The sequence below is a fragment of the Actinomadura mexicana genome (assembly GCF_900188105.1).
GTDB lineage: Bacteria > Actinomycetota > Actinomycetes > Streptosporangiales > Streptosporangiaceae > Spirillospora > Spirillospora mexicana.
This window is the reverse complement of sequence record NZ_FZNP01000001.1, coordinates 1-115,343: the sequence shown is the minus strand read 5'-3', so window position 1 is coordinate 115,343 and position 115,343 is coordinate 1. Positions and strand designations below refer to the sequence as shown.

At 71.7% G+C, this 115,343-nt stretch carries 96 protein-coding genes, 4 tRNA genes and 3 pseudogenes (1 of these 103 running past the window's edge); 60 read left to right on the top strand and 43 right to left on the bottom strand.

Features of this window, described 5'->3' with window-relative positions; all coding sequences use genetic code 11:
• The 4 genes from CHC11_RS00515 to CHC11_RS00500 all read right to left on the bottom strand — a co-directional run.
• Positions 1-763: the 5' portion of a sensor histidine kinase gene (locus CHC11_RS00515; RefSeq protein ID WP_245918636.1), read on the bottom strand. The gene continues 890 nt to the left of window position 1, outside the view; 763 of the gene's 1,653 nt are visible here — the first part of the coding sequence; the start codon lies at positions 761-763; its stop codon lies beyond the left edge, outside the window.
• A gap of 241 nt (positions 764-1,004) precedes the next feature.
• A complete protein-coding gene (locus tag CHC11_RS00510; protein WP_089309554.1) occupies positions 1,005-2,228 on the bottom strand; it encodes a cytochrome P450 family protein in 1,224 nt (407 codons plus the stop codon).
• A 321-nt stretch (positions 2,229-2,549) separates the two neighbouring features.
• On the bottom strand, positions 2,550-3,287 hold the full coding sequence (locus CHC11_RS00505; RefSeq protein WP_089309553.1) for a glucose 1-dehydrogenase: 738 nt from the start codon (positions 3,285-3,287) through the stop codon (positions 2,550-2,552).
• Between the two features lie 27 nt (positions 3,288-3,314).
• Complete coding sequence (locus CHC11_RS00500; RefSeq protein ID WP_089309552.1) at positions 3,315-4,400, bottom strand: NAD(P)H-dependent amine dehydrogenase family protein; 1,086 nt, start codon at positions 4,398-4,400, stop codon at positions 3,315-3,317.
• Between the two features lie 455 nt (positions 4,401-4,855).
• On the opposite strand from CHC11_RS00500, the gene CHC11_RS00495 reads away from it, so the two are divergent.
• Positions 4,856-6,118: a hypothetical protein gene (locus tag CHC11_RS00495; RefSeq protein ID WP_089309551.1), complete on the top strand. Its 1,263-nt coding sequence runs from the start codon at positions 4,856-4,858 to the stop codon at positions 6,116-6,118.
• On the opposite strand, the gene CHC11_RS00490 is transcribed toward CHC11_RS00495, so the two are convergent.
• From CHC11_RS00490 to CHC11_RS00480, 3 genes are read right to left on the bottom strand one after another with little or no spacing between them, the layout of a single operon-like run.
• Positions 6,105-6,719, bottom strand: coding sequence for a TetR/AcrR family transcriptional regulator (locus CHC11_RS00490; protein WP_089309550.1), 615 nt, complete (start codon positions 6,717-6,719; stop codon positions 6,105-6,107). The two genes, CHC11_RS00495 and CHC11_RS00490, sit on opposite strands and share 14 nt — an antisense overlap.
• A 4-nt stretch (positions 6,720-6,723) precedes the next feature.
• Positions 6,724-7,848: a hypothetical protein gene (locus CHC11_RS00485; protein WP_089309549.1), complete on the bottom strand. Its 1,125-nt coding sequence runs from the start codon at positions 7,846-7,848 to the stop codon at positions 6,724-6,726.
• A gap of 16 nt (positions 7,849-7,864) precedes the next feature.
• Complete coding sequence (locus CHC11_RS00480; RefSeq protein WP_089309548.1) at positions 7,865-9,352, bottom strand: FAD-dependent oxidoreductase; 1,488 nt, start codon at positions 9,350-9,352, stop codon at positions 7,865-7,867.
• Positions 9,353-9,555: 203 nt separating this feature from the next.
• On the opposite strand from CHC11_RS00480, the gene CHC11_RS00475 reads away from it, so the two are divergent.
• The 10 genes from CHC11_RS00475 to CHC11_RS00430 all read left to right on the top strand — a co-directional run bounded on the left by CHC11_RS00475 (position 9,556) and on the right by CHC11_RS00430 (position 19,595).
• Positions 9,556-10,149 (top strand): TetR/AcrR family transcriptional regulator, encoded by a 594-nt coding sequence (locus CHC11_RS00475; protein WP_245918709.1) that lies wholly within the window; start codon positions 9,556-9,558, stop codon positions 10,147-10,149.
• Between the two features lie 397 nt (positions 10,150-10,546).
• On the top strand, positions 10,547-11,161 hold the full coding sequence (locus CHC11_RS00470; protein ID WP_089309546.1) for an NADPH-dependent FMN reductase: 615 nt from the start codon (positions 10,547-10,549) through the stop codon (positions 11,159-11,161).
• The gene (locus CHC11_RS00465) at positions 11,154-12,638 is read left to right on the top strand and encodes an APC family permease (RefSeq protein ID WP_179278617.1); all 1,485 of its coding nucleotides are present in this window, start codon (positions 11,154-11,156) and stop codon (positions 12,636-12,638) included. The genes CHC11_RS00470 and CHC11_RS00465 overlap by 8 nt, the downstream gene beginning before the upstream one ends.
• An 82-nt stretch (positions 12,639-12,720) precedes the next feature.
• Positions 12,721-13,518, top strand: coding sequence for a 2-amino-5-chloromuconate deaminase CnbZ (gene cnbZ / locus CHC11_RS00460; RefSeq protein WP_089309544.1), 798 nt, complete (start codon positions 12,721-12,723; stop codon positions 13,516-13,518).
• A 65-nt stretch (positions 13,519-13,583) separates the two neighbouring features.
• Positions 13,584-14,432, top strand: coding sequence for a fumarylacetoacetate hydrolase family protein (locus CHC11_RS00455; RefSeq protein WP_089309543.1), 849 nt, complete (start codon positions 13,584-13,586; stop codon positions 14,430-14,432).
• Positions 14,433-14,477: 45 nt separating this feature from the next.
• Positions 14,478-14,873, top strand: a complete 396-nt coding sequence (locus CHC11_RS00450) for a RidA family protein (protein WP_089309542.1) — start codon at positions 14,478-14,480, stop codon at positions 14,871-14,873.
• A complete protein-coding gene (locus CHC11_RS00445) occupies positions 14,870-16,294 on the top strand; it encodes an amidase (protein WP_089309541.1) in 1,425 nt (474 codons plus the stop codon). Before CHC11_RS00450 ends, CHC11_RS00445 begins: the two co-directional genes overlap by 4 nt.
• Positions 16,295-16,342: 48 nt before the next feature.
• Positions 16,343-16,825: a cupin domain-containing protein gene (locus tag CHC11_RS00440; protein WP_089309540.1), complete on the top strand. Its 483-nt coding sequence runs from the start codon at positions 16,343-16,345 to the stop codon at positions 16,823-16,825.
• Between the two features lie 45 nt (positions 16,826-16,870).
• Complete coding sequence (locus CHC11_RS00435) at positions 16,871-18,061, top strand: CaiB/BaiF CoA transferase family protein (protein ID WP_089309539.1); 1,191 nt, start codon at positions 16,871-16,873, stop codon at positions 18,059-18,061.
• Positions 18,051-19,595: a carboxyl transferase domain-containing protein gene (locus CHC11_RS00430; RefSeq protein WP_089309538.1), complete on the top strand. Its 1,545-nt coding sequence runs from the start codon at positions 18,051-18,053 to the stop codon at positions 19,593-19,595. The genes CHC11_RS00435 and CHC11_RS00430 overlap by 11 nt, the downstream gene beginning before the upstream one ends.
• Here CHC11_RS00430 and CHC11_RS43230 read toward each other — a convergent pair.
• Positions 19,592-22,534: a helix-turn-helix transcriptional regulator gene (locus CHC11_RS43230; protein ID WP_089309537.1), complete on the bottom strand. Its 2,943-nt coding sequence runs from the start codon at positions 22,532-22,534 to the stop codon at positions 19,592-19,594. The two genes, CHC11_RS00430 and CHC11_RS43230, sit on opposite strands and share 4 nt — an antisense overlap.
• A 337-nt stretch (positions 22,535-22,871) precedes the next feature.
• Between CHC11_RS43230 and CHC11_RS00420 the strand changes: the two genes are divergently transcribed.
• A complete protein-coding gene (locus tag CHC11_RS00420) occupies positions 22,872-24,803 on the top strand; it encodes an amino acid transporter (protein ID WP_089309536.1) in 1,932 nt (643 codons plus the stop codon).
• A 51-nt stretch (positions 24,804-24,854) separates the two neighbouring features.
• Here CHC11_RS00420 and CHC11_RS00415 read toward each other — a convergent pair whose 3' ends face one another.
• Positions 24,855-25,844 (bottom strand): quinone oxidoreductase family protein, encoded by a 990-nt coding sequence (locus CHC11_RS00415; protein WP_089309535.1) that lies wholly within the window; start codon positions 25,842-25,844, stop codon positions 24,855-24,857.
• Positions 25,845-25,923: 79 nt separating this feature from the next.
• On the opposite strand from CHC11_RS00415, the gene CHC11_RS00410 reads away from it, so the two are divergent.
• Positions 25,924-26,277 (top strand): ArsR/SmtB family transcription factor, encoded by a 354-nt coding sequence (locus CHC11_RS00410; RefSeq protein ID WP_089309534.1) that lies wholly within the window; start codon positions 25,924-25,926, stop codon positions 26,275-26,277.
• A gap of 20 nt (positions 26,278-26,297) precedes the next feature.
• Here CHC11_RS00410 and CHC11_RS40975 read toward each other — a convergent pair whose 3' ends face one another.
• The 4 genes from CHC11_RS40975 to CHC11_RS00395 form a co-directional block, all read right to left on the bottom strand.
• The gene (locus tag CHC11_RS40975) at positions 26,298-26,438 is read right to left on the bottom strand and encodes a hypothetical protein (protein WP_179278616.1); all 141 of its coding nucleotides are present in this window, start codon (positions 26,436-26,438) and stop codon (positions 26,298-26,300) included.
• 72 nt (positions 26,439-26,510) lie between these two features.
• Positions 26,511-27,602, bottom strand: a complete 1,092-nt coding sequence (locus CHC11_RS00405) for a hypothetical protein (protein WP_179278615.1) — start codon at positions 27,600-27,602, stop codon at positions 26,511-26,513.
• A 240-nt stretch (positions 27,603-27,842) separates the two neighbouring features.
• Entirely contained in the window at positions 27,843-30,011 is a 2,169-nt protein-coding gene (locus tag CHC11_RS00400; protein WP_143226867.1) for a protein kinase domain-containing protein, read from the bottom strand.
• Positions 30,008-32,104, bottom strand: a complete 2,097-nt coding sequence (locus tag CHC11_RS00395) for a protein kinase domain-containing protein (protein WP_089309532.1) — start codon at positions 32,102-32,104, stop codon at positions 30,008-30,010. The genes CHC11_RS00400 and CHC11_RS00395 overlap by 4 nt, the downstream gene beginning before the upstream one ends.
• A 640-nt stretch (positions 32,105-32,744) precedes the next feature.
• On the opposite strand from CHC11_RS00395, the pseudogene CHC11_RS43740 reads away from it, so the two are divergent.
• The 5 genes and pseudogenes from CHC11_RS43740 to CHC11_RS00365 form a co-directional block, all read left to right on the top strand.
• Positions 32,745-32,837 (top strand): annotated as a pseudogene (locus CHC11_RS43740) (hypothetical protein); the annotation flags it as partial.
• A gap of 473 nt (positions 32,838-33,310) precedes the next feature.
• Positions 33,311-33,496, top strand: coding sequence for an excisionase family DNA-binding protein (locus CHC11_RS00385; protein ID WP_245918634.1), 186 nt, complete (start codon positions 33,311-33,313; stop codon positions 33,494-33,496).
• A 324-nt stretch (positions 33,497-33,820) separates the two neighbouring features.
• Entirely contained in the window at positions 33,821-34,129 is a 309-nt protein-coding gene (locus tag CHC11_RS00380; protein ID WP_143226866.1) for a hypothetical protein, read from the top strand.
• A complete protein-coding gene (locus CHC11_RS00375; protein WP_179278614.1) occupies positions 34,126-34,602 on the top strand; it encodes a PIN domain-containing protein in 477 nt (158 codons plus the stop codon). The genes CHC11_RS00380 and CHC11_RS00375 overlap by 4 nt, the downstream gene beginning before the upstream one ends.
• A 1,057-nt stretch (positions 34,603-35,659) precedes the next feature.
• Positions 35,660-36,250 carry a hypothetical protein gene (locus CHC11_RS00365; protein WP_089309527.1) on the top strand — a complete coding sequence of 197 codons (591 nt, stop codon included), beginning with the start codon at positions 35,660-35,662 and terminating at the stop codon, positions 36,248-36,250.
• A gap of 108 nt (positions 36,251-36,358) precedes the next feature.
• On the opposite strand, the gene CHC11_RS00360 is transcribed toward CHC11_RS00365, so the two are convergent.
• Genes CHC11_RS00360 through CHC11_RS00350 form a run of 3 tightly spaced genes read right to left on the bottom strand, consistent with a single transcriptional unit; the run spans position 36,359 to position 41,710 of the window.
• Complete coding sequence (locus tag CHC11_RS00360; protein WP_245918633.1) at positions 36,359-38,116, bottom strand: (2,3-dihydroxybenzoyl)adenylate synthase; 1,758 nt, start codon at positions 38,114-38,116, stop codon at positions 36,359-36,361.
• Positions 38,109-40,145, bottom strand: coding sequence for an acetate--CoA ligase family protein (locus tag CHC11_RS00355; protein ID WP_089309525.1), 2,037 nt, complete (start codon positions 40,143-40,145; stop codon positions 38,109-38,111). Before CHC11_RS00355 ends, CHC11_RS00360 begins: the two co-directional genes overlap by 8 nt.
• On the bottom strand, positions 40,142-41,710 hold the full coding sequence (locus CHC11_RS00350) for an FAD-dependent monooxygenase (RefSeq protein ID WP_245918632.1): 1,569 nt from the start codon (positions 41,708-41,710) through the stop codon (positions 40,142-40,144). The genes CHC11_RS00355 and CHC11_RS00350 overlap by 4 nt, the downstream gene beginning before the upstream one ends.
• 437 nt (positions 41,711-42,147) lie before the next feature.
• Between CHC11_RS00350 and CHC11_RS00345 the strand changes: the two genes are divergently transcribed.
• From CHC11_RS00345 to CHC11_RS00330, 4 genes are all read left to right on the top strand, one after another.
• Positions 42,148-42,993: a PaaX family transcriptional regulator gene (locus tag CHC11_RS00345; RefSeq protein WP_245918631.1), complete on the top strand. Its 846-nt coding sequence runs from the start codon at positions 42,148-42,150 to the stop codon at positions 42,991-42,993.
• Between the two features lie 153 nt (positions 42,994-43,146).
• Positions 43,147-44,274: a cupin domain-containing protein gene (locus CHC11_RS00340; RefSeq protein WP_089309522.1), complete on the top strand. Its 1,128-nt coding sequence runs from the start codon at positions 43,147-43,149 to the stop codon at positions 44,272-44,274.
• Positions 44,271-45,101, top strand: a complete 831-nt coding sequence (locus CHC11_RS00335; protein ID WP_089309521.1) for a fumarylacetoacetate hydrolase family protein — start codon at positions 44,271-44,273, stop codon at positions 45,099-45,101. The genes CHC11_RS00340 and CHC11_RS00335 overlap by 4 nt, the downstream gene beginning before the upstream one ends.
• Positions 45,098-45,685, top strand: coding sequence for a maleylpyruvate isomerase family mycothiol-dependent enzyme (locus CHC11_RS00330; protein WP_089309520.1), 588 nt, complete (start codon positions 45,098-45,100; stop codon positions 45,683-45,685). Before CHC11_RS00335 ends, CHC11_RS00330 begins: the two co-directional genes overlap by 4 nt.
• Positions 45,686-45,917: 232 nt before the next feature.
• Here the strand turns inward: CHC11_RS00330 and CHC11_RS00325 are convergent, their stop codons facing one another.
• The 9 genes from CHC11_RS00325 to CHC11_RS00285 all read right to left on the bottom strand — a co-directional run bounded on the left by CHC11_RS00325 (position 45,918) and on the right by CHC11_RS00285 (position 53,699).
• Positions 45,918-46,316: a cupin domain-containing protein gene (locus tag CHC11_RS00325; RefSeq protein WP_089309519.1), complete on the bottom strand. Its 399-nt coding sequence runs from the start codon at positions 46,314-46,316 to the stop codon at positions 45,918-45,920.
• A gap of 55 nt (positions 46,317-46,371) precedes the next feature.
• Positions 46,372-47,820, bottom strand: a complete 1,449-nt coding sequence (gene pdxR / locus CHC11_RS00320; protein ID WP_089309518.1) for a MocR-like pyridoxine biosynthesis transcription factor PdxR — start codon at positions 47,818-47,820, stop codon at positions 46,372-46,374.
• A 44-nt stretch (positions 47,821-47,864) separates the two neighbouring features.
• Entirely contained in the window at positions 47,865-48,707 is an 843-nt protein-coding gene (locus CHC11_RS00315) for an NAD-dependent epimerase/dehydratase family protein (protein ID WP_089309517.1), read from the bottom strand.
• Positions 48,708-48,759: 52 nt separating this feature from the next.
• A complete protein-coding gene (locus CHC11_RS00310; RefSeq protein WP_089309516.1) occupies positions 48,760-49,497 on the bottom strand; it encodes an ABC transporter ATP-binding protein in 738 nt (245 codons plus the stop codon).
• Positions 49,484-50,248, bottom strand: a complete 765-nt coding sequence (locus CHC11_RS00305; protein ID WP_245918707.1) for an ABC transporter ATP-binding protein — start codon at positions 50,246-50,248, stop codon at positions 49,484-49,486. The genes CHC11_RS00310 and CHC11_RS00305 overlap by 14 nt, the downstream gene beginning before the upstream one ends.
• Positions 50,249-50,250: 2 nt before the next feature.
• The gene (locus CHC11_RS00300; protein ID WP_089309514.1) at positions 50,251-51,237 is read right to left on the bottom strand and encodes a branched-chain amino acid ABC transporter permease; all 987 of its coding nucleotides are present in this window, start codon (positions 51,235-51,237) and stop codon (positions 50,251-50,253) included.
• A complete protein-coding gene (locus CHC11_RS00295; protein WP_089309513.1) occupies positions 51,237-52,106 on the bottom strand; it encodes a branched-chain amino acid ABC transporter permease in 870 nt (289 codons plus the stop codon). The genes CHC11_RS00300 and CHC11_RS00295 overlap by 1 nt, the downstream gene beginning before the upstream one ends.
• A gap of 3 nt (positions 52,107-52,109) precedes the next feature.
• The gene (locus CHC11_RS00290; RefSeq protein ID WP_089309512.1) at positions 52,110-53,369 is read right to left on the bottom strand and encodes an ABC transporter substrate-binding protein; all 1,260 of its coding nucleotides are present in this window, start codon (positions 53,367-53,369) and stop codon (positions 52,110-52,112) included.
• A gap of 126 nt (positions 53,370-53,495) precedes the next feature.
• The gene (locus tag CHC11_RS00285) at positions 53,496-53,699 is read right to left on the bottom strand and encodes a PaaX family transcriptional regulator C-terminal domain-containing protein (RefSeq protein WP_425427260.1); all 204 of its coding nucleotides are present in this window, start codon (positions 53,697-53,699) and stop codon (positions 53,496-53,498) included.
• Between the two features lie 122 nt (positions 53,700-53,821).
• On the opposite strand from CHC11_RS00285, the pseudogene CHC11_RS42300 reads away from it, so the two are divergent.
• A pseudogene (locus tag CHC11_RS42300) lies at positions 53,822-54,013 on the top strand (transposase); the annotation flags it as partial.
• A 45-nt stretch (positions 54,014-54,058) separates the two neighbouring features.
• Here the strand turns inward: CHC11_RS42300 and CHC11_RS00275 are convergent.
• Positions 54,059-54,452 (bottom strand): annotated as a pseudogene (locus CHC11_RS00275) (transposase); the annotation flags it as partial.
• Positions 54,453-54,737: 285 nt separating this feature from the next.
• Positions 54,738-54,808 (bottom strand) — tRNA-Gly (locus tag CHC11_RS00270).
• 146 nt (positions 54,809-54,954) lie between these two features.
• On the opposite strand from CHC11_RS00270, the gene CHC11_RS00265 reads away from it, so the two are divergent.
• Positions 54,955-55,028, top strand: a tRNA-Pro gene (locus CHC11_RS00265).
• 495 nt (positions 55,029-55,523) lie between these two features.
• Positions 55,524-55,937: an MDR/zinc-dependent alcohol dehydrogenase-like family protein gene (locus CHC11_RS41915; protein ID WP_218825880.1), complete on the top strand. Its 414-nt coding sequence runs from the start codon at positions 55,524-55,526 to the stop codon at positions 55,935-55,937.
• Positions 55,938-55,983: 46 nt separating this feature from the next.
• Here the strand turns inward: CHC11_RS41915 and alaS are convergent, their stop codons facing one another.
• Entirely contained in the window at positions 55,984-58,605 is a 2,622-nt protein-coding gene (gene alaS, locus CHC11_RS00255; protein ID WP_089309510.1) for an alanine--tRNA ligase, read from the bottom strand.
• 129 nt (positions 58,606-58,734) lie between these two features.
• On the bottom strand, positions 58,735-59,115 hold the full coding sequence (locus tag CHC11_RS00250) for a winged helix-turn-helix transcriptional regulator (RefSeq protein ID WP_089309509.1): 381 nt from the start codon (positions 59,113-59,115) through the stop codon (positions 58,735-58,737).
• A 123-nt stretch (positions 59,116-59,238) separates the two neighbouring features.
• Between CHC11_RS00250 and CHC11_RS00245 the strand changes: the two genes are divergently transcribed.
• Positions 59,239-59,817 carry a YceI family protein gene (locus tag CHC11_RS00245; RefSeq protein WP_089309508.1) on the top strand — a complete coding sequence of 193 codons (579 nt, stop codon included), beginning with the start codon at positions 59,239-59,241 and terminating at the stop codon, positions 59,815-59,817.
• Between the two features lie 60 nt (positions 59,818-59,877).
• Here CHC11_RS00245 and CHC11_RS00240 read toward each other — a convergent pair whose 3' ends face one another.
• From CHC11_RS00240 to CHC11_RS00225, 4 genes are all read right to left on the bottom strand, one after another.
• Positions 59,878-60,561: an HAD family hydrolase gene (locus tag CHC11_RS00240; RefSeq protein ID WP_089309507.1), complete on the bottom strand. Its 684-nt coding sequence runs from the start codon at positions 60,559-60,561 to the stop codon at positions 59,878-59,880.
• On the bottom strand, positions 60,558-61,382 hold the full coding sequence (locus CHC11_RS00235) for an alpha/beta fold hydrolase (protein WP_089309506.1): 825 nt from the start codon (positions 61,380-61,382) through the stop codon (positions 60,558-60,560). The genes CHC11_RS00240 and CHC11_RS00235 overlap by 4 nt, the downstream gene beginning before the upstream one ends.
• A gap of 213 nt (positions 61,383-61,595) precedes the next feature.
• Positions 61,596-63,425, bottom strand: coding sequence for a glycosyl hydrolase family 18 protein (locus CHC11_RS00230; protein ID WP_089309505.1), 1,830 nt, complete (start codon positions 63,423-63,425; stop codon positions 61,596-61,598).
• Positions 63,426-63,618: 193 nt separating this feature from the next.
• Entirely contained in the window at positions 63,619-64,104 is a 486-nt protein-coding gene (locus CHC11_RS00225; RefSeq protein ID WP_089309504.1) for a MarR family winged helix-turn-helix transcriptional regulator, read from the bottom strand.
• Positions 64,105-64,165: 61 nt separating this feature from the next.
• Between CHC11_RS00225 and CHC11_RS00220 the strand changes: the two genes are divergently transcribed.
• Positions 64,166-64,582 carry a cupin domain-containing protein gene (locus CHC11_RS00220; protein WP_089309503.1) on the top strand — a complete coding sequence of 139 codons (417 nt, stop codon included), beginning with the start codon at positions 64,166-64,168 and terminating at the stop codon, positions 64,580-64,582.
• Between the two features lie 16 nt (positions 64,583-64,598).
• Here CHC11_RS00220 and CHC11_RS00215 read toward each other — a convergent pair whose 3' ends face one another.
• Together CHC11_RS00215 and CHC11_RS00210 are read right to left on the bottom strand one after the other, a co-directional pair.
• On the bottom strand, positions 64,599-65,243 hold the full coding sequence (locus tag CHC11_RS00215) for a response regulator (RefSeq protein ID WP_089309502.1): 645 nt from the start codon (positions 65,241-65,243) through the stop codon (positions 64,599-64,601).
• Entirely contained in the window at positions 65,195-66,481 is a 1,287-nt protein-coding gene (locus CHC11_RS00210) for a sensor histidine kinase (protein ID WP_245918630.1), read from the bottom strand. The genes CHC11_RS00215 and CHC11_RS00210 overlap by 49 nt, the downstream gene beginning before the upstream one ends.
• A 198-nt stretch (positions 66,482-66,679) precedes the next feature.
• Between CHC11_RS00210 and CHC11_RS00205 the strand changes: the two genes are divergently transcribed.
• Positions 66,680-69,253 carry a Tex family protein gene (locus CHC11_RS00205; RefSeq protein ID WP_089309500.1) on the top strand — a complete coding sequence of 858 codons (2,574 nt, stop codon included), beginning with the start codon at positions 66,680-66,682 and terminating at the stop codon, positions 69,251-69,253.
• A gap of 51 nt (positions 69,254-69,304) precedes the next feature.
• Here the strand turns inward: CHC11_RS00205 and CHC11_RS00200 are convergent, their stop codons facing one another.
• The gene (locus CHC11_RS00200; RefSeq protein WP_089309499.1) at positions 69,305-70,462 is read right to left on the bottom strand and encodes a DMT family transporter; all 1,158 of its coding nucleotides are present in this window, start codon (positions 70,460-70,462) and stop codon (positions 69,305-69,307) included.
• Positions 70,463-70,756: 294 nt separating this feature from the next.
• On the opposite strand from CHC11_RS00200, the gene tig reads away from it, so the two are divergent.
• From tig to clpX, 4 genes are all read left to right on the top strand, one after another.
• Positions 70,757-72,244, top strand: a complete 1,488-nt coding sequence (gene tig, locus CHC11_RS00195) for a trigger factor (RefSeq protein WP_089309498.1) — start codon at positions 70,757-70,759, stop codon at positions 72,242-72,244.
• A 249-nt stretch (positions 72,245-72,493) separates the two neighbouring features.
• Positions 72,494-73,126 carry a ClpP family protease gene (locus CHC11_RS00190; protein WP_089309497.1) on the top strand — a complete coding sequence of 211 codons (633 nt, stop codon included), beginning with the start codon at positions 72,494-72,496 and terminating at the stop codon, positions 73,124-73,126.
• Positions 73,127-73,187: 61 nt separating this feature from the next.
• Complete coding sequence (locus tag CHC11_RS00185; protein WP_179278671.1) at positions 73,188-73,850, top strand: ATP-dependent Clp protease proteolytic subunit; 663 nt, start codon at positions 73,188-73,190, stop codon at positions 73,848-73,850.
• Positions 73,851-74,022: 172 nt separating this feature from the next.
• A complete protein-coding gene (gene clpX, locus CHC11_RS00180) occupies positions 74,023-75,297 on the top strand; it encodes an ATP-dependent Clp protease ATP-binding subunit ClpX (protein WP_089309496.1) in 1,275 nt (424 codons plus the stop codon).
• 183 nt (positions 75,298-75,480) lie between these two features.
• Here clpX and CHC11_RS00175 read toward each other — a convergent pair whose 3' ends face one another.
• Entirely contained in the window at positions 75,481-76,077 is a 597-nt protein-coding gene (locus CHC11_RS00175) for a TetR/AcrR family transcriptional regulator (protein ID WP_089309495.1), read from the bottom strand.
• A gap of 63 nt (positions 76,078-76,140) precedes the next feature.
• Here CHC11_RS00175 and CHC11_RS00170 point away from each other — a divergent pair, with 63 nt between their 5' ends.
• A complete protein-coding gene (locus tag CHC11_RS00170; protein ID WP_089309494.1) occupies positions 76,141-77,325 on the top strand; it encodes a GDSL-type esterase/lipase family protein in 1,185 nt (394 codons plus the stop codon).
• Positions 77,326-77,419: 94 nt separating this feature from the next.
• Here the strand turns inward: CHC11_RS00170 and CHC11_RS00165 are convergent, their stop codons facing one another.
• Both CHC11_RS00165 and CHC11_RS00160 read right to left on the bottom strand, forming a co-directional pair.
• The gene (locus CHC11_RS00165) at positions 77,420-78,073 is read right to left on the bottom strand and encodes a response regulator transcription factor (protein WP_089309493.1); all 654 of its coding nucleotides are present in this window, start codon (positions 78,071-78,073) and stop codon (positions 77,420-77,422) included.
• A complete protein-coding gene (locus tag CHC11_RS00160) occupies positions 78,070-78,870 on the bottom strand; it encodes a sensor histidine kinase (protein ID WP_089309492.1) in 801 nt (266 codons plus the stop codon). Before CHC11_RS00160 ends, CHC11_RS00165 begins: the two co-directional genes overlap by 4 nt.
• Positions 78,871-79,255: 385 nt before the next feature.
• On the opposite strand from CHC11_RS00160, the gene CHC11_RS00155 reads away from it, so the two are divergent.
• Together CHC11_RS00155 and CHC11_RS00150 are read left to right on the top strand one after the other, a co-directional pair.
• The gene (locus tag CHC11_RS00155) at positions 79,256-81,877 is read left to right on the top strand and encodes a valine--tRNA ligase (protein ID WP_089310236.1); all 2,622 of its coding nucleotides are present in this window, start codon (positions 79,256-79,258) and stop codon (positions 81,875-81,877) included.
• 136 nt (positions 81,878-82,013) lie between these two features.
• A complete protein-coding gene (locus tag CHC11_RS00150) occupies positions 82,014-82,994 on the top strand; it encodes a hypothetical protein (RefSeq protein WP_089309491.1) in 981 nt (326 codons plus the stop codon).
• Here CHC11_RS00150 and CHC11_RS00145 read toward each other — a convergent pair.
• Complete coding sequence (locus CHC11_RS00145) at positions 82,966-84,168, bottom strand: folylpolyglutamate synthase/dihydrofolate synthase family protein (protein WP_089309490.1); 1,203 nt, start codon at positions 84,166-84,168, stop codon at positions 82,966-82,968. The two genes, CHC11_RS00150 and CHC11_RS00145, sit on opposite strands and share 29 nt — an antisense overlap.
• A gap of 107 nt (positions 84,169-84,275) precedes the next feature.
• Between CHC11_RS00145 and CHC11_RS00140 the strand changes: the two genes are divergently transcribed.
• The 18 genes from CHC11_RS00140 (at position 84,276) to CHC11_RS00055 (ending at position 107,995) form a co-directional block, all read left to right on the top strand.
• Positions 84,276-85,646, top strand: a complete 1,371-nt coding sequence (locus CHC11_RS00140) for a bifunctional folylpolyglutamate synthase/dihydrofolate synthase (protein WP_089310235.1) — start codon at positions 84,276-84,278, stop codon at positions 85,644-85,646.
• Between the two features lie 5 nt (positions 85,647-85,651).
• The gene (locus tag CHC11_RS00135; protein ID WP_089310234.1) at positions 85,652-85,996 is read left to right on the top strand and encodes a DUF4233 domain-containing protein; all 345 of its coding nucleotides are present in this window, start codon (positions 85,652-85,654) and stop codon (positions 85,994-85,996) included.
• A 124-nt stretch (positions 85,997-86,120) separates the two neighbouring features.
• Positions 86,121-87,623 carry a hypothetical protein gene (locus CHC11_RS00130; protein ID WP_089309489.1) on the top strand — a complete coding sequence of 501 codons (1,503 nt, stop codon included), beginning with the start codon at positions 86,121-86,123 and terminating at the stop codon, positions 87,621-87,623.
• Between the two features lie 45 nt (positions 87,624-87,668).
• Positions 87,669-88,076, top strand: a complete 408-nt coding sequence (ndk, locus tag CHC11_RS00125) for a nucleoside-diphosphate kinase (RefSeq protein ID WP_089309488.1) — start codon at positions 87,669-87,671, stop codon at positions 88,074-88,076.
• 852 nt (positions 88,077-88,928) lie between these two features.
• On the top strand, positions 88,929-89,963 hold the full coding sequence (locus CHC11_RS00120; RefSeq protein ID WP_089309487.1) for a rod shape-determining protein: 1,035 nt from the start codon (positions 88,929-88,931) through the stop codon (positions 89,961-89,963).
• 142 nt (positions 89,964-90,105) lie between these two features.
• Complete coding sequence (gene mreC / locus CHC11_RS00115) at positions 90,106-91,095, top strand: rod shape-determining protein MreC (RefSeq protein ID WP_089309486.1); 990 nt, start codon at positions 90,106-90,108, stop codon at positions 91,093-91,095.
• 1 nt (position 91,096) lies between these two features.
• Positions 91,097-91,696 carry a rod shape-determining protein MreD gene (gene mreD, locus CHC11_RS00110; RefSeq protein ID WP_089309485.1) on the top strand — a complete coding sequence of 200 codons (600 nt, stop codon included), beginning with the start codon at positions 91,097-91,099 and terminating at the stop codon, positions 91,694-91,696.
• Complete coding sequence (gene mrdA / locus CHC11_RS00105) at positions 91,693-93,765, top strand: penicillin-binding protein 2 (protein WP_089309484.1); 2,073 nt, start codon at positions 91,693-91,695, stop codon at positions 93,763-93,765. Before mreD ends, mrdA begins: the two co-directional genes overlap by 4 nt.
• A gap of 37 nt (positions 93,766-93,802) precedes the next feature.
• Positions 93,803-94,987 carry a rod shape-determining protein RodA gene (gene rodA / locus CHC11_RS00100; protein WP_089309483.1) on the top strand — a complete coding sequence of 395 codons (1,185 nt, stop codon included), beginning with the start codon at positions 93,803-93,805 and terminating at the stop codon, positions 94,985-94,987.
• Between the two features lie 60 nt (positions 94,988-95,047).
• Positions 95,048-96,970 carry a TIGR03960 family B12-binding radical SAM protein gene (locus CHC11_RS00095; protein ID WP_089309482.1) on the top strand — a complete coding sequence of 641 codons (1,923 nt, stop codon included), beginning with the start codon at positions 95,048-95,050 and terminating at the stop codon, positions 96,968-96,970.
• 149 nt (positions 96,971-97,119) lie between these two features.
• On the top strand, positions 97,120-97,977 hold the full coding sequence (locus CHC11_RS00090) for a TIGR03936 family radical SAM-associated protein (protein WP_089309481.1): 858 nt from the start codon (positions 97,120-97,122) through the stop codon (positions 97,975-97,977).
• A gap of 203 nt (positions 97,978-98,180) precedes the next feature.
• On the top strand, positions 98,181-101,285 hold the full coding sequence (locus CHC11_RS00085; protein ID WP_089309480.1) for a ribonuclease E/G: 3,105 nt from the start codon (positions 98,181-98,183) through the stop codon (positions 101,283-101,285).
• A 287-nt stretch (positions 101,286-101,572) separates the two neighbouring features.
• Positions 101,573-101,890 carry a 50S ribosomal protein L21 gene (gene rplU, locus CHC11_RS00080; RefSeq protein WP_089309479.1) on the top strand — a complete coding sequence of 106 codons (318 nt, stop codon included), beginning with the start codon at positions 101,573-101,575 and terminating at the stop codon, positions 101,888-101,890.
• 14 nt (positions 101,891-101,904) lie between these two features.
• Positions 101,905-102,162, top strand: a complete 258-nt coding sequence (rpmA, locus tag CHC11_RS00075) for a 50S ribosomal protein L27 (RefSeq protein ID WP_089309478.1) — start codon at positions 101,905-101,907, stop codon at positions 102,160-102,162.
• A gap of 94 nt (positions 102,163-102,256) precedes the next feature.
• Positions 102,257-103,654 carry a GTPase ObgE gene (gene obgE / locus CHC11_RS00070; protein ID WP_089309477.1) on the top strand — a complete coding sequence of 466 codons (1,398 nt, stop codon included), beginning with the start codon at positions 102,257-102,259 and terminating at the stop codon, positions 103,652-103,654.
• Between the two features lie 140 nt (positions 103,655-103,794).
• Complete coding sequence (gene proB, locus CHC11_RS00065; protein ID WP_089309476.1) at positions 103,795-104,901, top strand: glutamate 5-kinase; 1,107 nt, start codon at positions 103,795-103,797, stop codon at positions 104,899-104,901.
• 13 nt (positions 104,902-104,914) lie between these two features.
• A complete protein-coding gene (locus tag CHC11_RS00060) occupies positions 104,915-106,174 on the top strand; it encodes a glutamate-5-semialdehyde dehydrogenase (RefSeq protein ID WP_089309475.1) in 1,260 nt (419 codons plus the stop codon).
• Between the two features lie 63 nt (positions 106,175-106,237).
• Positions 106,238-107,995, top strand: coding sequence for a TIGR03767 family metallophosphoesterase (locus CHC11_RS00055; protein WP_089309474.1), 1,758 nt, complete (start codon positions 106,238-106,240; stop codon positions 107,993-107,995).
• 54 nt (positions 107,996-108,049) lie between these two features.
• On the opposite strand, the gene CHC11_RS00050 is transcribed toward CHC11_RS00055, so the two are convergent.
• A complete protein-coding gene (locus CHC11_RS00050; RefSeq protein ID WP_089309473.1) occupies positions 108,050-109,084 on the bottom strand; it encodes a M48 family metallopeptidase in 1,035 nt (344 codons plus the stop codon).
• A gap of 91 nt (positions 109,085-109,175) precedes the next feature.
• Between CHC11_RS00050 and CHC11_RS00045 the strand changes: the two genes are divergently transcribed.
• The 7 genes from CHC11_RS00045 (at position 109,176) to CHC11_RS00015 (ending at position 113,446) form a co-directional block, all read left to right on the top strand.
• On the top strand, positions 109,176-110,462 hold the full coding sequence (locus CHC11_RS00045; protein ID WP_218825878.1) for a phenylacetate--CoA ligase family protein: 1,287 nt from the start codon (positions 109,176-109,178) through the stop codon (positions 110,460-110,462).
• A gap of 53 nt (positions 110,463-110,515) precedes the next feature.
• Positions 110,516-111,115 (top strand): nicotinate-nucleotide adenylyltransferase, encoded by a 600-nt coding sequence (gene nadD, locus CHC11_RS00040; protein WP_089309472.1) that lies wholly within the window; start codon positions 110,516-110,518, stop codon positions 111,113-111,115.
• A gap of 144 nt (positions 111,116-111,259) precedes the next feature.
• Positions 111,260-111,673 carry a ribosome silencing factor gene (gene rsfS, locus CHC11_RS00035; protein ID WP_089309471.1) on the top strand — a complete coding sequence of 138 codons (414 nt, stop codon included), beginning with the start codon at positions 111,260-111,262 and terminating at the stop codon, positions 111,671-111,673.
• Positions 111,666-112,328: a histidine phosphatase family protein gene (locus tag CHC11_RS00030; RefSeq protein WP_089309470.1), complete on the top strand. Its 663-nt coding sequence runs from the start codon at positions 111,666-111,668 to the stop codon at positions 112,326-112,328. Before rsfS ends, CHC11_RS00030 begins: the two co-directional genes overlap by 8 nt.
• 77 nt (positions 112,329-112,405) lie before the next feature.
• Positions 112,406-112,478, top strand: a tRNA-Ala gene (locus tag CHC11_RS00025).
• 417 nt (positions 112,479-112,895) lie between these two features.
• Positions 112,896-113,291, top strand: a complete 396-nt coding sequence (locus CHC11_RS00020) for a hypothetical protein (protein ID WP_089309469.1) — start codon at positions 112,896-112,898, stop codon at positions 113,289-113,291.
• A gap of 82 nt (positions 113,292-113,373) precedes the next feature.
• Positions 113,374-113,446 (top strand) — tRNA-Ala (locus tag CHC11_RS00015).
• A gap of 47 nt (positions 113,447-113,493) precedes the next feature.
• Here CHC11_RS00015 and CHC11_RS00010 read toward each other — a convergent pair.
• Positions 113,494-114,540, bottom strand: coding sequence for a baeRF2 domain-containing protein (locus tag CHC11_RS00010; RefSeq protein ID WP_089309468.1), 1,047 nt, complete (start codon positions 114,538-114,540; stop codon positions 113,494-113,496).
• 102 nt (positions 114,541-114,642) lie between these two features.
• Positions 114,643-115,152, bottom strand: a complete 510-nt coding sequence (locus tag CHC11_RS00005) for a DUF1360 domain-containing protein (protein ID WP_089309467.1) — start codon at positions 115,150-115,152, stop codon at positions 114,643-114,645.
• Between the last annotated feature and the right edge of the window lie 191 nt (positions 115,153-115,343).

The window sequence follows — 115,343 nt, the reverse complement described above, 5'->3', positions numbered from 1 at the left end:
AGACCTCGTCCTCGCTGTAGCGGTCCTCCAGCTCCCGGAGCTGGGCGAGCATGCGGGTCGTCTGCGCCTGGATCCGCGCCGCCGCGGCCGCGGAGGCCGCCATGGCCGCCGCCCGGGTGCGCTCCCCGGCGGCCACGTCGTCGGCGAGCGCGCGAAGGAGCCGGTCGAGCGCCGCGTGCTCGGGTGCCGGGAACTCGGCCAGCACGGACGCGGCCGAGGCGCGGTCGCCGCGGATCCGCTCGATCAGGACGGGCAGCGTCGAGTCGGCGAGCCGGTCGACCTCCTCCTCCAGGGCGGCCAGCTCGGTCTCGGCGCGGGACGCGTGCCGCTCGCCCGCGGCGACGCCCTCCGCCACCATGCGCACCAGGCGGCCCAGCAGGTGGTTCGGGACTGCCTGCAGCTCGGCCAGGGTCTCGTCCGGCGCGGCTCCGGCGTGCAGCCGTTCGATCAGCGCCGGGAGCGGTCCGTCGACCAGCTCCTGGAGCCTGCGCTCCAGGAGGTCGCTCTCGCCCTCGACCCGGGCCAGCCGCTCGCGGGCGGCCCGCGCGCACTCGGCGTGGTAGGCCGCGGCCCCGGCGGCGAGGCTCACCAGGAGCGCCGCCGCGCCGCCGCCCAGGGCGACGATGGCCCGCGACCCGTCGTCCACGGCCAGGAGCGCCCCCAGCCAGGCGCCGCCGGCGACGATCGCCGCGATCAGCCAGACCCAGAAGGCGCGTTCCAGCGCGGCGCGCTCGGTGCGTGCTCGATCCGCTCCTGTTGCCATCCCTCGTGTCCCTGTGAGCGTCGGTGACTGGCGCGCAGGACTATTTCACCTGTTGCACGGCGGTCATATCGGTATAAGGCGTGACAAGGATGCACCAAAACGCTCGGGCGCACAGGTGATCACAAGAAATGGTGGATCTTTCCAGCCGCGGGGCTGGTGAGCGGGATGAGCGCGGGTCCCCGCAGGCATCCCGGTCCGGCGGCCCCGTCGGCGGCCGGCCGCCGGACCGGGACGGGGGGCGTCAGGGCCGGACGGGGCCGAGGGCGACCGGCAGGCTGAGCGGGCCGACCGTGAAGAACGAGGGCGAGTAGGGGATGTCGTCCGGGTCGACGGCGAGGGCGAGGTCCGGCAGCCGCCGGTACAGCGCGGCGAGCGCCAGCCGGCCCTCCAGGCGGGCCAGTGACGCGCCGATGCAGTACCGGGGGCCGTGGCCGAAGCCGATGCGCCCGTTCCGCTCCCGGGTGATGTCGAAGCGGTCCGCGTCCTCGCCGTGCTCGGCCGGGTCGAGGCCGCTCGCCTGGTAGGCCACGCCGACGGCCCGGCCCTCGGGGATGCGCACCCCGGCGACGGTCACCTCCTCCGCGGTGAAGCGCCAGCTCGTCATCATCACCGAGTGGCGGTAGCGCAGGGTCTCCTCGACCACGTCGGCCCACCGGTCCTCGGCCTTGGCCAGTTCGAGCTGGCCGGGGTTCTGGGACAGCGCCACCACGGCGTGCCCGAGCAGGTGGACGGTGGTCTCGTGGCCGGCGACGAGCATCAGCCACAGCACGCCGACCAGTTCGTCGGTGGTGAGCCGGTCGCCCTCGTCGCGGGCCTCGACCAGACCGGAGGTGAGGTCGTCGCCGGGTGCCCTCTGCTTGCTCTCCGCCAGTTCGTGCAGGTAGGCCTGCAGCGCGTTCTGCGTCGCGAACGCCGCCTCGGGCGGAGTGGTGTGCGCGAGCAGCGTCGCGGTCCACTCGCGCATCAGGGGGCGGTCCTCGGCGGGGACGCCGAACAGCTCGCAGATCACCCACATCGGCAGCGCCTCGGTGAAGGCGGGGACCAGGTCGACGACCTCTCCGGCGGACACGACGTCGTCAAGCAGGCCCTCCACGATGCTGCGGACGCGCGGCTCCAGCGCCTGCACCCGCGCGGGCGTGAACGCCTTGCCGATCAGGCCGCGCAGCCGGCGGTGGTCGGCGCCGTCCTTGGTGGACAGGTGGCCGCCCTCGACGATGGCGCGCAGCGGCCAGTCCTCGGCGATCGACCCGTCGTGCAGGGCGGGCCAGTGCCGCGGGTCGCGCAGGAAGGTCCGGTTGTCGCCGGCGAGGATCTCCCGGACGGCGTCGTGGGTCAGCGCCAGGTAGGCGGGGACTCCGCCGGGGAACTCCACCTCGACCACGGGGGCGATCTCCCGCAGCCGCCGGCAGGTGTCGAGCGGGTTCTCGTTCGCGGCGGGGAAGGGGGGCAGGGGGCTCGTCGTCATTCTGTCCCATTCGGAGATGAGGTAAGTGACAGATGGTCCATCCTTTCCTCTGTGATCACCTCGCGGCAAGATATTCACGAATTAGGCCATATGTCGTTTCGTGTGGTATTTGCTGTAAACAAAGACCCGGAAGGCCCGGCACCACCGCGTCCTCGCCGACGCCGTCGCCAGGCTCTGCGCCGCCCTCTCGCCGGGACGGCACGTGTGCGAGGTGGCCATGCTGTTCCCGACCGCGCTGTTCCCGACCGCGACCGCGCAGGTGTGCCACGGTCGCCAAGGGACGGCAGGACGTCGCGGACGAGGCGGCCGGCCCGCCGCGGGTCAGCTCTTGTGGGGGATCTGCTGGACGGTGCCTCCGTCGATGACGAACTCGGATCCGGTGGCGAAGGACGACTCGTCGCTGGCGAGGAAGACGACGAAGGAGGCGACGTCCTCGGGCAGGCCGGGACGTCCGAGGGGTATCGGGACCATGTCGTCGGGGATGCCTTCGGTGAGCGGCGTCCGGATGAGGCCGGGGTGCAGCGAGTTGACCCGGACGCCGTGCGGGGCGAGCTCCACGGCGACCGACTTGGTCAGGCCCCGCAGCCCCCACTTCGAGGCCACGTAGCCGTGCGCCCAGGAGGTGCCGCGAAGGCCCTCGATGGAGGAGTTGTTGATGATCGAACCGCCCCCGGCGGCGATCAGCGCGTCGGTGGCCGCGCGGATGCCGAGGAACGGGCCGGTGAGGTTGACGTCCAGGATCTGCCGCCACTTCTCCGGCTTGAAACGGTTGATGGACGCGCCGTTGGCGATCCCCGCGTTGTTGAACAGCACGTTCAGCGCGCCGAACTCGGCGACGGTGGTCTGGACGGCGGCCGCCCAGTCGTCCTCGCTGGTCACGTCGAGGTGCACGTAGCGTCCGGAGTCGCCGAGCTCGTCCGCCACGGCCTTGCCCTCGTCGTCGAGGATGTCGCCGATGACGATCCTGGCGCCCTCGGCGGCCAGGGCCCGGGCACTGGCCGCGCCGATGCCGCGGGCCCCGCCGCTGATCAGAGCGATCTTCCCGTCCACACGTCCCATGGTCGCCGTCCCTTCTGTCGGGGTGCCCTAGTCGGTCAGCGCCGCCGCGAAGACGCCGCGGGCGGTGGTGAAAGGCAGGTCGAGCGGAGTCCGCAGTCCCGGCGGCGCCGCGATGACGTCGGGGATCGCGTTGACGACGCGCCCGGCGCCCGCGGCGATGGCGGCGTAGTTGTGGTCCCCCTTGGCGCTGGTCGGGCAGACGTCGACGCGGTAGGACGGCTCACCGACGATCTCGACCCGGTAGGAGCCGCCGTCCTGCGCCGGCTGCGGCCAGTCCGGGCGCAGGTCGCCGCGCAGCCGGGTCGTGTGGTCGATGACGAGGACCTCCCTGCCGCCGACGACGCCGCTGATCTGGAACCGGACGGCCGCCATCCCGCCCGCGGGGATGTGCCCGGCGGCCACGTCGAACGCCTCCGGCGCCGGCTCCTGCTCGAACCACTCGGTGATCTCGTCGAGCTCGAAACCGAACCCCCGGGCCAGCATCCGGAGGCTGACGCCCCACGACGCGGCCAGCATCCCCGGTCGCAGGATCTTCGGCAGGTCCCCCACGGGACGTCCGAAGCCCATGAAGTCGAACATGACCGGGCCGCCGTCGTAGCTCGCGTAGTCGGCGATCTCCGAGCAGCGCACCTGCTCCACCCGCTGGCAGGTGCTCGCGATCGCGAAGGGCAGCAGGTCGTTCACCCAGCCGGGGTCCACTCCGGTGACGAAGATGCTCGTGCCGCCCGCCCGGCAGGCGTCCTCGACGGGACGGATCATGCGGTCCGGCAGCAGGCCCCAGGGGTAGATCAGCGGCACCGGCGAGGAGGCGACGACGTTGCTGCCCGCGGCGAGGATCCTCCCGATGTCGGCGAGGGCGTCGAGCAGCCGGGTCTCGCCGATCGCGCAGTAGACGGTGCACTCCGGCCGCGCGGCGAGGGCCGCCTCCAGATCGGCGGTGGCCGCGACCCCCGTGACCACGTCGAGCCCGGCGAGCTCGCCGGCGTCGCGCCCGACCTTCCCGGGACTCGACACGACCAGCCCGGCCAGTTCGAAGCGGGGATCCTCGATCAGCTGTGCCAGGGCGATGCGGCCGACGTTGCCGGTGGCCACGTGCAGGACGCGGATGGCCATGATGCTCCTCGACGGGTGAGAACGGTGCCGGTCGTTCACGGGGACCGGGGCGGCCGGGCGGCGGGACCGTTTCGGCGGACGCCCGGCGCACCGCCCGAGCCGGGCGCGTCGACCGATCGGGCGCTGGGGGAGTGCGAGCCGGGGGCCCGATCGGCGTGCACCTGCGGTCCTCCCAGGGTGCGGCGAACGGCTCGACCTTCTCCGCCGGCATAGGTGGTAGAACGCGTTATCGAGCGGTGTGCTGGTGACCGTTCTCGGTGCTCACCGCGTCGCACCGGTCAGTTGGCTGGACACATGTCCAGCATAAGGCGCCCCTCGGCGTCACCGCAATGGCGGCTGCCGGTCGGCCGACTACCCGGACACCTGTCCGGACACTCTTCCAGTTTGGCTGGAACGCGTTCTACTATGACGCCATCCGCATCCTTGCCCGCCCGTGAGACCAAGGAGAGCCGCAGATGGCCCACCCGCCGGTGACACCTCCGGGCCGGTACGCCGGCCTGACCCGCGGGGAGCTCGCGGTCGCCGTACCCGAGCTGCTCCTGATCGGGCAGCTCATCGACCGCTCCGGGATGGCGTGGTGCATCTCCGCGTTCGGAAGGGAGGAGATGGCGCGGATCGCGATCGAGGAGTGGGCGGCATCGAGCCCGATCTACACCAGGCGGATGCAGCGGGCGCTCGGCTACGCCCCGGGCGAGCCCGGGAAGGGCGACGTCCCGACCATCTTCAAGGGCCTCCAGCTCGACATCGGCGCCCCACCGCAGTTCATGGACTTCCGCTACACCGTCCACGACCGGTGGCACGGCGAGTTCCACCTCGACCACTGCGGCGCCCTGATGGACGTGGAGCCGATGGGCGACGACTACGTCCGGTCCATGTGCCACGACATCGAGGACCCCACCTTCGACGCCACCGCGGTCGCGACCAACCCCAAGGCCCAGGTGCGGCCGATCCACCGGCCGCCGCGCAGGCCCGCCGACCGGCACCCCCACTGCGCGTGGACCGTGATCATCGATGAGTCGCACCCGGACGCGGAGGGCATCCCCCTCCTCGCCGACAACGAGCGTTCCCGCGCGGCGACCCTCGAACTCGCACCGATCGACTCGTCCGACGACGGGCTCGCCGACTACTCCGGGCCCCTGCTCCGCGACCTCGACTTCGCCGCCTTCTCCCGTTCCGCGCTGTCCCGGATCGCCGACGAGGTCTGCCTCCAGATGCACCTGCTCAACCGGGCCTTCACGCTCTCGGTGGCCCGCCGGGCCGCCGGCGCCGAAGAACTGCTCCGCATCCGCCGCAAGCAACTCGTCGGCATCGCCGGTGTCGCCGCCGAGCGGCTCGTCCGCGCCCTGGACCTGCCGCGCGACCCGGAGGGAGCGGCCCGCCTCCTCGCGGTGCACCCCCTCCTCAACCCCGCCGCCTACGTCGACGCCGACATCAGCGGCGCGAACGTCGTCGTCCGTCCGTCCCCCGCGCATGAGGACAGCGCCTGGATCTCCCTCTGCGGCCCCGGATGGACGACCGCGCTCCAGGCCGCCGTCCGCGCCGCGGACGTCCACCTCGACGTCGAGGTGGACGGTCCCGGCGACGACGAATGGCAACTGACCGTCGTCCGCCGCGACCACCCGACCCCGGAGCCCGACGAGGTGGCCGTCGTCCGCTTCAGCACCGGCACCGCCTTCACCTTCCAGCCGCGCCGCCCCCTGCCCATCACCCCCGTCTGACGCCGCCGGCGCGCAGGCCGGGGGCCAGCCAGCGGTTCAGTACCGCGCGGAGCCGGGCTTCGTCCTTCGGCGGCTCGCTCGGGTGCTGCAGCAGTGAGGTCAGCAGGCGCATGACGATCTCGGCTAGGCCGTCGAGGTCCTCCTCGCCGACACCGGCGGCCGCCCAGTCGACGGGGAAGCGCTGGAGCATCTTCGCGCCGTAGGCGATGGCATCCGCGGTGGTGGCCCCGCGGCCGAAGGCGGCGGAGTCCTCGAGCTGCAGCAGCAGGCTCAGCTGCGGCTCGCTCGGGATGGTCCGCACACAGAAGATCATGCCCTCGACCACGGCATCGGCGGGGTCGCCGATGCCCTGGAGGTGGGCGATCAGCCGGTCGACGAACGACTCGGCGCCCTGGGCCGCGACCTCGCCGATGATGTCGCTGATGCGGCCGAAGTGGCGGTAGACGGTCTGGCGGGTGACGCCGAGCTCGCCCGCGACGTCGGACAGGGTCGTCTTCGCGACGCCGTGCCTGTCGATGCAGCGGATGGTCGCGTCGACGATGCGCTGCCGGGCCTCGGCCTCCGATGCGGGAGGCCGGCCTCCCCAGCCGTGGTGCCCCATGGGCTCAGGATCGCACAGGCTCCGCCGTCCCCCGTGACATGATCGCGCGGAGCGCGGCCACGATGGTTCCGGTGGCCGCGACGGAGCACAGCGCGGCGTACCACAGGCTGCCGGTCGGCGTGCCCTGCTCGGTGACGCCGCCGGTCGAGGCGAAGTACGCCGGCAGCGCGATGAGCCAGAAGACGGCGTGGACGCCGAGGTACAGCGCCGGATAGATCCGCGCGAACCACGGCGACACCACCGGGACGGCCCTGCCGGGGCGTCCGGCGCGCCAGGCGTCGGCGAGCAGGACGAGGCCGGCGATCCAGACCGCGGCGAGCTCGGCGGTGAGGATGGCCCGCTGGACCCCGAGGCGGCCTTCGAAGGCGCCGCTGGGGGCGCTGACGACGATCATCGCCAGGGGCGTCACGGCGCCGGCGACGAGGGTGCGCAGACCGATCTGCCCGCCGGTGAGCGCTCCCCGGCCGTCCCTGTCACCGACCAGGCGGACGACGAGGTAGGTCATCGCGCCGAAGGAGACCGAGGCGAAGAGGAGCATGCTGTTCATCGGCACCGAGGCGAGCGCCGGCTGGTTGATCTTCTCGTTGGCGGTGTTCCACGCCCACCACCTCAGCTGGGGGCCGAGCTGATCGAAGATCTCGTAGAAGACCTGGCAGGCGAACGCGACCGCCACCGAGCCGGCCAGCGGCCCGCGCCGTGCGAAGACCCCCAGCGCCCGGACGAGCTCGTAGGCGAGCTGCGAGATCGCGGGATAGAAGGCCACGATGTAGAGCGGCAGCCGGTCGTACATGAACTGCACGGTGAACACGTTGTGGGAGAAGATGAACCCGACGTGGTCCTGCAGCCCGAACCAGCCGGGGAAGTACAGCGGCGGTTCGATCACGGCCAGGTAGGCGACCGAGGCGAACCACAGCGAGAGGTTGACCGGGTCGCCGTCGCGCCGCCACCGCCGCCAGGCGTGGACCAGGGCGAACACCGCGCCGCCGATGACGAGCAGTTCGAGGACCGCCATGGTGCCGTCGGCGAGGTCGAACGGGTTGCGGAAGCTCACCACGGGAGGGGCGTCGTGGCAGGAGAAACCGAGTTTCCCGGCGACGCGTTCGGCCGCCGAGCCGCAGGTGTGATCCATGAACCGCTCCCTGGCGTCAGGTGCCGACGAGGTCGTCACCGCGGGCCGGTGAGGCGCCGCGGGGGCCGGTGTATCCGGTGAAGTCGATGCCGGGCGGGTCCCGCCGGTCGTCGAACCCGTGGGGGACGATGGTGCGGCCGAGCCGTTGCCGGAGCTTGTAGCGCGCGACGCCGAACCAGAACCGCGGATCGGCGGCCATCTGCCCGAGTGACCTGTCGAGGTTGAACACCTGGGCGAACGTCCGTTCGACGTAGGCGTCCTCGCGGCTCGCGGCGGTGATGGCGTTGAAGACCGGCCAGCTCATGCGCGCGGTGAGCCTGCGGCGCCAGGCGGCCGCGACTTCGGTCCCGGTCGCGAAGTCGTAGGCCTGGTCGCGGGCCATCGCCAGCATCCAGGGCACCTGCAGGGACTTCTTCTGCATGCGGAGGAACTCGCGCATGAACGCGAGGTCGATGGCCTCGCGCCTGCGCAGCACTTCGTCGAGGATGAGCGCGGAACGGGCGGCGGAGCTCATCCCCTGGGCGTAGAAGGGGTTGAAGGCGCAGATCGAGTCACCGACGCACACCAGCCCGACCGGGGGCGCCTCGAGCAGGTCGAAGCGGCGCCACTTGTTACCGGTCGAGCGGGTCAGGTGCACCGCGGAGGTCGGGGTGCAGGCGCGGGCCGCCTGCGCGAACACCGGTGTCCGCACGCGGTCCAGCGCGTTCTCGAACGCCTCGGCCTTGCGCGGCATCTCGATACCCCACGACCCCATGCAAACGATGGCGCGGTCTCCTTCGATGGGGAAGAAGTTGCTGAGGAACTCGTGCTCGGCAGGATGGTCGCCGTCGTCCTGCGTCGGGGTGATGACCAGGTGCTTCCACCACCAGGTCTCCGGGCGCCGCCCGGCCGGGGGCAGGTCGTACCAGCGCGAGGTGTAGGTGACCTTGGCGTCGAGCGTCTTCTCCGGCGGCGCGGCCCACCCGGCGGCGCCGAGCCAGTCGATGACCGAAGATCCGCGCCCCAGAGCGTCGACGACCAGACCGGCGGCCAGGTGACCCTCGCCGTCGTACTCGACCCCCTCGACGCGGCCGCTCGCCGTGCGAAGCCCGGTGACGGTCACGCCCTCGCGGATCTCGATCGCCGGCAGCTCGCGAACCTTGTCGCGCAGGACCCGCTCGATCAGGACCCGGGAGCTGTACACCATCGTCATCGATCCGGACTTGCGCGGGGCCCAGCCGTCGTTCTCGCAGTAGGCCGCGTCCATCGACGGCATCAGGTGCATCCCGCCCGCGGCGATCAGCGCCTCCTCGAACCCGGGGAAGATCTCGCCGATGGCACGCCGGCCGGAGTTGAGAAGGAAGTGCGGGTGCTTGCTCTGCGGCACACCCCGCCGATGCTCGGCACCCGGCGGAAGCCGGTCCCGCTCCAGCACGACCACCTTCTCGAAGTGCCGGGCGAGCACTCCCGCGGCGCACAACCCCGCCACGCTCCCGCCGAGCACCACAGCCGTCCGTTCCGGCATCTCCCCACCCCATCCATTCATACATTTAACGAGTGAATGTATGATGAGTTTCCGGCGCGGTCAACAGCCCGCTGCCCGGGGCCGCCGCCGGCCGCGCGGGCGACACCTGGTGGCGCACGAAACCCCGGCACTGCCCGAGTAGGTCGTCCACCTGCGGAAACACTGACAGGGACGGAGTCGAGTCCAGGAGGCCGGTGAGCGAGATGTCCCGTCCCGACGAGGTGTCGGAGGAGGAGCGGCTGCTGAGTGTGGCAGGAAGGCTGCTCAGCGAACTGGGATACGACGCGGTCACCAACGAGATGATCGCTGAGGCGGCGGGGGTCGACCTCGCGACGCTGGTCGAAGATTACGGGGGCAAACGCGACGTCTTCGTGACGGTACTGAGGCGAGCCCACAGGCGGCGCATCGAGCGGTTGCGAGCGGTGGAGGCCGTCTACACCCCGGATCTCGACGGCCTGCAGCGGCTTCTGGACGAGTACCTGGACCTCTGCCTGGAGACCCCGGAACTGGGCGCCTTCTGGATGCAGCGCTGGCTGTCGGACGCGAGTGACATCCCGCGGCTGGACGCCCTGTTCGGCGGACCCGAACTCGGCCGGGTGATCGCGATGGTGCGCGGGGCCGTCGCCGACGACCTGGACGCCGGCATGGTCATGCGCACGCTCACCTGGTCCATCCTCGCCTTCTCCCAGAAGGGCATCGTGGACACCGACGGAGTACGGCAGGAACCTCACGACCCGGAAACGCGGCGGAGGTTCCGCACGCACCTCCACCAGCTCGCCCGCCACCTCGTCGCCTGACCGACGGCACCGGCACAGGCAGGGCGCGCCGCGCCGCCTCCAGCCCACCGGTCACCCGGCCCGGCCGCAACCGGGCGGCCCACTCGGCGAAGCGAACCTCGATAAGTCGGCGACTTGTGGCCTAACCTGCGGGAACAACTCATCGCAGGCCGACCGGACACGCCCTGCCGGGTGGGCCCTGCCGGCATCCGCCCGCCCCGTCACCGGGTCAGAGGTAGCCGCCGCCACCGCCGTAAGGCATCCAGTCGCGAAAGATAAGGCACCTTCCGTACGACAGGCACGGCCCTCGGCGCGCATTTTTGTTGCGTAGCCCCGGTCCGTCTGCGCGGATGCCAGGCGCGGCCGGGGCGCCGACCATCCGAGGGTCCGAGCGACCTGATCCGCGGGGAGCCAAGCAATGATCAAGATCGCGATGTTGTCCGGGAGCCTCCGGGAGGGCTCCGCCAACAGTGCCGCGATCCGCGCGGCGGCCCGCTTCGCTTCCGAAAGCCTGGGAGCCGCGGTCGAGGTGGAGACCGGCCGGCTCGGCGAGATCCCTCCCTACAGCGAGGACACCGAGGAGCGCGGCTGGCCCGAGCCGGTCCGTGCCCAGCGGGACCGGCTGGCCGGCGCCGACGCGCTCCTGATCTCGACGCCGGAGTACAACGGAAGCGTGCCGGGGGTGTTGAAGAACGCGCTGGACTGGCATTCCAGACCCGACGGGCAGGGCGTGCTCGAAGGCAAACCCGTGGCCACCATGAGCGCGTCCTCCTCCAGTTTCGGGGCGGCCTGGGCGCAGGAGGACCTTCGGTTCGTCCTGACACAGTGCGGAGCGACGCTCATCAACGACGACCCGGTCGTCCTGCCCAACGCGCTCGACGCGCTCGACGAGGCGGGGGAGCTCACGGAGCCCGCCGCCCTCAGGGCGGTCGAGGCCCTCACCGCGATGACCGTCGACCACTGCGCCGCGATCGTCCGCGTTCTGACCCACGAAGACGGCCCGAGGAGAAGGTATGTCAAGTCATATGAGTGAGGGCCGGGACCCGACGATCTCCGACGAGGGGCATCACGAGGCGGCGGGGCTCGCCACGCGAACCCTCGGGGCATGGCAGATCGTCGCGCTGGCGCTCGCGTCGCAGACGCCCGCCGTCGCCCTGGTGACGGTGCCCTTCCTGCTGGTCGTGACGGCCGGGAACGGGAGTTGGCTCGGCGCCCTGATGGCCGCGGCCGCGACGGGCTGCGTGGGGATCGCCGTCATCACGTTCGCCAGGCGGTACGTCGTCACCGGCTCGCTCTACTCCTATGTGTCCTACGTCTTCGGTCCCTGGGCGCGGCTGCTGGTAGGAGCCAGCCTCCTGCTCGGCTACGTCGCCCTCATCGCGGGAGTCCTCCTCCTCACCGGCATCTTCGCCGCGAGTTTCGTGGCGGCGATCGGCGTGCATCTGGCGCTGGGCGACGGGGGTATCACGCTCTTCGCGGTCCTGGCGATGGTGATATCCGCGGCGCTCGCCTACCGCGGTCTGGACGCGAGCGTGCGAACGGCGGTCGTTCTCACGGTGGCCACCCTCCCCATCGTGCTGCTGATCACGATTGCCACCGCGCTGCACACCGGGCTGGCCCTCGGTGACCAGTTCTCGCTCCACGACGTGACGTGGGGCGGTGTCTTCCAGGGCGCCGCCGCCGGCGGCGTCTTCCTCGTGGCGTTCGAGAGTTCGGCGGCCCTGGCGGTCGAGACGCGCCATCCGAAGCGCAGTGTCCCGCTCGCCGTCATGTGCATTCCCATCGTGCTCGGTTCCGCCTACATGCTCGCCGCGGTGATGCAGGTCCCCGGCCTGAAGGCCGCCTCGGACGCGCTGAACGAAGGCGGATCGCCCGCCGCGGTGCTGGCCGAGCAGGCCGGTCTCGGCACCGGGCTCGCGACGGCGACCGACCTGGTCCTGGCCGTCGCCAACATCGCCTCACTGATCGCGTTCGTGAACTACGGCTCGCGCTTCGTCGCGACGCTCGCCACGGACGGTCTGCTGCCGGCGGCGATGGCGAAGGTCCATCCGCGCCACCGGAGTCCGCACGTCGCGATCATCGGGCTCTCGGCGCTCGCGTCGGTGTTGCTGCTGGTGCTCGTCCGGCTCTTCCCCGACGATCTGCTGACCCACGTCTTCCCCGCGATCTCCACCCTGACCGTCTACATGTGGATCATCCCCTGGGCCCTCGTGTGCATCGGATGCGTCGTGCTGGTGGTGCGGGAGCGGCGCGCTCGTCCGGCGCTCATCGCGGCGGTGGTGGTCGGCGCCGCGGGGATGCTCTGGATCTACGTCAACGGGCTGGTGAACGAGCCCGCTCCGCCGGTGAACGCCATGTCCTACGTCTGCCTCATCGCAGCGGGCGCGGTGTTCGGCCTGTTCTTCGTGCTCGACCTGCGCCGCCGCAGGCGAAGCGCCGCAGGAGAACAGACCGCCTCTTCGAGTGCCGGAACGGCCGGCGCCCGAGCGCACTCGTCCGACGGCCTGTGACACCACGGCGGGTCCGGGTGCCCGGCTCCGACCGGTGATCCGGCGCCCCGGCACCGACGCAACGCGAAGGACGGAGACGACCATGTCCAGCAGCACGGAATCCAGCACGGCATCCAGCACGGAATCCAGCACGGCCGAAGTGACCGAGTTCGCCGAGGGCGGCTACCGGTATCTCGCGGCGGTCTTCCAGTACTCGGGCGGCGTGGCCGCGTCGCCTGGATTCGCGATCGAGCGCGTCCGCTTCCGGCGGCCCCTTCCCCTCGCGCAGGGACTCGCGGTGGTCGAGACCTATCTGGAGGCGATCGGCCGCCCCACGACGGCGTTCTGCGCGTGCCAACTGCGGTCGCCGTCCCAGTTCAGTGACCAGCAGTTCGCCGACTTCAACCGGAACTACGTCCAGACGCTGGAGCGCTGGGGCGTCTACCGCGACGGAGCCAACCCGGTCGCCCGCACGAACGTCTGCCCCACCACGGAGAGGCCGGCCACGCCCTCGCTCCATTCGTTCTCCTACACGGTGCCGACGGACGGCGAGAGCCGGACGTTCGTGATCGCGGGTGGCGCCGAGGCCCCGGAAAAGGGCGAGGACTACCGCGACGCCATCGTCCGGCTGGGGGACACCTCCCTCGACGGACTGCGCGAAAAGATGCGCTACGTCAGGGAAGAGCAGGAGCGGCGCCTCGAAGCCCTCGGGTTCTCGTGGCAGGACGCGCATGTTGTACAGGCGTACTCCCGCCACGATGTCGGCTCGTTGGCATACGCCGAACTGCTCGGTCGCGGAGTGGGCGTACACGGCCTGACCCTGTACTCGGCCAGCCCACCCGTCGCGGACTGCGAATACGAGATGGACGCGAGCACGGTGCTTCGCGAAGTGCTGCTGTAACCGGCATCCCGGACTGACGCCACCACCACCCGCAATCGATGCGGCAGAAACCAAGGAACTGCGTTATGCGGCTCGCCACGTTCAGGAATCCGTCCGGCCACGACTGCTACGGCGCCGTCACCCCGGCCGGGATCATCGACCTCAGGCGCCGGCTGGGCGGCCGGTATCCCGATCTCAAGTCGTTGATCGCCAAGAACGGCCTCGACCAGGTGCGGCGGCACCTCGACGATCTGCCCGACTACACCGAGTCGGAGGTGACCTGGCTTCCGGTGATCCCGGAGCCGGACAAGATCATCTGCGTCGGGCTCAACTACGAGGACCACCGCATCGAAGCCGGTCTGGAGAGCACGGACCACCCCGCTCTCTTCCTGCGCTCCGCGGGGTCCCAGACGGGCCACCGAGGGCCGATCGTGCGTCCGCGGGAGTCCGACACCCTCGACTACGAGGCGGAGATCGCAGTGATCATCGGAGAGCCGGGCCGCCGGATCCCGCAGGCGGCGGCCTGGAACCACGTCGCCGGATACAGCTGCTACAACGACGGTTCGATCCGTGAGTGGCAGAGGCATACGCGGCAGTACACGGCGGGCAAGAACTTCTCGCAGACCGGCGGATTCGGCCCGTGGATGGTGACCTCGGACGAGATACCGCCGGGCGCCGTTCTGGGCCTCTCGTGCCGGCTCAACGGCGAGGTGGTGCAGCGGTCCGGCACCGATCAAATGATCTTCTCGATCCCCCGGCTCATCGAATACATCTCGACCATGCTCACCCTGGTGCCCGGCGATGTGATCGTCACGGGCACCCCTGCCGGGGTGGGGTCGCGGCGGACCCCGCCGGTCTGGATGAAACCCGGCGACAGGGTCGAGGTCGAGGTCGAGAAGGTCGGCGTCCTGGAAAACGTGATCGTCGGTGACTGACCGCCGGCCCTCCTGGTCACCGATCCACATCAAAGGGGAGTTGAAATGACACGCCAGCAGGTGCGAACCGCCGATCTGAGCCGTCCGAGCGGCCACTTCTCCCAGGCGATCGTGAGCGAGGCTCGGGGGAGGCTCGTCTTCGTCTCGGGCATGACGGCACGCGGTACCGACGGGTCGGTCGTCGGCCCCGGTGACATCGAGGCGCAGACGCGGCAGGTCTGCGACAACCTGGTCCGGGCGATGGAAGCGGCGGGCGGGAGTCTGGACGACATCGTCCGGGTCGACGTCTACGTGCGGAACATGGAGCACTTCGAGCAGATCCACAAGGTGCGCCGCGAGTACTTCAACAGCCCGCCACCGGCGTCCACCCTCGTGGAGGTCACCAAGATGGTGTCGCCGGAGATGCTCATCGAGATCAACGCGATCGCCGTCGTGGAATGAACGAGACAGAAGAGATGTGCTCCGCGCCGGCCGGTCTCGATCCGAGCTACTTCGAGATCTCGGAACTCGGGCCGCTCCTGGCGGAGGGCAGCGTCTCACCGACGGAACTCTGCCGGACGCTGCTCGCGCGATGCGACCGCCTCGAGCCCCGGCTCAACGCCTTCATCTCGCTCCCGGCCGACCGGATCATGTCCGACGCCCACGCCGCGGAGCGGGAACTGGCCGAGGGGCGGAACCGCGGACCGTTGCACGGCATCCCTGTCGCGGTGAAGGACTCGTGCTGGACGCGAGGTGAGCGGACGACCTCGGGTGCGATGGCCATGAAGGACTTCGTACCCGACCACGACGCGACGGCCGTGGCCCGTCTCCGGGCCGCGGGCGCGATCATCTTCGGTAAGACGAACCTGCCGGAACTCGGCTACGGCCCCGTCGACGAGTACCACTTCGGCTCGACCCGCAACCCGTGGGATCCGCGCAGATTCTCGGGCGGTTCCAGTATGGGCTCGGGGGCCGCGGTGGCGGCGGGCATGGTGCCCGGCGCGCTCGGCACGGACACGACCGGCTCGATCCGCAACCCCGCGGCCTGGTCCGGTGTCGTCGGTCTCAAGCCGACGTACGGCCTGGTGCCGTTGCGGGGAGTGACACCGCTGGCCGCGTCGCTCGACCATGTCGGCCCGATCGCCCGCTCCGCCAAGGACTGCGCCCTGCTCCTCGACGCCATCGCGTGCCACGACCCCGAGGATCCGGCATCCGAGGTCGGGGGACGTCCCCCCGGTTATGCGAGCGCGCTGGACCGTCCGGTGCGCGACCTCCGGATGGGCGTTCTGCGGGACCTCTGGGCGCCGCTGCCCCCTGACATGGCGCGAGCCCTGGACAGCGCTCTGCTGGTCCTGATGACGTTCTGTGACCGCCTCGGCGACGTCGCCGTGGCGACATGGGACTCGGCGGCCGAGGCCGGTCCCGTGCTGGTGCGCTGTGAGGCCGCGACTCACCACAGGGCGTTGCTCGAAGAGCACGGCCCTGAACTTCTCCCTCAGGTACGTGAACGGCTGCTGGCCGGCCTTGACACCTCGGCGCCCGATCACGTCGAGGCCCAGCGGACCGCGAAGGAAGTCCGACGCGAACTCAGCCTGCTGTTCGAGGACATCGACGTTCTGGTGCTGCCGTCCCGTGAGAGCACCGCGCCGCGCATGGACGCCGCCGGCCGCCGCCTGGACCCCGACAAGGGACCCAGGTACGCGGTGCCCGCCAACATCGCCGGACTGCCGGCCATCACGATCCCGTGCGGGTTCGATGACGACGGTCTGCCCGTCGGACTCCAGTTGGTCGGACGTGCCTGGGGAGAACGGGCCCTTCTGGCACTGGCCCATCGCTTCCAGCAGGCCACCCACTGGCATCGCAGCCATCCAGTACTTCCCTGATTCGACCATCCCTCGATTACGAGGCACCGCAGCGAAAAGGAGCGACCCATGTCGCAGGAGCAGGTGAACAAGCCGCTCGTCGTCCTTCGAGAGGACGGGGTGCGTTACAAGCAGGGACCGTCGCTGTTCAAGGCCACCGGTGCGCAGACCGGTGGGCGGTTCGACTTCTTCGAAATGGAGATCGAATACCTGACCGGCCCGGGGCTGCACAGGCACGCGAACCAGGAGGACACCTTCTACGTCCTGGAAGGCGTGCTGACCGTCCAGACCGGCGAAGAGCTCCATGAACTCGGCCCTGGAGACTTCATCAGCATCCCGCCCGGGGTGCCGCACACCTTCGACAACACGCGCAAGGGCCAGCGCGCGGTCAAGGTGATCAACCTGATGACGCCCGGCGGGTACGACGGGCTCTTCGCCGAGAACGAGCATCTTCCCGAGGACGCCGATCCCGCCGAGATCGACCGCATCAACGCCAGGTACGAGGTCACCTACGTCGGCCCGAGCCTGGGGGAGAGTCTCGGCCTGACCTGACGACAGCGAATCATCGGCCTTTGATCGGGGACTGTTGTGAGTGACATGCTTTCCGGCATCACCGTGATCGACGTGAGCCGTGCCCTCGCCGGACCGCACGCCGCGATGATGCTCGCGGATCTGGGCGCTCGGGTGATCAAGGTCGAGTCGCCGGGCGGTGACGACAGCAGAAGCTGGGGGCCGCCGTTCATCCTCGACGGCGACCAACGTGAATCGACCTATTTCCTGTCCTGCAACCGCAACAAGGAGTCCGTCACCGCGGACCTCAAGACCGCGGAGGGCAGACTGCTCCTGGAGCGCCTGGTGAGGCACGCGGACGTCCTGTGCGAGAACTTCCGGCCGGGCGTGCTCGCCAGGCTGGGGTTCTCGGCCGAGCGCCTGCGGGAGCTGAACCCCGGTCTCATCACTCTGTCGATCACCGGGTTCGGCCACGACGGCCCGGAAGGCGGGCGCGCCGGTTACGACCAGATCGCGCAGGGCGAGGCGGGGCTCATGAGCGTGACCGGCCCCGAAGCCGCCGTGCCGACGAAGGCCGGCGTCCCCATCGCCGACGTTCTCGCCGGTATGTACGGCGCCTTCGGCGTCCTGGCGGCGCTGCACGAACGCGGCGCCACGGGCCGGGGGCGCGTCGTGCGCACCAGCCTGCTCGCGGCGATCGTCGGAGTCCTGGCCTTCCAGGGAACCCGCCACACGGTGGCGGGGGAGGTGCCGACCGCCACAGGCAACCACCATCCGGCGATCGCCCCGTACGGGCTTTTCGGCACCGCCGACGAACCGATCCAGGTGGCCGTCGGCAGCGAGCCCTTGTGGCGGCGGTTCGCGCCGATCGTAGGGCTCGACCCGGCTCATCCCCACTTCGCCGCCAATCCGGACCGGGTGGCCAATCGTCAGCAGCTCGTGGCTGAGATCGAGCGCGTGTTCTCGTCCGCGTCCGCGGATCACTGGCTGGCACTGCTGGACGGCGCCGGAGTCCCCGCCGGCAGGGTCCGCACCCTCAAGGAGGTGTTCGCCTGGGAGCAGACGCTCTCCCAGGGACTGCTCATCGACGTCCACCATCCGTCGGCCGGGCCTCTCCGGTTGCCGGGACCACCGCTGCGGTTCGACGACCAGGCCTACGCCGGTGCGCGTGAACACCACCTGCCCCCACCGCGACTCGGCCAGCACAACGACAGCGTCCGCGCATGGCTGGACGGCCTCGAACGCGCCGCCGGGCAGGAGGACCTCCATGGCCGCTGATCCGGAGCGGCCCGGCGCCAGGCACCTGATCGATCTCATCGTGGACGAGGGGTCGTTCCAGTCCTGGGACGTGCCGGCGCGCGCACCGCGCCACCTCCCGGAGTCCTACGCCGCCCAGCTCGCCGCCGCCCAGAGTCGCACGGGCATGGACGAATCGGTGCTGACCGGCGCCGGACGGGTGCGCGGCCACCGGGTCGCCCTCCTCGCCTGCGAGTTCTCCTTCCTGGCCGGTTCCATCGGCGTGTCGTCCGCCGAACGCCTGGTGGCCGCCATCGAACGGGCGACGGCCGCGCGGCTGCCGCTGGTGGCCGCACCGGTGTCCGGCGGGACGCGGATGCAGGAGGGCACACTGGCCTTCGTCCAGATGGTGAAGATCGCGGCCGCGGTCGCCGAGCACAAGGCCGCCGGGTTGCCTTACCTGGTCTATCTGCGCCACCCGACCACCGGCGGTGTCTTCGCATCCTGGGGATCGCAGGGCCATGTCACCCTCGCCGAACCGGGCGCCCTGCTGGGCTTTCTGGGTCCGCGCGTGTACCAGGGCCTGTACGACCGGCCGTTCCCTGCGGGCGTGCAGGTGGCGGAGAACCTGTTCGAGCACGGCCTCGTGGACGCCGTGGTCGAGCCGGCAGAGCTGGCCGATGTTCTGGGACGCGCCCTGGCGGTGCTCTGCGGTGATCGCGGCCGTCCGGAACTCCCGGAACCCGCGGGGGACACCGTCCGTCCCCACGACGCGACGGTCTGGGACTCCGTCGTGAGGTCGCGCAGGGCCGCGCGTCCCGGCGTCCTGGACCTGCTGCGACACGCGGCCGGCGAGCTGCTGCCGCTCAACGGCACGGGCCGTGGTGAGGCCGATCCCGGGATGCTCCTGGCGCTCGCCCGATTCGGGCGGACGCCCTGCGTCCTGCTGGGACAGGACCGGCACCGGCAGATCGGGCGTCCCCTCGGGCCGGGGGCGTTGCGGACCGCACGCCGCGGGATGAGGTTGGCCGGCGATCTCGACCTGCCCCTGGTGGCGGTCATCGACACCCCGGGCGCGGAACTGTCGGCGCGGGCGGAGGAGGGCGGCCTCGCCCAGGAGATCGCCGGCTGCCTCACGGACATGGTCACCCTGCGCTCCCCGTCGCTGGCCCTGCTGCTGGGACAGGGCGCGGGCGGCGGCGCGCTCGCGCTCCTGGCGGCCGACCGCGTCGTCGCGGCCCAGCACGCCTGGCTGGCGCCGCTGCCGCCGGAGGGGGCCAGCGTCCTCGTGCACCGCACACCCCGGCGCGCACCGGAGATGGCGGGATCCCAGGGCGTCGGCGCCGCCGCCCTCCTCGCGGACGGGATCGTCGACCGCGTCGTGGCGGAACTGCCGGACGCGACCGACGAGCCCGAGGAGTTCTGCCGGCGGACCGGAGCCGTGATCCGCGAAGAGCTGGCTCTGCTCCTGGCGAAGACACGGCCGGCGCGCCTCCGGGAGCGCCGTGCCCGCTACCGGAACCTCGGCGTCGCCGGCACGCCCGCGCCGGCGCCCGGTGGACGCCGGCAGGCCTAGGCCGACTCCTCGAAGATCCGGAGCCGGTGCGCCATGGCCGCGGCCTCGCCCCTGTTCGCGGCGTCCATCTTCGTCAGGATCCTGGAGACGTGCACGCTCGCCGTCTTGGCGGAGATGAACAGCTCGTTGGCGATCTGCCGGTTGGTCCGTCCCAGCGTGACGAGCCGGAGCACCTCGCCCTCCCGGGCGGTCAGGCCGAGCTTGGAGCCGACCGTCTCCGACTCCTCGTCGCCGGCGGGCTCGGCCAGCGACAGCTGCGCCCGGCTCGCCAGGGAGTCCACCGCCCCCCGGAGGCGCTGGGAGCCCAGGTTCTCGGCGATGCCGGCCGCGCGCCGCAACCGCTCTGCGGCGGCCGCCCGGCTGCCCCTGGCGAGCAGGCCCTCGGACGAGTGGAGCAGAGCCCACGCCAGCGGATACGGCTGGAGGGCGCGCTCCCACGCCATGAGTTCCGCTTCCCTGGCCCGCCATCTTTCTGACGTCGGCGCCAACGAAGCGGTGACCGAGGCGCACCATGCGCGGTCGGCGTCGCTTCTGATGGACGTATCCGCAGCCGTCCCCTGCAGGGTCTTCAGGGCGCCGTCGTGGGGTTGCGGGTGCAGCCGGGCGGGCAGCAGCCGTGCCCGGGCCCCGGCATCGACGAGCGCCCGCGCTCCGACGGCGAGCATCGGCCACGCGCGGCCAGGCGCCAGGTGGGCGGGGTACGCCTCCAGCGCGTCGAGGACCGTGTTGAGAGCGGCGCCGGCATCCCCCTGCTGCAGCAGAACGGTGGCTTCGAAGGTCGCCTGGCGGAACTGGTTCGCCGCGGTGTCGAACTTCCCGCCGAACAGACCGCGGATCTCGTCGAGCAGGTGGGCGGCCGACTCGGTGTCCCCGCGGGTGGCCAGGATCTGCCCCTGGACGGCCAGGATCGTGGCGCGGTACGCCCGCGGAGGCTCGAGGTCGATGGCATGGGAGAGGACTTCGAGCGCCTCGTCCCACATGCCGGACGAGAACAGCGCTTCGGACAGGCACGCCGCGACACGGACCCCGAGCGTCCGAGCCAGCCCGACCTCGGCCGCTCGCCGCACGCCGACCCGGGCCGTGGCGGCCGCCTCCGCGTGATGCCCGAGATCTTCGAGGACCGAGGTCTCGTTCATGTAGGACGTGATGACGAGCGTGGGCGCCGTGATCCGATCGGCCAGGTCGCGTGCGGCGGCGAAGTCGGCCCTCGACGTCTCGATGTCGTCTTCGGCGACCAGCCCCGCGAGCGTGATGACCGCGTTCGCCTCGCTGTAGGGGTCGGGGATCTCGCCGGCCAGCTTCAGCGCGTCCTCGGCGAGACGGCGTGCTTCGCCGGCCTCGCCTTCGACCCAGAGGCGCTGTGCGAGATGACTGAGGAGGCGGGTCCGCAGGGGGCTCGGAGATGACTCGGGCAGAAGGCGCAGCGCCTCTCGCAGCTCGCTCGTCACACCGGCGATGCCGAGCCGGGACCGGATACGTGCTCGCCGTTCGAGAATCTGTGCCGCCAGCCGGGGGTCGCCCTCCGCCCTGGCGGCGTCGAGCGCGTCCGCCGCGAGCGACATGCCGAGGTCGATGTAACCGCTGTCGTCCGCGGCCTCGACGATGTCGCGGAGCACGTCCCCCCGGCCGACGCCGATGATCTTCGAAGGATCGTCGACCAGTCGCCAGAGTTCGAGGACGCGCTGGAGCATCCGGAGGCGTTCGGGGTGCGCGAGCAGGTCCCTGCCGTCCCGCGCGGCCTGCCAGGTCGCGGCCAAGGCCGGCACCGGCTCGCCGGCGGCCGCCCAGTGGCGGGCGACCTCCCCCGGGGCATGGCACAGCACCGGCGGTGCCAGCGACGGATCCCGGTCGATCGCCTCGGCGAAGCGGCGATGGAGACGCTTGCGTTCCCCAGGGAGGAGGAGCCCGTCGTAGACGGCTTCGACGATGAGCGTGTGCCGGAAGCGGTATCCGTCGTGATCCGTGGCCAGAATCCGCTGGTGCACCGCCGGCCGGAGGGCCTCCTCAAGATCCTCTTCCGAAAGCCCCGACACCGCGCCCAGGACGGTGTGTCCGACCTCCGCGCCGCCGACGGCGGCGACACGGAGGACGCGCTGGGTGGACGCGGGAAGCCGCTCGACCGGAGCGATGAGCAGGTCGCGGATCTGCCCTCCGGGAAGCTCCCCTGGCGAGCACTGCAGCAGGGCCTCCACGAACAACGGATTCCCGCTGCTGCGGTTCATGATGTCGTCGAGCAGCGTCTCTTCGGGTGGGCGTCCCAGCAAGGCCGCGGCCTGCAGGGCGACGGCCGCACGCGGCAGTCCCTCCAGTTCGATCTGGAGGACGTGGTCGCGCTGCCGCAGTTCGGCCAGCGGCCCCCGCAGGGCGTGACCATGGGGAAGATCCCGATAAGTGATGATCGTGAGGAGAGACGACTCGTGCGCGTGGCCGACGACATAGGACAGCAGATCCCAAGTGGACTGGTCGGCCCAGTGCACGTCCTCGATCACCAGCACCACCGGCTTCTCCCGCGCCAACTTCTCCAGGAGGGTGAGGAACGCGTCGAACATCCGTGCCCGGGTGCCCTCGTACGGCGGCGGCGGCTCGGCGAAATCGGGCAGCAACCAGGCCAGCGCGTTGACGACGGCCGTGGAGAGACCGGACCGCAGCGCGTCCAGACCGACCTGCCGGACCAACGACCGGAGCAGGCCGACGAAGGGCGCGTATGACGGTGCGTCGCCGAGATTGAGGCATCCGCCGATCAGGAAGGTCGCGTTCGCGGCCGACTGCTGGAACCGGCGGATCAGGGCCGACTTTCCGATCCCGGACTCGCCCGTGACGAACACCGCTCGGGGCAGCCCCCGGCGGGCCTCCGCATGCGCCTCTTCCAGGACCTCGACCGCCTCGCGACGCCCGACGAACGGGGGCGGGCATCCCTGGTCGGTTGTGCTGGCCTTCATCGCGGCTCACTTCTGGTCAGGCGCAGAGCATGTGGTGCCACCCAACGTTGCTCCCGGCCGCCTTCAGACCCCTCGCGGCGTTTCGATCTGTTTCCGTCGCACTGCTCAAAGCCTGCCGATCGCCTCGATCGCTACGCGACTCATGCTATACCGCTGTTTTCGCCCTGACCATGTTGACCAGGCGTTCGTCACCCGAAGCCATGCCGAGGCAGGCAGGGCCCGGGTCGGCCGCGACGCCGGTCGGACGTCGAGATGTCGGGAGATCGTGGGCTCTGGGGCGCGGTCGTCCGCGGTCACCAGTATTGTGTGCGGGCTCGCGAGTCGACCTGGGGGCCGGATGGGAACGTCGCTTAAGCCGGACGCGGACTCAGGGATGCGGCGGTGGCTGCTTCAGGGGCTGCATCGCCCGGGGCACAAGCCGGGGCCGCACAAGAAGAACCCCCATCACGAGGACGCGCCGCACAAGCAGCACGCCTGGTGGCAAGTCATGTGCCTGACCGGTGTCGACTACTTCTCCACTCTGGGCTACCAGCCGGGCATCGCCGCCCTGGCCGCCGGGGCGCTGAGCCCGATCGCCACCCTGCTGCTCGTGGGGCTGACCCTGTTCGGCGCTCTTCCGGTCTACCGTTCGGTGGCGGGGCAGAGTCCGCACGGGCTGGGGTCGCTGTCGATGCTGGAACGGCTGCTGCCCGGCTGGCGCGGCAAGCTCCTGGTGCTGTTCCTGCTCGGCTTCGTCGCCACCGCGTTCATCGTGACGATCACGCTGTCGGCCGCCGACGCCACCGCGCACCTGCTGCACAACCCGTTCGCCCCGGACGCGATCGCGGGCTGGCAGATCCCGGTCACGCTGGTGCTGATCGCGGCACTGGGCGCGGTCTTCATGGTGGGGTTCAGCGAGGCGATCTCGATCGCGGTCGTCCTGGTCGCGGTGTACCTGGTGCTGAACGTCGTGGTGGTGGGGACGGCCCTGGCCAAGGTGGCGTCCGACCCGGGGCTGGTCACCGACTGGAGGCACGCGCTGACCGCCGACCACTCCAACCCGCTGGTGATGGTCGCCGTCTCGCTGTTCGTGATGCCCAAGCTCGCCCTCGGACTGTCCGGGTTCGAGACCGGGGTGGCCGTGATGCCGCTGGTCAAGGGCGACCTGAACCGGCGGATCCAGGGCGCGCGCAAGCTGCTGACGACGGCCGCGGTCATCATGAGCGTCTTCCTGATCGCCTCCAGCTTCGCCACCAGCGTGCTGATCCCCGAAAAGGAGTTCGAGGAGGGCGGGAAGGCCAACGGCCGCGCGCTGGCCTATCTCGCGCACGAGAACCTCGGGGAGTGGTTCGGCAGCGCCTACGACCTCAGCACGGTCGCGATCCTGTGGTTCGCCGGCGCCTCCGCCATGGCCGGGCTGATCAACATCGTCCCCCGGTACCTGCCGCGCTACGGGATGGCGCCCGACTGGACCCGCGCGACCCGCCCGATGGTCCTGATCTTCACTCTGGTCTCGTTCGCGCTCACGCTGCTGTTCGGAGCCGAGGTCGAGGCGCAGGGCGGCGCCTACGCCACCGGCGTCCTCGCGCTGATCCTCTCCGCCGCAGTCGCCGCGACGCTGGCGTCCTGGAAACGGGGCCGCCGCCGCGCCGCCGCCGCCTTCGGCGTCGTCACCCTGATCTTCACCTACGCCACGATCGCCAACATCGTCGAACGCCCCGACGGCCTGGTGATCGCCGTCGTGTTCTGCGTCGCGATCGTCGTCACGTCGCTGATCTCCCGCGCCACCCGTTCGACCGAACTGCGCATCACCGACGTCGAGTTCGACCAGAAGGCCCGCGAGCTCCTCGACCGGGCCGGCGAGTTGCGGATCATCGCCAACGAGCCCGACGAACGCGACCGCCAGGAGTACCTGGACAAGGCGCAGGAAGCCTGGGAGCTGCACCGCCTCCGCGCCGAGGAGGGGCTGCTGTTCCTCGAACTCACCGTCTCGGACGCATCGGAGTTCGAGTCCACCCTGAGCGTCACCGGTGAGGAGCGGCACGGATACCGCGTCCTGCGCACCGAGACCCCGAGCATCCCCAACGCGATCGCGGCGATCCTGCTCCACATCCAGCACGAGACGGGCAAGCAGCCGCACGTCTACTTCCACTGGGCCGAGGGCAACCCGATCGGCGCCCTGCTGCGCTACCTGGTCTTCGGCGGCGGCGACGTCCCGCCTCTGACCCGCGAGATCCTCCGCCAGGCCGAACCCGACATCGAACGACGCCCCGTCGTCCACGTCGGCTGACACTCCCGGACACCGGCCGCGTTCCTTGCCGGTACCGGGTCCGGACCGGCTTCACCCCTGGAGGCGCACGACGTACTTCCCCTCGCCGCGGCCCTCGGCGAGCGACTGGTGGACGGCGGGGACGTCCGCGAGGGAGCCGACCTCGTTGAGCGCGAGGTCCAGCCGGTCCTCGGCGAGCAGGTCGAGGGCGCGGCGCAGCCCGGCGGCCGCGCGGCCCGGCGCCGCGCTCCACAGGCCCCTGATGCTGAACCCGCCGACCGAGAGGTTCCCGCCGATCAGCCGTCCCGCCGGTGGGAGCGGCTCCAACCGCCCGCCCTCCGCGTTGCCGAACAGCACGACCCGGCCGCCGGGCGCGGTGACCGCCAGATCAGTCTCCAGCATGGCCGTGCCCAGCGGGTCGAGGACGAAGTCCACCCCCGCGCCGTCGGTGGCCTCCCGGATCGCCTGGACGAGATCGTCTCCGCGGGCGACGACCGCGTCGTATCCGCTTCTGAGGGCCGATGCGGCCTTCTCCGGACGGCCCACCGTGCCGATGAGCCGTCCTCCGCCGAGCAGGGGCACCAGCTGTGCGAAGGCGTTGCCCATGCCGCCGCTCGCCGAGTGCACCAGCACCGTCCTGCCCGGCTGGAAGCCCGCGGCGTCCTCCAGCAGGAGCAGCGCGGCGGTGAGCATGAGGGGGGCCGCCGCCGCGAGCCGGGCCGGGACCCCGTCCGGCACCGGCACCACGTACTCGGCACCCACCAGGGCCACGTCGGCAAGGCCGCCGGTTCCGGTGAACGCGGCCACCCGCTGTCCGGCGGTCAGCCCCGAGACGCCGGGACCGGTCTCCCGGACCGTGCCGGAAGCCTCCATGCCCGGGGCGTACGGCCAGGAGGAGGCATAGCCGGTGTCGCCGCGCCGGGCCATGACGTCGAGGAAGTTGATCCCGGCGTAGGCGACGTCGATGGTCACCTGACCTGGGCCCGGTCGTGGCGTCTGGACCTCGCGCACCTCGGTGCGGTCCGTTCCCCGCGAGGGCCCGGTCATGATCAGGGCTTCCATGGCAACTCCTCCGATGTTCGTAGTACGTCGAACATCGTACATATCTTGTACGATGTTCGTCGAACGAGAGAGGTGGGAAATGCCGAGATCGCAGCGGCGCCGCCCGGCGCTCATCCATCCTGACCCGGCCGAGTTCGACGTGCTGGACGTCCTGCACGCGCTGTCGGACCCCACCCGGATGACGATCGTCCGGACACTGCGCGCCTCGCCGGAGCGAGCCTGCGGAACCTTCCCGGTGGATGTCGCACCCTCCACGCTCACCCACCACTTCCGGGTGCTGCGCGAGGCCGGCGTCATCCGCCAGCGCGAGGACGGAACGCGTCGCTGGACCACCCTGCGGGAGGGCGACCTCCAAGAACGCTTCCCCGGCCTTCTGGACGCGGTCATGTCCGCCTACGAGGAGCAGTCGGGCCGCTCCCGGCAAGCACCGTGATGTTCGTCTGGCCGGACCGGTCAGCCGGCGGATGCGAGCACGACCGGCTGGATGATGCGGAACGCCCACCCTGCGGGGTCTCCGCGGTCGATGATGAGCTCGGCTTCGGCTCTCTGCCCATGGAACTCCAGCCGGCCCCGGATGTGGACCCATGCGCCCATGCGGCCATGATGCCGGAGACCGGAGCCGCGGCGGCCTCGGTCCTTCAACAAGCAGATCGGGATGCCAGCCGGTCAGGTCAGGCGATCCGAGTTCTCGTTGGCCTCGGCGCGAACGGCATCGGCGAAGGAGCCGTCGGCTCCCTCATCCGTTTCCGTGCTCTCCTGGTAGATGAGCCAGCATCCGCGGATGCCGTCGAGAAGGTCTTCGAGAAGGTCGTGCGCGGGCCGCATGGGGTCGAGCGGGGTGGTGCGGAGCGTCTGGAGGAGGGCGTCCCGCAGCCGGGGATCATGGTGTTCATCGGCGAGTTCGTCCGCCTGGCTGATGCAGTCGCGGATGGCGTCGATATCGGGGACCCTGCCTTCGGCGGCTGTCATGGCATCGCGGATCATCCCGGTGATCGCGTCATAAGGGGAAAGGCCGACTTCCAGGCTCTCCAGCACTGCGGTGGGCGTGGCATGCGCGAGGGCTTCGATGTTGTCGGCCTCCTCGACGATCTGGGTCGGGGCCAGCCCGGACGTCTCGGCCGCGACATCGGCGGCCGCCTGCAGCCAGTGTGCGGTCGCGATGGAGGCGGCGACGGGATCGACGTCGGTGAACAGAGCGAGGCTGCCGAGCGGGTGGTCAGAAAGGATCCTGTCGGCGGCCTGGACCTGCGCCGGCGAGGCGCCGGCCCGGGTGAGCGCCACGGCCTGCCGAGCGCGGCCGGTGAGGTCGCCGAGTTCCGCCTGTTCGACCGCGTTCATTTCACTCTGGATCTCCGCCACGATCCGCGCGGTCAATTCCGCGTCGCCCGCAGCGTGCAGTGCCCGGCCGGCCTGATGTGCCGTCTCCTCGACGAGATTGTAGGACTGGAGGAGCATGCCGTCGGTCGGGAGATTGGGCTTGGCCAGAGCATCGGCGACCGTGGTGAAAGCCTCCCGATGGTGTTCGCGGCGCCGCCCCTCACTGTTCTCGCTCTGGTCCTCGGCCGCGGATGCCGGGTGCGTGTAAGTGCGCCAGGCTTGTTTCGAGAGGAGCGTCAGAGCATGAGCGAGATGCTGAGCCTTATCGCCGGTGACCTTCTCTGAGAGCTCCGCGACGGTGAAAGCGGCGTTTCCCATCCCGGTGTCCCAGAAGACCGACAACGCATGGCGATCCCCGTCGTAGGCGTACGTGCTCAACATCCCTCCCTGACCTCGACGCCTCCAACCCTCCCATTCCCAGCTACGAGGAGTGAAGCGAACACCCCCCCGCAGGACCGCACCGTCCGAGCGCCAGATGGCGGAGCGGCTCCAACCCGCCCGGCCCCGCCTCTCGGCCGAGCGCACGGCCTTGCCGGGCCGTCGAGCCGGGCGTCCGGGCCATCGGAAAGGGGCGCCGCCCGGCCTGGCGGCGGCCGTCGTCACGGCCGCGGCACACTCGCCTCAGGAGAGACGGAAGGCGAAGAGGGTTTTGTCCTGGGTGGCCACGAGGGTGCGGTCGCGGGTGGTGAGCGCCCATCGCTTGGTCGGCGCGGAGGCGGGGGCGGGGTGGTTCCAGACGAGCTCGCCCGTTTCGGCGTCCCAGCCGTAGAGTCCCGCGCCGGTGGCGCCGGTCACGCCAAGGCAGATCATTCCGCCGGCGGCGATCAGCCGGGCGGGGCGGGTCGCGGGCGTGTTGACCGACCAGACCCGGCGGCCGGTGCGGGCGTCGAGCGCGATGAGCTGCGGATTGTCGAGGATGTAGGCGTACTTCCCGCTGACCAGGAAACTCCGCTCCTGCCCGCCGGGCGAGGCCGGTGTGTAGGTCCACCGCTCCCGGCCGGTGGACGCGTCCAGGGCGTACAGGGTCGGGCTGCCGGTGTAGACCGTCCCGCCGGCCACGGTGAAGCCCGGCGAGAGCTGCTTCTCGCGGGCGGGCTCCGCCGCGGCCTTGGGAAGCAGGGCGGTCCAGAGCCTGCGGCCCGAATCGGCGGCCAGCGCGTCGAGCCTGACGCCCGACGGGTTGCGGAAGATCAGGTTCCCGCCGCCCTCGGGGACGACGGTCAGGCTCCCGTCCGGATCGGCCCAGCGGAGCGCGCCCGTCGCGGTGTCGAGCCCGATGAGCAGGCTGTTCGTCCCCTGGACGCCGATCGCGACGAGGGTGCGGTTCGTGATGCCGTAGAGGAAGTCGATGGACGTCTTGGAGGACCACTCGTGGGCCCAGAGCCGCGTGCCGGTGGCGGCGTCCACGCCGATGATGGTGCGGTTGTGCCCGGCGAGGACGAGCGTCCCGCCGTCCGGCCCCATCAGCTCGGGGTTGGCGATCACGTCGCCCACGTCGCTGGTCCACCTGACCTTGTGGGACTCGTCAATGGCGATCAGCCGGTCGCCGCCTTCCGGGACCCCGTAGATCAGGTTCGGTCCGGTGGCCGCGACGGAGAACTCGCCGGACCACAGCCGCCGCCCGGTTTCGAGCGAATGGCAGCGGTAGAACTGCCTCTCGTCGTGGGAGACGACCGTCCGGGAGAGGGCCTCGCCGGAGAAGGCCCGGTCGCCGAGGTCGTCGATCGTCGTCCGCCACAGCAGCTTCGGCGGAGCGGGCCTCCGTCCGGCCCCGCCGCCGGCCGCGGCCAGTGCCGCGGCCGTCCCGCCGCCGATGACGGCGAGTCCCGCGGCGGCGGCACCGCCGAGCAGCAGCCGCCGGCGGGTGCGGGCCTTGGCGATCTCCCGCAGATCCAGGAGGAGCGTGTCCTCCCGCTGCCGCAGCTCCTCGCCGAGGGTGCCCGGAAGCCAGCCGGGGGCCACCGGCTCGGCCGCCAGCAGTGACGGCAGCAGGCCGGTGGGCGGGCGTTCACCGGGGTCGCGGCTCAGGCACGCGGCCACCATCCGCTCCAGGGAGGCCGGTACGCCGTTCAGATCGGGCGCCTCGTGCAGGGTCCGGTGAATGACCGCGGGCAGCTCGTCCCTGCCGAACGGGGGACGACCGGTGGCGGCGAAGGCCAGCACGGCCCCGAAGGCGAACACGTCGGCGGACGCGGTGAGCGTCCCGCCGCGGATCTGCTCCGGGGACATGTAGCCGGGGGAGCCGATGATCTGCCCCTCGGAGGTGAGCGCCCGGGTGGGCCCGTGGGCGGACGCGTCACGGTCGGCGGCCCTGCTGATGCCGAAGTCGATGACCCGGGGCCCGTCCTTGGCCAGCAGGATGTTGGCCGGTTTGAGGTCGCGGTGCAGCAGCCCCGCCGCGTGGATCGCGATCAGCGCCTCGCCCAGCCCGGCGCCGAGCGTGCGCAGCAGCGGCTCGGGCATCGGCCCGTACCGTTCGACCGTCTCCTTCAGGCTGAGGCCGTTGACGTACGCGGTCGCCAGCCACGGGACGGCCCCGTCCGGTTCGGCATCGACCACCGGGCTGGTGAACGCGCCGCCGACCCGCTGGGCCGCCGCGACCTCGGCCCGGAACCTGGCCCGGAACTCCGGGTCCCCGGCGAGCTCCGGCCGCACCACCTTGATCGCCACCGCCCGCCCGGCCGGGGACGCGCCCAGGTAGACCCGTCCCATGCCGCCCTCGCCCAGCCGCCGCAGCACCCGGTACCTGCCGATGCGGTCGGGGTCCTCGGGCACTGGCGGGGCCGTCACGAGTCCGCCCGGAAGCAGAGCAGCCGCTGATGATCGGTCGCGAAGATCGACGAGCCGGACACGACGACGTCCCAGTCCTCGGCGCGGGGGACGTCGCCCCAGTGCGCCCACAGCCCCCGGCCGGAGGCCGTGGCGGCGAAGAAGCCGTTGGTCGAGCCGTCGCTGAACGCGGCCGCGAGGACGTCGTCCGACGCCGCGTCGTGCCCCGGCTCGTCGACGAACTTCGCCGGGCCGGCCAGCGTCCACGCGGGGGCGCCGGTCGCGCGGTCGTGGGCGTGCAGGTCGTCCCCCCTGAAGATCACCTTGCCGGCCGCGAGCAGGACGGAGGGCGAGTCCGCGCCGGTGGCCCGCGACCACACCGTCTTCCCGCCGGCCGTGTCGACCGCCTGGAGCGTGTCGGCGAAGTTCCCGAAGACCCTGCCGCCGGCGACCGCGATGGCCTGGGTCGGCCAGTCCTGCCCGGATCTGGACCAGTCGACGCTCCGGCGCCTGCGACCGGTGGCGAGGTCGACGGCGCTGAGCGTGTGCTCGACATTGAGGTACAGGCCGTTCCGGTCGACCGCGCCCTCGACGACCGAGTCGGCGAGGGGAAGCCGCCACCGGGCCTTGCCGCCGGCGAGCTCCACGGCCCACACGGCCGGGGAGTCCTCGTCCGAGTACGTCCCCGATTCCAGCAGGACCGCGCCGCCGGCCACGCCGAAGACGGAACCGGGAAACGCGCCGTCGGGCATCGGCAGATGCGTCGGCTCACCGGACGCCGCGTCGACCAGGGTGATCGTCGTCTTCTCGTCGTCGGTTCCGCCGCCGTTCGGGAGGATCAACGTCGACCCGTGGACGGCGCAGCCCGCGAACATCCTGACGTCCGCCGTCCACAGCCGCCGCCCTGACGCGGCGTCGACCCCGTACGTCGCGTCGTCGCCGCCCCACAGCACGACACCGTCCGCGACCAGCAGGTGCGAGTCGTCGGACGAGACGGACGCGGGCGGGACGAAGGTCCACGCCGGCGCGGGCGCCGCGGCGAGGGCGGTCCCGCGGGGCGCGGGCCTGGCGGGCTTGGACTTCCCGCCCGCCAGGGCCCAGCCCGCCGTCCCGGCCCCCATGCCGGTCACGGCGACCGCCGCCCCGGCGGCCAGCCCCAGGACGCGTCGCCGCCGCAGGCCGCCGGGGACCGCCTCCTCGATCCTCGGCAGCGGCGGCGGCAGCGTCACGGGCCCGGACGAGATCCGGTTCGCCTCGGCCTCCCTGGCCGCCAGGGCCCGGCGCAGGGCGGGGGAGATGAGCGCCGAAGGGTCGGCGGGGGTCAGCGCCGCGAGCACGTCCGCGAGTGGAGGCCGCCGGGCCGGTTCCTTGTCCAGGCAGGCGGCCAGAATGCTCCGCAGCGACGCGGGCAGCCCGTCCAGACCGGGCTCGCCGTACATGATCTCGTAGAGCAGCGCGCCCGGGTCGCCCTCGCCGAACGGCCGGGCTCCCGTGGCCGCGTAGACCAGCACGCCCCCCAGCGCGAACACGTCCGCCCCGGGCCCCGCGTCCTTGGCACCGGCGATCTGCTCGGGCGCCAGGTACGCCAGCGTGCCGATCATGCCGCCGGTGCGGGTGATCTGCGTGGCGTCGACGACCTTGGCGATCCCGAAGTCGATGATCTTGGGGCCGTCCTCGGCCAGCAGGACGTTGCCGGGCTTGAGATCGCGGTGTACCAGCCCCGCCCCGTGGACGGCCTGCAGCGCCTCCGCGAGCCCCGCGCCCAGAGCGCGGACGGCGGGTTCGGGCAGCGCCCCGCCGTCCTCGACGGCCTCTTTCAGCGTCAGCGCGGGAACGAAGGCGGCGGCGAACCAGGGCTGCGGCGCGTCGGCGTCGGCGTCCAGCACGGGAGCCGTGTACAGGCCGCTGACCTTGCCCGCGGCGGCGATCTCGCGGCGGAACCGCTCCCGGAAGCCCGGGTCGCCGGCGGAGTCCGACCGGATGAGCTTGAGGGCCGCCAGCCGACCGCCCGGCGACCGGGCGAGGTAGACGACACCCATCCCGCCCGCGCCGAGCCGGGCGAGGACCCGGTACCCGCCGACACCGACGGGATCCCCCGGCTGAAGTGGCCCCATCCCGCTCCCACCTCGACAGAACAACTATGTCTGTAAGACTATCGAATCCTGACCACCAAACCCGGCGGGCATGTGCGGCCGGGGCACCGGTGCGCGGCCGGGCGCCCACCACCGGTGACCGGCACCCACGCCGCACGCGGCGCGGCGCGGCGCCCGGCCGCGCAAGCGGCGCGAGCGCCTTGGAGTCGGTAGCCTGATTCGTCCGAGGGTAAGTAAAGTGCTGGCTCGCGTCCCGGCAGAGGTTTTGATCCACTCGCGATCGACTCATACGGCCTCACCCACACCCGAGGCGATCACATGTTCGGAAAGTACACCGCAGTCGGACTAAGTACTGGCCTCCTGGTCGGTGCTGTAGGCACTTACCTACAAGATGTCGACCATCCAAACAGCGACTCCGTCATCGGAACCGGGGTGCTGGGGGCGCTCGCTGGGTTTCTTGTCGGTTTCGTAACTGCGGTCATCACTCTGGCGCTCCGACGCCTGCAGGATCGACGGGCCAGTCGAAGCGATTAGGGCCGCGAGAAGAAGCGGCTGGCCGGGCTCCGCCCGGGGGCGGCCTCACCACCACCGCTTGCCGCAGATCGGGCAGGGCGGGGACGAGGCGATCGCCGGATGGCTCGACCGCAACCGCGACGCGCGCATGGTCGTCATCGACGTGTTCGCCAAGATCCGAGGCGTCGCCCCGGTCGGCGCCTCGGCCTACGAAGCCGACTACGCCGCCGTCGGCGCCATCAAGCGACTGGCCGACGCCTACGCCGTGCCGTTCGTGCTCGTACACCATGTTCGCAAGATGGCCTCGGACGACTTCCTCGCCGACGTGTCCGGCACCAACGGCATTGCCGGAGCCGCTGACGCAACACTCGTCCGCAAACGCGCCCGTGGCCAGGCCGACGGCGTGCTCTACGTCACCGGCCGCGACGTGGACGAGGCCGAATACGCCCTGTCGTTCGACCCGGCGTCCGGCGCGTGGTCGCTCCTGGACGGTCCGGCCGACGAGCACCAGACCACCGACACACGCGCGGTGATCCTGCGCTACCAGCGCGCCAACCCTGGCAGCGGCCCGCGGGCCATCGCTCAAGGGGCCGCCCTCGGCGAATCCAACGTCAAGAAGACCCGTCGGCGCATGGCCGAAGAAAAGCTCCTGACCACGGACAGCGCAAGCCGCTACAGCCTGCCGGACACGTGGCTGAGAGGTGTCTGTCGGTTGTGGAAGTCGCCGAGCGGCTCGGCACCACCGAGCGATTCCCCCGGCGACGGATCGAAGAACGCCGCATCGAGTTCCAGCGCTTCGGCCGACACGTCCGCATCGCCGAGAGCGTGCTCAACACCTACATCGCCACCTGCACCATCGCCCCGATCACACGTCCGACCAGGAAGCGGAGGGCCGCCTAAGCGGGAGGCAACAAGCCGAAGCCCAAGCAAAGATCACCCAACTACAGGCCGTCCTAGCCGACCAACTGATCTCCCAGCACACCGAAACAAGACCGAACCTGCGCTCTGTGTAGCGCGCCCCTCGAGGTGGCCTCGGACACACAGGAGTCGATCACTCATGGTGCCCACTTCCTCGGACGACCAAGAGGGCTCCGGGAAATGTCACGCGGGCCGATCTGGCGTCCCGCCGCGAAGAGATCCGTCAGGCCATGCTCGACAAACTCCCATGCGAGGTCCAACCTCTCGCCGGGGACAGTCGGCTCCTACCGTTGGTAGGATTAAGTGGTGGACACCAAGCGAACTTCCGTCAACCAGCCTCTCCGTGTCGCGAAGCGCCGCAAGGCCGCGAGTGGGCACAGCGCGACCGAGAAGTTGTCGGCCACCATCCGCCGCGGCCGCAAGGCCGAGATCCGCGAACAGGCCCGCAAGCTAGGCTTGTCCGATTCCGCCTACGTTGATGAGGCGATCGCGGCCAAGCTCCAACTCGACGCCCTTGCCGAGTTCGTTGACGAGCTGGAAGAACGGCACGGGCCGTTCAGCGAGGACGAGATCCAGGCCGCCCTCGCCGCCTGGCCGTCTGCGCAAGATCAGTGAGCGCCGCTCGAGGCCGTCGGGCTGCCCGACTTGGCGGGATCCTGGTACTCGACAACGACGCCATCAACAAGGCCGCCACCGACCGCAACGTTGCGATCTTCTTCGCCGCTGCGCTGCGCAAGCAGGCACGCTTGGTCACGTCCAGTGTCGTACTGACGGAGATCCTGCGCGGCTCCGACCGGGACACGGAACTGAACCATGCGCTGTCCAGCACCAGGACCGTCGTTGAGCCTGTCACCGAGGACCTTGCCCGCACCGCCGGGAAGCTGATCGGTGACGCGGGGTTCGACTCAACGGAGGTTGTAGACGCCTTGGTCGCCGCGACTGCTCACATGTACGCCGACCGTGCGGAGGCGGCAGGGCAACAGCCTGATGTGCTGATCTTGACCGCCGACGCCACCCATCTGCCGGGGCTGACAGGTGACCGAAAAGGAGTAAGAGTGCAGAACGTAAAGGACATTCGCTCTTCCTGAAATCCGATTGGCACGGCCCCACTGGACGCTGGGGGATGGCCGTGTCGGCGGCCCGCGGTTGCAGGTGCGGCCAGAAGAGTGGGCTTCACCCCCCCATGTCGGCCGCAGACCTGTCCCGGGCGCTTGCAGCATTCGACTCCCCCGAGGTTCGGAACATCCGTGAACGTGTCGATCGTCTGGCGCAACACGACCAGTAGCGTGACGGTTGAGCCGCGTGACCGACCAAGGGAGTTCGTCTGCGCGCTGGACCGAGAGAGGTAGCACGAGCCCCGGCTACCGGCGGTGTCGTACAGCATCCGCCACGGCACCCGCTCGCGCAGCCCATGGCCGTCACCGGTGAACAGCCTGTCCAGCCCGGCGCAAGGGATGGCGCGGTCGCCGCGGCGGGCGGGCCTGCGGCGGGTCAGCCGCCGGTCCGGGTTGGTCTCCCAAAGCTCCTGGCGCTGCGCCCAGGTCGTGAACGAGGTGAGCGCGGACAGGTGCCGGTTCCGGGTGGCGGCCGCCGCAGTGTTCCAGCGGTTCATCACCGCGGCGAAGTCCTCGGGCAACAGGCCGACGACCGGGGCCGTACCGCCGGCGACGTCGATCAGCCGCGCGAGGGAGTCGTCGTAGCTGGCGCGGGTGGTCGCGGTCGATGGGTCCGAGTACCGGTCGACGGCGGCAGGGACCGTGCAGGCGCCGGCCGGGCCGGATCGGCTGGGGAATGCGACGACGGACACGGCGGGGACCTCCGCAGGGCGGATGTGACACATAACGTTGCCGAGTCGCCTCCGGGGCGGCGGACGGCGAGCTGGGCGGACGCGAGCCGAGGCGGATCAGTGTGACAAGTGATCCCAACTCGTGTCACAGCCACGGCAGCACCCAAAACCGCACCGTCGGGACGCGCCCCCGACCCGGCGGACTGAAGGTCGGCGCGGACCGGCCCCTTGAAACTCGGTGCCGTCTTCGCCGGTCAGCTATATCCGCCCGATCTTTCGCGAGTACTACGGCGACCCCTACAGGCTCCACCCCGAGGAACTGCCCACCCTGAACGGCCTGCTTTATCTGGGAAGAGCCGGTGGCTTCGGTGACCGCGCGGGAGTTCTATCTCCTGAAAGACACCCCCGTGTACAAGGCCGGGACCAGCATCGGGATCGAACTGGAGGGGGCCGGGCGCGTGTTGAGCGCGGATGAGGCCCTGGCGGCGCTGGCGATGCGCCACCACCTGGCCCACCGGCTCGCCGCGACGGAGGCCGCTCTGATCGGGGCCGCCCGCGAGGCGGGAGCCACCTGGGAGGAGCTCGCGCCGGCGCTGCGGGTGTGCGACCGCCGCGCCGCGCACCGCCACTTCATGCGGCTGAGCGAACCGCGGGAGGGTGGGCATCCCGAGCGGCTCGCGGCAGATGTCACCGGCCGGGCAGCGCAGCACTGTGGTCGCGGGCACGGTCACGGGCTGGACCTGCGAGGGCGCCGGCGCGTGGGACGTTCCGGCGGCGTGGACCGAGCAGCTACACCCACCTCGAAATCCTCCGCCGCGCACTCCTCCTCGACACCTGACCCCGGTCAGATCGGGTTCTTTCTGGGGTGGACCGGTGGGGCGCCTCAGCGGGCTAGCGTTGGAGATGGTGAGGGACAGGCTGCGGAACGTGCGATGCACCCGGCCGGATGACGATGGGAGCCTGCGAGTGCCACAGCCGGCGGGAGTGCCCTTACGGGCGGTCGACCTGCACCGCCCCCTCCGCTCCGGAGGTCCGCGTCCAACTCAAGGTGCTCGCCGTCACCTCGTCGCCTGACGCCCGGGCGCCGACCGGCCCGCGGCCAGGCGTTCCGCGTCCAACCGCCGGGCGATGTCGGCCCGTAGTGCCTTCTTGTCGAGCTTTCCGAGCTTAGTGGTGGGCAGCGCGTCGACCAGCACCACCCGGTCGGGGAACTTGAACCGGGCAACTCCCGCCCGTTCCATGACGTCGCGCACGTCCTCCACCGCGACGCCGCGGCCCGGTTCGACGACGGCATACAGGCAGACGCGTTCGCCCAACTCGGGGTCGGGCATCGCGACGGCGGCGGCCAGGCTGACGCCGGGCACCTGGTAGGCGAAGTTCTCGATCTCCTCCGCCGAGATGTTCTCGCCCGCCCGGTTGATCATGTCCTTGTCGCGGCCCTCGACGACGAGGTTGCCGTCCGGGCGCAGCCGGACAATGTCGCCGGTGCGGTACCAGCCGTCCGGGGTGAACGCGCGGGCGTTGTGCTCCTCGGCCCGGTAGTAGCCCCGCGGAGTGTAGGGGCCGCGGGTGAGCAGAAGACCCGGAGAGCCGGTGGGCACTGGGCGGCCAGTGTCGTCGACCACGAGGATTTCGTCGCCAGCGCTCATCGGGCGTCCCTGGGTGGTGCAGAGGACGTCGTCGGGGTCGTCGAGCCGGGTGTAGTTCAGCAGTCCCTCCGCCATGCCGAATACCTGCTGGAGGGTGCAGCCGAGCATCGGTCGGATGCGGCGGGCCACCTCGTCGGCCAGGCGCGCGCCCCCGACCTGCAGCACCCGGAGCGAACCGAGGTCGCGGTCCGGGTCAGCGAGACGGTGGTCGAGCCAGCGCTGGGCGATGGCGGGGACGACGGCCGTGGCGGTGACTCGCTCGCGCTCGATGGCGGCGAACGCCTCCTCGGGACGGTGCGCCCCCATCACGACCCGGCCGCCGCTCAGCAGCGCGCCGAGCAGCCCCGGGCAGGCCAGCGGAAAGTTGTGGGCGAGCGGAAGTGCCGCGTAGTAGACCGTGTCCGGTCCGAAGCCCGAGACCGCGGCGCTGCGCCTGGCGTTGTAGAGGTAGTCGTCGTGGGTGCGCGCGATGAGCTTGGGCAGGCCCGTGGTGCCGCCCGACAGCAGGAACAGCGCCACCGACCGGCTGTCCGGGCGGTAGGCGTCCACGGCCGCCCGCGGCGCAGGCCCGTCCGGCGGGGCGCATAGCGCGTGCAGGTCCACCGCGCCTGGAGCCGCCGGCCTGCCCAGCACCAGCAGATGCCTCAGGAACTGGTTGTCCTGCTGTATCCCGGCGGCCATCGCTTGATGGTCGAAGTCCCTGAGCACGGCCGGGACCGCGATCGCCACGGCTTCGGCGTGCTCGGCGAGGTAGGCGATCTCGTGCCTGCGATGGCCGGGCAGCGCCATCACGGGGATCACCCCGAGGCGCAGGCAGGCGAGGGTCAGGACGGCGAACTCGATGGTGTTGGGCAATTGCAGGACGACCCGGTCGTCCGGCCTCAGCCCGAGCTTTGCCAGCCGTATGGCGGCGGCATCGGCGCGGTCGGCCAGTTCCCGGTACGTCAGTGTGCGGCCGATTTCGACGAGAGCGACCGAGTCGGGACGGGCGTCGGCGACCGCGAGCAGCTCGTCGCCGAGGGTCCGGCCCCTCCAGTAGCCCTCCTCGACGTACCGCCGGGCCGCGTCCTCCGGCCACTGGACGGCATGGTCGCGGGTCGCTCCAGGCCGTGCCGGTCCAGATTCTTCCGAAGCGGGCTGCATTTCGGGCCGTGTCGATTCAGGCATGGTCCTCCTCCCGGCGGACGACGACGGCGTCCAGTGCGACGAGGCCGTCACTGGTGAGCCGCAGCGGGTTGATCTCGATTTCGGTGACGTCGGGGTTCGCGGACAGCACGGCCGACAGGGCCGACACCAGCACGCCGAACTCCCGCCGGTCAAGGACGGGGCCGCCGCGCCAGCCGTGCAGCAGCGCGCCCGCCGCTAGCTCGTCCGGCATGGCCGCCGCTCTCACCGGGGACACCGGCGCGAGCCTGATCGCCACGTCGGCGAGCGCCTCGGCAGCGGTGCCGCCGAGCCCGGCGAGCACCACGGGGCCGAACACCGGGTCCCGCCGAGCGCCCACCACGAGATCGACGCCGGTGGACGCCATGGCCTCGACGAGGACGCGGTCGGCGCCGATCGCGTCCAGGGCGGAGTCGAGGTCGGCCGGGGTCCGGACGTTGAGCCGCACCCCGCCCGTCTCGGTCTTGTGCAGGATCCGCGCGTCGAGCACCTTGACCGCCACCGCTCCGCCGAGGTCGGCGAGCGCTTGGTGCGCCTCCTGGCGCGAAGCGCACGCGCGGCGTGGTGGGGTGCGCACGCCGAGCGTCTCCAGGAAGGTCTTGGCGGCGTGCTCGTCGAGCGGGCCTTTTGGGACGGGATTTCCGGACGCCGGCTCCGCGGTGTCACGCTCGGCGCGCAGCCGGGCGTCCGTCACCAGTGCCCGGACGGCGTTCGCCGCGGCCACCGGGGTCGTGACCGCGGGCACGCCGAGCTTGTGCAGTCGCGCCCGTTGCTCCCGCACCTCCTCGGCCGGGCCGCCGATGGCGACCACCGCCGGTGTCACCGACGGCAGGCCCGCCGCCTCCGCGGCCGCGGCCAGGTCCACGCTGCCCGGCTCCGTCAGCGCGTAGACCGCCAGCAGGTCGACCTCCGGGTCCGCGGCGACCGTCCCCAGCAGTTCTGGGAACGTCTCGCTGGGACGGCCGGTGTCCACGGGGTTGCGCTGGAACGTCAGCGGCGGCAGCAGGTCGCCCAGGCGGGCTCGTGTCCCGGGCGAGAGTTCCGGGACGCGTATGCCGTCGGCTCCGACCCGGTCGGCCAGCAGCAGCCCGGGCCCGGCCTGGGCGGTGACGATGCCGATGCCGGGGTCGGTGGCGGGGCGCAATCGCACCCTGGACAGTGCCGTGAGCGCGTCGACGAGTTCCCGCTCGTCGTCGACCACGACGGCACCGGCGTCGCGGACGGCGGCCCGGGTGGTGCGCCACGACGTGGCGAGGGCGCCGGTGTGGGAGCGGGCGAAGTCGCCGACATCGGTCCGGCCGACCACCAGGGCCGCGACCGGTTTCACCGCCGTCAGCCGGCCCAGGGCGGCCAACAGGCGTGGTCCGTCCGGGACGGTCTCCAGGTGCAGCGCGACCGCGGTGGTCTCGGGGTCGCCCGCGAGATGGTCGAGCACGTCGGCGGCGGTGACGCCCATCCCCGCACCGATGCCCACGCCGAGGCTGATCCCGTTGCCCGCGCCTGCGAGTTCGAAGGCCAGGGCGTGGTTGACCCCGCCGCTGGCCGCGACGACGGCGAGGCCGCCCGGCGGCACCAGGCCCGCCCCGGGCACGAAGCTCGCGGTCAGGCCCCGGTGGGGGGCGAGGAAGCCGGAGGTGTTGGGGCCGAGCAGCCGGATGCCGGTCTCCTCGGCGACCCGGCGCAGCGCGCGCTCGGGTTCCTCCCCGGTCGGGCCGATCTCGCCGAAGCCGCCCGCGCAGACGAGTGCGGCGCGGCAGCCGGCCGCTGCGGCCTCGGCGAGCGCCCCCGCGCAGGCCGCGGCCGGAATGCAGAGCACGGCCAGATCCAGGTCGGCGCCGGTGTGTGCGCGGGCCTCCGCCACGGACGCGAAGACGCCCGCGGCCGGGTCGGGGTTCCGGGAGTTGACCAGCGCGCGGGCGCCGGGGAAGGCCGCGAGCGAGCGCGCCATGGCCGCGCCGAGCTTGTTGCCCTGGCGGGAGGCGCCGACCACGACGACACCGGACGGGGCGAACAAGGGGGTCAGGTCGTTCACGCGGGCCGCCCTCCGGTCTGCGAGCCGACGAGGTCGGCCCGCCCGGACAGCAGCAGCGTCTCGGCTCGGTCGTCGTCCAGGGGATCCTCCACGATCATGGCCGGGACGTGGTGTCCCAGCCGGGCCTGCTCGGCGAGCAGCACGCGGGTGAGTGGTGTCCCGCCGTGTACGGCCGCCAATGGCGGGGGTCCGGTCCGCACCGCTGCGGCGAGGCGCGCGAACGCGTGGGGCAGGTCGGACTCGTCTTCCGGCGCCGCGAGCCAGAGGCCCTGGCCGGCTTCGGTCGCCGCGCCGTCGCGCAGCGGCACCCGCGCACCGCCCGGCAGGACGGCGACGGCGCCGTCCCGGGCGACCTCGACCGTCGCCCGGCGCCCGGTGGAGGTGTGTGGGCCGACCCTCAGTGGCGAGTCCAGCGGAGCCGCGCCGTGCCGCTTGCGCCAGTCCGCCTCGACGTCGGCGACGAGGCCCCAGTCCCGGCGGGCCAGCTTGGACTTGCCGATGCTGCGGGACAGGAAGTGGAAAGTGAACTGGAGCGGGTCGAAGGCGTCGTGGTAGCGACCGAAATGCTCCCACCAGGCCAGGCTCGGCCGGGCGGAGTTCTGGATCTTCTCCACCGGCGGTCTGCGCTCCGCCTCGTAGGCCGCCAGCGCCGATTCGAGGTCGCCGCAACGCGTTTCGAGGGCGGCGGCCAGCGCGACGGCGTCCTCCATCGCCATCTTCGTGCCCGAGCCAACCGAGAAGTGGGCGGTGTGCATGGCGTCGCCGAGCAGCACGACGTTGCCCGCGTGCCAGCGGCGTGCCCGCCGGGTGTGGAAGTTGGCCCATCGCGAGTTGTTCACCAGCAGCCGGTGCCCGCCGATCTGCTCGGCGAAAAGCTCCTCCAGGTAGCGCGCCGTCTTCTCGTCGCTCGGCCCCGGCGGGCTCGCGACGTCGAACTCGTCCAGTTCCGCCGCGCGCCAGGTCTCCTCGTCGGTCTCCACGATGAAGGTGCTGATGTCCTCGCTGATCGGGTACCCGTGGACGGCGAACACCCCGTGTGGGCCGCGCTGGTGGACGAAGGTCAGGCCGTCGAACATGTAGTCGGTGCCGAACCAGATGAACTTTGCGGTCGCGTTGTCGACACGCGGGCGCAGTTCGGCGGCCAGTCTTTCGCGGAAACGCGAGTTGGCTCCGTCCGCCGCCACGATCAGGTCGTAGTCCGCCAACTCCTCCGGGCCGGAGACCTCGGCGCCGAAGCGCATGTCGACGCCCACCTCGGTGGCCCGGGCGCGCATCACGGCGAGCAGTGTCCTGCGGTGGATCGCCGCCATGCCGTTGCCGCCGCAGCGGATCCGCTCGCCCTTCAGGCGCACCTCGATGGCGTCCCAGTGCCGCCCCCGTGTGGCCAGGGCCTCCCGCAACACCGGGTCGGCCCGGTGGATGCCGGCGAGGGTCGCGTCCGAGAACACCACGCCGAACCCGAAGACGTCGTCCGGCCGGTTGCGCTCGAAGAGCGTGACCTCCGCTGAGGGGTCGGCCTGCTTGATCAGCGTTGCGAAGAACAGCCCGCCCGGGCCGCCTCCCACGCACGCGATCCTGGAAACCATGGGGTACCTGCCTCCTGTCGAAGATCCCCGTACCGTCATGCCGCCAACCTGGCGCGTTGCCGGACTTTGCCTGTTCTGGACGGGCGCCGCGCAGCGGCGCCCGTCATCGCGTCAGGTGGGCGGTTCGACGCCCGCCGCCGGCGCGTGGCCGCCGGACGTCGGCTCCAGGACGGCGCCGAGGCGGCCGACCCGGAGCGTCCAGCCGACTCCATGACGGTCGGCTCGGTGTGCCGGTGGTTCGCGCAGGTGGTGGGCTCATTGCCACATCCGTCTTCCAGGGAGGGGAAGGATGTTCAGGAGTATGTGTCATTTGGAAGTTGCTCGTCAATAAGACGAAACTAGAATTCTGAACACGCCACCATGTCCGGATCCGTCACCGATCACTCTGGCGACGGCCGCCGTGCATGGGATAGTGCATGAGTACGCCTGTCGACGGGAGGAGTCCCCCGGTGAAGCCCCGGTCCATCGTTTTCGATCTCTTCGGTGACTATGTGCGGTACCGCGGAGGTGCCGCCCGGATGCGCACGCTCAACACGCTGATGGGGTGCTTCGACATCGGCGAGAGCACCATCCGGGTGGTGCTGTCCCGGCTGCGCAAGGAGGGCTGGTTCGACGCGCGACGGGAAGGGCGGGAGAGCGTCTACGTGCTGAACCCGCGCAGCCTGCGCCTGCTGGACGAGGGCCGCTCGCGGATCTTCGACCGGGTGCGGGACGAATGGGACCGCACCTGGCACATGGTGATCTACTCGGTGCCCGAGACCGACCGCGCGACCCGCGACCGGATCCGCAAGGAGTTGGCATGGCTCGGGTTCGGCCCCCTGGCGCCCTCGACGTACATCTGCCCGCACGACCGCGTCCAGCAGGTACTGGAGAACTTCGCGGACGAGCCGGTGGTGCGTCTGGACGCGCTGCACTGCCAGTCCCGCAGCCTCCCGGTCGACCGGGAGATGGCCTCGCGCTGCTGGGACCTGGACACGCTCAACGAGGACTACCGCGAGCTGCTGCGGACCTACCGCGGCCGGTTGCCGTCCTACCGTGCCGGCCACCTGAGCCCCAAGGAGGCTCTGGTGGAACGGATGCGGTTGACCTACGACTACCGGAAGTTCCCCTTCCGCGATCCGGACCTGCCGATCGAGCTGCTCCCTGCGGGGTGGGCTGGCCGTGAGGCCCACGAGATGTTCCTTGAGGCGCACTCCCTGCTCGGGCCTCCCGCCCAGCGCTTCTATGACGAGGTCGCGGGCCTGACCCCACCGGCGACCTAAGATCACCGACATTGATGTGTGTGAAAATATCGACGGACGACGTAGAGTTGACGCGCATGGGGCCCCTGCTCGTGTCGTGCACCTGGCCGCCGGGCCCCGGGCCGTCCGAAGACGCGCCCCTACGAGCCCGACCGCCAAGGGAGCCTGAGATCCATGACGCCCACCCATCCCAGCCCGGTGAGGATCACCTCGACCGACGGCGCCGACCAGCCGGCGCGGACGCCGGAACTGGAGGAGCTTTACGGCGGGTTCGAGTCCGAGCTGCTCGTCCCCCTGTGGACCGAGATCGGCGGCCTGATGCCGCCGCATCCTCACTCGAAGGCGCTGCCGCATCTGTGGCGGTGGGACCGGCTGCTGCCGATGGCCGAACGCGCCGGCGCGCTGGTTCCGGTCGGACGGGGCGGGGAGCGGCGGGCGATCGCGCTCGCGAACCCCGGCCTCGGCGGACGACCGTTCGCGACCCCGACGCTGTGGGCCGCGATCCAGTACCTCAACCCCGGTGAGGACGCGCCGGTTCACCGGCACACCCAGAACGCCTTCCGGTTCGTGGTCGAAGGCGAGGGCGTGTGGACGGTCGTGGACGGCGACCCGGTCGCCATGCGGCGCGGAGACTTCCTGCCACAGGCCGGCTGGCACTGGCACGGCCACCACAACATCACCGACAGGCCGATGGCCTGGATCGACGGCCTGGACATCCCCTACCAGTACTTCGTCGACTCCACCTTCTTCGAGTACGGGCCGGATGAGGTCGACACGCGGGAGACGCCCGACCGCTCCCGGGCCGAGCGGCTGTGGGGCCACCCCGGCCTGCGCCCGCTCACCCACCTGGCGCCGACGCCGGCCACCCCGCTGCTCGCCTACCGGTGGGAGCACACCGACCGAGCCCTGGCGGAGCAACTGGCCCTGGAGTCCGAAGGGCACAGGGTCACGGTCGAGCCCGGACACGCCGCCGTCCGCTACACCAACCCGACGACCGGAGGCGACGTCATGCCGACCCTCCGGACGGAGTTCCACCGCCTCGCCCCCGGCACGCGCACCACCGCGACCCGTGAGGTCGGATCCTCGGTCTTCCAGGTCTTCGAAGGCGACGGCGAGGTGACCGTGGGCGACAGCACCTGGACCGCCGTGCGCGGCGACCTGTTCGTGGTGCCCTCCTGGCAGCCGCTGATGCTGGAAACCGAGAACGGTCTCGACCTGTTCCGCTTCAGCGATACCCCCATCTTCGAGCGGCTGCACCAGCACCGCGTCCAGACCGTCACGGCCCCGGAGCACACCCAATGAAGATCGCGACTGTTCGCACCGCCGGGGGGACCCGCGCCGCCCGCCTCGACGACGGCGGGTACGTCCTGCTGGCCGCCCCCGACGTGGGCGCGCTGCTCGAACACCCGGACTGGGCGGACGAGGCGGCGTCCGCGATCGGCGAAGTTCTGAGCCCAGCCGGCAACGCCCTCTCCCCGGTCGTGCCACGGCCCGGCAAGATACTCTGCGTCGGGCTCAACTACCGCACCCACATCCTGGAGATGGGCCGCGACCTGCCTGAGCACCCCACCCTGTTCGCCAAGTTCGCCGAGGCGCTGATCGGCCCGGGGGACGATATCCGGCTCCCACCCGAATCCTCGGCCGCGGACTGGGAGGCCGAGCTCACCGTGGTCATCGGCCGGACCGTCCGCCGCGCCACCGAGCGGGAGGCCGCGGACGCCATCGCCGGCTTCACCGTGATGAACGACGTCACCATGCGCGACTGGCAGTTCCGCACCAAGGAATGGCTTCAGGGCAAGACCTTCGAGGGCACCACGCCGCTCGGCCCCGTCCTGGTCACCCCCGACGAGCTGCCCGGCGGCGTTCGCCCCACACTCGCCCTCGGTTGCCGGGTCAACGGCGGGGAGACGCAGAGGGCCGACACCTCGGATCTGGTCTTCGACCCCGTCGACCTCGTCCGTTACGCCTCCACCATCGTCACCCTCCGGCCCGGAGACGTGATCGCCACCGGCACGCCGGGAGGCGTCGGCCATGCGCGCAAGCCGCCGCGTTACCTCGCCGACGGCGACGCCGTGGTCACCGAGATCGAGGGCATCGGCCGCCTGGAGAACACCGTGAGGACGTCATGAACCCTCGTATCTGGACGGACCGCGGAACGGCGCGCTTCCTCGCCACGTTGGACCGCCTCACCGACGACGAGTTGTCGGCGTCCACCCGTCTGGACGGGTGGACGCGCCGGCACGTCGTCGCTCACGTCCACGGCAACGCCGAGGCGTTGCGTCGCCTACTGAGCTGGGCCGCCACCGGCGTCGAGAACCGGATGTACGCGGGACCGGAGCAGCGTTCGGCGGAGATCGAGGAGCTGTCGGCGCTGCCCGCCGGTGAGCTGCGCGCCCTCGTCCACCGTTCCGCGAGCAGGCTGGGCGCGGACATGGACGCACTGCCGGAAGACGCCTGGGACATCCCGGTGGTCACCGCGCAGGGGCGTACCGTCCCGGCCGCGGAGATCTCCTGGATGCGGGCAAGGGAGGTCTGGGTCCACACCGTCGACCTCGACGCGGGCGTCACCTTCGCCGACCTGCCCGACGATCTCAACGCGGCCCTCGTCGTCGACGCCGCATCAAAGCAGGCGAACAAGGGCAACGCTGCCCGGCTCGCCGAATGGCTGACCGGCCGCACCGCCAACGCCCCCGAACTGACACCGTGGCTCTGAACGCCGCAGCGGCCGGTGCTCGAGATCGTCGAGGACGGGTGCGGCGACCGGGCCGGTGAACCTGCCGGGCGAGTGGCGGCCCCGCCACTCGCCCGGCTCGGCGCACCGCCGACCGCGTGATCGGTAGCACCCGTTGCCGCCTGCACCCGTTGCCGCCTGCACCCGTTGCCGCCTGCACCCGTTGCCGCCTGCACCCGTTGCCGCCTGCACCGTCGCCACCTGATGCGGCGGCTCAGGGGCGAGGGGCCCGGCGGTCCTGCCGCCGCCGCAGCTCCTCGTCGTCGACGAGTGTGAGCATCGGCTGCCCCGGGAGGCACATCATGACGACGACGAAGCGGCTCGGCTCGTCCTTGAGGTTGTTGGCCGCCTGGTAGTGGATGACGTCGCCGCCCGGCTCCCAGAACGCCTCGCCGGCACGGATCACCCGCTCCGGCTCGCCCTCCAGCTCGAAGAGCATCTCCCCTTCGAGCATGTAACCGAAGACGGGGCCGCTGTGGCGGTGCGGCGGTGTCCCCGGTGCACCGGGGGCCAGCTCGATGTGGACCGTCATGGCACAGGCCCCGTCAGGGATCGACGGATGCTGTTCCTGCAGGACGGTGAGGACGGTGCTCGACTGCGGAGTGCTTTGCATGGACGGTACGTTAGGGCGGATTCGGCCCGATGAGATGAGCCATTACGGGTGCGAATCATTGGGCCGTTCGAGAGGCCGGGGCTTCGTCCAACCGCCGCAGCACGCTGACGAGCGAATCGACTGCGGCCTGGTAGAGGTGCGCGGGCGGCGTCCCGTACCCGACCACCAGCGACGTTCGGCGGGGGTCGTCATCGAGCGGGGGGCGCAGGTAGTCGCCTAAGCCGTGCGCACCGACCGACGCGGCACGCAGGGCCGCGGTCACCGTCGCCTCGTCCGGCGAACCGGCGGGGAGTTCGATGATGGCGTGCAGGCCCGCCTCGATGCCGAGGACGCGCGCTCGCGGCAGCCGCTCGCGCACCGCGCCGGCCAGGAGGTCGCGGCGACGTCGGTAGGCCGGCCGGACGCCGCGCAGATGGCGGTCGTAGTCGCCGCTGTCGATCAGGCGGGCGAGCGCGAGCTGTTCGAGCGGGCTGGTGGGGCGGGCTCGGCGCTTGGCCTCGGCGAGCGGTTCGAGCAGGCTCGGCGGACAGGCGATCCAGCCGAGCCGCACCGCCGGTCCGAGGCTCTTGCTGGCCGATCCCACATAGATCACCCGGGACGGCAGGCGGGACTGGAGCGCGCCGATGGGACGCCGGTCGTAGCGGAACTCCCCGTCGTAGTCGTCCTCGACGATCCAGCCGAGGTTCTCCTCCGCCCAGGACAGCAGTTCGGTCCGGCGCGCGGGGGACATGCTCATCCCGAGTGGAAACTGATGGGCCGGTGTGCACACGGCGACCCGTGCGCCAGAGGCGGCCAGTTCCGCACCGGACATGCCCTCGGCGTCCACGGCGATGTCCGCGACGGCCAGCCGGGACGCGACGATGGACACGTGGTCGCCGATGGCGGGATTCTCCATCCCCGCCGTGCCCGCCCCGAGCTCGGCGAAGACCCCGGCGAGCAGGTCGAGCGCCTGCGTGAAGCCGGAGCACACGACCAGATGCGACGGGTCGGCGCGGACGCCGCGCACCCGGCCGAGATAGGCGGCCAGCGTGCTGCGCAGCTCCGGCCGGCCCCTGGGATCGCCGGGGTCGAACGCGTCGGCGGGCGCCTCCCTCAGCGCGTACCGCATGGCGCGGGCCCAGGCGGCGCGCGGGAAGGCGCCGGTGTCCGGGCGGCCGGGACGTAGGTCATGGCGGGCCGCGGACGGCTGGACGGCGCTCGCCCGGCCCGCCGGAGCCGGCGTACCGGCTTCGGCCGCAACGCGCGTCCCCGAGCCGGACCGGGCGGTGAGCCAGCCTTCGGCGACCAGCTGCTCGTAGGCGGCGGCCACGGTACCGCGCGCCACCCCGAGCTGGGCGGCGAGATCCCGGGTCGACGGCAGGCGCGCCCCGGCCACCAGCCGGCCATCACCGATGGCGGCCCGCAACGACTCCTCGACCGCCCGGCGCCGCCCGCCCCTGGGCGGCACGTCCAGGAACAGCTCGGGGCCCGCACCGGACGGAAGGCCGTCCACTCTCTCGTTCATTGAGTGGGCCACTCTAGTGGACCGTACCGTGTCTACAGCCCAGGTCAGGAGGCCGCCAGGCTGCGCGGGAGTCCCTCGCGCCACGAGGCCCGACTCGGTCGCCAGCCCAACGCTCTCGCCGCGGCGTTGGAGACGGGCCGTCCGCTCACCTCGTCCCCGGGCGGCAACGGCGGAACCGGTGCCCCGAGGGCCTCGCAGAAGACGGGCGCCCAGTCACCAGGGGCGGCCGGCTCGTCGTCGACGATGTTGTAGACGCCCGACGGCCAGCCGAGTGCCGCCACCGCCGCGGCCGCGGCGTCGTCCACGTGCACGAACGACGTCCACGCGCCGCCGGGCGACCATTCGCCGCGCCGGGCGCTGCTGCTGTGGGCTCCGTCCGGGGCGTACCAGGTGCCGGGCCCGTAGAGCGCGCCATAGCGCAGGACCACCGAGTGTGGCAGCTTGGCCGCGCCCTGCTCTAGTGCTGCGACGCCGGGGTATGCCGACGCCCTGCTGTCGAGCTTGTCGGTCTCCACCGCGGGCGTGTGGCCGTGGCGGTAGAGCCACGCGATGCTCTGGGCGACGATGTGTTCGACTCCCGCGTCGGTCGCGGCCGAAACGAGGTTCGAGGTGCCCTCGATGCGCAGCCTGGCGTTGGCCGCGTAGTCGAGGTCCGCCAGGTCCGTCAGCTGGTGCATCACGACGTCCGGAGCGGCCTCGGCCAACCGCTCGCGCAAGGCGGCCGCGTCGTACACGTCCGCGATCATCGGCTCTGCGCCGAGGGCTGCCAGTGCCTTCGCCGCCTCAGGGCGACGGGTCAGGCCGACCACCCGGTGGCCGGCATCCAGCAGCTGGGGAACGAGCCGACGCCCGATGGCGCCGGTTGCTCCCGCGACGAACACCTTCATGTTCTCTCCTATGTCTGAACAGTCTGGAAAATGCGGTGCCCCCACCGAGGGGTCAACCGGTGCTCGCTTCGCCGCGCCCCACTCCGAGGAAGGCATCGGCGATGGCGCCCTCATCGGCGAGCCGCGTCCTGTCGAACTCATCGACGACCTGCCCGGCATGCAGCACGTAGGCGCGGTCGAGATGAGGCACGATCTGCTTGGCGCTCTCGCCGATGACCCACAGGATCGCGACCCCGTCGTTGTCGCGTGCCCGGACGATGCGTTCGACGAGGTCGGCGATGACCATGGGGGCCATGCCGCTGGTCGGCTCGTCCAGGATCAGCAGGCGCGGGCGCAGGGCCATCGCGCCGGCCACGGCGAGCATCTGGCGTTCTCCACCGGACAGCGTCCGAGCACGCGCCTGCCGCCGCTCGACCAGACGGGGGAACAGGTCGTACAGGTGGTCCCGGGTCTGGGCCCGCAGTGCCCGAGGAAGCGCCATCGTCGAGATCTTCAGGTTGTCCTCGATCGTCAGGTCGCCGAAGACGTTGGCCTCCTGGGGCACGCACGCCACGCCTTCGCGCGCGACATGGTTGGGAGCCGACCGGGTGACGTCGCGACCGTCGACGCGGATCGTTCCGCCCTGCAACGGAAGGAGGCGCGCGATCGTCCGCACCAGCGTCGACTTGCCGGCCGCGTTCGGGCCGACGACGGCAACGATCTCGCGAGCGCCGACACGCAGGTCCACACCGTGCAGTACCGGCATGCCTCCGTATCCGGCGCGGACGTCCACCAGCTCAAGCAGCGTCATGTGACTCACCCAGGTAGACGTCCCGCACGCGCTGGTCGCCCATGACCTCTCCAGGAGACCCCGAGGCGATGACCTTGCCGAGGGCGAGAACGTGCACGTCGTCGGCCACCCCGAAGACGAATGACAGGTTGTGGTCGATGAGCAGCATCGTCATGCCCTGGTCGTGAAGGTCGTGAAGGCGCGCTATCAGGGTGCCGACCTGGGAGGGGTCGACGCCCGCCGCGGGCTCGTCCAGCAGGAGGATCCTCGGTTCACGAACGAGCTGGCGTGCTATTTCCACGAGCTTCGCGTCTCCGATCGATATGTCCGCTACTCGGGAGTTCGCAAGGTGCTCTATCCCCAGGCGTTCCAGAGAATGGTCGACTTTGTCCCGCGCGGCGGCTTCCCCACGGTTCACGTGCCTGCCTGGCCGGAAGCACCAGGACAGCCGCTCCTGGTGCGTCCTTGCCGCGGCGACCATCAGGTTCTCTCTGACGGTCAGGCTCGGAAATCCGGTGGGGGTCTGAAAGCTCCTGCCGAGGCCGAGCCGGGCGATGCGCCAGGGGGGCAGACCATCGATCTTCCTGTCCTCGAGGAAGATGTGGCCGCGGTCGATCGACTCGAAGCCGGTCAGGGTGTTGAACAGCGTCGTCTTGCCTGCGCCGTTGGGTCCGATCAGGGCGGTGATTCGGCCTGCCCGCGCGGTGACGTCGACCTCGTTGAGAGCCCGTACTCCTCCGAACGTCTTGCAGACCCCTGTTGTTCTGAGCATGGTCACTTCGCGGCACTCCTTGACAGTGGTCCGGCGACGGGGGAACTGGATCCCGGTGACCCCCGTCGCGCCCGATCGAGGTCGGCCCGTTCCGTGATGAGGCCTTGCGGTCGGAACCGAAGGATCAGGATGAGAGCCACGCCGATGATCAGCGGCTGCAACGACGACAGCGTCGCGGCCTGTTCCGGGGACACCTGCAGGAACTGCGTGGCCGATGTCAGGACGGTGAGCAGGAAGGCGCCCACGAGAGGGCCGCGCAGGCTGCCGATCCCTCCGATGACGAGCGCGGTCCACGCCGTAAACGTGATCTCGGCGGTGAACAGGCCCGGCTGGAGGCTGCTGAGGTACCACACGTACACCGGTGCGGTGATCCCGATCAGGAAGCCGGCCAGCACGAACAGGCGCCGGCGCGCGGCGGCCACATCCTTGCCGAGGGCCAGCGCGGCCACCTCGTTGTCCCGGACGGCGCGCAGTGCGCGTCCCGCCGGGGACCGGCCGATGCGGCGCGTGACGGCGTACGTGCCCGCGACGGCTACCAGGGCGATCCCGAGAAGGACGTAGGGGTAGTTCGAGACGTCGACCAGACCCTCGAAAGGCCGAGAAATCTGCGTGAAGCCGAAGGCGCCGCGCGTGATACCTGTTTCGTTCGTGATGATCTGCCGCGTGACCTCCGCGAAGGCGAAGGTCGTGATGAGGAAGTACTCCCCTCGCAGGCGTAGCGCGGGCAGCCCGATGACGAAGGCCACGAAGCCGGTGAAGATCCCGGCACCGAGGATTCCGAGCCACATCGGCCAGCCGGGAGAGAAGGCGATGTCCGCCGAGTCGGAGGTGACGATGACGTAGAAATAGGCACCAACGGCTATCAGTCCGGCCAGTCCCAGGTCCCAGAGTCCTCCCCAGCCCGCTTCGAGATTCAAGATCATCGCGAAGGTCGCGTAGATACCGGCCAGGCAGAGGACGCCCGCGAAGAAGAGCAACCAGGCGGACATCACGCCACCTCACGTCGGGACGAGACGGCGAAAAGTCCCTGGGGGCGCACCAGCAGGGTGACGACGATGGCGAGGAACGCCACCGAGGACCGGTAGTCGCTGGAGATCACCAGAGCGCTGAGCTCCGTGACGAGCCCGAGCAGCAGACCCGCGGCGATCACGCCGTAGATGCTCCCCACGCCTCCGAGAACGGCCACCGCGAGGATCGCCAGGATGTGCGCCCAACCGATCTCGGAATGCACGGAGCCGACCACGCCGAGCAGCACACCCGCCAGGCCCGCCAGGGCGCTCGAGACGAACCAGATGCTGCTGACGACGACACGCTCGGAGACACCGCGGAGGCTGGCCAGGCTCGGGTTGCTGGCGACCGCCCGGATCGCCTGTCCCAGCCGGGTGTAGGTCAGGAACAGATGCAGGGCCACCACGCTGAAGGCCGCGACGCCGAGCACCACCAGTTCACCGGCGGCGATGGAGGCGGATCCGATCGAGAGCGACGCGCCGAAGTCCACCGAGTACAGCTGCACGCTCGGGTCGAAGACGATCCTCATCAGAGCGTACAAGGCGTAGGCGAGACCCACTGACGTGAACAGTGAGACGAGACCCGTCTGCTTGCGCACTGGAAGGAAGACGACCCACGCCAGCAGCAGGCCGACAAGACCGACGATCAGCAGCGCGAGGACACCTGACACCCAGATGTTGAGATTCCACGCTGTGGTAAACTCAAGTCCGAGGTAAGCGCCAAGGGCCAAGAACTGTCCGTGAGCGATGTTAAGAAAGCCTTGGGTCTGGCGGACCATGGCGAAGCCGACGGTACCCAGCGCCAGGATGGTGCCGGACAGGACGCCAAAAACGATCATCTGAAGGACCATGGCTCACTCGTCTCGCAGCGCGGGGTTCAGCTCGATGAATTGCCCCTGCTTCCAGCCTCCTGGGCTGGCGACCAGTTCCGAGAAGATGCTGACCACGCCTCCGTGGTCGTTGAAGTCGACGGGACCGGAGGCGCCCACGTAGTCGACGTCCTTCCCCGCCTTGAGAGCGGCGAGGCCTTCCATGAAGCCGTGTACGGCGACGCCCGGAGCGTTGGCCACCTGGGCGAGGTGGTTGCGGATCTCCTGTCCGGTCACCTCGCTCCCGGCCCGGTCCGCCGCGACGGCGGCGAGTGCCGTGATGATCAGCTGGTCGTAGTAGTTTGGCTCGTAGAGCGCGGGTGACGGCTCCTTGTCGACACGGGCCTTGTACTTCTTGGCGAACGTTTGGTAGGCCGGGCTGTCCGACTTGTAAGCCGGACTCACGCCGAACGCGTGCCCCTGCAGCTTGCCGCCGCCGATCTTCAGCGTCTTGTCCGTGATGAGTTCGGGAATCATGAACAGCGTGCCTTCATGACCACGCCGCTCCCACTCCCTCAGCAGCCGCGTGCCGGGCTCCAGCCCTGAGGAGACCAACACCGTGTCCGAGTCCGCGAAGGCGGTCTCGAGGTCCCCTGAGAACGAGTTCGCATCGCCGAGGAACCGGGTGTCGGAGATCACGTCCCCGCCCCCGCGCTCGAACGCCTTGATGAACACGTTGGAGATCGACTCGGTGGCCTCCAGACCCCGTTGGGTCAGCGCGGCGATCCGGTCGGTCTTCTTGAGGGCCACCTGCGCCAACGCCACTCCCAGATCGGAGTCGCCGCTGGTGAGCCGCCACACGTAGTCGCCGCCCTTGGTATCGAGTGTCGGAGTGCCGCAGGCGGGACACATGACGGGAACCCGGGATGCCGCCGACTCATCGAGCAGAGCGACCGCGCCGTCGCTCTCCATGCCCAGGACGGCGACCACCTTGTCGAGTTCGACGAGCTTCTTCCAGCCCGAGACGGAGCCCTCGACCGAGGAGCCGTTGTCGGCCACGACGAGGGAGACCTTGCGGCCCGCGATGCCGCCGGCTTCGTTGATCTCGTCGGCCGCGATCCGGGTCGCCTCCAGGCCCGCTTCGCCCCAGGGGCCGTAGTCACCGGTCAGGCCCGTCAGGACCCCGATCTTGATGGTGTTCCCATCCTGGCCGGACCCCGGAGGCTGCGCTCCGCACCCGGCGACGAGGGCTGCTCCCAGAGCCAGCGACAGTCCCAGCGTCCAGCGTCTTCTTCGCGCCTCCATGGGCACGCCTCCTCGAGGATTCGTGACTCATATTCACCACGTTCGTGAGGCAGTTGTATCAAATCCCCCATGGAAGCGGAAGAGTGCCGTCTAGAGTTCCTCGGCCTCGGCAAACAACCTGGACGGTCAGCTGCCCACCTCTTCCCAGAGGCGCTCGAACTGCTCCTCCGCACGCTGCTTCAGCAGGTGGTACGGCTCCAGGAACAGCTCGTGCGCGTCGTCGCGCCCGAGCCAGCCGGCCGGTAGCAGCTCGGTCGGCAGGTCGGGGTCGCGGAACGGGAAGTGGCGGTAGTCGTGGATCAGCCGCATGCGTTCGACGAAGGCATCCAAGGGTGGTTGCGTCCACGCAAGTGGTGTATGAGTTTGACCTGGTCAGAGGGCGTGGCGTCGTGACGTGAGACGGCCATCGCGTGATCCTTCGAATCGACCAAGATCAGAAGGAGAGGAACGCGATGGCCGTGGACAACGGTGTGGACCCTGCGGGCTGGCTGGCCGGGCAGATCGGGGCGTGTGAGCCCGATGTGTTGCGGTCGATGGTCAAGACGATGGCCGAGGCGCTCATGAGCGCGGAGGCCGACGCGGTCTCCGGCGCCGACTACCGGCAGCGCTCGGACGAGCGGGTCAACCGCCGCAACGGCTACCGGTCCCAGGTGTGTCAAGTTAACGGCTGATCGTGGTTGTTGAGGTGTTCAGTTGGCGGTCGGGGTGAGTCGGCCTTCGGACTCGATCTGGAAGGCGTTGAGAGGCGCCTTCCAGCGCATGGTCCATCGCTTGCGGCCCTTGCCGGTGGGGTCCAGGGACATCAGCGCCAGTAGATACACTTCATCGCTTGGCCTCGTTCGGGAAGTGCCCACGAGCGCGGGCGGCCTTGCGTATCCGTGCGTTCACGCTCTCGATCGCGTTCGTGCTGGAGACGACCTTGCGGATCTCCACGTCGAAGCGGAGGAAGGGCACGAACTCGGCCCAGGCGTCCGACCAGAGCTTGATGATCGCCGGATACTTCCCGCCCCATGCCTCCTGGAACTCCAGGAACCGTTCCTCGGCCACTTCCTGGTTCGAGGCCGTGTAGATCGGCTTGAGACTCGTTCGTCCCATGTCTCACAGGAGTCTGGCAGAGAGGGTCCGAGGTGGACCGGGCTCCGAGGGCGTCTTCTGCCGTGGCCCTCCCACCGCGGGTGAGGGGCGTGAAGGTGGTTGGCCGGAGGTTGCACAGTTCAAGTGCGGGAGGCGGAAGTGGCTCCAGGTGCCGCTCGGTCGCCTGAGATCCATCATGATCACGTACCGGCCCAGTGATAGAACCAGTGATAGAAAATCTTGGAGTCGCTCCAAGATTATTTAAACATGCCGCCTGGCCTGAGGAAATGAGAGAGCGGGCGACGGGAATCGAACCCGCGTAGCCAGTTTGGAAGACTGGGGCTCTACCATTGAGCTACGCCCGCGGGGTGAGGGGGCGGCCCTGGAGGGCCGTCGATCACCATCCGTAGGGTACAGGGTTTCGCGGGTGCTCGTGCTCTCGGCGTAATGGACGGGGCGGGCGGCCCTGATCGGCATTAGACTGCTCGCGTCGCCGCCGGTGGGCGGCGGACGGGCTGTGGCGCAGTTTGGTAGCGCACCGGCTTTGGGTGCCGGGGGCCGTGGGTTCAAATCCCGCCAGCCCGACTTGATCGAGCCCCGCTTCCTCCTGGGAAGCGGGGCTTTGTCATGCCATCGGGTGTCGACCCTCTGAGACGTTGCCAGGGGGAGGCAGGAAGGCATTGCAGTACCGGGAGATCGCGAAGGCGCCGGAGTCCGAGCCGGGGCCCGGGCAGGTTCTGCTCGTGGGGGTGCGGGATGTGCTCCATGTGCGCCCAGGGCGAGGAGAACTATTGCACGCGAGCGGGGGAGCTGCGGACCAAGCCGCCGGGGCTGGGGCTCCCGGCGCGATCGCCGAGTATCTGCTGGTGGACGGTCCGCGCCATCTGGTGCCGCTCGGGGGGCTCGATCCGGTCGCGAGCGTCCCCCTGACGGACGCGGGCTGACGCCGTACCACGCGATCAAGGGGGCGCTGCCCCGGTTGGTGCCGGGAAGCGCGGCCGTGGTGATCGGGACGGGCGGGCTCGGGCATGTGGCGGTGCAGCTGCTGCGGGCGCTGAGCGCGGCGATGGTGATCGCGCGGTGAAGCTGGAGCTGGCCCGGCGGGTCGGGGCGCAGGTCACGCTGGTCTCGGACGGGCGCGCGGCGGCCCGGGTGCGGGAGCTGACCGGGGGCGCGGGCGGTGTTCGTGGGCGTGGTGCAGGCCGTGGAGCTGGCGACGGCCGTTGCGGGACGGAGGCGGAGGCGGAGGTGGTGCTGGTGGGCATCGGCGCGGGGGGTGCGAAGGTCGGCTTCGGGATGATCGCCTGCGACGCGGCGGTGCGGGCGCCGTACTGGGGGAGCCGCTCGGAGCTGGGCGATGTGCTGGAGCTGGCGCGGACGGGCGCGGTCGAGGTCCATGTGGAGACGTGCGGGATCGGCGAGGCGCCGCGGGCGTACGAGCGGCTGCACGCGGGCGAGGTCGACGGGCGTGCGGTGATCCTGCCGAACGGGTGACCGAGGTGTCCCCTCCCTGCGACGGGGAGGGAGGGGACGCGGCGGGTCAGGCCGGAAGGTCGCGGACGGTGCGCGCCGCCACCGCGACCGCCCGCTCCAGGTTCTCGGGCCGGCGGCCGCCCGCGCTCGCGACCGGGCCCTTGCCGCCGGCGCCGCCGCCCACCTCGCGTGCCGCGCCGGTGAGCAGGTCGCGGGCCTGGACGCCGGCGCCCGCCGGACGCGGGCCGACCGCCGACACCAGCATCGCCTTGCCGTCCGCGGCCGTGCCGAGGACGACCACGTCCGCGCCGCGGGACAGGACCTTCGAGGCCAGCGCCCGCAGGTCCGCGCCGGTCACGTCGTCGACCACCCGCGCGACCAGCCGTCCGCCCGGAGTCGGTTCGGCGAGGGAGCCGAGGCGGTCGGCCTCCGCGTCCAGGCGCGCCAGGCGGAGCGACGCCAGTTGCCGCTGGGTCTCCGCGAGTGTTTCGAGGCGTTGCCGGAGGCGGTCCGGGGCCTGGTCGGGACGGACGTTCAGCACCGCGAGCTCCTCCAGCAGCGACGCGGCGCGGTCGTGGTGGCGGAGGGCGTCGGCGCCGGTGAGGGCCTCGATCCGGCGCAGGCCGGTGCCGATGGACGACTCGCCGACGATGTGGACGGGGCCCGCCTGCGAGCCGTGGCCGACGTGGGTGCCGCCGCAGAGTTCGCGGGAGGCGTCCCCGATGTCCACGATGCGGACGTCGGCGCCGTACCGCTCGCCGAACAGCGCGGTCGCGCCCGCGCGCTCCGCCTCCGTCCGGGTCGCCTCCCAGACGCGCACCTCGGGGTCGTCGAGGAGGTAGTCGTTGACGAGGGTCTGGACGAGGCCCGTGTCGACGGGGGAGAAGTGCGCGAAGTCGAAGCGCAGCCGTCCGGGCTCCACGCGGGAGCCCTGCTGCGCCGCGTGGTCGCCGAGGGTGCGGCGCAGCATCGCGTGCAGGACGTGGGTGGCGCTGTGCGAGCGGGCGGTGGCCGCGCGGCGGTCCGCGTCCACGATCGCCTCGGCCTCGTCGCCGGGACGGACCTCCCCGTCCACGATGCGGACGGTGTGGACGTGCAGGCCGTCCAGTCCGGGCCGGGTGTCGACGACGTCGAGGGTCGCGCCGGACGTGCGGATCGTGCCCGTGTCGCCGACCTGGCCGCCTGACTCCGCGTAGAACGGGCTGCGGGTCAGGGTCACCTCCAGTTCGTCGCCCTCGGTCGCGGCGGGCACCTGGCCGTCCGGGCCGAGGAGGGCCCCGATCCGTGTTTCGGCTGTTTCGCAGGAGTAGCCGACGAAGTCGGTGAGGCCGTGCGCCGCGGCGACGCGGCGGTAGAGGTCCTGCCGCGCGACCGCGCTGCCCTTGCGGCCCCGGCCGGCATGGTGCGCCTGTCGGCGCTGCTCTTCGAGGAGATCGGCGAACGCGTCCTCGTCGACGGTGAGGCCGGCCGACCGCGCCGCGTCGACGGTCAGGTCGATCGGGAAGCCGTAGGTGTCGTGCAGCTCGAACGCCGTCCGCCCGGAGATGGCGGTCGTGGCGCGGCCGATCGCCGCGTCGAGGATCTGGGAGCCGTGGCGCAGCGTCCGCTCGAACGCCTCTTCCTCGGCCGTGACGACCTGCTCGATGAGCTCGGAGCGCCGGGACAGCTCCGGCCAGGTCTCGCCGAGGGTTCCGACGACGCTGGAGGCCAGCGCGGGCAGGGCCGGGCCGTCGATGCCGAGCCTGCGCGCGTGCCGGATCGCGCGGCGCATCAGGCGGCGCAGGACGTAGCCGCGGCCGTCGCGGGCGGGCATGACGCCGTCCGCGATGAGGAACGCGACCGAGCGGGAGTGCTCAGCGACGACGCGGAAGGACGTGGAGTCCTCGCTGCCGTCGCGTCCCGGGTAGATGCGGCCCGCCATCTCCTGGACGAGGCGGAACGTCGGCGCGAGCAGGTCCGTCTCGCACACCGTGTCCACGCCCTGCAGCACCGCCGCGAGACGGTCGAGACCGAGCCCCGTGTCGATGTTCCGTGCGGGGAGTTCGCCGAGGATCGGGTATCCGTCCTTGCCGGAGCCCTCCCCACGGAGGTTCTGCATGAAGACCAGGTTCCACAGTTCCTGGTACCGCTCGCCGTCCACTGCGGGCCCGCCTTCACGTCCGAAGGACGGCCCCCTGTCGTAGTGCAGCTCGGAGGACGGTCCGCAGGGGCCGGGGATGCCCATCGACCAGTAGTTGTCCTCCATGCCGAGCCGCTGGATCCGCTCAGAGGGGACACCCACGCGCCGCCACAGCCGGACGGCCTCGTCGTCGTCCAGGTACACGGTGACCCAGAGGCGGCGCGGGTCGAGGTCGTAGTGGCGGGTGAGGAGCTCCCACGCCCAGGAGATCGCCTCCGCCTTGAAGTAGTCGCCGAAGGAGAAGTTGCCGAGCATCTCGAAGAACGTGGTGTGCCGCGTGGTGCGGCCCACGTTCTCTATGTCGGACGTACGCGCGCACTTCTGCACCGACACCGCGCGGGGGTGGTCGGGCGTGGTCTCGCCGAGGAAGTACGGCTTGAACTGGTTCATGCCCGCGTTCGCCAGCAGCAGCGTGGGATCGGACGGGATCAGCGGGCTGGACGGCACGACGCGGTGGTCGCGCTCCTGGAAGAAGCCCAGGAAGGTCGAACGGATGTCAGTCGAGCGCATGGGACGGCCTCACGAGGTCGATGGGATGAAGGCGCACGCCGCCGAGCCGGGCCGGGCACGTCTGCACGTTCCCCGGCTCGACGCGGCTAGCTCGCCGTCCCACCTCGTGAATGACCATCGCCGTCCACGTTACCGGCGCGCGTCGTCGGCCCGCACGTCGATTTGGCGGGCGTCGTAGTCGTCGCGGGCGGCGTCGATCTGGGCGAGGTGGTCCTCGGCCCAGGCGACGAGGGTGCCGGCCGCGTCCATCAGCGTCGCGCCCATCGGGGTGAGCGAGTACTCCACGCGGGGAGGCACCACGGGGTAGACGGTCCGGGTGACGATGCCGTCGCGCTCCAGGCCGCGCAGCGTGACGGTGAGCATCCGCTGGCTGATTCCGTCGATCTCGCGCCTCAGCTCGGTGAACCGCTTGGTGCGCTCGCCGAGCAGCGCGATGACCTGCAGCGACCACTTGTCGCCGACCCGGTCGAGGATCTCGCGGGCGCGGCAGCCCGCGACGGTGTGCTCCATCGGTTATCTCCAGGTGACCAGGGCAGAAAAAAGTGCCTTCTTGTGCCGGTTGGTGAGATGTCCTCACCATGGAAGCGGTTCCTGATGGGAACTGCCTTACCTTCCATAACCGTAGGAGACACCATGACGGCCCAGCTTGTCGAGATCCCCGGCTACGTCGCCGGGACCTGGACCATCGACCCCCTCCACTCCGGGGTCGGCTTCACCGTCCGGCACCTGATGGTCAGCCGGGTCCGCGGCCGCTTCGGGACGTTCGAGGGGACGGTCGTGACCGGCGCCGACCCGCTCGCGTCGTCGGTGACCGCGACGGTCGACCTGGCGTCGGTCGACACCGGCAACGCCCAGCGCGACGAGCACGTCAGGTCCGGCGACTTCCTGGACGTCGCGAAGTACCCGTCCATGAGCTACCGCTCCACCGGCGTGCGCCCGGACGGCGAGGACTTCGTGCTGGACGGCGAGCTGTCGCTGCGCGGCCTGACCAGGCAGGTCCCGCTCCGGCTGGAGATCGGCGGCTTCGGCCCCGACCCGTTCCGGCAGGACGACCCGTCCAGGGGCGCCCGCGCCGGGTTCACCGCGACGGGCGAGCTCAGCCGCCTGGAGTTCGGCGTGGGCGCGGCGACGACCGTGGCGGGCGGCGGGCTCGCGCTGAGCGACAAGATCCAGATCGTCCTGGAGATCCAGGCGGTCCTCCAGGACGGCTGACCCCCGCGTCGCCGGGCCGGACGGTGCGCGACGTCGCAGCGGAGGCGGCGCCGCACCGCGTCAGCCCCGGAGCAGGGCGGGGAGCGCGTCCAGCGTCGTGATGCGCGCGACGTCCAGGGCGCCGGGGGCGGGGTCGCCGGAGCGGTCGAGCCACACGCCGGTGAGGCCCGCGGCGGCGGCGCCCCGCGCGTCGGTGGTGAGCCGGTCCCCGACGTAGGCGGCCGCGTGCGGCTCGGCTCCGAGGGCCGCGCAGGCCGCGAGGAAGATCCCGGCGGCGGGCTTGGCGGCGCCCGCCTCGCTGGAGGCCACGACGACGGGGAGCCGGCCGGCGAACCCGAGCCGTTCGACCTTCAGGCGCTGCTGCGCGGCGTTCCCGTTGGTGATCACCCCGAGCCGCAGGCCGTGCGCCGCGAGGGCGTCGAGCGCCGGTGCCGCGTCCGGGAACGGGCGCCAGGCGTCCTCGTAGCGGGCCACGTACCCGGCGAGCCACGCGTCGGCGCGGGCGTCGTCCCAGTCGCCGAGGCCGAGGTCCCGGGCGAGCGTGACGATCCGGAGGCGGCGCTGCCCGGCGAAGGTCAGCTCGCCCGCCAGGTACCGGTCGACCGCCTCCTCGGTCAGGTCCGCCCAGCGTGCGGCGAGCCACGCCGGGTCGACGTCCGGGAACATCCCGAGGACGGCCCGGCGCGCGGCCTCCTCGTGGTCGAGGAGCGTTCCGTCCAGGTCGAACAGCACCGCCGTGATCATGAGAGGAACGCGGTGAGCGCGGCGGTCAGCTCGGCCGGGGCGTCCTCCTGCACCAGGTGCCCCGCCCCCTGGACCGTCTGGAGGCGTGAGCCGGGGACGAGCCCGGCCAGCTCGCGGCCCTTGGCCGGGGGGATCCAGGTGTCCTCGGCGCCCCAGCAGATCAGGACCGGGAGGGCCAGCTCGCCGTAGCGGCCCTGGACGTCGTCGGTGTGGCGCTGGTCGGCCTGCGCGATCTGCCGGTAGAACGCGGGCTGCCCGGGGTCACCCAGCCAGGGGGCGACGAGCGCGTCGAGAGTGGCCGGATGCAGCCCCCTGCAACTCGCGGACGTCACGTACTCGCGGACGAGCGCGCCGTGCAGCGCGGGCGGGAGCTGCTCGAACACCTCCGCGTTGGCTCCCACCAGACGGAAGAACGGCGACCCCCACGGCGCCAGTGCCACCGGGTCGATGAGGGCGAGGCGGCGGTAGGGGGCGCCGTGCAGGAGGTGTGCGCGCAGTGCCACGGCGCCGCCGAAGTCGTGCGCCACGACGGCCGGCCCGTCGAGGCCCCAATGCGCCAGCAGTTCGACGAAGACCCTGCCCTGCGCCGCCAGCGAGACGTCCTGGCCCTCACTCATTTCGGACGTCCCGTAGCCGGGCATGTCCCAGACGTACACGCGATGGGTCATTGCCAGAGCGCGTGCGACACCACGCCACACATACGACGAGAACGGAGTGCCATGCAGGAGGACGACTGGGGGTGCTCCCTCTTCGCCGAGTACCTCCCAGCGAACCTTTCCGGCATGGCTCCGGTACGTCCTGCCCAGCGTCCAGTCGTGCAAGAGGGCTCCTCGTGTCGTGCGTCCGCGCAGCCGAACCGGTGCGGTTCGGTGGGGCGCCCTGACCGTTCCCATGATGGACGCCCGCACGCCGTGGCAGAGAAGTCCGCCTGGTCCGGGTTCGCAAAGGGGCGGGCCCCTGACCGGCGTCCGGTTGGTCAGGGGCCCGAAGTCTCGGCCGTCTGAGGGGCTGGGAGTACCCCTTCTGCGAACAGCTCAGCCGAGACCGCTCTTGATCGCGGTGATCAGCTCACCGCCCGCCGTGTCGCCGCTGAGTTCCCAGAAGAAGGCGCCGCCGAGACCCTGGTCGCCGGCGAAGCCCATCTTCCCGCGGATGGTGGACGGGGTGTCGTAGCTCCACCACTCGCCGCCGCACTTGCCGTAGGCGGTTCCGGCGACCGTGCTCGTCGCGGGGCACCTGCCCTTGAGGACCTTGTAGTCCTCGATGCCGGCCTCGTAGGTGCCCGGCGCGGCGCCGGTCGCGGTGCCGCCCGGTTCGGACTGGGTGACGCCCGTCCAGCCGCGGCCGTAGAAGCCGATGCCGAGCAGCAGCTTGTCCGCCGGCACGCCCTTGGCCCTGAGCTTGGAGATGGTGTCGGCGGTGTTGAAGCCCTGCTGCGGGACGCCCGGGTAGGACGTGAGCGGCGAGTGCGGTGCCGTCGGTCCCTTGGCGTCCCAGGCGCCGAAGTAGTCGTAGGTCATCGGGTTGTACCAGTCGACGTAACGGGCGGCGCCTCCGTAGTCGGTGACGTCCATCTTGCCGCCGGCGCTCGCGTCCGCGGTGATCGCGGCGGTGACGAGGTTGCCGGACCCGAACCTGGCGCGCACCGCGGCCATCAGTTTCCCGAAGGCGTCCGGACCGCTGGTGTCGCAGGTCAGGCCGCAGGCGTTCGGGTACTCCCAGTCGATGTCGATGCCGTCGAACACGTCGGCCCAGCGCGGGTCCTCGACCAGGGCGTAGCAGGACTCGGCGAAGGCGGCCGGGTTCTGGGCGGCCTGGCCGAAGCCGCCGGACCAGGTCCAGCCGCCGAACGACCACAGCACCTTCAGGTTCGGGTGCAGCTTCTTCAGCTTGCGCAGCTGGTTGAAGTTGCCGCGCAGCGGCTGGTCCCAGTTGTCGGCGACGCCGTCGACGCTCTGGTCGGCGGTGTAGGCCTTGTCGTAGTCGGCGTAGGAGTCGCCGATGGCGCACCGGCCGCCCGTCACGTTGCCGAACGCGTAGTTGATGTGCGTCAGCTTGGCGGCCGAGCCGCTGGTCTCGACGTTCTTGACGTGGTAGTTGCGCTGGTAGACGCCCCAGTCGGTGAAGTAGCCGACGACCTTGCCGCCGCCTCCGGGGTTGCCGCCGCCCTCGTCGGTGGTGACCGACACCGGGGCCGACGCTGGGGAGGTGTTCCCTGCGGCGTCCCTGGCCCTGACGGTGAAGGCGTAGGCGGTCTTGGCCGACAGCCCGCCGACGGTGGTGCTGGTCCCGGTCACCGACGCGGCCCTGGTGGAGCCGTTGTAGACGTCGTAGCCGGTGACGCCGACGTTGTCGGTCGACGCGTTCCACGCCAGCGACACGCTGGTGGCGGTCCTGCCGGTGGAACGGAGGCCGGACGGGGCCGAGGGGGCCTCGGTGTCCTCCTCGGGGGGCGTGGAGCCGTCGCAGGCCGCGCCGTTGACCGTGCAGCCGGTGAACCAGCCGGAGCCGGTACCGCCGAACCCGAAGCTGGTGGTCGCGCCCGCGGCGATCGTGCCGTTCCAGCCGGCGTTGGCGAAGGTGTAGTGGTTTCCCGAGACGGTCTTGGTCGCGTTCCAGACGCTGCCGACGGACGTCCCGGACGGCAGGTCCGCCTCCAGCCTCCAACTGCTGATCGCCGAGCCGGTGCCGTTGGTGATGGTGCAGCCGCCGTCGAAGCCGGTGCCCCAGTCGGAGGTCTTCTTGCAGGTGGCGGTGACGGCCTGCGCCGACGACGCCGGGGGCGCCGTGAGCAGGGCGGTGACCGCCGCCAGTGTCGCTGCGCCGGCGAGCGCGATGGCTCGCCGTCCGCCCGGTCGTGACATGGTTCTCCGTTCGGTTCGGCCCCCGAAGCAAACAGGAATACCCGCCATCTCTTAGGAAAGTTTCCTAAGAATTGCGCCGATCGTAACCGCGCCGAACGGCGCCGACAAGGGCCTCGGAAAGGCCGCCGGACGCCGGTGCGAGTGGTCTAAGCGACTGCCTGGACTCATCCGGTCACCGGCCGCCGAGAAAATGTCAGGGCGCGCCGAACCATCCCGGCATGTCGAGCCGCCACAGGTCCGCGGGCGTCATCCGGCGGAGATCGTCCTCCAGGGCCCGCATGCGCTCGGCGCCGAGCGCCCGGACCCAGTCGTCCCGGATCCGCTCGAAGATGCGCTCGGACCGGACGAGGAAGTCCACGGCCCCCGGGGTCAGCCGGACGATCTTCCGGCGGGCGTCGCGCGGGTCGGCCCCGCGCTCCAGGTAGCCGGCCCGCTCCAGCGACTCCACCATCTTGCCCGCGGCCTGCTTGGACACCCCGAGCCGCCGGCCGAGCTCCACCGCCGTCGTGCCGTCCGGGCCGATGGCCTGGAAGACGAAGCCGTGCATCGGCCGCAGATCCGCATGCCCGTCCCGGGCCAGCTCGGCGTGCAGCTCGTCGATGATCGTGCGGAACGCCAGGAAGAGCCGCAGCGGCAGCTCGAATCCGGGCGCGTCCCGCGGCCCGCCGTCACTTGACATGAAAGACAACCTCGTTGACTATATGGACAACCACGTTGTCTAACTTAGGGGACAGGGAGCCATGACGCTCATCCGCAACGCCGAGAGCCGCCGGACCGAGACGCCGAACGGGGTGATGACCACCGCCGCCACGCCGACCCAGGGCGGCACCGAGGGGATCGCCGTCTGGCGCCAGGAGGTGCCGCCCGGCAGGACCGGGCCGCTGCACGCCTTCGACACCGAGCAGGTGTGGACGATCCTCGACGGCACCGCCACCGTCGACCTCGACGGCCGCAGGCTGGAGGCGGGCGCCGGCGACACCGTCGTCCTGCCCGCCGACGCGCCCCGCCGGTTCACGGCCGGGGACACCGGGTTCACCGCCGTCGTCGCCGCCCATGCGGGCTGCCTCGCCTACGACCCGGACGCCCTGGTGGACGAGACCCGGTGCGCGATCGCGCCCCAGGGGGACGAGCGGATCGTCCCGCCCTGGGCCAGGTGATCGGAGGGCCGGGGGATCAGGCGCCCAGGTAGGCCAGGACGGCGAGGACGCGGCGGTTGTCGTCCTCGGACTGCGGGAGCCCGAGCTTGCCGAAGATGCTGTTGGTGTGCTTGCTGATCGCCTTCTCGGTGACGAACAGCTTCGCGGCGACCGCGGCGTTCGACCGGCCCTCCGCCATCAGCCCGAGCACCTCCCGCTCGCGAGGGGTGAGCTGCTGCAGCGGCTCCTCGCGGGCGTGCCGGGTGAGCAGCTGGGCCACCACGTCCGGGTCGAGGGCGGTGCCGCCGCCGGCGACCCGGCGCACCGCCTCCACGAAGACCTTGACGTCCGAGATGCGGTCCTTCAGCAGGTAGCCGATGCCGCCCGTGCTGTCCGACAGCAGTTCCCGCGCGTACAGCTGCTCCACGTGCTGCGACAGCACGAGCACCGGCAGGCCGGGGATCTCCCTGCGCGCCTCAAGCGCCGCCCTGAGGCCCTCGTCGGTGAACGTCGGCGGGAGCCGGACGTCCACGACCGCCACGTCCGGGCGGTGGGTGGTCAGCGCCCGGAGCAGGGAGGGCCCGTTGTCGACCGCCTCGACGACCTCGAAGCCGAACGCGCCCAGCAGGCGGATCAGGCCGTCCCGGAGGAGGGCGAGGTCCTCGGCGATGACAACGCGCACGGCAGCTCCATGGTCACGACGGTCGGCCCGCCGACCGGGCTCGTCACCGCCATCGTCCCATCGAACGCCGACAGTCTGCGCTCGATACCGCGCATTCCGCTCCCGGCCGCCGGGTCTGCGCCGCCCGTCCCGTCGTCTCCGACGATCATGAGCAGCCGGTCCCCGGGGTGCTCGATCTGCACCCAGGCGCGCCGCGCGGCCGAGTGCTTGACCACGTTGGCGAGCATCTCCGCGACCGCGAAGTACGCCGCCGACTCCACCGGGGCGTCGCTGCGTCCCGGCAGGTCGATCTGGACGTCGACGGGCAGCGGCAGCGTGAGCGCGAGGGCGCGCACCGCGCCGTCCAGGCCCCGCTCGGCCAGCACCGGCGGGTGGATGCCCCGGACCAGGTCGCGCAGCTCCGTCAGCGCCGTCCCGCTCGCCGCGCGGGCCTCGGCCAGGAGTTTCTGCGCCGTCTCGGGGTCGTGCTTCATCATCTCCTCGGCGAGGCCGATGTTCATGCTCAGCGCGACCAGCCGGGCCTGCGCGCCGTCGTGCAGGTCGCGCTCGATGCGGCGCAGCTCGGCCGCCGACGCGTCCACCGCGTCCGACCGCGTCTCGGTGAGCCGCTCGACGCGCTCGGCCAGCGCCTCCCGCGTCGGCGCGAGCAGGGACTGGCAGAACCTGGCGTGCGCCTTCAAAAGCACCGGTCCCAGCGGGACGGACACCGCCGTCAGCGCCGCGCCCAGCACGACCGTGCCGACGAAGCCGGCGGCGCCCCAGTCCTCCAGCGGCCAGAAGGGGCCCCACCCGTAGTCGGTCAGCTGCGCCACCCACGGCGCCACGAGCACGCCCTCCAGCCCGTACAGCGTCATGCCGCCCGCGAGGACGCCGAGGACGAGCGCGACCGGCACGTTCACGAGCGTCCACAGCAGGTCGCGCCACGAGGCCGGATCGGTGAGGATCCACTTCAGCCGGCCGAACACGCCCGCCCCGGCCGGCTCCGCCCGGTACGGAACGGGGATCCGCACCCCCGACCACTCGGCCGCCCACGCGCGCTGCTGGTTGGCGACCGTCCGGATCGCCTGGAACATCATCGGCGCCAGGACGACCCCGAACCCCAGCGGGATGAACGCGATCGACAGCACGGTCACGATGAACAGCGGCAGGTTCACCGCGTAGGCGAGCACGATCTGGGCGACGGCCCGGACGAATGAGGCGAGGGCGCGCCGCCCGTACCCGCGCATTAGCTCGCTCACCGTTCCTCCAAAGGGGTTCGCCGTGTGACCTCCACCCATTGTCATCGTTCGCGCCTCGGGGCTCGGTGGTGCTAGACCCCCTCTTCGTGACCGAGGCGGTGGGGTTAGGCCTACCGTCATTCGAGCGTGACAAGACAACAGGCCCCGTTCCCTGGACAATGCACAGGCGACACTCAGGGGAGAAAGCGAATCCAAGCTGTGACAGCGACCACAAGCCAGACGTCCGACGGCCAGGGCCCCGGGCCCGCCCTGCGGCCCATCACCGAGCGCATCGCCGAGGAGATCGGCGTCCGCGAGGGGCAGGTGCGGGTCGCGGTGGACCTGCTCGACGGCGGGGCGACCGTCCCGTTCATCGCCCGCTACCGCAAGGAGGCGACCGGCGCGCTCGACGACGCCCAGCTCCGCGCGCTGGAGGAGCGGCTGCGCTACCTGCGCGAGCTGGACGAGCGCCGCGCCGCGATCCTGGAATCGGTCGAGTCGCAGGGCAGGCTCACCGACGGGCTGCGGGCGCAGATCATGGCGGCCGACTCCAAGGCGCGGCTGGAGGACATCTACCTCCCGTACAAGCCGAAGCGGCGCACGAAGGCGCAGATCGCCCGCGAGGCGGGGCTCGAACCGCTCGCCGAGATGCTGTTCGGCGACCCGTCCCGCGACCCGCGGGCCGAGGCCGCGGCCTTCGTGGACGAGGAGAAGGGCGTCGCCGACGAGGCCGCCGCGCTGGAGGGCGCCCGCGCCATCCTGGTCGAGCGCTTCGCCGAGGACGCCGACCTCATCGGCGCGCTGCGCGAGCGCATGTGGAACCGGGGGCGCATGCTCTCGCGCGTGCGGGACGGCAAGCAGGAGTCGGGCGCCAAGTTCTCCGACTACTTCGACTTCGCCGAGCCCTTCGCGAAGCTGCCCTCCCACCGCGTCCTCGCGCTGTTCCGCGGGGAGAAGGAGGAGGTCCTCGACCTCGACCTGGAGCCCGAGGAGGCGGGGGAGGACCCCGCCGCGCGCAGCTCCTACGAGGGGGAGATCGCCCGCCGGTTCCAGATCACCGACCGGGGGCGTCCCGCCGACAAGTGGCTGTCGGACGCCGTCCGGTGGGCCTGGCGCACCCGGATCCTCGTCCACCTCGGCATCGACCTGCGCACCCGGCTGCGCCAGGAGGCCGAGGACGAGGCGGTCCGCGTGTTCGCGGCCAACCTGCGCGACCTCCTGCTCGCGGCGCCCGCGGGCACCCGCACGACCATGGGCCTGGACCCGGGCCTGCGCACCGGCGTCAAGGTCGCGATCGTCGACGCGACCGGCAAGGTCGTCGCGACCGACACCATCTACCCGCACGAGCCCCGCCGCAGGTGGGACGAGTCGATCGAGACGCTCGCCCGGCTGGCCCGCGAGCACCGGGTCGACCTGGTGTCGATCGGCAACGGCACCGCCTCGCGCGAGACCGACAAGCTCGCCGCCGACCTGATCGCCCGGCATCCCGACCTCGGGCTGACCAAGGTCATGGTGTCGGAGGCGGGCGCGTCGGTGTACTCGGCGTCGGAGTATGCGAGCCGCGAGCTGCCCGGCATGGACGTCTCGCTGCGCGGCGCCGTCTCCATCGCCCGCCGCCTGCAGGACCCGCTCGCCGAGCTGGTCAAGATCGACCCCAAGTCGATCGGCGTCGGCCAGTACCAGCACGACGTTTCCGAGGTGAAGCTGTCGCGCTCCCTCGACGCCGTCGTCGAGGACTGCGTGAACGGCGTCGGCGTCGACGTCAACACCGCGTCCGCGCCGCTGCTCACCCGCGTGTCGGGCATCGGCGAGGGCCTCGCGGAGAACATCGTCGCGCACCGCGACGCCAACGGCCCCTTCCGCAGCCGCGCCGGGCTGAAGGGCGTCCCGCGGCTCGGCCCGAAGGCGTTCGAGCAGTGCGCCGGCTTCCTGCGCATCCCCGGCGGGGACGACCCGCTCGACGCCTCCAGCGTCCACCCCGAGTCCTACCCGGTCGTCCACCGGATCCTGGAGAGCGCGGGCACGGACATCAAGGCGCTCGTCGGCAACACCGCCGTGCTGCGCTCGCTCAGGCCGGCGGAGTTCGTCGACGACACCTTCGGGCTGCCGACCGTCACCGACATCCTCGCCGAACTGGAGAAGCCGGGCCGCGACCCGCGCCCGGCGTTCCGGACCGCCACGTTCAAGGAGGGCGTCGACAAGCTCGCCGACCTCGAACCCGGCATGCTCCTGGAAGGCGTCGTCACCAACGTCGCCGCGTTCGGCGCGTTCGTGGACGTCGGCGTCCACCAGGACGGGCTCGTGCACATCTCCGCGATGTCGGACAAGTTCGTCTCCGACCCGCGCGAGGTCGCCAAGCCCGGCGACATCGTCCGGGTGAAGGTCCTGGACGTCGACCTGCAGCGCAAGCGCATCTCGCTGACCCTGCGCCTGGACGACGAGCCGGGCCGCGACCAGCAGGGCGGCGGCAGGCGCGGCGACCAGCGGGAGCAGCGCGAGCAGCGCGAGGGGGGCGCACGTCCGGGGCGCGGCGGGCAGGACCGGCGCGGCGGCCAGAACCGGCCCGGCCAGAACCGGCGCGGCCAGGACCAGCCGGGCCAGGACCAGCCGGGCCAGGACAAGCGGAGCCAGGACCAGCGCGGCCGGAACCAGCGCGGCGGGCCGCGCCGCGGCGGCCAGGGAGGCGGCGACTCCTCCGGCGGCGGCGCCATGGCCGACGCGCTCCGGCGCGCCGGCCTGGACAAGGGCCTTCCCGGCAAGGACAAGGGCCGTTCCGGCGGCAAGGGCCGCTGAGGCCCGGCCACGCGGACAGAGCGGCGTCCCGGCTTCGCGCCGGGGCGCCGTTCAGCCGTCGCCGAAGCCGCGCCACCGCCCGTCCGAGTCCGTCTCGGTCGGGCGCTGCGGGCGGCCGGGAGGGCGCGGCTGCGGCGCCGCCGCCTCGGAGGGAGATGCCCCGGGCCGGTCGTAGGGTCCCTGGCCGAGCGGATCCCGCGCGTACGGGGAACGCTGCGGCGGCACCTGCGGAGCAGGCTGGTGCGCCTGGCCGAGCCTCGGACCGCCCAGTACCGGCCCGCCGACCGCCGTGCCGCCGAACGGGTCCAATGCGTCCGGTTCCTCCGCGGAGGAACCGTCGGGCCCGTCCGGAATCGGCCGGTGCCGGGGGAACTGCAGAACGGCTATCGCGCCCAGCGCCAGCGCGCCCAGCCGCACGGCCGAGTGCCCCGCGTCCTGCGGCCACGGCTCGGCGTAGAGGAAGGTGCCCATCGTCAGCAGATAGGTCTTGGCGCTCACCGTCATCACGGTGGCCACGATCGACGCCCGGCAGCGCTGGAACGCCATGACCATGATCCCGAACCCGATGGCCGCCGCCACCACCGTCAGGTACGGCCACGGCGTCGCGGCGATCCGCAGGCTCGTGGCGTGCGCGTCGTCGCTCCACCCCTTGATCGCCAGCTCGGCGGTGCCGACCGGGAACCCCGAGCTCAGCCCGTAGGCGATGCCGGTCACCGGGCGCGCGTGCCGGCCGTCGGGCCGGTGGTCGCCGAGGACCAGGATCAGCACCGGCACCAGCACCGCGGGGGCGACCACCGCGGCGATCCTCCACAGCGGCGCGTCCGCCGAGCCGATCGGCTCGTCTCCCCGCAGCGACGCGGTGAGCAGCAGGATCGCCGCGCCGATCAGCACCAGGCTGAGCCACTCGCGCGGGGTCAGCCGCTCGCCGAAGAAGACCAGCGCGATCAGCAGCAGCGGCACGATCCCGGACATGAAGATCGGTACCGCGGTGGACAGCGGCAGGTTGCGCAGCGCGAGGATCTGCAGGCCGAGCCCGCCGAGCACGATCCCGAGCGCGATCAGGAAGACCCAGTTGCTCACGATCGTCCACACCATGTGCGGGATGCGGTTGCCCCGTACAGCGGGCATCCGGTCCGCCGCCAGCTTGAACACGGCGAACCCGAGGTAGTAGAGACCGGTCGCACTGAAGGCCGCGGCTATCCCGTTCATCCCGGACGAGTATGGGGGTCCCGGTGCCCCATGTCACTGCCCGTGCGGCAGCGTTGACGCGGATTCGCCGGGGTTGTGGGCCTCCGATGTCCGCAGCCGGCGCCGTGACCCCATAGACTTGGCCGCGCGAAGGCGCGGAGCCGTATTTCGGCGTGCCCGCGCCGCCGAGAGACTGACCGGCCGAGCACCACGGCGCAGCCCGCTGCGTGGAGGCCGAGGACTCGCACGTAAAGAGGAAGAGAACGCGTCGAACGCCGCGGCCGAGACAGCGCCCGATCAAGGAGACCGACCCCAGTGAAGACCGATGTCGAGGAGCTGACCCCCACGCGGGTCAAGCTCACCGTCGAGGTTCCGTTCGACGAGCTCAAGCCGAACCTCGACAAGGCGTACAAGGAGATCTCGCAGCAGGTGCGGATCAAGGGCTTCCGGCCCGGCAAGGTTCCCGCCCCGCTGATCGACAAGTACGTCGGCCGGGGCGCGGTCCTCCAGGAGGCGGTCAACGACGCGCTTCCCGAGCTGTACGGCCGCGCCGTCGAGGAGTCCGAGATCTTCGTGCTCGGGCAGCCCGACGTCGAGGTGACCGAGCTGGAGGACGGCACCCAGTTCGCCTTCACCGCCGAGGTCGACATCCGGCCGAAGTTCGAGGTGCCCGACTACGACGGCCTGGAGGTCGTCGTCGAGGACGCCGAGGTCACCGACGAGCAGGTCGGCGAGACCATCGACAACCTCCGCGAGCGCTTCGCCTCCCTCACCGGCGCCGAGCGCGCGGCCGAGGACGGCGACTTCGCCACCATCGACCTCGTCGCGCGGATCGACGGCGAGGAGATCGAGGACGCCTCCACCACCGGTTACTCCTACGAGGTCGGCAGCAACTCCGCGATCGAGGGCCTGGACGAGGCCATCGTCGGCCTCGCCGCGGGCGAGGACAAGACCTTCACCGGCACCCTGGTCGGCGGCGAGCACGCCGGCGAGGAGGCCGAGATCACCGTCACCGTGCAGAGCGTCAAGGTGAAGAACCTGCCCGACCTGGACGACGAGTTCGCCCAGCTCGCGAGCGAGTTCGACACCATCGAGGAGCTGCGCGAGGACGTGCGCGTCCGGCTCGGCCGGCAGGTGAAGCTGCAGCAGCTGTCCGAGGCGCGCGACAAGGCCCTTGAGGCGCTCCTGGAGAAGGTCGACATCCCGCTTCCCGAGAAGGTCGTGGAAGAGGAGGTCGACCGCCGCAACCAGCAGCTGGAGCAGCAGCTCCAGATGGCGGGCATGACCAGGGACGACTACCTCAAGGAAGAGGAGAAGACCGCCGAGGAGTTCGACACCGAGGTCGCCGACGCGGCCCGGCTCGCGGTCAAGGGCGGCTTCGTGCTCGACCAGCTCGCCGTCCAGGAGGAGCTGAACGTCGAGAACGAGGAGCTCAGCGAGTACGTCGTCACGCAGGCGATGCAGATGGGCGTGCAGCCGCAGCAGCTCGCCGAGTACCTGACGCAGAACAACCAGCTCCCGGCGATCGTCTCGGAGGTGCTGCGCAGCAAGGCGCTGAACCTCGTGGTCGAGCACGTCACGGTCAAGGACGAGTCGGGCAACGAGATCGACGTCGACGCCGTGCAGCGCGAGCTGAACGGCGAGACCGTCCAGGCCGAGGACGCCGCCGCGGACGCCGCGGACGCGGACGCCGAGGACGGCGCGCAGGAGGGGACCCCCGAGGAGACGGCTGAGACCGCCGCTGAGGAGACCCCGGCGGCCGAGGCTGCCGACGAGCAGGACGCCAAGAACAAGGACGCCTAGAGCTTCTCTGGACGTCCGTGAGGCACCGGGCACGCCCCGCACCCGTACGACGGGTGCGGGGCGTGCGCGTGAGCGGGGTCTCCCGGCCTGGCGCGGCGGCGAAGATCGTTCGCAACGTGCGCGTCGCCGGGGCCGCGCCGGGTACGCCCCTGGCGAAAAGCCGGGCCCCCGGGCGTGAGTAGGCCCGTGAGCGCGTTAATGTCCAATCATCCGAACCGATTAAAAGGACCGGAGGAACACCCGGTGAGCATGCCTCCGACTTTCGACGAGTCGTCGCGTATCCAGGCGCGGGTCGCCGAGGCGCCCCTGTTGCCTCTGGGCGACCAGCTGTTCCAGCGGCTGCTGCGCGAGCGCATCGTCTTCCTCGGCCAGCAGGTCGACGACGACATCGCCAACCGCATCTGCGCCGAGCTCCTGCTGCTGTCGGCCGAGGACGGCCGCCGCGACATCACGCTCTACATCAACTCGCCAGGTGGCTCCGTCACCGCAGGCATGGCGATCTACGACATCATGCAGTACGTCCCGAACGACGTCGTCACGGTCGGCATGGGCCTGGCCGCGTCGATGGGCCAGTTCCTGCTGTGCGCGGGCGCCCGGGGCAAGCGGTACGCCCTGCCGCACGCGCGGATCATGATGCACCAGCCGTCCGGCGGCATCGGCGGCACCGCCTCCGACATCAAGATCCAGGCCGAGCAGATGCTGTACGTGAAGAAGACGCTCGCCGAGAAGATCGCCGAGCACACCGGCCAGGAGCTCGACCAGATCGAGCGCGACTCCGACCGGGACCGCTGGTTCACCGCCGACGAGGCCAAGGACTACGGGTTCGTCGACCACGTCGTGCTCAGCGCCACCCAGGTGCCCTCCGAGGGCCCCGTCTCCTGACGACCTCACAACGAATCGGAGGCACACAGTGAGCGACTTCATCCGACCCGGTATCGGCGATATGGTCCGGCCCGGCGTGCACGCCGGCGGAACTCCGAGGCCGGTCGACGACCGCTACATCATTCCGTCCTTCGTCGAGCGCACCACGTACGGGGTCAAGGAGATGAACCCGTACAACAAGCTCTTCGAAGAGCGGATCATCTTCCTCGGCGTGCAGATCGACGACGCGTCCGCCAACGACGTGATGGCCCAGCTGATCACGCTGGAGTCGATCGACCCCGACCGCGACATCAGCATCTACATCAACTCGCCGGGCGGCTCGTTCACCGCCATGACGGCGATCTACGACACGATGCAGTTCGTCAAGCCCGAGATCCAGACCGTGTGCATCGGCCAGGCCGCGTCCGCCGCGGCGGTGCTGCTCGCGGCCGGGACGCCGGGCAAGCGGGCGGCGCTGCCCAACTCGCGGATCCTGATCCACCAGCCCGCGACCGAGGGCAGCTACGGCCAGTCCAGCGACATCGAGATCCAGGCCCGCGAGATCATGCGAATCCGCGATCTGCTGGAGACGATCCTCGCCGAGCACAGCGGCAAGGGCATCGACGAGGTCCGCCGCGACATCGAGCGCGACAAGATCCTCACGGCGGCCGAGGCCAAGGACTACGGCCTCATCGACGACGTCTTCGCCAGCAGGAAGCGGAAGGCCGAGGTAGTGTCGTCCTGAGACGGCACGAGGACGAGGGAGTCCCCCAGCCCGGTCGTCACACTTCCGGGCGAGGGGCTTTCCAAGTCCGCTGGAGGCGGTAACGTCGAATCCGACGTCGTGAGCCTCTGGGACGCAACCAGCTGCGCCGCATCCTCCAAGGCTGGCGGCCCCACGAAAAGGAGACGGTTGGGTGGCACGCATCGGCGACGGCGGTGACCTGCTCAAGTGCTCGTTCTGCGGGAAGAGCCAGAAGCAGGTCAAAAAGCTCATCGCGGGCCCGGGCGTGTACATCTGCGACGAGTGCATCGATCTCTGCAACGAGATCATTGAGGAGGAGCTCTCCGAGACCTCCGACCTCAAGTGGGACAACCTGCCCAAACCGCGGGAGATCTACGAGTTCCTCGACTCCTACGTGATCGGGCAGGACACGGCGAAGAAGGCGCTGTCCGTCGCCGTCTACAACCACTACAAGCGGATCCAGTCGGGTGACACCGGCCGTGACGACATGGTCGAGCTGGGCAAGTCCAACATCCTGCTCCTCGGTCCCACCGGTTCCGGCAAGACGCTGCTCGCGCAGACGCTCGCCAAGCTGCTCAACGTCCCGTTCGCCATCGCGGACGCCACGGCGCTGACGGAGGCGGGCTACGTCGGGGAGGACGTGGAGAACATCCTCCTCAAGCTGATCCAGGCGGCCGACTACGACGTCAAGAAGGCCGAGACCGGGATCATCTACATCGACGAGGTCGACAAGATCGCTCGCAAGAGCGAGAACCCGTCGATCACCCGGGACGTGTCGGGGGAGGGCGTCCAGCAGGCCCTGCTGAAGATCCTTGAGGGCACCACCGCGAGCGTCCCGCCGCAGGGCGGCCGCAAGCACCCGCACCAGGAGTTCATCCAGATCGACACCACCAACGTGCTGTTCATCTGCGGTGGCGCGTTCGCCGGCCTGGAGAAGATCGTCGAGTCCCGGGTCGGCAAGCAGGGCATGGGCTTCGGAGCGCAGATCCGCTCCAAGTCCGACTTCGAGGTGTCGTCGGCCGTGCTCGGCGACGTGATGCCCGAGGACCTGCTGAAGTTCGGCATGATCCCCGAGTTCATCGGCCGGCTCCCGGTGATCACCTCCGTGCACAACCTGGACCGCGAGGCCCTGATCAACATCCTCACCGAGCCGAAGAACGCGCTGGTGCGCCAGTACCACCGCCTCTTCGAGCTCGACGGGGTCGACCTGGAGTTCACCGACGACGCCCTGGAGGCCATCGCCGACCAGGCCATCCTGCGCGGCACCGGGGCCCGCGGCCTCCGCGCGATCATGGAGGAGGTGCTCCTGTCGGTGATGTACGAGGTACCGAGCCGCCAGGACGTCGCCCGCGTCGTCATCACCCGCGAGGCCGTCCTGGAGCACGTCAACCCGACGCTCGTCCCGCGCGACCGCCCCAAGCGCGAGCCGCGGGAGAAGTCGGCCTGACACCGCGGAGAACGGCCTGACACCGCGCGAGACCTGACACACCGCACGAGACCTGACACACCGCACGAGACCTGACACACCGCACGAGACCTGACACACCGCACGAGACCTGACACACCGCACCAGAACTGACGCCGAGAGCAGCGGGCGCCCCATGGCACCGCTGCTCTCGGCGTTTCCGGGCTAGGGCCGCGTCCCGCCCGGGGCGGCCTCGCGGGACGGGTGGTTCCTGAGGGCGAAGTCGACCGTGTCCAGCGCCCACGCCCACGACGCGTCGGCCTCGCGGGGCGTGTGGCCGAAGGCGCCCGCCAGCTCCAGGCTCACGTAGCCGTGGAACACGCTGCCGAGGAAGCGGACCGCGTCCGTCTGGTCGGGTTCCGGCAGGTCGTACCCGCGCAGGATCGCCCTCGTCATCTCCGCGTGCCGGGGCCCGGCGCTCGCCGCCGCCGTCTCCGGGTCGAGGTCGAAGCGGGCCGCGGCGTACCGCCCGGGATGCTCGGCGGCGTAGGCGCGGTAGGCGCCGGCGCACGCCACGAGAGCGTCCTTGGCCGCGCGCCCCGCCACCGCGCCCGCGACGCGGTCGGCCAGCTCCTCCAGGGCCAGCAGCGCGACCCGCACCTTCAGCTCCCGCGCGTTCTCGATGTGCGCGTACAGGCTCGGGTCCTTGACGCCGAGCCTGCGCGCCACCGCCGAGACGGTCAGCCGGTCGAAGCCGATGTCGTCGGCCAGCTCCGCCGCCGTCCGGGCGAGGCGGTCGGGGGTGATGCCCGCTCGCGCCATGGGACCTCCCTACCTAGAGTAAGTTGGTGTTTGCCTAATTATATTAGGATATGGAGACGGACAATGACCGAGTGGACCATCACCCCCATCGACACGCGCATCGTGCGCGGCGCGCTCGAACTGGAGCGGACCGGCCGCGGCGTGCTGCCCCACCGGCTGCCCCTCGCCGCCCGCGTCCAGTTCCCGGACGAGTACCTGGCGAGGACGGAGGAGCAGCCGTCCGGCGTGCGGCTGGCCTTCCGCACCCGGGCCACCGCCGTGGAACTGGACGTCCTGCCCACCAAGCGGGCCTACCGGGGCACCCCGCCGCAGCCCGACGGCCTCTACGACCTCGTGATCGACGGGCGCCCGGCGGGCCGGGGAAGCGTGCCCGGCGGAAACCTGGCCGTCATCGACATGGCGACCCAGGAGGCGGTCACCACCCCGGGAGAGCCGGGCACCCTCCGGTTCGCCGGCCTCGCCGCCGAGGCCAAGGACGTGGAGATCTGGCTGCCGCAGGTCGAGCCCACCGAGCTGATCGCGCTGCGCACCGACGCCCCCGTCGAGCCCGTCCCGGGCAGCGGGCGCCCCGTGTGGCTGCACCACGGCAGCTCGATCAGCCACGGCTCCACCGCCGCCGGCCCCACCTCCACCTGGCCGGCGGTGGCCGCCGCCCGCGGCGGGGCGGACCTGATCAATCTCGGCTTCGGCGGCAACGCGCTGCTCGACCCGTTCACCGCCCGCGCCATCCGCGACACGCCCGCCGACCTGATCAGCCTCAAGATCGGCATCAATGTCGTGAACGCCGACGCGATGCGCCTGCGCGCGTTCGGGCCCGCCGTGCACGGCTTCCTCGACACCGTCCGCGAGGGGCACCCCGAGACGCCGCTGCTGCTCGTCTCGCCGATCCTGTGCCCCGTCCAGGAGCACACGCCGGGTCCCCTGGCCCTCGACCCCGACGCGCCGCGACCGCGGTTCCGGGCCCTGGGCGACCCGGCGGAGGTCGCGAGCGGGCGCCTGACGCTCACCGTCATCAGGGACGCGCTGGCCGGGATCGCCGCGCGGCGCGCCGCAGGCGATCCCCACCTGCACTACCTCGACGGCCGCGCGCTCTACGGCGAGGCCGACTACGCGGAGCTCCCCCTGCCGGACGAGATCCACCCGGCCCCCGAAAGCCACCGGCGCATCGGAGAACGCTTCGCCGCACTGGTCTTCGAGAACGAGCACGGAGCCTTCGCGCCCCGCTCGTCCAGGGCAGGGGGGCGCTGAGCGGGGCCGGAGCGACCCGCAGGCCGATCCACGCGGGGCGGGGTCATGCTGAGCCGGGGCCCGGGGCCCGCTGAGGCCAGGGGGAGTCCGGGGGTCAGCCGCGGGACTCGCCGAGGCCGGCCTCGCGGGCCAGGACGATGGCCTGGGCGCGGTCGGCGACGTGCAGCTTCATGAAGATGTTCGAGACGTGGTTGCGGACGGTCTTCTGGCTGAGGTAGAGCGTGCCGGCGATCTCGGTGTTGCTGCGCCCCTGCGCGATCAGTTCGAGGACCTCCCGCTCCCGCTCGGTGAGCTGCGGGAACGCGGCCTGCCGCGGGTCGGGCATGTCGGTGAAGTAGGTGAGCACGCGGCGCGCGATCTCCGGGCCGTAGATGGCCTCGCCCGCCGCGACCGCCTTCACGGCGCGGGCGATCTCCTCCGCGCCCGACTCCTTCAGCAGGTAGCCGCGGGCGCCGGCGCGCATCGCCGCGAAGACCGAGTCGTCGTCGCGGAACATCGTCAGCACCAGCACGCCGATGCGCGGGCTGGTGCGGGTGATGGTGCGGGTGGCCTCGATGCCGTTGCCGCCGGGCATGTGCAGGTCCATGATGACGACGTCCGGCTGCAGCTCCGCCGCCAGCCGCACCGCGCCCGGCCCGTTCTCGGCCTCGCCGACGACGTCCACCCCGAGCGCCTGCAGCAGCCCCTTCAGCCCCTGCCGGAACACCGGGTGGTCGTCGGTGATGAGCACCCGGATGGTCTCGGTCATCTCCGCTCTTCTCTTTCGATCGAGGGTCGATGGTACCCGGCGGCGATCCGGGCGGTGGCGAGCGGAAGCCGGACGGAGACGACGGTCCCGCCGCCGTTGCGGGACGTGATCGCGCAGCTGCCGCCGACCTCGGCGGCCCACTCCCTCATCGCGGCCAGGCCGCGGCGCGTTTTCGGCTGGCCTCCGTTGCGGGCGGCGTCCGGCAGGCCGGGCCCGGTGTCGGCGACCATCAGGTGCAGGTCGGCGTCCCGGGTCAGCCTGACCGTCGCGGTGCTCTCGGGGGCGTGCAGCCGGACGTTGGTCAGCGCCTCCTGCGCGATCCGGTACGCCGCGACCTCCACCGCGGCGGGCAGCCCCGCGGGCTCGCCGTCGAACCGGACGTCCACCCGCTCGCAGCAGCCGTCGGCGAACGACTCGATCGCCGCGACGAGGCCGAGGTCGTCCAGCGCGGGCGGCCGCAGTCCGTGCGCCAGGTCCCGGATCTCCCCGACGGCCGTCGCCAGCCGGTCGCGTACCTCGGCGAGCAGCGGGTCCATCCGCTCCGGCTCGCCGGCGAGGGTGATGCGGGCCGCGTCCAGCGACATCGCGAGGCTGGCGAGCGTCGGCCCGAGCCCGTCGTGCAGGTCGTGCCGCAGCTGGCGGCGCTCCTCCTCCCGGCTGGCGAGGATGCGCTCCCGCGAGCGCTGCAGGTCGGCGGTGAGACGGCGGAGGTGAGGGATGGTCGCGGCACGTGCCGCCACGGCCCCCGCTGTGAACGCGCCGGCCAGCACGGTGGCGCGTGCCAGTACCGCTCGCATCCCGTCCCTCTCCCTCCGCCCCGCCACCGCGGGACTTCGCCGCCACCCTTTCCGGCGAGGCGACCCGGTGTCAGGTGACCAGTGTCCCGACCGCGGCGGGAAAACGCTCTCTGGCCCGTCCCGCCGCGCGCCGCGGCCGTTGCGAATGACGCTGGCCAGGCCGATGCCCGTGGACGGCGTACCGATCCGCACGGCGATCGCGGACCTCGTCCGGCCCGGTCCGGCCGCCGCACGGGTGGTCGGGCCGGTGGTTCCGGTCGACCGGAACAAAGTGATCTGCGTGGACGGGGAAGGCGCGACGGGGTGCTCGCCGCTGCGGATTCCTTTGCGCGACCGGCCGTCCCCGGGGCCGTCCACCCCCGGCGTCCCCGTAGAATCGTCAGCCGTGACACAGCCCAGCACTGAGCGCGGCCAGGGCGCCGCCGCGGACGTCGACCTTCCCACCCAGTACCGCCCGGCCGATGTCGAGGGCCGGCTCTACGAACGGTGGGTATCGGCGGGGCTGTTCACCGCCGACCCGGAGCGCGCGCCGGAGCGGCCCGCCTTCTCCATCGTGATCCCGCCGCCGAACGTGACCGGCTCGCTGCACATGGGGCACGCCCTCGACCACTCCATCCAGGACACCCTCACCCGGCGCCGCCGGATGCAGGGCCACGAGGTGGCGTGGGTGCCGGGCATGGACCACGCGGGCATCGCCACGCAGAACGTGGTGGAGCGCGAGCTCGCCAAGGAGGGCCTGTCGCGGCACGACCTCGGGCGCGCCGAGTTCGTCGAGCGGGTCTGGCAGTGGAAGGCGGAGTCCGGCGGCCGCATCCTCGGCCAGATGCGCCGCCTCGGCGACGGCGTCGACTGGACGCGCGAGGCGTTCACGATGGACGACGACCGCGCCCGCGCCGTCCGGACCATCTTCAAGCGGCTGTTCGACGACGGCCTGATCTACCGCGCCGAGCGCATCATCAACTGGTGCCCGCGCTGCCTGACGGCGCTGTCGGACATCGAGGTCGAGCACGAGGAGGTCGACGGCGAGCTGGTCTCGATCCGGTACGGGTCGGGCGAGGACGAGATCGTCGTCGCGACCACCCGGGCGGAGACGATGCTCGGCGACACCGCCGTGGCCGTCCACCCGGAGGACGCCCGGTACGCGCACATGGTCGGGCGGGAGATCGAGCTCCCGCTGACCGGCCGCCGCATCCCGGTCGTCGCCGACGAGCACGTCGACCCCGCGTTCGGCACCGGCGCCGTCAAGGTGACCCCCGCGCACGACCCGAACGACTTCGAGATCGGGCGGCGGCACTCGCTGCCGTCGCTGCCGGTCATGGACGAGCGGGGCAACGTCACCGCGCCGGGCCCGTTCGCGGGGCTGGACCGGTTCGAGGCGCGCCCGGCGGTGGTGGCCGCGCTGCGCGAGCAGGGCCGGATCGTCAAGGAGGTCCGCCCCTACAAGCACTCGGTCGGGCACTGCCAGCGCTGCTCCACGGTCGTCGAGCCGCGCGTGTCGCTGCAGTGGTTCGTCAAGGTCGAGTCGCTGGCGCGGGCCGCAGGCGACGCCGTCCGCGACGGCCGCGTCAAGATCCACCCGCCGGAGATGGCGTCCCGCTACTTCGAGTGGGTCGACAACATGCACGACTGGTGCATCAGCCGCCAGCTGTGGTGGGGGCACCGGATCCCGGTCTGGTATGGGCCGGACGGCGAGGTCGTCTGCCCGGGCCCGGACGAGGAGCCGCCCGCCGGCTGGACGCGGGACTCCGACGTCCTCGACACGTGGTTCTCCTCCGCGCTGTGGCCGTTCTCCACGCTCGGCTGGCCGGACGAGACGCCCGACCTGAAGCGGTTCTACCCCACGTCCGTCCTGGTCACGGGCTACGACATCCTGTTCTTCTGGGTCGCCCGCATGATGATGTTCGGGCTGTACGCGATGGACGGCGTCCAGCCGTTCGACACCATCGCCCTGCACGGGATGGTCCGCGACCAGTTCGGCAAGAAGATGTCCAAGTCGTTCGGGAACGTCATCGATCCGCTCGACTGGATCGACGCCTACGGCGCCGACGCGACCCGCTTCACGCTGCTGCGCGGCGCGAACCCGGGCGGCGACGTCCCGGTGGCCGAGGATTGGGCGCAGGGCTCGCGCAATTTCTGCAACAAGCTGTGGAACGCGACCCGGTTCGCGCTCATCAACGGCGCGCACACCCGCGGCGACATGCCCGCCGAGCTCTCCACGGTCGACGCCTGGGTCCTGTCCCGGCTGCACGCGGTGATCGCAGAGGTCGACGCGCACCTGGAGGCGTTCGACTTCGCGAAGGCGTGCGAGGCGCTCTACCACTTCGCCTGGGACGAGGTCTGCGACTGGTATGTGGAGCTGGCCAAGGTGCAGCTCGCCGACGAGCGCGCCGGGGCGACCCGCCGCGTGCTCGGCGAGGTCTTCGACAACCTGCTGCGGCTGCTGCACCCGGTCGTCCCGTTCGTCACCGAGGAGCTGTGGACGTCCCTCACCGGCGCGGAGACGGTCGTCACCGCGCCGTGGCCGGCCGCCGACCCGGCGCGGCGCGACGGCGCCGCCGAGGAGCTCGTCGGCTCGCTCCAGCGGATGGTGACCGAGGTGCGGCGGTTCCGCGCCGACCAGGGCCTCAAGCCCGGTCAGCGGGTCGCCGCGCGGATCGAGTGGAACGGCTCCGCACTGCACCGCCACGAGGACGGCATCCGCTCGCTGCTGCGCCTCACCGAGCCGGAGGACGGCTTCTCCTCGACGGCGTCCCTGCCGGTCGAGGACGTGAAGGTGCACCTCGACACCGCCGGGGTGATCGACGTCGCCGCCGAGCGCAAGCGGCTGGAGAAGGACCTGGCCGCCGCCCGCAAGGAGGTCGACCAGGCGCGGCGCAAGCTCGGCAACGAGGCGTTCATGGCGAAGGCGCCCGAGGCGGTCGTGGCGAAGAACCGCGACCGGCTCGCCCAGGCGGAGTCCGACATCGGCAGGCTGGAGGCGCAGCTGGCCGCGCTCCCGGCGGGCTGACCCCCGCCGGCGGGCCGGCCGGGCCGCCCTTGACACCGGTGCCGACACGGCGATCCTCCGGCACGGCGGCGCCCGCCGCAGTTACGATCCGGTAGGGCCCGTGGGCCTTTGCGGTACTTGAACTATCGGGAGTGCAATGGCCGATTCACCACCTCGGTCCGGCACGCCGGACTCCCCGTCCGGCGACGATCTGGACGCGGCGCAGGTCATCGAGGACGGTCCCGGACCGGAGGCCGCCCCGGCGCCCTTCGGCAGCGCGCGCCCCTGGTGGTCGGTCGACATCGGCGACGGGACCGGCCCGCACGCGATGGTGAACGGCACCGGCCCGCAGGCCATGCCTCCCCTGCGCGAGGTCTCAGGCCCGTACGCGATGCCGAGGAACGGCACCGGCCCGCACGCGATGCCCGTTTCGGCGAACGGATCGGGGGCGCTTCCGGTCGTGGGCACGGGCCCGCACGGCGTCCTTCCGAACGGCACCGGCCCGCTGCCGCCGGTGGCCGGCGGGCCGGGCCGGCCCGGCGGGCGCCTGCCGAAGCCGCTGCTGGTCGCGGGCGCCGCCCTGGTCGCCGGGATGCTGTTCGTCGCGGGCGCGCTGGCGTTGCGGACCGGCGGCGCCGGCAAGGACGGCGAGGACGCGGCCGGCCCCGGGCCGTCCAAGAAGGTGATCAAAGCGGGTCCGGTGGCCGGGGGCCTGCACAAGGATCCGATGACCTCGCCGCAGGCCAGCGCCGCGTACCCGTTCCTGGCGGGCGCGGTCGAGGCCGGTGGTGTCCCGGTGGCCGAGAGCGGCCTCGCCGTCTACACCGAGGAGCCGGTGCGCAGCGTCAACCTGCTGTTCGTGGGCGGGACGGGCCAGATCGGCAATCCGTCCGGCTTCCTGCAGAAGATACAGCCGACCACGTTCATCGCCGGGCAGGACGCCGACCCGGGCCGCAGGGGCGGCAAGGCGGTGTGCGGCACGTTCGCCGTCCTCGCCGAGACCCACACCTACTGCGCGTGGGCGACCAAGGACTCCTTCGGCGTCGTCGCGTCCAACCGGCCCACGGTGAACCCGCAGTTCCCCCTGCTGGCCGACCTGATGCACCGCATCAGGAAGGACGTCGAGAAGCCGAAGTGACGTAGAGGCGCTCGGTGTCGGCGCCCACCGCGCCCAGGACGAGCCCGGTGAAGTAGACCGTGCCGAGCACGACCACGCGGTGCCCGAGCGTCGCGAGCGACTCGGGTGTGATGGCGGCGGACCCGACCACGTCCCAGCGGGGCGGCAGGGCGCGGGTGAACCGCAGGTGCGGCAGCTGAAGCCGGACCGCGGTCACGGGCAGCGCGCCCAGCTCGGCGATGGCGCCGTCCAGGTCCTTGTGGTCGGGGAGGCAGACCACGACGTGGTCGACGGTCCCCCACGCCTCCCGGGCGGCGCCGAGGGCGGCGGCGACCCCGACCCGGTCGATCGCGGAGTCGACCAGCAGCCGCGTGGCCGTCCCGGGCACGTCGTGCCAGGACAGGCGGCCGGGCAAGGCGATCGAGGACAGCACGTCCCGCACCGCCCCGGCCGGGGGCTCGGCCATTGCGGGGAGGCTGCGGGCGGCGACCACGCCGAGTTCGGCCGCGGCGCGTCCGAGACCGGCGGGAAGCAGGTCCGGGGGAAGCCCGCTTCCCCCGGGCCCGACGACCTCCGCGGCGCCGAGCACCTCCGCGACCTCGGCCGACTGCGGCGCCGACAGGACGCGCGTCCGCGGGCCGGCGACACCGAGCTTCTCTTCGGCGATCTCCGCCGCCGTGTCGCCGAGCACCCCGGCGTGCTCCCGGAAGACCGGCGTGATCGCGGCGACGTCCGGCGGGAACAGGGCGACCTCGTCCGACCGTCCGCCCATGCCCGCCTCCAGGACGAGCGCGTCGGCACCGGCGCGGCGCGCGTGCAGGACGCCCGCGATCGTGAAGAGCCCCGACGGCGACAGGTAACCGCCGGACGGCGGCGGGAGCGCGGCGGCGGCCTCCCCGAGGACGTCGGCGAGGAAGGCGAGTTCCCCGGCGGAGACGGCGCGGCCGTCCACCCTGATGCGGTCACGATCGCTGCGCAGCCCGGGACTCGTGACCGTGCACACGCGGAGCCCGGCGGCCCCGAGGAAGGCCGACGCGTAGGTCGCCGCCGTCCCCTTGCCCTTGGAGCCGACGACGGTCAGTACGGGAACGCCCGGCGCGAGAAGGCCCAGCGCGCCCGCGAGGGCGCGGGCCCGCCCGACGTCGCGGGTCTCGCCCGGTGCGCGCCGCTCCCACTCGCGGAAGAACACCTCCATGCCTTCAGTGTGGGCCCGGACGGAGCCGCGCCCACCGCCGAGTAGGCTCTGTGACCGTGAGTCAGGTATCCGAGCCGTCCGATTACAGGGCCACCGTCGGCGCGATCATGGGGCGCGGGGTCGAGTGGGAGATCGACCCCGCCCTCGACCGGATCGCCGACCTGGTCGACGTCCTGGGCGGGCCGCACCGCGCCTACCCGGTGATCCACATCGCCGGGACGAACGGCAAGTCCACCACGGCCCGGCTCGTCGAGGCGCTGCTGCGCGAGCGCGGGCTGCGCACCGGGCTCTACACCAGCCCCGAGCTGACGACGCTGCGCGAGCGCATCGCGATCGACGGGGAGCCGATCAGCGAGGAGCGCTTCGTCGAGGCGTACGAGGACGTGCTGCCCTACCTCCAGCTGGTCGACGACAAGCACGAGGCCCGGCTGTCGTTCTTCGAGGTGCTCACCGCGATGGCCTTCGCGGCGTTCGCGGACGCGCCGGTCGACGTGGCGGTGGTCGAGGCCGGCATGGGCGGTTCCTGGGACGCCACGAACGTCGCCGACGGCGCCGTCGCGGTGATCACGCCGATCGGCCTGGACCACACCGGCTACCTGGGCGACACGCTGGAGCAGATCGCCGGGGAGAAGGCGGGCATCATCAAGCCGGGCGCGATCGCGGTGCTGTCGCAGCAGCCGGTCGAGGCCGCCGAGGTGCTGCTGCGGCGGGTCGTGGAGACCGGCGCGGCGGCGGCGCGCGAGGGCGTCGAGTACGGCGTGCTCGGCCGGGACGTCGCCTTCGGCGGCCAGCAGATCTCACTGCGGGGTCTGCACGGCGTCTACGACGAGATCTTCCTGCCGCTGTTCGGCGAGCACCAGGCGAGCAACGCCGCGACGGCCCTGGCCGCCGTGGAGGCGTTCGCCGGCGGCGCCCCGACGCGGGGCGAGCCGAACCTGGAGGCCGCGACGCGGGTCGCGCCCGGCGAGACCTTCCTCGGCGGCGAGGAGGGGCAGCTCGACCCGGCCCTGGTCCGCAGCGGCTTCGCCAAGTCGGCCTCGCCGGGCCGGCTGGAGGTCGCCCGGACGGGCCCGACCGTCCTGCTGGACGCGGCGCACAACCCCGCCGGGATGGCCGCGACCGTCGCCACGGTCACCGAGTCGTTCGGCTTCACCCGGCTCGCGGGGGTCCTCGCCATCGCCGCCGACAAGGACGTCGCCGGTGTCCTCGACCAGCTCGAACCCGTGCTGGCCGAGCTGGTGGTGACCCGCAACTCCTCCGCGCGCTCGATGCCGCCCGAGGAGCTGGCCGAGATCGCCGAGGGGATCTTCGGCGCCGAGCGCGTCCATGTCGTCCAGCGGCTGGACGACGCCATCGACCGGGCGATCGGCCTCGCCGAGGAGACCGGCGAGTACCGGGGCGCCGGCGTGCTGATCACCGGCTCGGTGGTCACCGCGGGCGACGCCCGCACCCTGCTGCGCGTCGGGGAAGGCCGGTGACGGGCATGAGCGCGCGGGCGTCCGCGAACCCGGCGCGCAGGCTGTTCGCCACGGTGCTGGCGTGCGAGGCCATCGTGATCGCGCTCGCGATCCCGGTGGCGGTGACGGTCCTGGACGTGGACGGCGCGACCGCCGGCGGCGTGTGCGGGGGGCTGGCCGTCGCGTGCGTGGTGCTGGCCGGTCTGCTGCGCTTCCCGTGGGCGGTCCCCGCGGGCACGGTCCTGCAGGTGCTGATCATCGCGACCGGGTTCATGGTGCCGGCCATGTTCTTCCTCGGTGTCGTGTTCGGGGCGCTTTGGGGCACGGCCATTTGGCTGGGACGCAAGGTGGGCGGCGCTCCGCCGCGCTAGGTTCGCGGGGACGGCACCATTGCGTCCGCCGATCCTCGCCTATTCCCATCATCATCTTATTTGGACATTTTTCCTTTTTGGGAAATGTGCGTGCGGCGGATGACGACGTCCTAAGGAGCACGCCGTGTCCTCCCACGCACGCGAACACCCGCCCGGCGAACTCGCCGGCCCGCGGCCCGCAGGGCCTCCGGCGCGCCTCTCCGAGGGCGCCGCCCGGCGGCGGCTCGCGACGCTCGGCGCGCTGCTGCTGACGTTCACCGCGCTGCCCGCGGCCGTCCTGGTGGTGCCCGACGCGTCCGGCGACGTCGTCCCGGCCGCCGCGAGCGCCCTCGCGCTCGGCGACGCCGAGATCCCCGGGCTGCTGCGCGCCACCGGCCTGTCCCTGCCCGCCCTGCTGGTCACGGTGCCGCTCGCCGCCGTCGCCGCCCGCCGGCTCCCCGCGTGGGGCGTGCTCATGGCGGGCCTCGCGGTGCTGCTCGCGGGCGTCCTCGCCGCCCGTCTCGCCGACTCGCTGCCTGACATCGGGACGGTCCGAGCCCTCCAGGGCGTCGGGGCGGGCATCGTGCTGCCCGCGAGCCTCGTCCTGGTGTGGGAACGCCGGAACGGCGCCCTGTCGGCCGCCTGGGCCGGAGCCCTCGCGGGCGCGCTGATCCTCGCGATGCCGCTGGCGCTGAAGGCCGCCCCCGTGCCCGCCGACGGCACCGCCGTCCACGACTGGCGCGTCGCGCTCGCGCCCTGCCCGCTGCTCGCCGTCGCCGCCGCAGGAGCCGCGCTCGCCCACCCCCTCCTGCGCGGACGCCGCCACCGCCGGCCGTCCGCGCCCCGGCGCACCGAGCGCGGCGGGCTGCTCCTCGTGCTCGCCCCCGCGGGCGGCTTCGCGTTCCTCGCCGTCGTCGCGGCGCACGGCTGGTCGCCCGGCGCGCGGCTCCTCCTCGCGGGGCTCACGCTGCTCGCTCTGGCCGGCCTCGCCTTCGCCGGCGGGCGGGACGCGGCCGCGGGCGGGCCGTCCGGCGGCGTGGTCGTCATGATCGCCGTCGGCCTGCTCTGCCAGCCCGTCGCGGGCCCGCTCGCCGGGATCGCCGCCGCCGGAGCGGGGACCGGCGGCCCGCCGCTGCTCCCGTTCGCCGTGGCGGCCGCCGCCGCCCTCGCGGCGGCGCTCGCGGCCACCCGCGCCGGGACGCGCGGCGCCGTCCGCACCGGCTACATCCTCATGGTCGCCGCCGTCCCGCTCGGCCTCGCGGGCGGCGTCCTCGGCCGCTGGGCGCTGCTCGCCCCCCTCGTCCCCCTCGGCGCCGGCGCGGGACTGGCCCTCGCCGCCTCGCTCCGGGACGCGAGAGTGGGCGCCGCGCTGTTCGGCCTGTCGCTGTGCTTCCCCGCGGCGCTGGCCGGGCAGCTGCTCGTCCTGTCGTTGCAGGCGGCGCGGCTGGAGCGGACGCGTCCGGTCACCGACGCCCAGCATGTGCACGCGCTGCTGGAGGGCTACCGCATCTGGCTGGCCCTCGCCGGGGCGGCCGCCGTGCTGCTCGCCGGAGCCACCGCCCGCCTGTGCGCCGGACGCGCCGCGAAGCCGCGCGCCCGCGCCGCGCGGCTCCCCGGGAATGCCGCCGCGGACCCCGGAGCCGGGTAGGATTCGCGCGCTTACCGAATCCGAGATCCCCTAGGAGAAACTCCCGTGTCCGAGCGCACTCTTGTCCTGGTCAAGCCCGACGGCGTTCGCCGCGGCGTCGTCGGCGAGGTCATCTCCCGGATCGAGCGCAAGGGCCTGAAGCTCGTCGCGCTGGAACTGCGCACCCTCGCCCGCGAGACCGCCGAGGCGCACTACGAGGAGCACGCCAGCAAGCCGTTCTTCGGCGAACTGGTCGACTTCATCACCGGCGGCCCCCTCGTCGCCATGGTCGTGGAGGGCCCGCGCGCCATCGAGGCGTTCCGCTCCCTCGCCGGCGCCACCGACCCGGTCAGCGCCACCCCCGGCACCATCCGCGGCGACTTCGCCCTGGAAATCGGCGAGAACATCGTCCACGGCTCCGACTCCACCTACTCCGCCGAGCGCGAGATCAAGCTCTTCTTCCCCGAGGTGTAGTGGTGTGTCTCCCAGGGGGGCGACCCCCTGGAACCCCCATTGCGAGCCGGGCGGTGTCTTCCCAGGGGGGCGACCCCCTGGAACCCCCGTTGCGAGCCGGGCGATCCTCACGCCACGGTGCGGGTTTCGGTGCCCGTGCGGGTTGTCGTCGTGTCGCTGCGGTCGCCCGGCTCGACGGGTCGGGCGACCTCCAGGCGCCAGAGCGCCTTCCGGCCGCCCGACCCGCGCCCCCGGCCCCGGTTCACTCCAAGGGCGTCAGCGCGGTTCGCACCCACTGGGGATAGGAAGCTCAACCGGGCACGGTAGGCGCGTTGCGCGCGTTGCGCTCGTTGCGCTTGCTTCGAGCGCCTGACCGTGCGCCCGGCTGAGGTTCGGTCCGGGAGGGCTTGATGTTTCCTCATCCGAGAATCGGCCTCGTTGCGTCCGGGAGCGGCAGGTCGCCGCTCGTCCCAGAACCGGCTTGTGGCCGAGTAAGGGCTGGCCCTGCAGTATCCGGGTCCCCTTCATGAGCCGGTAGATCCACGTCCCGGGGTTCGGCTTTTCTGCGGCCGTGCGGGGCGGTGTTGCGGCGCGAGCCGAACCGTGTGGGGCGGAGGGCTGTGTCGGGCCGGGGGAAACCCCCTAAGATCCTCGGATACCCGGTGGCGTCGGGCCTGCCGTGGGCGCCGCGCGTCTTTGGCCGACCGGCCGCCGGGTCAGTCCGCCGGGTTCTCTTTATGGAAAACCGGGCTGGTCAGGACGCGTTTTTTTCGCGACGCGCGGCGCGGGGGTGACTGCCCGCAGAGGTAAGCGCACGTTACGATGTACGCGCCGCTATACACGCCCGTCAATCATGAAGGGCTCCCTTTCTTCATGGGTAACAAGCTGTCGTTTCTTGGCCGTGACATGGCGGTCGATCTCGGTACCGCCAACACCCTGGTGTACGTGCGCGGGCGTGGCATCGTCCTGAACGAACCCTCCGTGGTGGCGATCAATACCAATACCGGGAAGATCGTCGCGGTGGGCATCGAGGCGAAGCGGATGATCGGCCGCACACCGGGCAACATCGTCGCGGTCCGTCCGCTGAAGGACGGCGTCATCGCCGACTTCGACGTCACCGAACGGATGCTGCGCTACTTCATCCAGAAGGTGCACAAGCGCCGGCACTTCGCCAAGCCGCGGATCGTCGTGGCCGTGCCGAGCGGGATCACCGGGGTGGAGCAGCGCGCGGTGAAGGAGGCCGGCTACCAGGCCGGGGCCCGCCGCGTCTACATCATCGAGGAGCCGATGGCCGCCGCGATCGGCGCCGGGCTGCCCGTCTACGAGCCGACCGGCAACATGGTCGTCGACATCGGCGGCGGCACCACCGAGGTCGCGATCATCTCGCTCGGCGGGATCGTCACGAGCCAGTCGGTGCGCGTCGGCGGCGACGAGCTCGACCAGGCCGTGATCGCTTTCTCCAAGAAGGAGTACTCCCTGATGCTCGGGGAACGCACCGCGGAGGAGATCAAGATGGCGATCGGGTCGGCCTATCCCGGCGGCGAAGAGGAGCCGCACGCCGAGATCAGGGGCCGCGACCTCGTCAGCGGGCTGCCGAAGACCGTCGTGATCTCCGCCGAGGAGGTCAGGCGGGCCATCGAGGAACCGGTCAACGCCGTGGTGGACGCGGTGAAGACCACCCTCGACAAGTGCCCGCCCGAGCTCTCCGGCGACATCATGGACCGCGGCATCGCGCTCACCGGCGGCGGCGCTCTGCTGAAGAACCTCGACGAACGGCTCCGCGAGGAGACCGGGATGCCCATCCACCTGGTGGACAACCCGCTCGACTCGGTGGTGCTCGGCACGGGCAAGTGCGTCGAGGACTTCGAGTCGCTCCGGCAGGTGCTCGTGCCGGAGCCGCGGCACTGACTCGGACGTGGCCGGCCAGGGGACGTGAGGGGTCGTCCCGCGGGCGGGCCGATTCGGACATGGTCCGCCGAGGGGGACGCGGGGGCGTCCCCCCTCGTGAGGCACTGGGCTCCCGGCGGACCAGGGAACGGGAGGTCGGTGCGTGAAGGACACCCGGCGTACCCGCGTGGTCCTCGGCGCATTGCTGGTCGTGGCGCTCGCGATGATCACCATTGACTACCGCGGCGGGCAGGACTCGCCGCTGCGCGGCCTGCGCGGCGTCGGCGCGACGGTGTTCGGACCGGTGGAGCGGGCGTCGGCGTCCGTCGTCCGGCCGGTGGGCAACACCTTCGACGCCATCACCGACGCGCCGGGCGAGCGGCGCCGCGCCGACCGGCTCGCGCGGCAGAACCAGCGGCTGCGCGAGCAGCTGCGCTCCAGCCGCCTCGACCAGGACCGGTCCGCGCAGCTGCGCAGGCTGCTCGGCACCGCCGGGATGGGCGGCTACAAGATCCACGCCGCGCAGGTGATCTCCGCGGGCCAGGGCTTCGAGGACACCGTCACCATCGACGCCGGCAGCCGCAGCGGCGTCAGGCCCGACATGACCGTGATGAGCGCCGACGGCCTCGTCGGCCGCGTCACGCGCGTCGGGCCCGCGACGGCCACCGTCCTGCTAGCCACCGACCAGACGTCCTCCATCGGCTCCCGGCTCGAGCAGTCCAAGGAGATCGGGATCACCCAGGGCAGGGGCCGCCGCGGCCTCGGCCGGGGCAGCGCGACGCCGCTGCGGTTCCAGCTGCTGGACGCCGCCGCGCCGATCAGGGTCGGCCAGCGGATCGTCACGCTCGGATCGCAGGGGCAGAAGCCGTACGTCCCGGGCGTCCCGATCGGCGTGGTCGAGCGGATCGAGCGGTCCACCAGCGGGCTGACCCGCACCGCCTACGTCCGGCCGTTCGTGCGGTTCACCAGCCTGGACGTCGTCGCCGTCGTGGTCGCCCCGCCGAAGACCGACCCGCGGGACGCGGTGCTGCCGCCCAAGCCCCCGCCACCGCCGACCCCGACGCCGACCGCGACGCCGTCGCCGAGCAAGAGCCCGAAGGCGAAGCCGCGCCGCTCGAAGAGCCCGTCCACGAACCAGACCCGGGGGGAATGACGTGCTGAACCCGCCCGAGGCGTCGCCGGCCGGCCGCGCCGCGGTGACCGCCGTGGTGATCGTCGTGACGCTGATCCTGCAGGTGTCGGTGGCGAACCGGCTGCCGCTGCCCGGCGGCGTCCAGCCCGACCTGGTGCTGCTGGCCGTCGTGGCGCTCGCGCTCGTCGCGGGCTCGATGACCGGGATGGTGGCCGGGTTCCTCGCGGGCCTCGCCGCCGACATCATCCCGCCCGCCGACCACACCATCGGCCGGTACGCGCTCGTCTACTGCCTCATCGGGTACCTGTGCGGCGCCGCGTCCGCCGAGATGGACCGCCAGTCCGCGGTGCCGTTCTTCGCCGTCGCCGCCGGCGCGCTCGCGGGGACCGTGCTGTACGCGGGCACCGGCATGATCCTCGGTGACCCGCGCGCGGAGTGGGCGACCGTGTCCAGCATGGTGCCGCTGCAGGTGCTCTACGACGTCATCGCCAGCCCGTTCGTGGTGTGGGCGGTGCTGCGCGCCACCCGCCGGTACGAACGCGGGGAACGCGCCCGCGGCGACCGTCTCGCCGTGCCCGCCGCCCGCTACCGCGCGATGTCGGGGCGGAGCGGGACCCTGTGAACCCGCGGACCCATTTCCGCCTCGTCGTCCTGTACGTGCTCGTCGCCGCGCTGCTGCTCGTCCTGATCGGGCGGATGTGGGCGCTGCAGGTCCTGGAGGGCGCGCACTACCGGGCGGTCGCCGCCGAGAACCGCACCCGTGACATCGTCGTCCCCGCCACCCGCGGCATGATCCTGGACGATCGGGGCAGGCCCCTCGTGCGCAACCGCAGCGCCCTCGTCGTGTCGGTCGACCGCACCACGCTGTCGAGGCAGAAGGACGGCGGCCAGACCGTGCTGAAGCGGCTCGCCGCCGTGCTCGGGACGTCCGAGGACGAGATGTCCAAGCGGATCCGCCTGTGCGGTCCCGGCATCAAGCGGCCGTGCTGGCCCGGCTCTCCCTACCAGCCGATCCCCGTCGAGGACCATGTCGACCCCAAGCGCGCCCTGCAGATCATGGAGCGGCAGGAGGACTTCCCCGGGATCACCGCGCAGGTCCAGGCCGTCCGCGACTACCCCGAGCCGGAGGGCGCGCGTCCCGCGCAGCTGCTCGGCTACCTCCAGCCCGTCACGCAGGACGAGCTCGACAAGCGCAAGGGCCTCAAGGTCACCGGCTACAGCGGCGTCGACCTCGTCGGGCGCGACGGCCTGGAGGCGCAGTACGACTCGGCGCTGAGCGGCGAGCCGGGCTTCCGCAAGGTCCTGGTCGACAGCCAGGGCCGCGTCACCGGCACCGCGCAGGAGCAGCCCCCGACCGCCGGCGGCAACCTCGTCACCAGCATCGACGCCGGTGTGCAGGGCGCGGCGGAGAACGCGCTCAAGCACGCGATCGACGGCGCGCGCAAGCAGGGGCGCCCCGCCGACGCCGGCGCCGCGGTCGTGATGGACGTGCGCACCGGGCGGATGATCGCGATGGCGAGCTACCCGACCTACGACCCCGGCATCTGGACCGGCGGCATCTCCCAGGACGAGTACGAGGCGCTGCTCGGCAAGAAGCAGGGCGAGCCGCTGATCTCCCGGGTCACCCAGGGGCAGTTCGCGCCCGGCTCCACCTTCAAGATCTCCTCGGTGTCCGCCGCGGTGAAGGACGGCAACAGCCTGACCGGCACCTACGACTGCCCCGGCTCCTACAACGTCGGCAACCGCGCGTTCCGCAACTTCGAGGGCGAAACGCTCGGGGCGATGTCGCTGCACACGGCGCTCGTCAAGTCCTGCGACACGATCTTCTACCGGTTCGCCTACCAGGAGTGGCAGCGCGACGGCGGGATGAAGCCGAAGAAGAACCCCTCCGACCCGATGGTGAAGATGGCCCGCGACTACGGGTTCGGGTCGCGCACCGGCATCGACCTGCCCAGCGAGAGCGAGGGCCGCATCCCGGACCGGGGCTGGAAGAAGGACTTCTGGGACGTCACCAAGGCCTCCAACTGCAAGGGCGCCAAGGAGGGCTACCCGGAGGTCGCCAAGACCGACCCGGCCCGCGCCGCCTACCTGAAGGCCGTCGCGACGGAGAACTGCACCGAGGGCTACGTCTGGCGCCCCGGTGACGCGGCGAACTTCTCGGTCGGGCAGGGCGACGTCCTGGTGACCCCGCTGCAACTCGTCCGCGCGTACTCGGCCGTGGCGAACGGCGGCAGGCTGCCGACCCCGCGGCTCGGCGTCGCGGTCGTGCGTCCCGACGGCTCGATCGTCCGCCGGATCGACGCGCCGCCCGCGCGCAAGGTGCCGGTCGACGGCAAGGTGCTCAAGTACATCCGCGAGTCGCTCGCGGAGGTCACCAAGAGCGGCACGGCGTCCGGGGCGTTCAACGGCTTCGACTTCAAGCGCGTCGACGTCGGCGGCAAGACCGGAACCGCGGAGGTCTACGGCAAGCAGGACACGTCCTGGTTCGCCTCGTTCGGCCCGGTGGACAAGCCGCGCTTCGCGGTGGTCGCGATGGTGTCCCAGGGCGGGCAGGGCGCGCAGACGTCCGCGCCGGCCGTCCGGGAGATCTGGGAGGCCATGTACGGGACGAAGGACCGCAAGGCCATCCTCCAGGACGGAAGGCTCCCGTCCGAGCTGCCGCGGATGCCCGCCGAGGGGGCCGCCCCGTGAACCGGCTGAGCGACGCGCTCGCGGCGGGACTCGCCTCATGATCACAGGTTCCGGGGTCGGCAGCGTCGACGCCTATGCCTCGCACCGGTCGTGGACCAGCAGGCTCGCCGGGCTGCGCCGGCTCGACCTGCCGATGCTGCTGGCCGTGCTGGCGCTGTCGGCGGTGGGCGCGCTCCTGGTGCGCTCGGCGACCTTCCACCTGCTGACCGAGCAGGGCAAGGACCCCGAGGGCTTCCTCAAGCGGCACATCCTGAACCTGGTCATCGGGTTCCTGCTGGGCGGCCTGGTCACCGTGCTGGACTACCGGCTCCTGCGCGCCTACGTCCCCATCCTGTACGGGCTGGCGTGCGTGGGGCTGCTGGCCGTGCTGACCCCGCTCGGCTCGACGATCAACGGCTCGCACTCGTGGATCGTGGTCGGCGGCGGGTTCCAGGTGCAGCCGTCGGAGTTCGCGAAGGTCGGGCTCGTGGTGCTGCTGGCGATGATCCTCGGCGAGCCGCGCGACGGGGAGATCGGCCCGGGCCGGCGGGACGTGCTGCTCGCGCTCGTGCTCGCCGGGGTGCCCGGCGTGCTGATCATGCTGCAGCCCGACCTCGGCACCACGCTGGTGTTCATCGCGGTGGTGCTCGGCATGCTGGCGATCTCCGGGGCGCAGAAGCGCTGGCTCGCCGGGCTGGTCGGCGGAGGCGTCGCCGCGGGCGCCGCCGTGTACTTCTTCGGGCTGCTGAAGGCGTACCAGATCGCCCGGTTCACCGCGTTCCTGAACCCCGAGGCCGACCCGCGCGGCGCCGGCTACAACGCCCAGCAGGCCCGCATCGCGATCGGGTCGGGCGGGGCGTTCGGCAAGGGCCTGTTCCACGGCGAGCAGACCGGCGGCCACTTCGTCCCCGAGCAGCAGACCGACTTCATCTTCACGGTGGCGGGGGAGGAGCTCGGCTTCGTCGGCGCCGCCGTCATCATCGCGCTGCTCGGCGTGGTGCTGTGGCGCGGACTGCGCATCGCCACCCAGGCCGCCGACCTGTTCGGGACGCTCGTCGCCACCGGCGTCGTGTGCTGGCTGGGGTTCCAGACGTTCGAGAACGTCGGGATGACGATCGGGATCATGCCGATCACCGGGCTGCCGCTGCCGTTCGTGTCCTACGGCGGATCCGCGACGTTCGCGAACATGATCGCGTTCGGCCTGCTGCAGGCCGTCCACGTGCGCCGCCGCCCGTTCGATTAGCGACCGGCGACCGCGTAGGCTGGACGTTCGTCCCACATCCCCCGTACGGAGGGTTCCGTCATGCCGGTCGAGTCGCTCTTCCCGCGCCTGGAGCCGCTGCTCCCGAGCGTGCAGAAGCCGATTCAGTACGTTGGCGGCGAGCTGAACTCCCAGCTCAAGGACTGGGACGAGACCGCGGTCCGGTGGGCGCTGATGTACCCGGACGCCTACGAGGTGGGGCTGCCGAACCAGGGCGTCCAGATCCTCTACGAGATCCTCAACGAGCGCGACGGCGTGCTCGCCGAGCGGACGTACTCGGTGTGGCCCGACATGGAGGCCGTCATGCGGGAGCACGGCATCCCGCAGTTCACCGTCGACGCGCACCGGCCGGTCGCCGCCTTCGACGTGTTCGGCGTGTCGTTCTCCACCGAACTCGGCTACACCAACCTGCTGACGGCGCTCGACCTCGCCGGCATCCCCCTGGAGGCCGCCGACCGCACCGGCGACCACCCGATCGTGGTCGCGGGCGGGCACGCCGCGTTCAACCCCGAGCCGATCGCCGACTTCGTCGACGCCGCCGTCCTCGGCGACGGCGAGGAGATCGCGCTCGGCATCACCGAGGTCGTCCGCGAGTGGAAGGCCGAGGGCCGGCCCGGCGGACGGGACGGTCTGCTCCTGCGCCTCGCGGCGTCCGGCGGCGTGTACGTGCCGCGCTTCTACGACGTGACCTACCTGCCAGACGGCCGCATCCAGCGGGTCGCGCCGAACCGTCCGGGCGTCCCGTGGCGGATCGAGAAGCACACCGTCATGGACCTCGACCAGTGGCCGTACCCGAAGAAGCCCCTGGTCCCGCTCGCCGAGACCGTGCACGAGCGGTTCAGCGTGGAGATCTTCCGCGGCTGCACCCGCGGCTGCCGGTTCTGCCAGGCCGGAATGATCACGCGCCCGGTGCGGGAGCGGTCGATCACCACGATCGGCGACATGGTGGAGCAGGGGCTCACGGAGTCCGGCTTCCAGGAGGTCGGGCTGCTGAGCCTGTCCAGTGCCGACCACAGCGAGATCGGCGACGTCGCCAAGGGCCTGGCCGACCGCTACGAGGGCACCAACACCTCGCTGTCGCTGCCGTCCACGCGGGTGGACGCCTTCAACATCACGCTCGCCAACGAGTTCTCCCGCGGCGGCCGCCGCTCCGGCCTGACGTTCGCGCCGGAGGGCGGCTCCGAGCGGATGCGCAAGGTGATCAACAAGATGGTCACCGAGGACGACCTGATCCGCACGGTCAGCACCGCCTACGAGAACGGCTGGCGGCAGGTCAAGCTGTACTTCATGTGCGGCCTGCCCACCGAGGAGGACGAGGACGTCCTCGCCATCGCCGACATGGCCAAGCGGGTCATCAAGGCCGGGCGGGACGCCACCGGCCGCAGGGACATCCGCTGCACCGTGTCCATCGGCGGATTCGTGCCGAAGCCGCACACGCCGTTCCAGTGGGCCGCGCAGTGCGACCACGAGACCGTCGACCGCCGCCTGCGCGCCCTCAAGGACGCCCTGCGCGGCGACAAGGAGTACGGGCGCGCCATCGGCCTGCGCTACCACGACGGCCAGCCGTCGATCGTCGAGGGCCTGCTGTCGCGCGGCGACCGGCGCGTCGGCAAGGTCATCCGCGCCGTCTGGGAGGACGGCGGCCGCTTCGACGGCTGGAGCGAGCACTTCTCCTACGAGCGCTGGACGGCCTGCGCCGAGAAGGCCCTGGCGGGGGAGCCCGTCGACCTCGCCTGGTACACCGTCCGGGAGCGCGAGGAGGTCGAGGTGCTGCCCTGGGACCACCTCGACGCGGGCCTCGACCGCGAGTGGCTCTGGCAGGACTGGCAGGACGCCGTCGACGAGACCGAGGTCGAGGACTGCCGCTGGACGCCGTGCTACGACTGCGGCGTCTGCCCCACGATGGGGACCGAGATCCAGATCGGTCCGACCGGCCGGAAGTTGCTCCCGCTGAACGTGGTCTAACCGGATTCGGCCGTGTCGTCCCTTGAGCTGCAAGGGTTCCGGGCTTACGGGGGCGGTGCCTGGCGGAACCGGGCCCGGCGCCCCGTACTCTATAGGGAGACCTTTATTTCGACTCGACACGAGTAGGAAGGACCAGAACCCTGGCACCCATGCCGGAGGGTCCGGCGCCGGCCCCCGTGACCCAGCGACTGCGCGTCCGCTACGCCAAGCGGGGCCGGTTGCGGTTCACGAGCCATCGCGACATTTCCCGGGCCGTGGAACGCGCCGTACGGCGCGCCGGGATCCCTGTCGCGTTCAGCGCCGGATTCACCCCCCACCCGAAGATCTCGTATGCGGGTGCGGCGGCGACAGGGGTGGCCAGTGAGGCCGAATACCTCGAACTCGGGCTCACCGAGACCCGCGACCCTGCGCGGGTGCGAGCCGATCTCGACGCGGCCCTGCCCCCCGGACTCGACGTCCTGGACGTCGTGCCGGTACGGGCGGGACACGGCGGCGCCCCGGTGAAGCCGGGCGCGTTCACCGATCGGCTCGAGGCGTCCGAATGGCGGATCCGGCTGGACGGCGTCGCCGAAAGCGACGCCGCCGCGGCCGTGGCCGCCTTCATGGGCGCCGAGAACATCGAGGTGGAACGCCTCACGAAGAAGGGACGGCGCCGTTTCGATGTGCGTGCCGCCGTGTCCGTCTGCGAGCTGGACCGGCGTGCCGCCGAGACGGCGGATGCCCCTTGTGCCATACTTCGAATGGTTGTTCGGCATTCCACACCCGCCGTTCGACCCGACGACATCCTCACCGGACTGCGCCAGGTCGCCGACCTCGCGCCGCCGTCACCGCCGCTGGTGACCAGGCTGGCGCAGGGGCCCCTCGACGCGGACACCGGTGGTCTCGCGGATCCCCTGGATCCCGACCGGGAGACCGGCCTGCCGCCCGGCGACGACGCCGGGACGGCGCGCAGCCATGAGCGGCCGCGGTCCGGGGACACCACGAGCGTGGATGCCGTCAGCGCCTGACCGTGGAACCGAAGCCGTGGAGGCACGGAACCGGTTCCGCAGGGTACGGAAGGCGCACCCCCGACGACTTCGTCGTCATGGCCGGATTACCGTCCGGCGGTGACGGCACCGACTGACGAGGTGCTCTCGTGCGGCGCACCGCATCGTTCCGCCTTTGGCGGGACGGGCGGACGCGCCCGGGAGCCTGACGGGAGATTGCCCGGATGCTTGAGAACGAAGCCGATGCGGCCACGGCCGAAGGCGCCGACGACGGGACCGTTGACGACGGGACCGCGCAGACCGAGAGTGCGCAGACCGAGAGTGCGCAGAGCCGGAACGCTCAGAGCGAGGTCACGGGCGTGACGTCGCGTCCGCGCCGGGCGAGCCGGCCCGCCGGCCCGCCGCCCGACGCGGACGAGGCCTCCGCCGAGGCCCCCGCCAAGCCGGAGGCCGCCTCCGCCGAGCAGCCCGCGCCCGCCGAGCAGCCCGCGCCCGCCGAGGAGGCCGAGCCGCCGAAGCGGACCCGGACCCGCGCGCGCAAGAGCACGAAGGCCGCCGCCGAGACGGCCGAGCCCGTCCCGATGACCGGCGCCGAGACCTCGCCCGAGGCCCCCGCCGAGCAGCCGGAGGCCGCCCCCGCCGCCGAGCCGGAGGCCGCCTCCGCCGAGCAGCCCGCCGAAGAGGAGCCGGCGCCCCGCACCAGGACCCGCCGCCGCTCCGCCAAGGCCGCCGAGGTCCCGTCCGTGCCGCAGGTCCCCGCCGTCCCGGTCGCCGGGGAGGTGCCGACCACCGAGCAGGTGTCGGAGACCGAGCCCGCGAGCGGCGTCGGCGTCCCCGGCGTGACGTTCCAGCCCCCGATGGTCGTCTTCCAGCCGCCGCAGCCCAAGGCCGAGGCGCCCGCCCGGCCGAAGGCCGCCGAGGCCGAGCCCGCCGTGCAGGACGCCGACGAGGACGACCAGGACCACGGGCCGGCGGACGAGGACGACTCCGAGGACCGCCCGTCCCGCCGTCGCCGCCGTCGCGGCGGCCGCGGGCGGGGCCGGGGCGGCAAGGAGGGCGCCGAGGACGAGGACGACGACACCGACGTCGAGGCCGAGGTCGAGGCGGAGGAGCCCAAGGAGGAGCAGCCCGCCAAGCCCGCCAGGGCCGCCAGGGCTGCCAAGGGCAAGGCCGCGAAGGGCGCCAAGGCGTCCAAGGCCAAGGACAAGGAGCAGGACAAGGAGCCCAAGGCCGAGGAGCCCGAGCAGGGGGCCGCCGAGGGCGAGGAGGACGACGGAGAGGGCGGGACGAGCCGTCGCCGTCGCCGCCGCCGGCGCCGTACCGGGGCCGACGGCGAGACCGGCGGCACCGACGACCCGCCGAACACCGTCGTCCACGTCCGCACGGCCCGCGAGGAGCGCGCCGCCGCCGAGGACGAGGTCCAGTCCGTGCGGGGCTCGACCCGCCTGGAGGCCAAGAAGCAGCGCCGCCGCGAAGGCCGAGAGCAGGGCCGCCGCCGCCCGCCGGTGATCACCGAGGCGGAGTTCCTGGCCCGCCGCGAGGCCGTCGAGCGGGTCATGGTGGTCCGGCAGGAGGGCGAGCGCACCCAGATCGCCGTCCTGGAGGACGACGTGCTCGTCGAGCACTACGTCAACCGCGCGACGCACCAGTCGTACGTCGGCAACGTCTACCTCGGCAAGGTCCAGAACGTCCTGCCGTCGATGGAGGCGGCGTTCGTCGACATCGGCAAGGGCCGCAACGCCGTGCTGTACGCGGGCGAGGTCAACTGGGACGCCTCCGGGCTGGAGGGCCAGCCCCGCCGCATCGAGTCGGCGCTGAAGTCCGGCCAGTCGGTGCTCGTCCAGGTCACCAAGGACCCCCTCGGTCACAAGGGCGCCCGGCTGACCAGCCAGGTCTCCCTGCCCGGCCGGTACCTGGTCTACGTGCCGGACGGCTCGATGACCGGCATCAGCCGCAAGCTGCCCGACAAGGAGCGCAGCCGCCTCAAGTCGATCCTGAAGAGGGTCATGCCGGATCACGCCGGCGTGATCGTGCGGACCGCGGCCGAGGGGGCGACCGAGGAGGAGCTCGCCCGTGACGTCTCGCGCCTGGCCGCCCAGTGGGACAGCATCCAGAAGAAGGTCAAGACGGCCTCGGCGCCGTCCCTGCTCTACGGCGAGCCCGACCTGACGATCCGGGTCGTCCGCGACATCTTCAACGAGGACTTCTCCAAGCTCGTGGTGGCCGGCGCCGAGGCATGGGAAACCGTCTCCGACTACGTCCAGTACGTCGCCCCGCATCTGGCCGACCGCGTCGAGCGCTGGGCCGGCGACCAGGACGCCCTGGCGGAGTACCGCATCGACGAGCAGCTCGCCAAGGCGCTGGACCGCAAGGTCTGGCTGCCGTCCGGCGGCTCCCTGGTCATCGACCGTACTGAGGCGATGACGGTCATCGACGTCAACACCGGCAAGTTCACCGGGCAGGGCGGCAACCTGGAGGAGACCGTCACCCGCAACAACCTGGAGGCGGCCGAGGAGATCGTCCGCCAGCTCCGGCTCCGCGACATCGGCGGCATCATCGTGATGGACTTCATCGACATGGTGCTGGAGAGCAACCGTGACCTGGTGCTGCGCCGCCTCGTGGAGTGCCTGTCGCGGGACCGTACCAAGCACCAGGTCGCCGAGGTCACCTCGCTCGGACTGGTGCAGATGACCCGCAAGCGGGTCGGCCAGGGGCTGCTGGAGGCGTTCTCGGAGACCTGCGAGTCCTGCAACGGCCGCGGCGTCCACGTCCACCTGACGCCGGTCGAGCCGAAGGCGGAGAAGGCGGCCGGCAAGGAGTCCGGGCGCCGCCGCAAGCGCAAGGGCGAGGTCGAGAAGGCCGTCGAGGAGAAGCTGTCCCGGCACGAGGCCAAGCCCAAGGAGGCCGCGCAGGAGGCCGCGCAGGAGCCCGCGCGGGAGTCCGCCTCCGAGGCGGCGCCGGTCGTGGAGGCCCCGCCCGAGCCGGTCCGCTCGCGGCCGAAGAGGTCCCGGCCCGCCAAGCGGCCGGCCGGCCCGCCGCCCGAGATCGACGAGGCCCCGGCGCAGGCCGCCGTGGAGGCCGCCGACGCCGCCGAGGAGGCCGCCGACACCGCACCGGGCGCCCTGGACTCCGCCGAGCCGGTGCCGGTCGGCCCGAACGGCGCCGAGCCCGCGGGCGAGCTGAACGGCACCGAGGTGGCCGCCGGCGATTCAAACGGCTCCGCGCCCGCGGGCGACCAGGACGGCACCGAACCCGCCCGCCGGCGCCGCGCCCGCCGCCCCCGCGCGGCGGCGGCGCAGGCCGCCGACGGCGGCGAGTCCTCGGACTGACACGAGGCCGGGGCCCTGGCCGGACGCGTTCGCGTTCCGGCCAGGGCATCCGGTACCCTTGACCTTCGGCGCGCTTTCGGCGCGTCGCCCGAATCCGCACCGCGAGCCCCGTTCGGGGATCGTTCGGTGCTCACCCCATCGATCCGGTGGGGCAAAGCAGAGAGCGCCAGGTTTCCTGGTGTGCCGCTCTCGGCCCGGTGCCGGGGGTAGGCCCCCGTCCGGGGGCTGGGTAGCCACGCGTGGGGCCGGTTCACTCCGGAAGCGCGCGCAGACGAAGGGTTTCCGCGGTGTACGCGATTGTCCGCGCAGGCGGCAGGCAGGAAAAGGTCGCCGTCGACGACGTGCTGACCGTCGACAAGCTGGCCGGTGACGTCGGGTCGACCATCACGCTCCAGCCCCTGCTGGTCGTGGACGGCGACGACGTCGTGAGCCGCACGGCCGACCTCGCAGGCTACGAGGTGACCGCCGAGATCCTCGGCGCGGTCAAGGGCCCCAAGATCAACATCATGCACTACCGGAACAAGACCGGGTACAAGCGGCGGATGGGTCACCGTCAGCCGTACACCGAGGTCAAGATCACCGGTATCAAGGCCGGCAAGAAGTAAGGGAGAGCGGTCTCATGGCACACAAGAAGGGCGCATCGTCCAGCCGCAACGGTCGCGACTCCAACGCCCAGCGCCTCGGTGTGAAGCGCTACGGCGGCCAGGTCGTCAACGCCGGCGAGATCATCGTCCGCCAGCGCGGCACCCACTTCCACCCCGGCCCGGGCGTCGGCCGCGGCGGCGATGACACGCTGTTCGCGCTGGTCGCGGGCGCGGTGACGTTCCGCCGCTACCGCGGTCGCAACGCGGTGAGCGTCGTCCCGCCGGCGGAATAGTCCGCCGGGGGCAGCGACTTTTTGTTCGAAGGGGCGGACCGTTTCCGGTCCGCCCCTTCGCCGTTCTAACCAAGGTTCCCTGAGGAGAGTCACCGTGGCCGCTGGAGCGGGATCGGGCGCGCAGTTCGTCGACCGGGTGGTACTGCACGTCGCGGCGGGCAACGGCGGCAACGGCTGCGCCTCGATCCACCGGGAGAAGTTCAAGCCGCTCGGAGGGCCGGACGGCGCCAACGGCGGCCGTGGCGGCGACGTGGTCCTCGTCGTCGACTCCAATGCCGCGAGCCTCCTCGAATACCACCGGCGCCCGCACCGCAGGGCGGGCAACGGCAGGCCGGGCCAGGGCAGTCTGCGGACCGGCGCGGACGGCGACGACGTGATCCTCTCCGTCCCCGACGGCACCGTGGTGAAGTCGGGCGACACCGTCCTTGCGGACCTGGTCGGCGAGGGCACCCGGTTCGTGATCGCCAAGGGCGGAAGCGGCGGTCTCGGGAACGCGGCGCTGGCGACGGCCAAGCGCAAGGCGCCCGGGTTCGCGCTGCTCGGCGAGCCGGGGGAGGAGCGCGACGTCGTCCTGGAACTGAAGAGCGTCGCCGACGTCGCGCTCGTCGGGTTCCCGAGCGCGGGCAAGTCGTCGCTGATCGCCTCGCTGTCGGCCGCCAAGCCGAAGATCGCCGACTACCCGTTCACGACGCTGGTCCCGAACCTCGGCGTGGTGAGCGCGGGCGACGAGACGTTCACGGTCGCGGACGTGCCGGGCCTGATCGAGGGCGCCAGCGAGGGCCGCGGCCTCGGCCTGGACTTCCTGCGCCACATCGAGCGCTCCTCCACCCTCGCGCACGTCCTCGACTGCGCGACGATGGAGCCGGGACGCGACCCGGTCAGCGACTTCGAGGTCATCGAGCGCGAGCTCCAGGCCTACGACCGGGTGCTGGGCGACCGCCCGCTGTCGGACCGCCCCCGCATCGTCGTCCTGAACAAGGTGGACGTGCCGGACGGCCGCGACCTCGCCGAGATGGTGCGGCCCGAGTTCGAGGCCCGGGGCCTGCGGGTGTTCGAGGTGTCGGCGGCGACGCACGAGGGGTTGCGGCAGCTGTCGTTCGCGATGGCGGCGATGGTCTCGCAGTACCGCGCCTCGCTGCCGGCGGCGGAGCCCACCCGCATCGTCATCCGGCCCGAGCCGGTCGGCGGCGACACCGACTTCGAGGTCAGGAACCTCGGCGACAACACCTACCTGATCACCGGCACGAAGCCGGTCCGGTGGCTGCGCCAGACCGACTTCGCCAACGAGGAGGCCGTGGGCTACCTCGCCGACCGCCTCGCCCGGCTCGGCGTGGAGGACGCGCTCGGCCGGGCGGGCGCCAGCGCGGGCGCCACCGTCCTGATCGGCACCACGGAAGACTCGATCGTCTTCGACTGGGAGCCGGAGGTCGTGGCGGGCGATGGCACGAGGGGCCCGCGCGGCACCGACCGCCGCCTGGACGGCTGGTCCTGAACGAGCGGAGCGAGCCGGAGGCGTGGGGGCTCGTCGCCCACAGGAAACTGTGATGAGCGTCCCCGCAGGGGCAGAGCTGAGCAGACAGAACCGAGGGTCGTCCCCCCGCAGAAGAGCAGGGTCGTGAGCGGAGCTGAGTCATGAGTGGGCGTGAGGCGGTCGCGAAGGCGCGGCGGATCGTGGTGAAGGCGGGCTCGTCCTCGCTGACCACGCCGCAGGGAACGATCGACGTGAACCGCATCGATGCGCTGGTGGACGTTCTGGCCGCGCGCCGCGGCGAGGGCACCGAGATCGTGTTCGTGTCGTCCGGCGCGATCGCGGCGGGGCTCGGCCCGCTCGGGCTGACCCGGCGCCCGCCCGACCTCGCGACCCAGCAGGCGGCGGCGAGCGTCGGTCAGGGCCTGCTGTTCGCCCGCTACACCTCCTCGTTCGCCCGTTACGCGCTGACGGTGGGGCAGGTGCTGCTCACCGCCGACGACATGATGCGCCGCTCGCACCACCGCAACGCGCAGCGCACCCTCGCGCAGCTGCTCGCCATGGGCGTCCTGCCGATCGTGAACGAGAACGACACCGTCGCCACCGACGAGATCCGGTTCGGCGACAACGACCGGCTGGCCGCGCTCGTCGCGCACCTGATCCGCGCGGACGCGCTGGTCCTGCTCTCGGACGTGGACGCCCTCTACACCGGGGACCCGCGCCGTCCCGGCACCCGCCGCATCGGCGACGTGCGCGGCCCGGACGACCTCAGGGACGTCGAGCTCGGAGGCTCCGGTCGGGTCGGCACCGGCGGCATGGTCACCAAGGTCGAGGCGGCCAGGATCGCGGGCATCCCCGTGGTGCTGACCAACGCGGCGTCCGCGGCGCGCGCGCTGTCCGGCGACCAGGTCGGGACGCTGTTCCATCCGGCCGAGGGCCGCCGCATGTCGACCCGCGACCTGTGGCTGGCGCACGCGACCACGGGCCAGGGCCGCGTCATGCTCGACGCGGGCGCGGTCGAGGCCGTCGTGCGGCGCCGCACGTCCCTGCTCCCGGCCGGGGTGACGGGCGTGGACGGCGACTTCGCCGCGGGCGACCCGGTCGACCTGTGCGGCGCGGGCGGCGAGGTCGTCGCGCGCGGCCTGGTGAACTACGACGCGTCCGAGATCCCCGAACTGATGGGGCGCTCGACGCGCTGGCTGGCCCGTGAGCTGGGCGCCGAGTACGAACGCGAGATAATCCACCGCGACCATCTGGTGATACTGCGATGACGGGAGCCTGCTGATGAGCGACGAGCGCGAGGAGTTCCTGCGGGTGGCGCGGCGCGCCAGGGAGGCCGCCGCCGGGCTGGCTCCGCTGCCGCGGTCGGCGAAGGACGCGGCGCTGCACCGCATCGCGGACGCCCTGGTCACCGCCGCCCCGGAGATCGTCAAGGCGAACGAGGCCGACGTCGCGCGGGCGCGCGGGAACGGCACCTCCGAGTACATGATCGACCGGCTGAGCCTGTCGGAGCCGCGGATCGCCTCGATCTCCGACGCCGTCCGGAAGGTCGCCGCGCTGCCGGACCCGGTGGGGGAGACGGTCCGCGGGAACGTGCTGCCGAACGGGCTGGAGCTGCGCCAGGTGCGGGTGCCGCTCGGCGTTGTCGGGATCATCTACGAGGGCCGCCCGAACGTGACCGTGGACGCCGCCGCGCTGTGCCTGAAGAGCGGCAACGTGGCGATGCTGCGCGGCTCGTCGTCGGCCTACGACTCGAACACTGTGCTGGTCGAGGTGATGCAGGGCGCGCTCACCGGTACCGAGGTCCCGCCGGACGCGGTGCAGCTCGTCCCGGGCACGTCCCGGGAGTCGGTGAAGCACCTGATGCGGGCGCGCGGCCTGGTGGACGTGCTGATCCCGCGCGGCGGCGCCTCGCTGATCAACTCGGTGGTGGAGGAGTCGACCGTCCCGGTGATCGAGACGGGCGTCGGGAACTGCGCGGTGTACGTGGACGCCGCCGCCGACGTCGACATGGCCCTGGAAATCCTCCTGAACGCCAAGACGCAGCGTCCTTCGGTGTGCAACGCCGCCGAGACGTTCCTGGTGCACGCCGACATCGCCGACAAGTTCGTGCCGCGCGCGCTTGAGGCGTTGGAGAGCGCCGGTGTCACGGTGCACGGCGACGACCGGATCCGCTCCTTCGGCGGCGACGTGGTGGAGGCGACCGAGGACGACTGGTACGCCGAGTACCTCTCGCTCGACATCGCCGCCCGCGTGGTGGACTCGCTCGACGACGCCGTCGCGCACATCCGCCGGTACGGCTCGGGGCACACCGAGTCGATCGTCACGGCGTCCCAGCCGGCCGCGAAGCGGTTCGTCGCGCTGGTCGACTCGGCGGCCGTGATGGTGAACGCCTCGACGCGCTTCACCGACGGCGAGGAGTTCGGGTTCGGCGCGGAGATCGGCATCTCGACGCAGAAGCTGCACGCCCGCGGCCCGATGGGGCTGCCGGAGCTGACGTCCACCAAGTACGTGGTGACCGGGGAAGGGCACGTGCGCGGCTGAGCTCCGGATTTGTGACATCTTTGCCATTGATGTCACGTGTGCGGTGTGGTCTGATTCACGATTGTGACTCGTCAGTACAGCCGCCGCCGCGTCCTGCAGGGCGCCGCCCTCGGCGCGGGGATCGCCACCACCGGACTGGCCGCCTTCCCCGCGCGCCCCGCCGCCGCGGCGGCGCCCGCGCTGCGCGGTCCCACCGCCGGCACCACCCTCGACCGGACCTACCTGCTCGGCGCCGCGGGCGCCGGCGGGTACCGCAAGGTGACCACCGGTCCGGGTGAGCCGCACCTGCTGCGCCGCGACCTCGGCGGCGCAGCCTCGACGCGCCGGGCCGCCACCCGCCGCGGCATCCTCGCCTTCGGCCATCTCACCGACGTCCACATCGTCGACGCGCAGTCCCCGGCCCGCGTCGAGTTCGTCGACCGGCTCAAGGACGGCCTGGACGTCCTGCCGGTCGAGGGCGCCTACCGGCCGCAGGAGATCCTGTCCACGCAGGTCGCCGAGGCGATGGTCCAGGCCGTGAACCGGGTCGGGCGAGGACCGGCGACCGGGCTCGGCCTCGCCTTCACCATCAACACCGGCGACGCCGCCGACAACGTCCAGTACAACGAGCTCCGCTGGATCATCGACCTGCTCGACGGCGGGCGCGTACGCCCCGACTCCGGCGACCCGAACCGCTACGAGGGCGTCATGGACTGGGCGTCATACGACCGCTCGTTCTGGCACCCCGAGGGCCCGCCGCCCGGCGCCGAGGCCGACCTCCCGAGCACCAGGTACGGCTTCCCGCGCGTGCACGGCCTGATCGACGCCGCGCGCCGCCCGTTCCAGGCGACCGGCCTCGCCGCGCCGTGGCTGGCGGCGTTCGGCAACCACGACGGGCTCGTCCAGGGAAACCTGCCGGTCAATCCGCTGGTGTCCGGCCTCGCCACCGGCGGCATCAAGATCGGCGCCCCGGCGGACGCCGGCCAGGCCGAGCGCCTCGCCCGCATGATGAGCGGGGGCGACGCCGCCGGGCTCGTCCGCCTCAGCCGCGAGCAGGGCGGCGCGGGGGGCCTGTTCCGTCCGGTGACTCCCGACCCGAACCGCCGCATGCTGTCGCGCGCCGAGGTCGTCGCCGAGCACTTCAGGACCACCGCGTCCCTGCGCGGCCACGGTTTCACGCCCGCCAACCTCCGCGACGGGACGGCCTACTACGCCTTCGACAAGGGCGTCGTGCGCGGTCTCGTCCTCGACACCGTCAACCCGAACGGCTACTCCGAGGGTTCGCTCGACCGGAAGCAGTTCGCGTGGCTGGAGTCGCAGCTCAAGGCCGGTAGCGGCCGCTCCATCGCGCCGGACGGCTCGGTCGTGGAACGCGCGGTGAAGGACCGGCTGTTCGTCCTTTTCAGCCACCACCCCATCGGCTCGCTGGAGAACCCGCTCGGCGGCGACCGCGTCCTCGGCGACGAAGTCGAGGCGCTTCTGCTGCGTTACCCGAACGTCGTCCTGTGGGTCAACGGCCACACGCACCGCAACCAGGTCATCCCGCACGCGCGCAAGGGCGGCGGGGGTTTCTGGGAGGTCAACACGGCCGCGCACATCGACTTCCCGCAGCAGAGCCGCATCGTCGAGCTGGCCGACAACGGCGACGGCACCCTCTCGGTGTTCGCGACGATCCTCGACTCCGCCGGGCCCGCCTCCCACGGCGGCCGCCTCACCGACCCGGTCGGGCTGGCGTCGCTGTCCCGCGAACTGGCGGGCAACGACTGGCAGGACCGCGAGGAGGACCGCCGCGGCGAGGCCGCCGACCGCAACGTCGAGCTCCTGGTCCCGGCCCCCTTCTGAGGAACGGCGAAGGGCCGCCGCGTCCGTGTCGCGGCGGCCCGGCTCGATGCCCGGTCAGTTGCCGGACGTGGGCCCGTTGTCGCGCCGGGTGAACCGGTCGAACAGCCCGCCGGCCGCGCCCGCCGCCGCGTCGGCCATGTCGCGGACCTTGCCCACGAACGGATCGGCCGTCCGCTCCCACGACTCGCGGTACGACTGGGCGGCCTCCTTGATCCCGTCGCGGACCGACGCGTTGCCGTCGTCCTCCCGGCGCGCGTAGTCCCCGGCCAGGATGCGCTCGTACTCGCCGCTGTGCGCCCACTGCTCGATCTCGGCGAACCGGATCACCGCGAACGGGTGCGACTGCCCGAGCAGGTTCATGAACTTCAGCATCCCGTCCCGCACGTCGCCGGCCGCGTCGTACTCGCGCGCCTGCTGCAGGAACGCCTCGCTGCTCATCTCGCCGAGCCGCGTCCCGCCCGCGAGCTTCATGTTCACCCGCTTGGCGGCGTCGAGGTCCTGCCCGGCGAGCAGCCCGGCACGGTCCGACGACAGCTCCGCCTTCCGGAACCACTCGCGCAGCCCCATGATGATCGCCGCGATCCCGACGTTGCCGAGCGGCAGCCACGCCAGCCGCGAACCGAGCTGCAGCAGGATCTGCATCATGGTCTGGTACACCGCGTGCCCGGACAGGATGTGCCCGACCTCATGCCCGACGACGAAGCGCAGCTCCTCCTCGTCCAGCAGGTCGATCAGTCCGGTGTTCAGCACGATGAACGGATGGTCGGACCCGAGCGCCATCGCGTTCGGCGTCGGGTCCTGCCGCACGTAGAGCTCGGGAACTTCCGGCATGTCCAGGATGTAGGAGGCATCGCGGACCATGTCGTAGATGTGGCGGAACTGGTCCTCGCCGACGCGCACCGTCCCACCGAGGAACATCAGCCTCAGGGACCGCTCGTTGACCAGCCCCGACAGCTTGCGCAGCACGACATCGAACCCGGAGAGCGAGCGCAGCGCCAGCAGCGCCGAACGGTCCGCCGGGTGTTCGTAGGCCCGGGAACTGATCCCCGGGAACCGCGTACGTGCTCGATCCGGTGTGTTCTCCGTCATGTCTGGCATGGTAGTTCCGACGATCCACCGTGCCGCAGGGTTCCCCGCAGCGGGAGCCGCGTCCGGCTCTGGCCGCGCCCGGGAGGCAGCCATGTTCGACCCGAAGGCCGAGGCGATGTCCCTCGACGAGCGCGCCGCGCTGCAGCGGCACCGGGTGTGGGGGCTGGTCGACCGGCTCCTGGCGGCCGGCGGCGTGCAGGGGCGGCGGCTCAAGGAGGCCGGGGTCGGGCGCGGGGCCGACGTGACGCTCGCGGGGCTGCGGGACCTTCCGTTCACCACCAAGCAGGACCTCTGGGACCACTACCCGTTCGGGATGCTCGCCGTGCCACGCGACCAGGTCGCCGCCGTGCACGGGTCCAGCGGGACGAGGGGGCGCCCGACGCTCGTCGCCTACACCAGGGCCGACCTCGACCTCTGGGCGGCGATGTGCGCGCGGTCCCTGTCGTGCGCCGGGGCGTCACCGGGCAGCATCGTCCACAACGCCTACGGGTACGGGCTGTTCACCGGCGGGATCGGCATCCACCAGGGCGCCGTGGCGCTCGGCGCGACCGTGGTGCCGATGTCGGGCGGCATGACCGACCGGCAGGTGCGCATGATCGCCGACCTCCGCCCCGACATCCTCACCTGCACCCCCGCGTACGCGCTGCGGCTGGGGGAGGCCGTCGCCGAGGCCGGGATCGACGCGACGTCGCTCACGGCAGGGCTTTTCGGCGCCGAGCCGTGGTCGGAGGAACTGCGTACGGCCATCGAGGACGTCCTGCCGATCAAGGCGATGGACGTCTACGGGCTGTCGGAGATCATCGGGCCCGGGGTGGCCACCGAGTGCCTGGAGCAGGACGGCCTGCACGTCAACGAGGACCACTTCATCGTCGAGGCCGTCGATCCCGCCGCCGGCGTGCCCGTCGAGGACGGCACGCCCGGCGAACTCGTCTTCACCACCCCCACCAAGCAGGCGCTGCCGCTGCTGCGCTACCGGACGGGCGACATCGCGTCCCTCACCCGCGGCGAATGCGCCTGCGGACGGACCCTGGTGCGGATGAGCAAGATCCTCGGCCGCGCCGACGACATGATCGTCGTCCGGGGCGTGAACGTGTACCCGAGCGAGGTCGAGCGGGTCCTGCTCGGCTCCGGGCTCGTCCGGCCGCATTACCAGCTCGTCGTGGACCGGCGCAGCCCCACCGCGCGGCTCCTCGTCGCCTGCGAGGCGCTCTCCGGCGATCCGAGGACCGCCCTCGTCCACGCCCTGTACGAGACGCTCGGCCTCACCGCCGAGGTCGCGGTCCTGCCCGAGGGCACCGTGCCGAGGGTGGAGGTGGGCAAGGCCGTCCGCGTCGTGACCTGGGAGGACGGCGACCCGCCGCTGCCCGGCCTGGCCTGAGCCGCCGGGGGCCGGACGTTCCGGACGCCGACCGGCTGGTTATTGTCGTCGCTATGACGCAAAAGCGGCGCATGGGGATCATGGGCGGCACGTTCGACCCGATCCACCACGGGCACCTCGTGGCCGCCAGCGAGGTCGCGCACTTCTACTCCCTGGACGAGGTCGTGTTCGTGCCCACCGGCATCTCGGCCCACAAGGAGGGAGCCAAGGTCGCCGCCGCCGAGGACCGCTACCTCATGGCCGTCATCGCCACCGCGTCCAACCCGCGCTTCTCCGTCAGCCGCGTCGACATCGACCGGCCCGGCGCCACCTACACCGTCGACACGCTCCGAGACATGCGCGAGATCCAGGGCCCGGACACCGACCTGTTCTTCATCACCGGCGCTGACGCGCTGGAGAAGATGCTCACCTGGCACGACACCGACGAGCTGTTCGAACTCGCGCACTTCGTCGGTGTCACCCGCCCCGGCCACCGGCTCGCCGACCCCGGGCTGCCCGACGGGCGCGTCTCCCTCATGGAGGTGCCCGCCCTGTCGATCTCCTCCACCGAGTGCCGGGAACGGGTCGCCAGCGGCGAACCCATCTGGTATCTCGTCCCGGACGGGATCGTCCAGTACATCAACAAGCGGAGCCTCTACCGCGGTGCCGCCTGACGGGCGCCCCGGCCACATATTCTGGACGGAGACCGGGGCCGCATCCGCCATTGCGGTCGAACAACAACAAAGAGGTCGATCGTCCGCCGCACGTGAGAAGGTGGGAGCGGAGACGACCCCTACAGGGAGGATCGCGAGCGCACCGTGACCGCATCCGAGAGGGCGGCGCAGCTCGTCCGGATCGCCGCCGAGGCGGCGGGCGACAAGCTGGCCGACGACATTCTTGCCTACGACGTGAGCGAGCAGCTCGTCATCACCGACGCGTTCCTGCTCTGCTCGGCCCCCAACGACCGCCAGGTCCGCGCCATCGTGGACGAGGTCGAGAAGCGCCTGCGCGAGGAGGCGGAGGCCAAGCCCGTCCGCCGCGAGGGCGAGCGCGAGGGCCGCTGGGTCCTGCTGGACTACGCGGACATCATCGTGCACATCCAGCACGAGGAGGACCGCATGTTCTACGCCCTCGAACGGCTCTGGAAAGACTGCCCCCTCATCGACATGCCGGAGAGCGTCACCGCCCACCAGGCCCAGCGCGCCCGCGCCGTCGGGAGCCCGAGTGAGTGACGCCCGCCCGGCCCGAGAACCGGGCAGACGCCGCCTCGTCCTCTGGCGGCACGGCCAGACCTCGTGGAACGTCGAGCGTCGCTTCCAGGGCAAGACCGACATCCCTCTCGACGAGACGGGCGTCGCCCAGGCCCAGCGCGCCGCCCGGCTCCTCGCCGGCCTCCGCCCCACCGCGCTGCTCTCCTCGCCGCTGCGCCGCGCCGCCGACACCGCCCAGGCCCTCGCCGAGATCACCGGGCTGCCCGTCCGCTACGACCGGGACCTCATCGAACGCGACGGCGGCGCCTGGGAGGGCCTCACCTCCCACGAGATCCGCGAGCGCTACCCCGCCGAGCACGCCGCCTGGCAGCCGCCCGGCGGCGAGACCAGCGCCCAGGTCGCCAAGCGGGTCGGCGCCGCGCTCGAACGCGCCCTCGACGACCTGCCGCCCACCGGCCAGCTCGTCGTCGCCTCCCACGGCGCCGCGCTCCGCCTCGGCATGTCCCACCTCCTCGGCCTCCCCGAGGAGACCTGGGAACGGCTCGGCGGCCTGTCCAACTGCTGCTGGTCCGTCATCACCGAGATGCGGAACGGCGGCTGGCGCCTCGCCGAGCACAACGCCGGCACCCTCCCCGAACCCGTCCTCAGCGACGACCGCCCCGACGCCGGCGCCTGACCCCAAACGATTCGAGACCAGCCCCGGCCGTCCTATACACTGGCGGGGCGCCGCGGGATGAACGTCCATGCGGCGGCGGGGCTATGGCGCAGTTGGTAGCGCGCCTCCATGGCATGGAGGAGGTCTGGGGTTCGAATCCCCATAGCTCCACGAACGGAGTTGGGAGTACCGTGCCCACGGAAAGCGTGGGCCGGTACTCCTTCTTCATGTCTACCTGGGGGGCGACCCCCAGACCCCCGATGTGGGGGCTCCGCCCCCACGCCCCCTCCCGGCTCGGCCTTCTGATCATCTGCGGGTCGGTGGTGCTTGGTGTGGGGGCTTGCCTGCTTTTGGGGGCTTTGCCCCTTGCCTCCGCCTTGGCTCGGGTTTCTGGTCATGTGCGGGGCTCGGGTGTGGATCGGCGTACGGCGGGCAGCGGGGTTACGAGGTCGTCGACCGCCTCGGGTGGGGCTGACCGCAAAGGCTTCACCATGACGGCGGCTGCCTTTCCTCCTTCCGCGCTTCACCTTGTTGATCATGCGGGAAGCCCCTACGTGGCGATGCATGATCGAGATGAGGGCAGACCCCATGAGAAGCCGGTTCACCGGGAAGAGGATGCTGCTGGCCGCAGCGGTCGCCGGGGCGTCCGTCACGGCGGCGACCGCTCCCGCGCAGGCCGCTCCGCCGCCCGACTCGGAGGCCTACCAGGTCGACGACTGCGCCAAGGCGCTCGACGTGCTGTCCTCCTTCAAGCTGCTCCCGAACCAGCCCGACCTCGGCCGGACCCTGTGCTCCATCGCGCGGCAGCAGAGGGACCAGAAGGACCAGTACACCAACGAGGTCCACACCGAGTACACCGACGAGAACGGCAAGAAGGTCGAGAGCGACAAGTCCCTCGGCTCGGTCGAGTGGCTCAGAAGCCTCACCGTCCACGTTCCGACGGTCAACGACCACTGGTACGTCTACACCTCGAAGAAGCCCTGACCCGCGCCGGCCGCGGAGGGGCGACCCTCCGCGGCCCGCGCGTCCCAACCGCTCCCAACGTGCACTAAGCTTTTCCTCGCGAGGGGCTATGGCGCAGTTGGTAGCGCGCCTCCATGGCATGGAGGAGGTCTGGGGTTCGAATCCCCATAGCTCCACAAACGATTCGGGAGTGGTCGCCGAGAGCGCCACTCCTTCTCGTTTTTCAGGCGGTGAAGCGCAGGACGGCGCCCACGTGCAGGGTCGGGGCCGGGCCGTCCGAGGGCAGGACGACCAGTTCGCCGTCGGTCGCGGCGGCCGCTCTCACCAGCGCGGCGTCGGCGCGGTCCTCGCGGGGGTCGGCCACGCCGAACTCCTCGCGCAGCTCCTCGGCGGTGGTGGCGATCTGGGACGGGTCGGGGCCGACCCACAGCCGGGCCCGCGAGTCCGGTTCGTCCGCCAGCAGGAGCGTCTCCACCCGGGCCTGGCGCACGGCCTCCGTCGTCGCGTCCAGTCCGGAGACGGCGCGCTGCCCGTTGGCGAGTTCCCGGTCGAAGCGCTCCGCCACCGTCATGATGCGCTCGGTGGACTTCAGCCGCAGCAGGCGGCGCAGCTCGGCGTCGAGGTCCGGGTCGTCGACCGTGGTGTTCTTGTCGGCCTCGACGGTGTGCTCCAGGACGTGCTCCGAGACCTCCTCCAGGACGGCCGTCCGGGCGCGGACGTCACCTGCGATCACGACGGCCTCGGCGCCGCAGCGCTCCGCGGCCCTGTCGATCTCGTGGGCGACCTTCTTGGCGTTGACCTTCCAGACGTTCTCCGCGGAGCGCTGGAAACGGGACTGGTTCCAGTCACCCGCCTTGACCTTGCGGATGGGGTAGTCCTCGTCCCCGTCCACCTCGATGCGCTCGCGCCTCCCGTCGGCGGTGACGCAGTCGATCGCGCCGCCGCGCCGGTCGACGACCGCGAGCAGATGCGGGAATCTCTCGCCGCGCTCGACGAGGTAGGGCAGGACGTCGGGGAGCGGGGCGAGGGTGGCGCGCGTGCTGCGGGGCGGGCCCGGGAGCCGCTCGCTGTGCACCACCTCGCCGTCCGCCGCGAAGATCACGATGCCTTCGGAGCGGCGCAGCGCCATGTCGTCCCGGACGGTCTCCTCGATCGCGCGGAGCGTGGCGTCCGGCGTGTCCCGGGCCTCCAGCTCCGAGCGCAGCGCCCGCCACCGCAGCTCCGCGGCCTTGGCGGCGTCCTCGGTGGTACGGGTCAGGTCGGCGTACACAGACGCGTACGGTCCCGGCCTCTGGTACAGCGTTCTGAGGAATGCCAGATCCATGGGTTCGCCGTACCCCCCGAATCTATGACAAACGTGGTGCTTGGGGCGTCAGCCTTCTGCGGACTTCTGGAGCCGCGCGTAGGCGAGCTGCAGCCAGTCCGAGCCGGCGACCGCGGTCATCGTGGCGCCGGCGAGCCGGGTCGCGTCCGGGGCGAACACCAGGCCCGCCGCGTAGGCCGTCGCGACCCACTGGGAGGTGCAGAAGGGGCAGGTGAGCAGCTCGCCGACGGCATGCCGGACGCCTTTGCCGCGCACCTCCTCCGACAGCTCGGCCGGGCCGGCCGTCCCCGAGTAGCGGGTGAACGGGGCGCGCAGCGGACTCGTCACCGGGTCCTTCGTGATCAGCCGGGACGCCTTGTGCGTCGTGACCGTCATCAGCGCCAGGTCGGCGAGGCCGATCGCCGGGGTGCGGTCGCGGAGGCGGCGGCCGAGCAGCGCCAGCGTCCCCGTGGTGAGGGCGTAGACGGCGAGCGTGCCGAGATACGAGCCGAGCGGTCGGTCCTCCCCGGCGGCGTACTCCTCCTTCTGCCTGCGCGCGGTGTCGACGACCGCGTTCATGGGCTCTCCTTCTCTCGGGGGACGGGGAGGCAGGACTGTTCGCCCTCGGCGGGCGCCCGGAACTCCGCGACGTTCGGATCGGCGCGAGGAGTTCCGTCTAGATGATTGATTCCAAGGGGTTGCCTGCGGACATGAAGCGAGGGCGTCCAAGATCGTTGTGTGACGAACAACCTGAACACCCTCGCGACCGC

Bases quoted from the DNA above. Each gene is read 5' to 3' on its own strand.
- proB (WP_089309476.1), top strand. From the start codon at position 103,795: ATGAGTGGGCGTGAGGCGGTCGCGAAGGCGCGGCGGATCGTGGTGAAG.
- CHC11_RS00160 (WP_089309492.1), bottom strand. From the start codon at position 78,870: ATGCGAGCGGTACTGGCACGCGCCACCGTGCTGGCCGGCGCGTTCACA.
- CHC11_RS00450 (WP_089309542.1), top strand. From the start codon at position 14,478: ATGACACGCCAGCAGGTGCGAACCGCCGATCTGAGCCGTCCGAGCGGC.
- CHC11_RS00440 (WP_089309540.1), top strand. From the start codon at position 16,343: ATGTCGCAGGAGCAGGTGAACAAGCCGCTCGTCGTCCTTCGAGAGGAC.
- CHC11_RS00410 (WP_089309534.1), top strand. From the start codon at position 25,924: ATGCCGAGATCGCAGCGGCGCCGCCCGGCGCTCATCCATCCTGACCCG.
- CHC11_RS00150 (WP_089309491.1), top strand. From the start codon at position 82,014: ATGGCCGATTCACCACCTCGGTCCGGCACGCCGGACTCCCCGTCCGGC.
- CHC11_RS00245 (WP_089309508.1), top strand. From the start codon at position 59,239: ATGACGGCCCAGCTTGTCGAGATCCCCGGCTACGTCGCCGGGACCTGG.
- cnbZ (WP_089309544.1), top strand. From the start codon at position 12,721: ATGTCCAGCAGCACGGAATCCAGCACGGCATCCAGCACGGAATCCAGC.
- CHC11_RS00095 (WP_089309482.1), top strand. From the start codon at position 95,048: ATGCCGGTCGAGTCGCTCTTCCCGCGCCTGGAGCCGCTGCTCCCGAGC.
- CHC11_RS00475 (WP_245918709.1), top strand. From the start codon at position 9,556: ATGTCCCGTCCCGACGAGGTGTCGGAGGAGGAGCGGCTGCTGAGTGTG.
- CHC11_RS00300 (WP_089309514.1), bottom strand. From the start codon at position 51,237: ATGTCCGCCTGGTTGCTCTTCTTCGCGGGCGTCCTCTGCCTGGCCGGT.
- CHC11_RS00090 (WP_089309481.1), top strand. From the start codon at position 97,120: ATGCCGGAGGGTCCGGCGCCGGCCCCCGTGACCCAGCGACTGCGCGTC.
- CHC11_RS00420 (WP_089309536.1), top strand. From the start codon at position 22,872: ATGGGAACGTCGCTTAAGCCGGACGCGGACTCAGGGATGCGGCGGTGG.
- CHC11_RS00360 (WP_245918633.1), bottom strand. From the start codon at position 38,116: ATGCCTGAATCGACACGGCCCGAAATGCAGCCCGCTTCGGAAGAATCT.
- CHC11_RS00330 (WP_089309520.1), top strand. From the start codon at position 45,098: ATGAACCCTCGTATCTGGACGGACCGCGGAACGGCGCGCTTCCTCGCC.
- CHC11_RS00295 (WP_089309513.1), bottom strand. From the start codon at position 52,106: ATGGTCCTTCAGATGATCGTTTTTGGCGTCCTGTCCGGCACCATCCTG.
- CHC11_RS00395 (WP_089309532.1), bottom strand. From the start codon at position 32,104: ATGGGGCCACTTCAGCCGGGGGATCCCGTCGGTGTCGGCGGGTACCGG.
- CHC11_RS00060 (WP_089309475.1), top strand. From the start codon at position 104,915: ATGAGCGACGAGCGCGAGGAGTTCCTGCGGGTGGCGCGGCGCGCCAGG.
- CHC11_RS00045 (WP_218825878.1), top strand. From the start codon at position 109,176: ATGTTCGACCCGAAGGCCGAGGCGATGTCCCTCGACGAGCGCGCCGCG.
- CHC11_RS00185 (WP_179278671.1), top strand. From the start codon at position 73,188: ATGGTCCGGCCCGGCGTGCACGCCGGCGGAACTCCGAGGCCGGTCGAC.
- CHC11_RS00325 (WP_089309519.1), bottom strand. From the start codon at position 46,316: ATGCAAAGCACTCCGCAGTCGAGCACCGTCCTCACCGTCCTGCAGGAA.
- rpmA (WP_089309478.1), top strand. From the start codon at position 101,905: ATGGCACACAAGAAGGGCGCATCGTCCAGCCGCAACGGTCGCGACTCC.
- CHC11_RS00470 (WP_089309546.1), top strand. From the start codon at position 10,547: ATGATCAAGATCGCGATGTTGTCCGGGAGCCTCCGGGAGGGCTCCGCC.
- CHC11_RS00505 (WP_089309553.1), bottom strand. From the start codon at position 3,287: ATGGGACGTGTGGACGGGAAGATCGCTCTGATCAGCGGCGGGGCCCGC.
- CHC11_RS00175 (WP_089309495.1), bottom strand. From the start codon at position 76,077: ATGGCGCGAGCGGGCATCACCCCCGACCGCCTCGCCCGGACGGCGGCG.
- CHC11_RS00170 (WP_089309494.1), top strand. From the start codon at position 76,141: ATGACCGAGTGGACCATCACCCCCATCGACACGCGCATCGTGCGCGGC.
- CHC11_RS00445 (WP_089309541.1), top strand. From the start codon at position 14,870: ATGAACGAGACAGAAGAGATGTGCTCCGCGCCGGCCGGTCTCGATCCG.
- CHC11_RS00310 (WP_089309516.1), bottom strand. From the start codon at position 49,497: ATGACGCTGCTTGAGCTGGTGGACGTCCGCGCCGGATACGGAGGCATG.
- CHC11_RS00200 (WP_089309499.1), bottom strand. From the start codon at position 70,462: ATGAACGGGATAGCCGCGGCCTTCAGTGCGACCGGTCTCTACTACCTC.
- CHC11_RS00165 (WP_089309493.1), bottom strand. From the start codon at position 78,073: ATGACCGAGACCATCCGGGTGCTCATCACCGACGACCACCCGGTGTTC.
- CHC11_RS00135 (WP_089310234.1), top strand. From the start codon at position 85,652: ATGAGCGCGCGGGCGTCCGCGAACCCGGCGCGCAGGCTGTTCGCCACG.
- CHC11_RS00220 (WP_089309503.1), top strand. From the start codon at position 64,166: ATGACGCTCATCCGCAACGCCGAGAGCCGCCGGACCGAGACGCCGAAC.
- CHC11_RS00250 (WP_089309509.1), bottom strand. From the start codon at position 59,115: ATGGAGCACACCGTCGCGGGCTGCCGCGCCCGCGAGATCCTCGACCGG.
- CHC11_RS00190 (WP_089309497.1), top strand. From the start codon at position 72,494: ATGCCTCCGACTTTCGACGAGTCGTCGCGTATCCAGGCGCGGGTCGCC.
- CHC11_RS00480 (WP_089309548.1), bottom strand. From the start codon at position 9,352: ATGCCGGAACGGACGGCTGTGGTGCTCGGCGGGAGCGTGGCGGGGTTG.
- CHC11_RS00485 (WP_089309549.1), bottom strand. From the start codon at position 7,848: ATGGATCACACCTGCGGCTCGGCGGCCGAACGCGTCGCCGGGAAACTC.
- CHC11_RS00120 (WP_089309487.1), top strand. From the start codon at position 88,929: ATGGGTAACAAGCTGTCGTTTCTTGGCCGTGACATGGCGGTCGATCTC.
- nadD (WP_089309472.1), top strand. From the start codon at position 110,516: ATGACGCAAAAGCGGCGCATGGGGATCATGGGCGGCACGTTCGACCCG.
- CHC11_RS43230 (WP_089309537.1), bottom strand. From the start codon at position 22,534: ATGAAGGCCAGCACAACCGACCAGGGATGCCCGCCCCCGTTCGTCGGG.
- CHC11_RS00510 (WP_089309554.1), bottom strand. From the start codon at position 2,228: ATGACGACGAGCCCCCTGCCCCCCTTCCCCGCCGCGAACGAGAACCCG.
- CHC11_RS00140 (WP_089310235.1), top strand. From the start codon at position 84,276: ATGGGGCGCGGGGTCGAGTGGGAGATCGACCCCGCCCTCGACCGGATC.
- CHC11_RS00230 (WP_089309505.1), bottom strand. From the start codon at position 63,425: ATGTCACGACCGGGCGGACGGCGAGCCATCGCGCTCGCCGGCGCAGCG.
- CHC11_RS00405 (WP_179278615.1), bottom strand. From the start codon at position 27,602: ATGTTGAGCACGTACGCCTACGACGGGGATCGCCATGCGTTGTCGGTC.
- CHC11_RS00465 (WP_179278617.1), top strand. From the start codon at position 11,154: ATGAGTGAGGGCCGGGACCCGACGATCTCCGACGAGGGGCATCACGAG.
- CHC11_RS00455 (WP_089309543.1), top strand. From the start codon at position 13,584: ATGCGGCTCGCCACGTTCAGGAATCCGTCCGGCCACGACTGCTACGGC.
- alaS (WP_089309510.1), bottom strand. From the start codon at position 58,605: ATGCGCTCGACTGACATCCGTTCGACCTTCCTGGGCTTCTTCCAGGAG.
- CHC11_RS00085 (WP_089309480.1), top strand. From the start codon at position 98,181: ATGCTTGAGAACGAAGCCGATGCGGCCACGGCCGAAGGCGCCGACGAC.
- CHC11_RS00430 (WP_089309538.1), top strand. From the start codon at position 18,051: ATGGCCGCTGATCCGGAGCGGCCCGGCGCCAGGCACCTGATCGATCTC.
- CHC11_RS00500 (WP_089309552.1), bottom strand. From the start codon at position 4,400: ATGGCCATCCGCGTCCTGCACGTGGCCACCGGCAACGTCGGCCGCATC.
- CHC11_RS00225 (WP_089309504.1), bottom strand. From the start codon at position 64,104: ATGTCAAGTGACGGCGGGCCGCGGGACGCGCCCGGATTCGAGCTGCCG.
- CHC11_RS00020 (WP_089309469.1), top strand. From the start codon at position 112,896: ATGAGAAGCCGGTTCACCGGGAAGAGGATGCTGCTGGCCGCAGCGGTC.
- pdxR (WP_089309518.1), bottom strand. From the start codon at position 47,820: ATGAACGAGAGAGTGGACGGCCTTCCGTCCGGTGCGGGCCCCGAGCTG.
- CHC11_RS00340 (WP_089309522.1), top strand. From the start codon at position 43,147: ATGACGCCCACCCATCCCAGCCCGGTGAGGATCACCTCGACCGACGGC.
- CHC11_RS00335 (WP_089309521.1), top strand. From the start codon at position 44,271: ATGAAGATCGCGACTGTTCGCACCGCCGGGGGGACCCGCGCCGCCCGC.
- CHC11_RS40975 (WP_179278616.1), bottom strand. From the start codon at position 26,438: ATGGGCGCATGGGTCCACATCCGGGGCCGGCTGGAGTTCCATGGGCAG.
- CHC11_RS00315 (WP_089309517.1), bottom strand. From the start codon at position 48,707: ATGAAGGTGTTCGTCGCGGGAGCAACCGGCGCCATCGGGCGTCGGCTC.
- CHC11_RS00290 (WP_089309512.1), bottom strand. From the start codon at position 53,369: ATGGAGGCGCGAAGAAGACGCTGGACGCTGGGACTGTCGCTGGCTCTG.
- CHC11_RS00305 (WP_245918707.1), bottom strand. From the start codon at position 50,248: ATGCTCAGAACAACAGGGGTCTGCAAGACGTTCGGAGGAGTACGGGCT.
- rodA (WP_089309483.1), top strand. From the start codon at position 93,803: ATGATCACAGGTTCCGGGGTCGGCAGCGTCGACGCCTATGCCTCGCAC.
- CHC11_RS00415 (WP_089309535.1), bottom strand. From the start codon at position 25,844: ATGGAAGCCCTGATCATGACCGGGCCCTCGCGGGGAACGGACCGCACC.
- CHC11_RS00240 (WP_089309507.1), bottom strand. From the start codon at position 60,561: ATGATCACGGCGGTGCTGTTCGACCTGGACGGAACGCTCCTCGACCAC.
- CHC11_RS00345 (WP_245918631.1), top strand. From the start codon at position 42,148: ATGAGTACGCCTGTCGACGGGAGGAGTCCCCCGGTGAAGCCCCGGTCC.
- CHC11_RS00490 (WP_089309550.1), bottom strand. From the start codon at position 6,719: ATGGGGCACCACGGCTGGGGAGGCCGGCCTCCCGCATCGGAGGCCGAG.
- CHC11_RS00050 (WP_089309473.1), bottom strand. From the start codon at position 109,084: ATGACGGAGAACACACCGGATCGAGCACGTACGCGGTTCCCGGGGATC.
- CHC11_RS00145 (WP_089309490.1), bottom strand. From the start codon at position 84,168: ATGGAGGTGTTCTTCCGCGAGTGGGAGCGGCGCGCACCGGGCGAGACC.
- CHC11_RS00005 (WP_089309467.1), bottom strand. From the start codon at position 115,152: ATGAACGCGGTCGTCGACACCGCGCGCAGGCAGAAGGAGGAGTACGCC.
- CHC11_RS00435 (WP_089309539.1), top strand. From the start codon at position 16,871: ATGCTTTCCGGCATCACCGTGATCGACGTGAGCCGTGCCCTCGCCGGA.
- CHC11_RS00495 (WP_089309551.1), top strand. From the start codon at position 4,856: ATGGCCCACCCGCCGGTGACACCTCCGGGCCGGTACGCCGGCCTGACC.